This is a genomic window from Paracoccus saliphilus, from assembly GCF_028553805.1.
GTDB classification, from domain to species: domain Bacteria; phylum Pseudomonadota; class Alphaproteobacteria; order Rhodobacterales; family Rhodobacteraceae; genus Paracoccus; species Paracoccus saliphilus.
Genome location: NZ_CP067140.1, coordinates 511,137 through 624,972, shown reverse-complemented (window position 1 = coordinate 624,972; position 113,836 = coordinate 511,137). Strand labels below are relative to the sequence as shown.

The 113,836-nt window shown below is 60.6% G+C and carries 106 protein-coding genes, 2 tRNA genes and 1 pseudogene (2 of these 109 only partly in view); 60 read left to right on the top strand and 49 right to left on the bottom strand.

All coding sequences use genetic code 11. The features are described 5' to 3' along the window. From JHX88_RS02935 to JHX88_RS02920, 4 genes are all read right to left on the bottom strand, one after another. Positions 1-2,199: the 5' portion of a DNA translocase FtsK gene (locus tag JHX88_RS02935; protein WP_076522753.1), read on the bottom strand. 453 nt of this gene lie to the left of the window's left edge; 2,199 of the gene's 2,652 nt are visible here — the first part of the coding sequence; the start codon lies at positions 2,197-2,199; its stop codon lies off the left edge, out of view. 20 nt (positions 2,200-2,219) lie between these two features. Beyond that, positions 2,220-3,413 (bottom strand): aminotransferase class I/II-fold pyridoxal phosphate-dependent enzyme, encoded by a 1,194-nt coding sequence (locus JHX88_RS02930; protein ID WP_076522751.1) that lies wholly within the window; start codon positions 3,411-3,413, stop codon positions 2,220-2,222. A 92-nt stretch (positions 3,414-3,505) separates the two neighbouring features. Continuing rightward, entirely contained in the window at positions 3,506-4,837 is a 1,332-nt protein-coding gene (locus JHX88_RS02925) for an amidase (protein WP_076522748.1), read from the bottom strand. 1 nt (position 4,838) lies between these two features. Then, positions 4,839-5,015 (bottom strand): DUF1674 domain-containing protein, encoded by a 177-nt coding sequence (locus JHX88_RS02920; protein ID WP_076522746.1) that lies wholly within the window; start codon positions 5,013-5,015, stop codon positions 4,839-4,841. Between the two features lie 70 nt (positions 5,016-5,085). Between JHX88_RS02920 and JHX88_RS02915 the strand changes: the two genes are divergently transcribed. The 7 genes from JHX88_RS02915 to JHX88_RS02885 all read left to right on the top strand — a co-directional run bounded on the left by JHX88_RS02915 (position 5,086) and on the right by JHX88_RS02885 (position 12,588). Then, complete coding sequence (locus JHX88_RS02915) at positions 5,086-6,342, top strand: RsmB/NOP family class I SAM-dependent RNA methyltransferase (RefSeq protein WP_076522744.1); 1,257 nt, start codon at positions 5,086-5,088, stop codon at positions 6,340-6,342. A 59-nt stretch (positions 6,343-6,401) separates the two neighbouring features. Further along, complete coding sequence (gene purH / locus JHX88_RS02910) at positions 6,402-7,991, top strand: bifunctional phosphoribosylaminoimidazolecarboxamide formyltransferase/IMP cyclohydrolase (protein WP_076522742.1); 1,590 nt, start codon at positions 6,402-6,404, stop codon at positions 7,989-7,991. A gap of 89 nt (positions 7,992-8,080) precedes the next feature. Further along, complete coding sequence (gene lspA / locus JHX88_RS02905; protein ID WP_076522979.1) at positions 8,081-8,629, top strand: signal peptidase II; 549 nt, start codon at positions 8,081-8,083, stop codon at positions 8,627-8,629. A gap of 29 nt (positions 8,630-8,658) precedes the next feature. Continuing rightward, positions 8,659-9,180 (top strand): DUF3035 domain-containing protein, encoded by a 522-nt coding sequence (locus tag JHX88_RS02900; protein ID WP_076522741.1) that lies wholly within the window; start codon positions 8,659-8,661, stop codon positions 9,178-9,180. A gap of 231 nt (positions 9,181-9,411) precedes the next feature. Then, complete coding sequence (locus JHX88_RS02895; protein WP_272848249.1) at positions 9,412-10,803, top strand: circularly permuted type 2 ATP-grasp protein; 1,392 nt, start codon at positions 9,412-9,414, stop codon at positions 10,801-10,803. Positions 10,804-10,818: 15 nt separating this feature from the next. Beyond that, positions 10,819-11,775: an alpha-E domain-containing protein gene (locus JHX88_RS02890; protein WP_076522736.1), complete on the top strand. Its 957-nt coding sequence runs from the start codon at positions 10,819-10,821 to the stop codon at positions 11,773-11,775. A 3-nt stretch (positions 11,776-11,778) separates the two neighbouring features. After that, positions 11,779-12,588, top strand: a complete 810-nt coding sequence (locus tag JHX88_RS02885) for a transglutaminase family protein (protein WP_076522733.1) — start codon at positions 11,779-11,781, stop codon at positions 12,586-12,588. A gap of 182 nt (positions 12,589-12,770) precedes the next feature. Here JHX88_RS02885 and yghU read toward each other — a convergent pair whose 3' ends face one another. Further along, positions 12,771-13,634, bottom strand: a complete 864-nt coding sequence (gene yghU / locus JHX88_RS02880) for a glutathione-dependent disulfide-bond oxidoreductase (protein ID WP_076522731.1) — start codon at positions 13,632-13,634, stop codon at positions 12,771-12,773. A 299-nt stretch (positions 13,635-13,933) separates the two neighbouring features. Here yghU and JHX88_RS02875 point away from each other — a divergent pair, with 299 nt between their 5' ends. After that, positions 13,934-16,090 (top strand): malate synthase G, encoded by a 2,157-nt coding sequence (locus JHX88_RS02875; protein WP_076522977.1) that lies wholly within the window; start codon positions 13,934-13,936, stop codon positions 16,088-16,090. 119 nt (positions 16,091-16,209) lie between these two features. Then, complete coding sequence (locus JHX88_RS02870) at positions 16,210-16,875, top strand: ankyrin repeat domain-containing protein (protein ID WP_084202765.1); 666 nt, start codon at positions 16,210-16,212, stop codon at positions 16,873-16,875. A gap of 42 nt (positions 16,876-16,917) precedes the next feature. Here JHX88_RS02870 and cobT read toward each other — a convergent pair whose 3' ends face one another. Both cobT and cobS read right to left on the bottom strand, forming a co-directional pair. Then, complete coding sequence (gene cobT / locus JHX88_RS02865; RefSeq protein ID WP_076522729.1) at positions 16,918-18,786, bottom strand: cobaltochelatase subunit CobT; 1,869 nt, start codon at positions 18,784-18,786, stop codon at positions 16,918-16,920. A gap of 100 nt (positions 18,787-18,886) precedes the next feature. After that, positions 18,887-19,858: a cobaltochelatase subunit CobS gene (cobS, locus tag JHX88_RS02860; RefSeq protein WP_076522973.1), complete on the bottom strand. Its 972-nt coding sequence runs from the start codon at positions 19,856-19,858 to the stop codon at positions 18,887-18,889. Positions 19,859-20,100: 242 nt separating this feature from the next. Here cobS and JHX88_RS02855 point away from each other — a divergent pair, with 242 nt between their 5' ends. From JHX88_RS02855 to JHX88_RS02805, 11 genes are all read left to right on the top strand, one after another. Further along, a complete protein-coding gene (locus JHX88_RS02855; protein WP_336389921.1) occupies positions 20,101-20,655 on the top strand; it encodes a sigma-70 family RNA polymerase sigma factor in 555 nt (184 codons plus the stop codon). Beyond that, on the top strand, positions 20,652-21,359 hold the full coding sequence (locus tag JHX88_RS02850; protein ID WP_076522724.1) for an anti-sigma factor: 708 nt from the start codon (positions 20,652-20,654) through the stop codon (positions 21,357-21,359). The genes JHX88_RS02855 and JHX88_RS02850 overlap by 4 nt, the downstream gene beginning before the upstream one ends. A gap of 100 nt (positions 21,360-21,459) precedes the next feature. Then, the gene (locus JHX88_RS02845) at positions 21,460-22,014 is read left to right on the top strand and encodes a fasciclin domain-containing protein (RefSeq protein ID WP_076522722.1); all 555 of its coding nucleotides are present in this window, start codon (positions 21,460-21,462) and stop codon (positions 22,012-22,014) included. A 195-nt stretch (positions 22,015-22,209) separates the two neighbouring features. Beyond that, entirely contained in the window at positions 22,210-23,214 is a 1,005-nt protein-coding gene (locus JHX88_RS02840) for a DUF808 domain-containing protein (protein WP_076522720.1), read from the top strand. Positions 23,215-23,417: 203 nt separating this feature from the next. Continuing rightward, complete coding sequence (ugpB, locus tag JHX88_RS02835; protein ID WP_076522718.1) at positions 23,418-24,737, top strand: sn-glycerol-3-phosphate ABC transporter substrate-binding protein UgpB; 1,320 nt, start codon at positions 23,418-23,420, stop codon at positions 24,735-24,737. Between the two features lie 64 nt (positions 24,738-24,801). Further along, on the top strand, positions 24,802-25,680 hold the full coding sequence (gene ugpA, locus JHX88_RS02830) for a sn-glycerol-3-phosphate ABC transporter permease UgpA (RefSeq protein WP_076522716.1): 879 nt from the start codon (positions 24,802-24,804) through the stop codon (positions 25,678-25,680). Further along, on the top strand, positions 25,680-26,528 hold the full coding sequence (ugpE, locus tag JHX88_RS02825) for a sn-glycerol-3-phosphate ABC transporter permease UgpE (RefSeq protein ID WP_076522714.1): 849 nt from the start codon (positions 25,680-25,682) through the stop codon (positions 26,526-26,528). Before ugpA ends, ugpE begins: the two co-directional genes overlap by 1 nt. A 1-nt stretch (position 26,529) precedes the next feature. Beyond that, positions 26,530-27,543 (top strand): sn-glycerol-3-phosphate import ATP-binding protein UgpC, encoded by a 1,014-nt coding sequence (locus tag JHX88_RS02820; protein WP_076522712.1) that lies wholly within the window; start codon positions 26,530-26,532, stop codon positions 27,541-27,543. A gap of 165 nt (positions 27,544-27,708) precedes the next feature. Continuing rightward, a complete protein-coding gene (locus tag JHX88_RS02815) occupies positions 27,709-28,794 on the top strand; it encodes a Hint domain-containing protein (protein ID WP_272848168.1) in 1,086 nt (361 codons plus the stop codon). 298 nt (positions 28,795-29,092) lie between these two features. After that, entirely contained in the window at positions 29,093-30,184 is a 1,092-nt protein-coding gene (locus tag JHX88_RS02810; protein WP_076522710.1) for a M4 family metallopeptidase, read from the top strand. 44 nt (positions 30,185-30,228) lie between these two features. Continuing rightward, entirely contained in the window at positions 30,229-30,513 is a 285-nt protein-coding gene (locus tag JHX88_RS02805; RefSeq protein ID WP_076522708.1) for a protealysin inhibitor emfourin, read from the top strand. Between the two features lie 10 nt (positions 30,514-30,523). Here the strand turns inward: JHX88_RS02805 and JHX88_RS02800 are convergent, their stop codons facing one another. Further along, positions 30,524-31,588, bottom strand: coding sequence for a DUF475 domain-containing protein (locus JHX88_RS02800; RefSeq protein WP_076522969.1), 1,065 nt, complete (start codon positions 31,586-31,588; stop codon positions 30,524-30,526). A gap of 202 nt (positions 31,589-31,790) precedes the next feature. Between JHX88_RS02800 and JHX88_RS02795 the strand changes: the two genes are divergently transcribed. Beyond that, entirely contained in the window at positions 31,791-32,480 is a 690-nt protein-coding gene (locus JHX88_RS02795) for a DUF1045 domain-containing protein (protein ID WP_076522706.1), read from the top strand. On the opposite strand, the gene JHX88_RS02790 is transcribed toward JHX88_RS02795, so the two are convergent. The 5 genes from JHX88_RS02790 to JHX88_RS02770 are packed head-to-tail and all read right to left on the bottom strand — an operon-like array spanning position 32,477 to position 36,083. Next, on the bottom strand, positions 32,477-33,439 hold the full coding sequence (locus JHX88_RS02790) for a magnesium transporter CorA family protein (protein WP_076522704.1): 963 nt from the start codon (positions 33,437-33,439) through the stop codon (positions 32,477-32,479). The genes JHX88_RS02795 and JHX88_RS02790 overlap by 4 nt on opposite strands. An 11-nt stretch (positions 33,440-33,450) precedes the next feature. Beyond that, positions 33,451-34,398: a 2-hydroxyacid dehydrogenase gene (locus JHX88_RS02785; RefSeq protein WP_076522702.1), complete on the bottom strand. Its 948-nt coding sequence runs from the start codon at positions 34,396-34,398 to the stop codon at positions 33,451-33,453. Continuing rightward, positions 34,398-34,730, bottom strand: a complete 333-nt coding sequence (locus JHX88_RS02780; RefSeq protein WP_076522700.1) for a tRNA-binding protein — start codon at positions 34,728-34,730, stop codon at positions 34,398-34,400. Before JHX88_RS02780 ends, JHX88_RS02785 begins: the two co-directional genes overlap by 1 nt. Further along, positions 34,727-35,542: a pyrroline-5-carboxylate reductase gene (gene proC, locus JHX88_RS02775; protein ID WP_076522699.1), complete on the bottom strand. Its 816-nt coding sequence runs from the start codon at positions 35,540-35,542 to the stop codon at positions 34,727-34,729. The genes JHX88_RS02780 and proC overlap by 4 nt, the downstream gene beginning before the upstream one ends. Before the next feature lie 37 nt (positions 35,543-35,579). Further along, positions 35,580-36,083 carry a type III secretion system chaperone family protein gene (locus JHX88_RS02770; protein WP_076522697.1) on the bottom strand — a complete coding sequence of 168 codons (504 nt, stop codon included), beginning with the start codon at positions 36,081-36,083 and terminating at the stop codon, positions 35,580-35,582. 206 nt (positions 36,084-36,289) lie between these two features. Between JHX88_RS02770 and cobD the strand changes: the two genes are divergently transcribed. The 6 genes from cobD to JHX88_RS02740 all read left to right on the top strand — a co-directional run bounded on the left by cobD (position 36,290) and on the right by JHX88_RS02740 (position 40,537). After that, positions 36,290-37,255 (top strand): threonine-phosphate decarboxylase CobD, encoded by a 966-nt coding sequence (gene cobD / locus JHX88_RS02765; protein ID WP_076522695.1) that lies wholly within the window; start codon positions 36,290-36,292, stop codon positions 37,253-37,255. Positions 37,256-37,321: 66 nt separating this feature from the next. Beyond that, the gene (locus JHX88_RS02760; protein ID WP_076522694.1) at positions 37,322-37,792 is read left to right on the top strand and encodes a hypothetical protein; all 471 of its coding nucleotides are present in this window, start codon (positions 37,322-37,324) and stop codon (positions 37,790-37,792) included. Positions 37,793-37,885: 93 nt separating this feature from the next. Next, complete coding sequence (gene ppk2, locus JHX88_RS02755) at positions 37,886-38,791, top strand: polyphosphate kinase 2 (RefSeq protein ID WP_076522693.1); 906 nt, start codon at positions 37,886-37,888, stop codon at positions 38,789-38,791. Between the two features lie 80 nt (positions 38,792-38,871). Further along, on the top strand, positions 38,872-39,741 hold the full coding sequence (locus tag JHX88_RS02750; protein ID WP_076522967.1) for a PhzF family phenazine biosynthesis protein: 870 nt from the start codon (positions 38,872-38,874) through the stop codon (positions 39,739-39,741). Beyond that, positions 39,738-40,037 carry a DUF1330 domain-containing protein gene (locus tag JHX88_RS02745; protein WP_076522692.1) on the top strand — a complete coding sequence of 100 codons (300 nt, stop codon included), beginning with the start codon at positions 39,738-39,740 and terminating at the stop codon, positions 40,035-40,037. The genes JHX88_RS02750 and JHX88_RS02745 overlap by 4 nt, the downstream gene beginning before the upstream one ends. Positions 40,038-40,075: 38 nt before the next feature. Then, positions 40,076-40,537, top strand: a complete 462-nt coding sequence (locus tag JHX88_RS02740) for a tellurite resistance TerB family protein (RefSeq protein ID WP_076522691.1) — start codon at positions 40,076-40,078, stop codon at positions 40,535-40,537. Between the two features lie 4 nt (positions 40,538-40,541). Here JHX88_RS02740 and JHX88_RS02735 read toward each other — a convergent pair whose 3' ends face one another. From JHX88_RS02735 to JHX88_RS02725, 3 genes are read right to left on the bottom strand one after another with little or no spacing between them, the layout of a single operon-like run. Beyond that, a complete protein-coding gene (locus tag JHX88_RS02735; RefSeq protein WP_076522690.1) occupies positions 40,542-41,852 on the bottom strand; it encodes an NAD(P)/FAD-dependent oxidoreductase in 1,311 nt (436 codons plus the stop codon). A gap of 41 nt (positions 41,853-41,893) precedes the next feature. After that, positions 41,894-43,252, bottom strand: a complete 1,359-nt coding sequence (locus JHX88_RS02730) for a glutamine synthetase family protein (RefSeq protein ID WP_076522689.1) — start codon at positions 43,250-43,252, stop codon at positions 41,894-41,896. Then, positions 43,249-43,947 (bottom strand): type 1 glutamine amidotransferase, encoded by a 699-nt coding sequence (locus tag JHX88_RS02725; protein ID WP_076522688.1) that lies wholly within the window; start codon positions 43,945-43,947, stop codon positions 43,249-43,251. Before JHX88_RS02725 ends, JHX88_RS02730 begins: the two co-directional genes overlap by 4 nt. A gap of 143 nt (positions 43,948-44,090) precedes the next feature. Here JHX88_RS02725 and JHX88_RS02720 point away from each other — a divergent pair, with 143 nt between their 5' ends. Continuing rightward, on the top strand, positions 44,091-45,206 hold the full coding sequence (locus JHX88_RS02720) for an aminotransferase class V-fold PLP-dependent enzyme (protein WP_076522687.1): 1,116 nt from the start codon (positions 44,091-44,093) through the stop codon (positions 45,204-45,206). 51 nt (positions 45,207-45,257) lie between these two features. Here JHX88_RS02720 and JHX88_RS02715 read toward each other — a convergent pair whose 3' ends face one another. From JHX88_RS02715 to rlmB, 3 genes are all read right to left on the bottom strand, one after another. Next, the gene (locus JHX88_RS02715; RefSeq protein WP_076522965.1) at positions 45,258-45,623 is read right to left on the bottom strand and encodes a CoA-binding protein; all 366 of its coding nucleotides are present in this window, start codon (positions 45,621-45,623) and stop codon (positions 45,258-45,260) included. 277 nt (positions 45,624-45,900) lie between these two features. Continuing rightward, positions 45,901-46,311 (bottom strand): YHS domain-containing (seleno)protein, encoded by a 411-nt coding sequence (locus JHX88_RS22280; RefSeq protein ID WP_366928650.1) that lies wholly within the window; start codon positions 46,309-46,311, stop codon positions 45,901-45,903. 92 nt (positions 46,312-46,403) lie between these two features. After that, positions 46,404-47,204 (bottom strand): 23S rRNA (guanosine(2251)-2'-O)-methyltransferase RlmB, encoded by an 801-nt coding sequence (gene rlmB / locus JHX88_RS02710; RefSeq protein ID WP_076522686.1) that lies wholly within the window; start codon positions 47,202-47,204, stop codon positions 46,404-46,406. Positions 47,205-47,327: 123 nt separating this feature from the next. Here rlmB and JHX88_RS02705 point away from each other — a divergent pair. Continuing rightward, positions 47,328-47,411 (top strand) — tRNA-Tyr (locus JHX88_RS02705). A gap of 221 nt (positions 47,412-47,632) precedes the next feature. Here JHX88_RS02705 and JHX88_RS02700 read toward each other — a convergent pair. The 3 genes from JHX88_RS02700 to JHX88_RS02690 all read right to left on the bottom strand — a co-directional run bounded on the left by JHX88_RS02700 (position 47,633) and on the right by JHX88_RS02690 (position 49,842). Further along, complete coding sequence (locus JHX88_RS02700) at positions 47,633-48,757, bottom strand: Hint domain-containing protein (RefSeq protein WP_084202759.1); 1,125 nt, start codon at positions 48,755-48,757, stop codon at positions 47,633-47,635. Positions 48,758-48,916: 159 nt separating this feature from the next. Next, positions 48,917-49,390, bottom strand: coding sequence for an Lrp/AsnC family transcriptional regulator (locus JHX88_RS02695; RefSeq protein ID WP_076522685.1), 474 nt, complete (start codon positions 49,388-49,390; stop codon positions 48,917-48,919). Then, the gene (locus tag JHX88_RS02690) at positions 49,387-49,842 is read right to left on the bottom strand and encodes an Lrp/AsnC family transcriptional regulator (RefSeq protein WP_076522684.1); all 456 of its coding nucleotides are present in this window, start codon (positions 49,840-49,842) and stop codon (positions 49,387-49,389) included. Before JHX88_RS02690 ends, JHX88_RS02695 begins: the two co-directional genes overlap by 4 nt. Positions 49,843-49,971: 129 nt before the next feature. Between JHX88_RS02690 and ilvC the strand changes: the two genes are divergently transcribed. Beyond that, positions 49,972-50,994 carry a ketol-acid reductoisomerase gene (ilvC, locus tag JHX88_RS02685; RefSeq protein ID WP_076522683.1) on the top strand — a complete coding sequence of 341 codons (1,023 nt, stop codon included), beginning with the start codon at positions 49,972-49,974 and terminating at the stop codon, positions 50,992-50,994. A gap of 47 nt (positions 50,995-51,041) precedes the next feature. On the opposite strand, the gene JHX88_RS02680 is transcribed toward ilvC, so the two are convergent. Then, on the bottom strand, positions 51,042-51,677 hold the full coding sequence (locus JHX88_RS02680; protein WP_076522682.1) for an NrsF family protein: 636 nt from the start codon (positions 51,675-51,677) through the stop codon (positions 51,042-51,044). After that, complete coding sequence (locus JHX88_RS02675; protein WP_272848167.1) at positions 51,674-52,189, bottom strand: sigma-70 family RNA polymerase sigma factor; 516 nt, start codon at positions 52,187-52,189, stop codon at positions 51,674-51,676. The genes JHX88_RS02680 and JHX88_RS02675 overlap by 4 nt, the downstream gene beginning before the upstream one ends. 202 nt (positions 52,190-52,391) lie before the next feature. Here JHX88_RS02675 and JHX88_RS02670 point away from each other — a divergent pair, with 202 nt between their 5' ends. The 4 genes from JHX88_RS02670 to JHX88_RS02655 are packed head-to-tail and all read left to right on the top strand — an operon-like array spanning position 52,392 to position 54,742. After that, a complete protein-coding gene (locus JHX88_RS02670) occupies positions 52,392-52,676 on the top strand; it encodes a BufA1 family periplasmic bufferin-type metallophore (RefSeq protein ID WP_076522680.1) in 285 nt (94 codons plus the stop codon). Positions 52,677-52,732: 56 nt separating this feature from the next. Then, the gene (bufB, locus tag JHX88_RS02665; protein ID WP_076522679.1) at positions 52,733-53,575 is read left to right on the top strand and encodes an MNIO family bufferin maturase; all 843 of its coding nucleotides are present in this window, start codon (positions 52,733-52,735) and stop codon (positions 53,573-53,575) included. Then, entirely contained in the window at positions 53,559-54,281 is a 723-nt protein-coding gene (locus tag JHX88_RS02660) for an HvfC/BufC N-terminal domain-containing protein (RefSeq protein ID WP_076522678.1), read from the top strand. The genes bufB and JHX88_RS02660 overlap by 17 nt, the downstream gene beginning before the upstream one ends. Next, positions 54,278-54,742: a DoxX family protein gene (locus tag JHX88_RS02655; protein WP_076522677.1), complete on the top strand. Its 465-nt coding sequence runs from the start codon at positions 54,278-54,280 to the stop codon at positions 54,740-54,742. Before JHX88_RS02660 ends, JHX88_RS02655 begins: the two co-directional genes overlap by 4 nt. 104 nt (positions 54,743-54,846) lie before the next feature. Here the strand turns inward: JHX88_RS02655 and dapA are convergent, their stop codons facing one another. Further along, positions 54,847-55,722: a 4-hydroxy-tetrahydrodipicolinate synthase gene (gene dapA, locus JHX88_RS02650; protein ID WP_076522676.1), complete on the bottom strand. Its 876-nt coding sequence runs from the start codon at positions 55,720-55,722 to the stop codon at positions 54,847-54,849. Positions 55,723-55,833: 111 nt separating this feature from the next. Here dapA and JHX88_RS02645 point away from each other — a divergent pair, with 111 nt between their 5' ends. Further along, entirely contained in the window at positions 55,834-57,900 is a 2,067-nt protein-coding gene (locus JHX88_RS02645; protein WP_084202755.1) for a lytic transglycosylase domain-containing protein, read from the top strand. Here the strand turns inward: JHX88_RS02645 and JHX88_RS02640 are convergent. The 3 genes from JHX88_RS02640 to JHX88_RS02630 all read right to left on the bottom strand — a co-directional run bounded on the left by JHX88_RS02640 (position 57,866) and on the right by JHX88_RS02630 (position 60,679). Continuing rightward, the gene (locus JHX88_RS02640; protein WP_084202753.1) at positions 57,866-58,843 is read right to left on the bottom strand and encodes a DMT family transporter; all 978 of its coding nucleotides are present in this window, start codon (positions 58,841-58,843) and stop codon (positions 57,866-57,868) included. The two genes, JHX88_RS02645 and JHX88_RS02640, sit on opposite strands and share 35 nt — an antisense overlap. Before the next feature lie 75 nt (positions 58,844-58,918). Continuing rightward, positions 58,919-59,710: an inositol monophosphatase family protein gene (locus JHX88_RS02635; RefSeq protein ID WP_176011382.1), complete on the bottom strand. Its 792-nt coding sequence runs from the start codon at positions 59,708-59,710 to the stop codon at positions 58,919-58,921. A 54-nt stretch (positions 59,711-59,764) separates the two neighbouring features. Continuing rightward, complete coding sequence (locus tag JHX88_RS02630; RefSeq protein ID WP_076522673.1) at positions 59,765-60,679, bottom strand: LysR family transcriptional regulator; 915 nt, start codon at positions 60,677-60,679, stop codon at positions 59,765-59,767. Between the two features lie 88 nt (positions 60,680-60,767). Here JHX88_RS02630 and metF point away from each other — a divergent pair, with 88 nt between their 5' ends. Continuing rightward, entirely contained in the window at positions 60,768-61,646 is an 879-nt protein-coding gene (gene metF / locus JHX88_RS02625; RefSeq protein WP_076522672.1) for a methylenetetrahydrofolate reductase [NAD(P)H], read from the top strand. 10 nt (positions 61,647-61,656) lie between these two features. Here the strand turns inward: metF and JHX88_RS02620 are convergent, their stop codons facing one another. Together JHX88_RS02620 and JHX88_RS02615 are read right to left on the bottom strand one after the other, a co-directional pair. Then, positions 61,657-62,754, bottom strand: coding sequence for a DUF2235 domain-containing protein (locus JHX88_RS02620; RefSeq protein WP_084202751.1), 1,098 nt, complete (start codon positions 62,752-62,754; stop codon positions 61,657-61,659). Positions 62,755-62,788: 34 nt separating this feature from the next. Continuing rightward, positions 62,789-63,943 (bottom strand): type III PLP-dependent enzyme, encoded by a 1,155-nt coding sequence (locus JHX88_RS02615; RefSeq protein WP_076522671.1) that lies wholly within the window; start codon positions 63,941-63,943, stop codon positions 62,789-62,791. A gap of 166 nt (positions 63,944-64,109) precedes the next feature. On the opposite strand from JHX88_RS02615, the gene JHX88_RS02610 reads away from it, so the two are divergent. Continuing rightward, positions 64,110-64,541: an Lrp/AsnC family transcriptional regulator gene (locus JHX88_RS02610; RefSeq protein WP_076522670.1), complete on the top strand. Its 432-nt coding sequence runs from the start codon at positions 64,110-64,112 to the stop codon at positions 64,539-64,541. A 40-nt stretch (positions 64,542-64,581) separates the two neighbouring features. On the opposite strand, the gene JHX88_RS02605 is transcribed toward JHX88_RS02610, so the two are convergent. After that, positions 64,582-65,235 (bottom strand): winged helix-turn-helix transcriptional regulator, encoded by a 654-nt coding sequence (locus JHX88_RS02605; protein ID WP_336389920.1) that lies wholly within the window; start codon positions 65,233-65,235, stop codon positions 64,582-64,584. A gap of 79 nt (positions 65,236-65,314) precedes the next feature. Between JHX88_RS02605 and JHX88_RS02600 the strand changes: the two genes are divergently transcribed. Genes JHX88_RS02600 through JHX88_RS02580 form a run of 5 tightly spaced genes read left to right on the top strand, consistent with a single transcriptional unit; the run spans position 65,315 to position 68,679 of the window. Next, entirely contained in the window at positions 65,315-65,668 is a 354-nt protein-coding gene (locus JHX88_RS02600; protein ID WP_076522668.1) for a DUF1428 domain-containing protein, read from the top strand. A gap of 9 nt (positions 65,669-65,677) precedes the next feature. Beyond that, a complete protein-coding gene (locus JHX88_RS02595; RefSeq protein WP_076522667.1) occupies positions 65,678-66,463 on the top strand; it encodes a VOC family protein in 786 nt (261 codons plus the stop codon). Beyond that, positions 66,463-67,119 (top strand): glutathione S-transferase family protein, encoded by a 657-nt coding sequence (locus JHX88_RS02590; RefSeq protein WP_076522666.1) that lies wholly within the window; start codon positions 66,463-66,465, stop codon positions 67,117-67,119. Before JHX88_RS02595 ends, JHX88_RS02590 begins: the two co-directional genes overlap by 1 nt. After that, entirely contained in the window at positions 67,116-67,991 is an 876-nt protein-coding gene (locus JHX88_RS02585; protein WP_084202749.1) for an alpha/beta fold hydrolase, read from the top strand. The genes JHX88_RS02590 and JHX88_RS02585 overlap by 4 nt, the downstream gene beginning before the upstream one ends. 10 nt (positions 67,992-68,001) lie before the next feature. Then, positions 68,002-68,679: a glutathione S-transferase family protein gene (locus JHX88_RS02580; RefSeq protein ID WP_076522664.1), complete on the top strand. Its 678-nt coding sequence runs from the start codon at positions 68,002-68,004 to the stop codon at positions 68,677-68,679. Between the two features lie 3 nt (positions 68,680-68,682). On the opposite strand, the gene JHX88_RS02575 is transcribed toward JHX88_RS02580, so the two are convergent. From JHX88_RS02575 to JHX88_RS02565, 3 genes are read right to left on the bottom strand one after another with little or no spacing between them, the layout of a single operon-like run. Continuing rightward, positions 68,683-70,071 carry a TRAP transporter large permease gene (locus JHX88_RS02575; RefSeq protein ID WP_076522663.1) on the bottom strand — a complete coding sequence of 463 codons (1,389 nt, stop codon included), beginning with the start codon at positions 70,069-70,071 and terminating at the stop codon, positions 68,683-68,685. A 4-nt stretch (positions 70,072-70,075) separates the two neighbouring features. Next, positions 70,076-70,756, bottom strand: coding sequence for a TRAP transporter small permease (locus JHX88_RS02570; protein WP_076522662.1), 681 nt, complete (start codon positions 70,754-70,756; stop codon positions 70,076-70,078). A gap of 56 nt (positions 70,757-70,812) precedes the next feature. Further along, positions 70,813-71,817, bottom strand: a complete 1,005-nt coding sequence (locus JHX88_RS02565) for a TRAP transporter substrate-binding protein (protein WP_076522661.1) — start codon at positions 71,815-71,817, stop codon at positions 70,813-70,815. A 201-nt stretch (positions 71,818-72,018) separates the two neighbouring features. On the opposite strand from JHX88_RS02565, the gene JHX88_RS02560 reads away from it, so the two are divergent. Next, positions 72,019-74,985, top strand: coding sequence for a valine--tRNA ligase (locus JHX88_RS02560; protein ID WP_076522660.1), 2,967 nt, complete (start codon positions 72,019-72,021; stop codon positions 74,983-74,985). 134 nt (positions 74,986-75,119) lie between these two features. Here the strand turns inward: JHX88_RS02560 and JHX88_RS02555 are convergent, their stop codons facing one another. Genes JHX88_RS02555 through JHX88_RS02545 form a run of 3 tightly spaced genes read right to left on the bottom strand, consistent with a single transcriptional unit; the run spans position 75,120 to position 77,912 of the window. Beyond that, entirely contained in the window at positions 75,120-76,229 is a 1,110-nt protein-coding gene (locus JHX88_RS02555; protein WP_076522659.1) for a pyridoxal phosphate-dependent aminotransferase, read from the bottom strand. A 39-nt stretch (positions 76,230-76,268) separates the two neighbouring features. Beyond that, entirely contained in the window at positions 76,269-76,505 is a 237-nt protein-coding gene (locus tag JHX88_RS02550; RefSeq protein ID WP_076522658.1) for an Lrp/AsnC family transcriptional regulator, read from the bottom strand. A 33-nt stretch (positions 76,506-76,538) separates the two neighbouring features. Next, the gene (locus tag JHX88_RS02545; RefSeq protein WP_076522657.1) at positions 76,539-77,912 is read right to left on the bottom strand and encodes an MATE family efflux transporter; all 1,374 of its coding nucleotides are present in this window, start codon (positions 77,910-77,912) and stop codon (positions 76,539-76,541) included. A gap of 535 nt (positions 77,913-78,447) precedes the next feature. On the opposite strand from JHX88_RS02545, the gene JHX88_RS02540 reads away from it, so the two are divergent. Continuing rightward, entirely contained in the window at positions 78,448-80,220 is a 1,773-nt protein-coding gene (locus JHX88_RS02540; RefSeq protein WP_272848166.1) for a Hint domain-containing protein, read from the top strand. A gap of 160 nt (positions 80,221-80,380) precedes the next feature. Beyond that, a pseudogene (locus JHX88_RS02535) lies at positions 80,381-81,186 on the top strand (transposase). A 240-nt stretch (positions 81,187-81,426) separates the two neighbouring features. Here the strand turns inward: JHX88_RS02535 and JHX88_RS02530 are convergent. Both JHX88_RS02530 and JHX88_RS02525 read right to left on the bottom strand, forming a co-directional pair. Beyond that, positions 81,427-81,503, bottom strand: a tRNA-Arg gene (locus tag JHX88_RS02530). Positions 81,504-81,577: 74 nt separating this feature from the next. Continuing rightward, positions 81,578-82,999 (bottom strand): sensor histidine kinase, encoded by a 1,422-nt coding sequence (locus tag JHX88_RS02525; protein WP_076522656.1) that lies wholly within the window; start codon positions 82,997-82,999, stop codon positions 81,578-81,580. Between the two features lie 265 nt (positions 83,000-83,264). Here JHX88_RS02525 and rpmH point away from each other — a divergent pair, with 265 nt between their 5' ends. From rpmH to JHX88_RS02475, 10 genes are all read left to right on the top strand, one after another. Continuing rightward, positions 83,265-83,399 carry a 50S ribosomal protein L34 gene (gene rpmH / locus JHX88_RS02520; RefSeq protein ID WP_028725980.1) on the top strand — a complete coding sequence of 45 codons (135 nt, stop codon included), beginning with the start codon at positions 83,265-83,267 and terminating at the stop codon, positions 83,397-83,399. A 94-nt stretch (positions 83,400-83,493) separates the two neighbouring features. After that, positions 83,494-83,865, top strand: coding sequence for a ribonuclease P protein component (gene rnpA / locus JHX88_RS02515; RefSeq protein WP_076522655.1), 372 nt, complete (start codon positions 83,494-83,496; stop codon positions 83,863-83,865). Beyond that, entirely contained in the window at positions 83,862-84,119 is a 258-nt protein-coding gene (gene yidD / locus JHX88_RS02510; protein ID WP_076522654.1) for a membrane protein insertion efficiency factor YidD, read from the top strand. The genes rnpA and yidD overlap by 4 nt, the downstream gene beginning before the upstream one ends. 23 nt (positions 84,120-84,142) lie before the next feature. Next, on the top strand, positions 84,143-85,018 hold the full coding sequence (gene ttcA, locus JHX88_RS02505; RefSeq protein ID WP_076522653.1) for a tRNA 2-thiocytidine(32) synthetase TtcA: 876 nt from the start codon (positions 84,143-84,145) through the stop codon (positions 85,016-85,018). A gap of 61 nt (positions 85,019-85,079) precedes the next feature. Next, positions 85,080-86,381 carry an EAL domain-containing protein gene (locus tag JHX88_RS02500; RefSeq protein ID WP_141225727.1) on the top strand — a complete coding sequence of 434 codons (1,302 nt, stop codon included), beginning with the start codon at positions 85,080-85,082 and terminating at the stop codon, positions 86,379-86,381. Positions 86,382-86,557: 176 nt separating this feature from the next. Continuing rightward, complete coding sequence (gene yidC / locus JHX88_RS02495) at positions 86,558-88,414, top strand: membrane protein insertase YidC (protein ID WP_076522651.1); 1,857 nt, start codon at positions 86,558-86,560, stop codon at positions 88,412-88,414. Beyond that, positions 88,411-89,172, top strand: coding sequence for an MOSC domain-containing protein (locus JHX88_RS02490; protein ID WP_076522650.1), 762 nt, complete (start codon positions 88,411-88,413; stop codon positions 89,170-89,172). The genes yidC and JHX88_RS02490 overlap by 4 nt, the downstream gene beginning before the upstream one ends. Further along, complete coding sequence (gene yihA / locus JHX88_RS02485) at positions 89,169-89,819, top strand: ribosome biogenesis GTP-binding protein YihA/YsxC (RefSeq protein ID WP_076522649.1); 651 nt, start codon at positions 89,169-89,171, stop codon at positions 89,817-89,819. The genes JHX88_RS02490 and yihA overlap by 4 nt, the downstream gene beginning before the upstream one ends. Before the next feature lie 61 nt (positions 89,820-89,880). Then, positions 89,881-90,780, top strand: coding sequence for an acetylglutamate kinase (gene argB, locus JHX88_RS02480; protein WP_076522648.1), 900 nt, complete (start codon positions 89,881-89,883; stop codon positions 90,778-90,780). A 107-nt stretch (positions 90,781-90,887) separates the two neighbouring features. Then, positions 90,888-91,406 (top strand): SixA phosphatase family protein, encoded by a 519-nt coding sequence (locus JHX88_RS02475; protein WP_076522647.1) that lies wholly within the window; start codon positions 90,888-90,890, stop codon positions 91,404-91,406. 14 nt (positions 91,407-91,420) lie between these two features. Here JHX88_RS02475 and JHX88_RS02470 read toward each other — a convergent pair whose 3' ends face one another. The 10 genes from JHX88_RS02470 to JHX88_RS02425 form a co-directional block, all read right to left on the bottom strand. Further along, positions 91,421-93,559 (bottom strand): serine/threonine-protein kinase, encoded by a 2,139-nt coding sequence (locus tag JHX88_RS02470; RefSeq protein ID WP_084202748.1) that lies wholly within the window; start codon positions 93,557-93,559, stop codon positions 91,421-91,423. Further along, complete coding sequence (locus JHX88_RS02465) at positions 93,534-94,298, bottom strand: PP2C family protein-serine/threonine phosphatase (protein WP_076522646.1); 765 nt, start codon at positions 94,296-94,298, stop codon at positions 93,534-93,536. The genes JHX88_RS02470 and JHX88_RS02465 overlap by 26 nt, the downstream gene beginning before the upstream one ends. Beyond that, positions 94,295-94,990, bottom strand: coding sequence for a type VI secretion system-associated protein TagF (tagF, locus tag JHX88_RS02460; RefSeq protein ID WP_076522645.1), 696 nt, complete (start codon positions 94,988-94,990; stop codon positions 94,295-94,297). The genes JHX88_RS02465 and tagF overlap by 4 nt, the downstream gene beginning before the upstream one ends. Continuing rightward, positions 94,969-98,613: a type VI secretion system membrane subunit TssM gene (gene tssM, locus JHX88_RS02455; RefSeq protein ID WP_084202746.1), complete on the bottom strand. Its 3,645-nt coding sequence runs from the start codon at positions 98,611-98,613 to the stop codon at positions 94,969-94,971. Before tssM ends, tagF begins: the two co-directional genes overlap by 22 nt. Then, positions 98,610-100,304: a type VI secretion system protein TssL, long form gene (gene tssL / locus JHX88_RS02450; RefSeq protein ID WP_076522644.1), complete on the bottom strand. Its 1,695-nt coding sequence runs from the start codon at positions 100,302-100,304 to the stop codon at positions 98,610-98,612. The genes tssM and tssL overlap by 4 nt, the downstream gene beginning before the upstream one ends. Further along, entirely contained in the window at positions 100,304-101,638 is a 1,335-nt protein-coding gene (gene tssK, locus JHX88_RS02445) for a type VI secretion system baseplate subunit TssK (protein ID WP_076522643.1), read from the bottom strand. Before tssK ends, tssL begins: the two co-directional genes overlap by 1 nt. 116 nt (positions 101,639-101,754) lie before the next feature. After that, positions 101,755-107,400 (bottom strand): hypothetical protein, encoded by a 5,646-nt coding sequence (locus tag JHX88_RS02440; RefSeq protein WP_076522642.1) that lies wholly within the window; start codon positions 107,398-107,400, stop codon positions 101,755-101,757. A 117-nt stretch (positions 107,401-107,517) separates the two neighbouring features. Then, on the bottom strand, positions 107,518-109,626 hold the full coding sequence (locus JHX88_RS02435) for a M23 family metallopeptidase (protein ID WP_176011381.1): 2,109 nt from the start codon (positions 109,624-109,626) through the stop codon (positions 107,518-107,520). 86 nt (positions 109,627-109,712) lie between these two features. After that, positions 109,713-110,999 carry a hypothetical protein gene (locus JHX88_RS02430; protein ID WP_076522640.1) on the bottom strand — a complete coding sequence of 429 codons (1,287 nt, stop codon included), beginning with the start codon at positions 110,997-110,999 and terminating at the stop codon, positions 109,713-109,715. A 79-nt stretch (positions 111,000-111,078) separates the two neighbouring features. Further along, positions 111,079-111,495: a DUF1036 domain-containing protein gene (locus JHX88_RS02425; RefSeq protein ID WP_272848165.1), complete on the bottom strand. Its 417-nt coding sequence runs from the start codon at positions 111,493-111,495 to the stop codon at positions 111,079-111,081. Positions 111,496-111,566: 71 nt separating this feature from the next. On the opposite strand from JHX88_RS02425, the gene JHX88_RS02420 reads away from it, so the two are divergent. The 5 genes from JHX88_RS02420 to JHX88_RS02400 form a co-directional block, all read left to right on the top strand. Beyond that, positions 111,567-112,010, top strand: coding sequence for a hypothetical protein (locus tag JHX88_RS02420; RefSeq protein ID WP_076522639.1), 444 nt, complete (start codon positions 111,567-111,569; stop codon positions 112,008-112,010). A gap of 21 nt (positions 112,011-112,031) precedes the next feature. Further along, positions 112,032-112,544 carry a hypothetical protein gene (locus tag JHX88_RS02415; RefSeq protein WP_084202744.1) on the top strand — a complete coding sequence of 171 codons (513 nt, stop codon included), beginning with the start codon at positions 112,032-112,034 and terminating at the stop codon, positions 112,542-112,544. A gap of 19 nt (positions 112,545-112,563) precedes the next feature. Further along, entirely contained in the window at positions 112,564-113,199 is a 636-nt protein-coding gene (locus tag JHX88_RS02410; protein ID WP_176011380.1) for a MotA/TolQ/ExbB proton channel family protein, read from the top strand. A gap of 90 nt (positions 113,200-113,289) precedes the next feature. Next, positions 113,290-113,679, top strand: a complete 390-nt coding sequence (locus tag JHX88_RS02405; RefSeq protein ID WP_076522638.1) for an ExbD/TolR family protein — start codon at positions 113,290-113,292, stop codon at positions 113,677-113,679. After that, a protein-coding gene (locus JHX88_RS02400; RefSeq protein ID WP_076522637.1) for an ExbD/TolR family protein crosses the window boundary here: on the top strand, positions 113,676-113,836 show its 5' portion. The gene runs 238 nt beyond the window's last position; only the first 161 of its 399 coding nucleotides appear in the window; the start codon lies at positions 113,676-113,678; its stop codon lies beyond the right edge, outside the window. Before JHX88_RS02405 ends, JHX88_RS02400 begins: the two co-directional genes overlap by 4 nt.

The following is a 113,836-nucleotide window of genomic DNA, read 5'->3' as shown; positions in this document are numbered from 1 at the left end:
GGAGGTCACCTGGAAGGATATCCGGGTCGGGAAGTTAGCCTTGATGGTGCCAGTGATGACATCGACCGAGGGCCGCTGCGTCGCCATGATCAGGTGGATACCGGAGGCCCGTGCCATCTGCGCCAGACGTTGAATACAAGCCTCGATCTCCTTGCCCGCGACCATCATCAAGTCTGCCATCTCGTCGACAATGACGACGATATAGGGGAAGGCCTCGGGCTGGAATTCCTCGGTTTCGAAGATCGGCTCGCCGGTATCCTCGTCAAAGCCGGTCTGGACAGTGCGCTTGAACATCTCGCCCTTGGCCAGAGCCTCGCGGACACGGCCGTTATAGCCCTCGATATTGCGCACGCCCATCTTGGACATCTTGCGGTAACGCTCTTCCATCTCGCCCACGACCCATTTCAGGGCGACGACGGCCTTTTTCGGATCGGTCACGACCGGCGACAGCAGATGCGGGATATCGTCATAGACCGACAGTTCCAGCATCTTGGGGTCGATCATGATCAACCGGCATTCCTGAGGCGTCAGCTTGTAGAGCAGCGACAGGATCATGGTGTTGATCGCCACCGATTTGCCCGAACCCGTCGTCCCCGCGATCAGCAGGTGAGGCATCTTTGCCAGATTGGCGATGATCGGCTCGCCGCCAATATCCTTGCCAAGTGCCAGCGGCAGGGGCTGCTTGCCATCGCCAAAGGCGCGCGCCGACAGGATCTCGCGCAGGAGCACCATCTCGCGCTTCGCATTCGGCAGTTCGATGCCGATCACGCTGCGCCCGGGAACGGTCGAGACACGTGCTGACAGGGCCGACATCGACCGCGCGATATCATCGGCCAAGCCGATCACCCGCGAGGCCTTGAGACCAGGTGCCGGTTCCAGCTCATAAAGCGTGACGACAGGGCCAGGCCGCACCTCGGTGATCTGCCCCTTGACGCCGTAATCGTCCAGCACCGCTTCCAGCATCCGGGCGTTTTCCATCATCGCTTCTTCGGAAAGCTGCAGCCGCTCGATGGTCGCGGGTGCGGTCAGCAATGCCAGGGGCGGCTTTTCATAGGCAGTTTCCGTCTCGTCGAAGCGTAGCTGCGGCTGCGCTTCGGCCTGCGCCTGCCGTGAGGCCGTGGATTTGCGTTGCGGTGCCACCATGACACGCTTCGTATCCTGTCCGAAAGGTGCAGGCTCGGCAACATCCTCCATCTCTTCCGCCACTAGAGGAGGCTCGTCGCGGTGATCGTCCTCGGCACCGCCGCGCACCAGCCGCGACGTTACCGCCGCCAGCACCGAGGATTTGGCCGTCCGGTTCCGGATCGCATCGGTTATGCGGCCCCGAACCTCTTCATCCGAGGGGGCGTCGCCCTGGTAATCGGAATCGCGGTCAATCAGTTCCGGCTCGGGCAGATCACCTGCCAATTCCTGGTAACCGGCATCGGCCTCGGCCATTCTCCGCCGCTGGAAGATCCCGCCGCGATCCCGCGCCTCTTGCGGCTCGGCCGCATTCGCGCCCTTGGCATGACGCCGTTCACGCATCTTCTGGGCAAGTCCCGCCGAGACCACGGCCCCGCGCCCTGCCACCCGCATTCCCATGTCATAGGCCGTCACCAACCCGACCAGGAAGCGCCGCCACAAGCGGCGCAGCTCGGTCAAGTCGAAACCCAGCACGAAGGCCGAAACCGCAACCGCTCCGACGGCAACCAGCAGGGCAGCGATCTTGATCCCGATCTGCGCCTTGAACGGAATCACGTTCAGCAGCGCGCCCATTACCATGTCGCCGAAATGGCCACCCATGCCATAGCTTTGCTGCCATTCCGCATCCGGCGCCAGGCTGCTGCAATATACCGAGGCCAAGGCCACCGCGATCGGCAGGAAGATCGCCCGCATGATCCGCTCTTCGCCCCGGTGCAGCATCAGCCGCAGGCCCCAGACAAAGGCGCCGACGACCAGCATCCACGACCCCTTGCCCGCGATCATCATCAGCGGCGAGGACACATAGGCGCCAAAACTGCCCAGAAGATTCTGAGCCGGTGCATCGGTAGCCGCCAGGAAACTGGGGTCCTCGGCGGTCCAGCTGCCCAGCATCATTGCAACGAGGACGCCAACCACGATGAGCCCCGCGCCAGCCAGTTCCTTGCCGCGTCGCTCCAACGCGGCCTGCGTGCTCTGGTCGAACAGCGGATCGCGATGTTTCGCCTGCCAGCTTGCCATTCCGTTACCCTTCCCCACTCTCAATCGTCGTCATACAAAACGCCGCGCAGCCGGATTAGCGCGGCCTCGGTTTCCTCAGGTGAAGCAACCAATGCCACGCGGACAAACCCCTTGCCCGGATTGGCGCCCTGCACCTCACGCGACAAATAAGCGCCGGGCAGAACCTGAATCCCGGCCTCCGCCCATAATTTACGGGCAGTCGCCTCGCCATCCTCGACCGGTAGCCACAGGAAAAACCCGCCCGAAATGGGGCGATAGCCCGGCATATTGCCCAGCACCCGGTCGGCGATCTCGTATTTCCGCTGATACAGCGCCCGGCTGGCCTCGACATGCGCCTCGTCCCGCCAGGCTGCTTCGCTGACCGCCTGCGACGGCAGCGGCAACGGCGCCCCTGCATAGTTACGCAACCTGCGGATCTGGACGATATTCGCAGCACTTCCCGCCACGAATCCCGAACGCAGCCCCGGCAAGTTGGAACGCTTCGACAGCGAATTGAAGATCAACACCCGTTCCGCAAGCCCCATCTCGGTTGCCACGGCCAATGCACCGGGCGGAGGGGCATCGCGGTAGATCTCGGAATAGCACTCATCGGCGAAGATCAGGAAATCATGGCGCTCGGCCAAGCCGATCAGGGTCTGCAGGTAATTCCGATCCGCGATTGCCCCCTGTGGATTGGCGGGCGAACAAAGATAGGCAATCGCCGTGCGATCCAGCAACTCGGCTGGCAATGCTGCATAATCGGGCAGATCGCCCGTTTCGACGGTAGCGGGCACGAAAACCGGCTCGGCCTGCACCGCCGCCGCCGCGACCGCATAGACCTGATAGAATGGATTCGGAATCAGTATCGCCGGACGCTCGCCGTTCTTCCGCTCGGGGCACAGCGCCAGGGCCGCGTTGAAAAGCCCTTCCCGCGTACCGTTCAGGGCCATGACACGCTCGGGCGCGACATCAAGGTCATAACGTGTCCCGAGCCAGCCGCAAATCGCATCCAACAGCCCCGGCGTGCCCTCGTTCACCGGGTATTTGGCAAATCCGCCGATATGCTCAGCCATCACCTGCGTCACGAAATCGGGCATGGCATGGCGCGGCTCGCCGATGGTCAGCACCATCGGAGCCTCGCCGGGCGCCAGCCCGGGCTCGATATCCGACAACAACGCCCGCAATCGCGGAAACGCGTAGTCCGGCAGGTTCGAGAACCGCTCGGGAATTGCCATGTCTGCCTCACTTTCGGAGTCTTTGCCCCGTTATTGGCATCAACATTAGCGTGATCAGACGCTTGCGTCCAGTGAAAGCCGGGCACATGGCCTCAATTGGCGGCCAATGCGGCCTCCATTCCCGCTGCGACGCGCAGAAGATGCCGGTCACCGCCAACATGGCCCATTGCCATGATCCCGCATCCGCGATGCCCCGTGGGCAACGTAACTGCCGGCAAGCCCAGCAGATTGCCGATCCGCGTATTGCGCAGGGTCAGCAGATTGGCCCGCACGAAATAATCCTCGTCCTCGACCAACCGGGTGGCATCGGGCGGCAGGATCGCTGAACTGGGCAGCAGGATGGCATCATATCCGGCGACCTTGGCGGCCCATTCAAGGCGCAATCGCGTCAGCCTTTCCCATCCGCCGACATAATCTGCGGCGCTGGCCTCGGCTCCGCTGCGAAAACGCTCGAGGATCGGCTTGTGCATCAACTCGGGTGCATCCTCGATCTGCGCGCGCCATATTCCATAGGCCTCTGGCGCAAAGAGATGCGGGGACAGGTCCATGGCGCGACGGACGATCTCGGGTTTGCCATGCGAGATTGTTGCCCCGGCGCGGGCAAGCCGCTCCACCGCATCCTGAAACGCCGAGGCCGGACCTTCCTCGGCCTCTTCAAAAGGCACGCCATCCAGCACCATCAACCGCAGACCAGCGGTTGACGAGCCTTTCAGATCTACGGCCGGGCGACCGGTCAGCACCGCCATGATCTCGGCGCAATCCTCGACCGAACGGGCGATTGGCCCGGCCACGTCAAAGCGACGGCACAACGGCACCACCCCGTGCGAAGACACAGCGCCATGCGTCGGCTTGAAGCCCACGATGTCATTCCACGCCGCCGGGACCCGGATCGATCCGCCGGTATCCGACCCGATCGCCGCGGCAGTCAGCCCCAAGGCGACCGATACCGCCGCGCCCGAAGAGGACCCTCCAGGGGCCTTGGACGGATCCAGCGAATTGGGAGGCGTCGCGGTCATCGGGTTCAGCCCCAGCCCGGAAAAGGCCAGTTCGGTCATATGTGTCTTGCCCAGGCAGACCAGCCCTTCCCGGGTCGCCTGCGCCAGCACCTCGGCATCGCGGCGCGGCACGCGCCCCTCCAGCAGACGTGACCCCGCCTCGGTCACCGTGCCGCCGCTGTCGATATTGTCTTTCCAGCTGATCGCCACGCCGTCCAACAGGCCGCGCCGAAGCTCGGCCTTGACCCGGTCATGGGCGGCAATGGCCTCGGAACGGGCGCGGGCTTCGGTCAGCCGCGCATAAATGCGCTTGCCATCCGGATGCGCTTTGATCGCATCTAGATAGGCCTCGACCTGATCAAGCGGATCGAGCAGCCCGGCAATGATCGCCCGGCCTTGCTGAACTGCCGTTGCCTTCAGCCAGTCCATCTCAAAAATCCACCGCGAGACCGTTCTTTTCGTAATCGCCGAAGCGGACGGGTTCCGGTCCATCGCGGCCCCCATATTCCTTGGGTAGGGCAGCCTGTTTCGCTGCGGCCTTGCGGCGCTCCTCGGCCTCAGCTAGGGCGCGTTGGGCAGCGGGCGGCAAATCGGGTCGATCGCTCATGGAAACATTCCCTGATTGGGCGTATGGGTCACGTCAGTCTTGCGACAAGACTTAGGCGAAAGGAAGCGATTTGGCAAAACCGGCGGGTGACTTGGCACGAAAAGGCGCGTTGCACCTGCTTGCGGGTGTGCGCGAGGGACTTAGCCTATCCGATCAGGGAGCAACCCTCAAATCGATGCCACCGGCGGATCAGGCCCGCGCCAGTCGTCTTGCGGCCGAGGTGCTGCGGCATCAGGCCCGCGCGGATACGGTGATCGCCGCCTATGTCAGTCGCAAGCCGGCCCCGCAGGTCGCCGATGTCCTGCGCCTTGCCACGGTCGAGTTGCTGGAACTGGGTGGTGCGGCGCATGGCGTCGTCGATGCTGCGGTGAATTTGACACGCGGCCTCGGCAAGCGAGGGCAAGCCGCGGCTGGCATGGTGAATGCGGTGTTGCGCAAGGTCTCTCGTCACGAGGGCTGGACCGGTCTGCCTCCACAGCGCATGCCCGGCTGGCTGCGATCTTCGGTTGCCGAAGCCTATGGAGAAGATGCGGCACTGGCCATCGAGACAGCCCATCAGGCGGGCGCGCCGCTCGATCTGACGGTAAAAACCGCTATGCCGCATATCGAAGGTGCCGCCGAACTGCCGACAGGCTCGCTGCGTATCTCCGGCCATGTGCAGGTCTCGGCCCTGCCGGGTTACACCGAGGGCGCGTGGTGGGTGCAGGACGCCGCCGCCGCCCTTCCGGTGCGCCTGCTCGATCCGCAACCGGGCGAGAGGATCGCGGATATCTGCGCGGCCCCCGGAGGGAAAACACTGCAACTCGCGGCAAGCGGGGCCCAGGTGACGGCGGTGGATATCAGCGCCCCGCGGCTGAGACGCGTCGCCGAGAATCTCAAACGCTGCCGTCTGAGCGCCGATCTGGTCACCGCCGATGCCCTGGAATGGCAAGCTGACACAGCCCCCGACGCGATCCTGTTGGACGCCCCCTGCTCTGCGACCGGCACGATCCGCCGCCATCCCGACCTGCCCTTCCTGCGCGACGGCAGCGGCATTCCCGATCTGGTGACGCTGCAATCGCGCCTGCTTGACCACGCGCTGGCCCAGCTCCCTCCTGGCGGCAGGTTGGTCTATGCCGTCTGCTCGCTGCTACCCGAGGAGGGCGAAGCGCAGATCAACGCCGCCCTGACCCGCCATCCCGGCCTTGCCGCCCTGCCCCCCGCCCTGCCCGGCATCGATCCTGCCTGGATCACCCCCGAGGGCGGGCTGCGCCTGCGCCCCGATTACTGGCCGGATCTGGGCGGGATGGATGGATTTTACATGGTGTGCCTTGGCAAGCCCGCGTGACGCTGGACCTTCGGCCCGCAGGCGGTTAGTTGATCACCAAACCAGATGCGAGGCCCCACATGTCCCATCCCGTCGCCCTGAAACGCGCCCTGATCTCGGTCTCCGACAAGACCGGGCTGATCGAATTCGCCCGGAAACTGTCTGCCCGTGGCATCGAACTGCTTTCGACCGGGGGCAGCGCCAAGGCCCTGCGCGAAGCCGGGCTGACCGTGGTGGATGTCGCCGATGTCACCGGGTTCCCCGAGATGATGGATGGCCGCGTCAAGACATTGCATCCCGCGGTGCACGGCGGATTGCTGGCCCTGCGCGACAATGCCGAGCATCTGGCCGCGATGGAGGCGCATGGCATCGGCCCGATCGATCTGCTGGTGGTGAACCTCTATCCCTTCGAGGAAACCGTGGCAAAGGGCGCCGCCTACGAGGACTGCATCGAGAATATCGATATCGGCGGCCCGGCGATGATCCGGGCAGCGGCCAAGAATCACGCCTTCGTCAACGTCATCGTGGATGTGCAGGATTACGACGCCCTGCTGGCCGAGCTGGACGCCAACGACGATCACACGACATTGGAGTTCCGCCAGCGCCAGGCGCAGATCGCCTATGCCCGCACCGCCGCCTATGACGCCGCCGTATCGACCTGGATGGCGGGCGCCATCGGCGAGGAAACCCCGCGCCGCCGCGCCTTTGCCGGGACGTTGGCCCAAGGGCTGCGCTATGGCGAGAACCCGCATCAATCGGCAGCCTTCTACGTCACGGGCGAAACGCGCCCCGGGGTTGCCAGCGCCAAGCAATGGCAGGGCAAGGAACTGTCCTACAACAATATCAACGATACCGACGCGGCCTTCGAACTGGCCGCCGAGTTCGACCCGGCCCAAGGTCCGGCCTGCGCCATCATCAAGCACGCCAATCCCTGCGGTGTAGCACGCGGAAACACCGCCATTGACGCCTACAAGCGAGCCTTCGATTGCGACCGGACCTCTGCCTTCGGCGGGATCGTGGCACTGAACCAGCCTCTGGACGGCGCCACCGCCGAGGAAATCGTCAAGATCTTCACCGAAGTGGTCATCGCGCCAGATGCCGATGACGACGCGAAACGCGTCTTTGCCGCCAAGAAGAACCTGCGCCTGCTGACCACCGGCGGGCTACCCGATCCGACTGCCGCCGGGACGACATTCCGGCAGGTCGCTGGTGGGTTTCTGGTGCAAGGACGCGATAACGGCCATGTCGCCCGCGAGGCGCTGAAAATCGTGACCGAGCGCCAGCCCTCGGAAGACGAGTTGAACGATCTGCTCTTCGCCTGGACCGTCGCCAAACACGTCAAATCCAACGCCATCGTCTATGCCAAGGATATGGCCACCGTCGGCATCGGCGCAGGCCAAATGAGCCGCGTGGATTCCACCCACATCGGCCGCCGCAAATCCGAAGACATGGCCGAGGCGCTTGGCCTGTCCCAACCGCCAACCGAGGGCGCGGCGGTCGCCTCTGACGCCTTCTTCCCCTTTGCCGATGGGATCGAAGCGCTGGCCGAGGCAGGTGCGAAAGCGGTAATCCAGCCGGGCGGCTCGATGCGCGACGACGAGGTGATCGCGGCGGCCAACCGCCTTGGCTTGGCAATGGTCTTCACCGGCCAGCGTCATTTCCGTCACTGATGGCCGAGGCTCCGAAATTCGAGGGTGTCAAACCCAAGGCTCCCCGCGCGCGCCGGCCAAAGGGGCCGCCCGAGCCGATCCGTGCCGATATGCGGCTGACCGGCTGGATCACGGCCGCGATCATAGCGATGGACCAGGCACTGAAATACTGGGTCGTGCATGTGCTGCAACTCGACCGGCGGCACGAGATCGACGTGCTGCCCCCCTGGATCAACCTGCGCATGGCGTGGAACCAGGGCGTGAATTTCGGGCTGTTTTCATCCGAACAAAACACCATGCGTTGGGTGCTGATCGGCATTGCATTGGCGATTTCACTCTGGGTCTGGATCTGGATCTGGCGGGCGGCCCCGGGCCTCCTTGCGCGGATATCCGCCGGATTGCTGATTGGCGGCGCGCTTGGCAACGTGATTGACCGGGTTACCTATGGTGCCGTCGCGGATTTCCTGAACATGTCGTTGCCCAACTGGCAGAATCCCTACAGCTTTAACGTCGCGGACATCTCGATCTTCGCCGGGGCTATCGGGCTGGTTCTGATGCCGCAAAAGAAAGCCGATCCGGAACCGGTAAAACCGGCAAGAAAACCACGCGAAAAACCCAAGAGCGACAAGCCCCGTGACGAGGCCGATAATTCGCGTTAGAACAGGGCAGAATGATAAAGGGGCGGAGAATGCGGGCAATCTCGCTGACAATCGGCATCGCGGCACTGATGGGCATGACCGCATGCGGCGGTGATCCAAAGCTGATGAATCTGGAAAGGGGGCAGAATTCGCCGGACGAATTCGCGATCCTGCCCACCAAGCCGATCAGCATGCCCCCGGATCTGGCCCTGTTGCCCACCCCGACGCCGGGCAGCTCCAACCTCACCGACCCGACCCCGGTCGCGGATGCTGTGGGCGCCATGGGCGGCAATCCCGCCGCACTGACCGATCAAGGCGTTGCCGCGTCGGATCAGACGATGGTGGCCTATGCCTCCCGCTCGGGTAACGACCCCGCCATCCGCACGACACTCGCACAGGCCGACCAGAAATGGCGGGAGCGCAACAAGCCCCGCCCGCTTGAGCGCCTGGCGGGAACCAGCGTCTATCACCGCGCCTACAGACCCATGTCGCTCGATTCCCAAGCGGAACAACAGCGCTGGCAGCGTGCGGGCGCCCGCACCCCAAGCGCCCCTCCCCGCCCCGAGGAATAATCGCACCCCCTGATCGCGAATTGGGGCATATTTTCAAACTGCCCAAAACATCGACGGACCAACTCTTGAACGCCAGCGCGGCCTCGGCAGTGCCGGAACAAGGCGGGTTTTCGCACGGCGAAGACCTTTCCGCTATAGACTTCGCCGGATCTCTCTCCGATCATCAACCTTGGAATGCCCTTAAAGGGTCTGTGTCCGGAGTTCGGGGGAATCATGGTTTGCTATAACGAGATGTTCGAGGCTGAAGCCGTCCGCGAACCCTACGCACGCCTCAACGAATGGGTGAGAACTATGCCGGAAGAACTCCGGCAAATGAAACAGGCCGAAGCAGAGGCACTGTTCCGGCGCATCGGCATTACTTTTGCAGTGTATGGCGAAGGCGGCGATCCCGACCGGTTGATCCCCTTCGACATGATGCCCCGCGTCTTCGAGCAATCCGAATGGCGCAAGCTGGAACGCGGTATCAAGCAGCGCGCCCGCGCCCTGAACGCCTTTCTGCGCGATGTCTATGGACGAGGCGAAATCATCCGCGCGGGCCGTATCCCGGCGCGGCTGGTCTATCGGAACGAAGCCTATGAAAAAGCCGTCGTGGGCATCGTGCCCCCGCGTGGCGTCTATAGCCATATCATCGGCATCGATCTTGTCCGCACCGGCAAGGACGAGTTCTTCGTTCTCGAGGATAATTGCCGGACGCCGTCGGGCGTCAGCTACATGCTGGAAAACCGCGAGATCATGATGCGCATGTTCCCGCAACTTTTCCGCAACAACCGAATCGAACCGGTGGAGCAATATCCCGAATTGCTGCGCCGGACCCTGGAATCGGTGGCGCCCACGAAATGCGACAGCCGCCCGACCTGTGTGATCCTGACGCCGGGCCACTACAACAGCGCCTATTACGAGCACAGCTTTCTCGCCAACCTGATGGGCGTCGAACTGGTCGAGGGGCAGGATCTCTTCGTCGATGGCGAATTCGTCTATATGCGCACCACGCAGGGGCCAAAGCGCGTCGATGTCATCTATCGCCGGATCGACGACCCGTTTCTCGACCCACTTTGCTTCCGTCCCGATTCCATGCTGGGCATTCCGGGGCTAATGGATGTCTATCGCTCGGGGGGAGTGTCGATCTGCTCGGCCCCCGGCGCGGGCGTGGCCGATGACAAGGCAGTCTATACCTTCGTCCCCGAGATGATCCGCTTCTACCTTGGCGAAGAGCCGATGCTGAACAATGTCCAGACCTGGACGCTGTGGAAAGACGAGGATTACAAATATGTCATGGCCAACCTCCCCGATCTCGTAGTGAAGGAGGTTCACGGTTCTGGTGGTTACGGCATGCTGGTCGGACCAAAGGCCAGCAAGGAGGAAATCGAAACCTTCCGCAAGAAGATCGAGGCCAACCCCTCGAACTACATCGCCCAACCCACCCTGTCGCTCTCTACCTGCCCGACCTTCGTCGAAGAAGGAGTCGCACCGCGCCATGTCGATCTGCGCCCCTACTGTCTTTGCGGGGACCGTATCGAACTTGTACCGGGCGGCCTGACCCGTGTGGCGCTGCGCGAAGGCAGCCTTGTCGTCAACTCGTCTCAGGGCGGTGGCGTCAAGGACACCTGGGTCCTGTCGGAATAAAGGGAGGGATCAGAGATGCTCAGCCGCACCGCCTCCAACCTGTTCTGGATGGGCCGCCACCTGGAGCGCGCCGAAACCGCCGCCCGCCTGCTTGAAGTGGGCCAGCGCATCACGCTGCTGCCTAATACCGCGGTAGGATATCAGAACGAATGGAACTCGCTTTTACAGGCATCGGGTAATTCCGGCCTGTTTCAGCAGAAATACAGCGAAATCACGCAGGAGAATATCGAGGAGTTCACCTTCTTCGACCGGGATAACCCATCATCTGTCTATTCCTGCATCGAGAAGGCTCGCGAAAGTGGCCGGATCGTGCGCACGGCATTGACCAGCCAAGTCTGGGACGCGCTGAATGTCGCCTATCAGGAATTGCGCAAGATCGATAAAACGCCGAGAGCCAAGCTGGACACCGCGACACTCACCGATTTCACCACCAGCCATACCTCGACCGTGCGCGGAGCGATCAATGCCACGCAGCTTCGCAATGACGGTTGGCATTTCATGCATACCGGTTTCGGGCTGGAGCGCGCCGACGCCACTGCCCGGCTGCTGGACGTGAAATATTTCGTGCTGCTGCCCCGAATCGAGTTCGTAGGCTCTGGCCTCGATACCTATCAATGGATGGTGATCCTGCGCGCGCTGTCGGCACATCGCGCCTTTCACTGGGCTTACGGCGGCGACATCACCGCCGCGCGGGTAGCCGATTTCCTGATCCTGAACGGAGAAAGCCCGCGTTCGCTGATCACCTCGCTCTACGAAACGGTCTGGCATCTGGACGGGCTGGTCCGGCGCTATGGCGAGAACGCGCCCGCCACTGCCCGCAACCAGGCCCGCGCGACGCTGGACGCCCTACAGGCACGCGATATCGACACGATCTTCGACGAGGGGCTGCACGAATTCCTCAGCTGGTTCATAGGCGAGATCAGCGCCGTCTCGAACCTGGTGCACCAAGATTACCTGTTGGGAGGGTCGTGATCCATGAAACTGCGTATCTCGCATGAAACCGTCTATGGCTATGACCAGCCGATCCGCAACCTCGTGCAAAGCCTTCGCCTGACGCCCTCGATCTTCGAGGGGCAGAAAACTCATGACTGGCTGATCGAGATCCCGGACGGCATCCGGGGGCCGGGGTTCCGCGACGGCGCGGGCGACTGGATCGAGGGCTGGACCCTGCGTGGTCCGGCCGATGAGGCCACCGTGCGGATCACCGGCCATGTCGAAACCCGCGACACCGCAGGCGTGCTGCGCGGCCATCGCGAGATGATCCATCCGCTCGCCTATCTTCGCGACACTCGCGCCACAGCCCCGGATCAGGCGCTGCGCAAGCTGGCGCGATCGGTCACAACGCATGACGACGCGCTGGATCTGGGGCACAAGCTGTCGGCCACGATCAACGAAGTCATCGCCTTTCGCCCCGGTGTGACTCAGGCACAGACCACCGCCGCCGAGGCGCTTGCCCTGGGCGAAGGCGTTTGTCAGGATCATGCCCACGCGCTGATCACACTCGCCCGCCTGCACGATCTGCCCGCGCGCTATGTCTCGGGCTATCTGCACTCGACCCTCGACGGCCAAGCGCATGAATCTGCCCATGCATGGGCCGAAATTCATGTCGGCAATCTGGGCTGGGTCGGCTTCGACGCGGCGAATGGATGCTGCCCGGATGAGCGCTATGTCCGCCTTGGCTCCGGCCTGGATGCGATCGACGCCGCCCCGATCCGCGGAGTTGCGATGGGCAGCGGAGCAGAGAGGCTGGCAGTCACTGTGCAGGTGCAAGAGATGGCGCAATAGCCAGACACCATCCGCACCTCACCCGCGGCACGGGCGAGACAGCATTGGCTGATTTCAGGCAAGCGATCTACGTTCCAACAGTTCAAGCCCTACCACACCTGCAAGTTTTCTGGTGTGGTAGATGAAAATAGAGCTAGGTGCGGAAGATTATTCCGACCTATATAACAGATGGAATGCCGGCCCTACTCTGCCGGTCTCTGGGGCAGCTTGTCGAAATCCAAGGCGTCGTGCCGCTCGTCCATCTGTTCCCACGGCTCGCCGTTCCTGCGGTTGACGATCCGGCCACGCTGCACAGCGGGACGTTCCGCGATCTCGTCCGCCCAACGCCGCAGATGCTTGTATTCCGAGACATTCAGGAACTCACCCGCATCATATTGCTTGCCGAAAACCAGGTTCCCGTACCAGGGCCAAATCGCCATATCGGCAATGCTGTATTCCTCGCCGCCGATAAAACGGCGCTCGGCGAGCGTGCTGTCCAGAAGGTGCATCTGCCGCTTGGCCTCCATGGTGAAGCGGTCGATGGGATATTGCATCGGATAGGGTGCGTAAGCATAGAAATGCCCGAAGCCACCACCCAGATAGGGCGCCGAGCCCTGCAGCCAGAACAACCAGTTCATCGCCTCTGTCCGGGCGGCATGGTCGCGCGGCAGGAAGCGACCGAACTTGTCGGCCAGATACAGCAGGATATGGCCGGATTCGAAGACCCGGACGGGTTGATCACCCGAACGATCCACCATCGCGGGAATCTTGGAGTTCGGATTGGCAGCAACAAAACCCGAAGAGAACTGATCGCTGTCGCCGATCTTGATCAGCCATGCGTCATATTCCGCGCCACTCTCACCGGCGGCGAGAAGCTCCTCCAGCAGGATCGTGACCTTCTGCCCGTTGGGCGTGGCAAGCGAATAAAGCTGGAACGGATGTTTGCCGACCGGCAGGTCCCGATCGAACTGCGCGCCGGAGGTGGGCCGGTTGATGCCCGCCCAATCGCCGCCATTCTCTGCATCCCAGGTCCAGACCTTGGGTGGCTGATATTGCGTATCGTTCATGATGTGACCTCCTGAGGGGGATGCCCGAGACATAGGGAACCCGGCACGGTTGTGCAATTCGGAATTGCGGAGAATGCAAGAACCCGGATCGTCCCCCCCTTTTTGGGGGCCTCCTCGTTCATTCTGGAAAATTTTTCCTGAAATCTCTTGGAAGTGATCACGGCTTGGCTTAGCTCGGGTTTGAGTTTCGGTCTGCGACGGTATACCGAAACACCAGACACCAGCGGAATCGCCGAAACGGCACAGATATGCGGCCCCCAATGGCCAGTGCCGATTACCCAGACAGAAGGTCCGAGAAGATGAAAGCCACATATATCCAACGCCACGGTTTGGAGGTCGATCAGGCTTTCGCCCACTTCATCGAAGAGCAGGTCCTGCCGGGAACAGATATCGATGCGGATCACTTCTGGTCGGGCTATGCCGAATTGCTGGATGGCTTCACTGCAGAAAACAGGGCCCTGTTAACCCGGCGAGACGAATTGCAGGCGGTCATCGACGAATGGCACAAGGCACGCGGCAATCAACCATGGGATGCGGCGGCCTATCGGGCCTTCCTGACAGAAATCGGCTATCTGGTTCCTCAGCCCGCGCCTTTCAGCATCGAAAATGGGGCGATAGATCCTGAGATCGCCAGCATTGCCGGACCGCAACTGGTCGTGCCGGTCAGCAATGCCCGCTTTGCCCTGAACGCGGCCAATGCGCGTTGGGGTTCGCTTTACGATGCGCTTTACGGGACCGATGTGATGGGGCCGCCCCCGGCAGGTGGCGGAATCGATCCGGCTCGCCGCGATGCCGTGGTGGCACGGGCGGCACAATTCCTGGACGAGACATTCCCGCTGGAATCGGGCAGCCATTCCGGGGTCACGGCTTATCGGGCCGATGCAAGCGGGCTGGTCGCGCTGGTTGACGGGACCGAGGTCAGGCTGGCCGCCCCTTCGGCATTCATCGGCACCCGGCAGGAGGGCAAGGATACCGCCCATGTATTGCGCCATCACCGGCTGCATGTCGAGTTGGTTGTCAATCCCGATCATCCGATCGGGGCGGCCTCGGCTTCGGGCCTGCGCGATGTCGTGATCGAGGCCGCGCTGACCGCAATCCAGGATTGCGAGGACAGCGTCGCCGCCGTCGATGCCGAAGACAAGATCGGGGTTTACGCCAACTGGCTGGGGCTGATGAAAGGCGATCTGGCCGAGACATTCGAGAAAGGCGGCAAGAGCATGACCCGCCGACTGGCCGATGACCGCGAATTGACGCGGCCTGATGGCAGCCTGATCTCACTGCCGGGGCGGGCCCTGCTGCTGGTGCGCAATGTCGGCCTGCTGATGAATACCGATGTGGTGCGCCGGAACGGCGAGGACACGCCCGAGGGGCTGATGGACGCGATGGTAACCATCGCCTGCGCCCTGCATGACCTGAAGCGGGGCGAAGGCCCGCGCAACAGCCGTGCGGGCTCTATCTATGTGGTCAAGCCGAAGCTGCATGGCCCTGACGAGGCCGCCTTCACCGACCGCGTCTTTACCCATGTCGAGAAGGTCATGGGCCTGCCTGCCAATACCGTCAAGCTGGGACTGATGGACGAAGAGCGGCGGACCTCGGCCAATCTCGCCGCCTGCATTCACGCGATCCGCAATCGGGTGGTATTCATCAACACGGGCTTCCTCGACCGCACCGGGGACGAAATCCATACTTCGATGCAGGTCGGTGCCTTTGTCGGGCGCGAGGGAATGCGGAAATCCGCGTGGCTGCAGGCCTACGAGGATGGGAATGTGCTGATCGGGCTGGCCTGCGGAATGCGCGGCAAGGGACAGATCGGCAAGGGCATGTGGGCCAAGCCCGACGCCATGGCCGAAATGCTGGAGGCCAAGATCGGCCATCCAATGGCGGGCGCGAATACTGCGTGGGTCCCAAGCCCGACCGCCGCAACCTTGCATGCACTGCACTACCACAAGGTCGATGTGGCCGCGCGACAGCAAGAACTGGCGGGCGAACCGATGCCCGATCCCGACCTGCTGCTGACCCCTGCCCTGATTGGCGCCACACCAATGGCGCGCGACGAAATCCTGCGCGAGGTGGACAATAGCTGCCAGGGTATCCTTGGCTATGTCGTGCGTTGGGTCGATCAGGGGATCGGCTGCTCCAAGGTGCCGGATGTCGATGATGTCGCCCTGATGGAGGACCGCGCCACCTGCCGGATCAGTGCGCAATACATGGCAAACTGGTTGGAACAGCGGCTGATCAGCCGCGAGGAGGTCGAGGACGCACTTCGCCGCATGGCCGTCAAGGTCGATGGGCAGAATGCGGGCGATCCAGCCTATATTCCCATGGCGCCGAAATTCGACGGCCCGGCCTTCGCAGCGGCGCAGAACCTGATCTTCGACGGTGCGAACCAGCCTTCGGGATACACTGAACCGGCGCTGCATGCCCGAAGGAAAGAGGCCAAGGCGCTGCGCGGCTGAATAGCACGCTGCAGAAAATGCGGACCGCCCGCTTTCAACCTACACCGGGCGCGCTGGTCCCGGTTGCCAGAACCTGCCCCCTGTTGCACTGTCGAGGCAGAGCAACAGGCGAGACGGTCATGCAACGGCTTTGGGGTATCATCACTCTCCTCACGCTGATGCTGGCCGTCTTGCCATTCGCAGCAAGGGGTCAGGATATGGGTGATTGGTTCAAGGCCGCGGCATCCGGCGATATCGCGGCCATTCAGGCCGAATTGACGCAAGGAACCGATATCGATCTGCGCAACACCAAGGGCGAGACCGCGCTACTGGTAGCGACACGCCACAACCGAGTCGAGGCGGTAAGGTTGCTGATCGAGGCCGGGGCGGATGTGAATGCCCAGGACGATATACTCGACAGCGCCTATCTCTATGCCGGGGCGAGCGGCTATCTTGAGATCCTGGAAATGACACTGGCGCATGGTGCCGACCTGGCCAGCACCAACCGCTTTGACGGCACGGCACTGATCCCGGCGGCAGAGCGCGGTCATGTCGAAACCGTTGCCCGGCTGATCGAGGCCGGGGTGGATATCGACCATGTCAACAAGCTTGGCTGGACCGCGCTTCTGGAAGCGATCATCCTGTCGGATGGCGGTACACGTCACCAGCAGATCGTCGATCTTCTCATCCGGGCCGGTGCGAATGTGAACCTTCCCGACGGCGATGGCGTCTCACCGCTGCAACATGCCCGCAATCGCGGTTACGACCAAATCGAGGCATTGCTGCTGGCCGCTGGCGCAAGCTGATCCCGAAAACTCACCGAGGCCCCGCCGCACCAGGGAGGCAGATCACGCCCGGCGCAGCGACGACATTCCCATCACCCGGGCGCGCTTGCGCGGATCGCTGTCGAACAGTGCCGCCAGTTGCTCGGTGATCGCGCCCGCCAGTTGCTCGGCATCGGTGATCGTCACCGCGCGCTCGTAATAGCGGGTCACATCATGGCCTATCCCGATGGCCAGAAGCTCGACTGCCTTCTTGCGCTCGACCATGGCGATCACGTCGCGCAAATGTTTTTCCAGGTAATTCGCCGGGTTCACCGACAGCGTCGAATCATCGACCGGCGCCCCGTCCGAGATCACCATCAGGATCTTGCGCGCCTCGGGGCGTTTGACCAGCCGCTTATGCGCCCATTCCAACGCTTCGCCATCGATGTTTTCCTTCAGCAAGCCCTCTTTCATCATCAGCCCCAGATTGGGCCGCACCCGCCGCCATGGCGCATCGGCGGGCTTGTAGATGATGTGGCGCAGATCGTTCAACCGCCCCGGCGCCGAAGGCCGTCCGGCCTGCAACCACGCCTCGCGCGCCTGTCCGCCCTTCCATGCCCGCGTGGTAAAGCCGAGGATCTCGACCTTGACGCTGCAACGTTCGAGTGTGCGCGCCAGCACATCGGCGCAGATCGCCGCGATCGAGATCGGACGCCCCCGCATCGAGCCGGAATTATCCAGAAGCAGGGTCACCACCGTGTCGCGGAACTCCATGTCCTTCTCGACCTTGAAGCTCAGAGGCGTGGTCGGATTCGCAACCACCCGAGCCAAGCGCCCGGCATCCAGAACTCCCTCTTCCTTGTCGAATTCCCATGACCGGTTCTGCTGTGCCTGCAAGCGCCGCTGCAGCTTGTTCGCCAATCGGCTGACCGCGCCGCGCAGGGGTTCAAGCTGCTTATCCAGATAGGCCCGCAACCGTTCCAGTTCCGCCGGGTCAGCTAGGTCATCAGCACGAATTTCCTCGTCCCATTGCTGGCTGAATACCTTGTATTCAGGCGATGCCTCACTGACCGGTGGCGGGATGTCAGGAGGCGACTCGGCCTCGGGCATCTCGGCCTCTTCGGTCATCTGCTCATCGGACTGATCGTCCATGCTGACCTGCGCCTGCCGCTCGTCCTGCTGCTGCTCCTGGCTGTTTTCGGGAGAAGCCTCGGCATCCTCGCTGTCATCCTGGTCGCGGGACTGGTTGTCGCCGGCCTCTTCGTCCTGCTCGGCGTTTTCTTCGGCATCGTCCTCTTCGGGCTCGTCCGGATCCTCGCCCAGCTGGTCACCATAGCCCAGATCACTGATGACCCGGCGCGCCAGCCGCGCGAAGGCGGCCTGATCTGCCAGAACCTCGTTCACATCATCAAGCGTATCCCCGGCCTGCTGCTCGACAAAGGGCCGCCAGAGATCCGCGACATGTTGCGCGCCCCCGGGCAAGGGCCGCCCGGTCGCCGCCTGCCGCAGGATATAACCCGCCGCCACCGATAACGGCGCATCAGAAGCAGCCTTGATCTGCGAATAGCCTTTCTTCTCGGCATCCGCACCGATCTTGGCGTCGATATTCGACAGCGCGCCGGGCATGTCGCGCGCGCCCAGAGCCTCGCAGCGGGCGGTCTCCATCGCCTCGTAAAGCTCGCGCGCCATCGGCCCTGCAGGGGCAAATTTGGCATGGGTTCCGGCATCGTGGTGCCGCATCCGCATCGCGAGCGCATCGGCGGTGCCCCGCGCCAGAAGCACCTCGTCCCGTGCCATCCGGCGGCTGATCTGGGGCAACCGCATCGTATCGCCCGAAACCCCGGCGGGGTCGGCGCTGAAAGTGACGTTCAACTCGTGCTGATCGGACAGCGTCCGGGTGGCCTCGGTCAGGGCCTTCTTGAACGGATCCGCGGGGTTGTCGGAGTTCTTCATCTTCTATCCATACTCCTCCCGGTCAATCGAGTCGAACCCACGCCGTGGCGCGGTGACCCGTTAGTCCTGCCTGCCCGCCTGAATCGGTGGGCAAACCATGTCACCCCGCCATTGCCGCCGCGCTTTCCGGCAGTTCCTCGTCGAACAGGCGCTGATAGAACTCGGCCACGGTCTGGCGCTCCAGTTCGTCGCATTTGTTCAGGAAGGTCAGGCGGAAGGCATAGCCAACATTGTCGAAGATCCGGGCGTTCTGCGCCCATGTGATCACCGTGCGCGGCGACATCACCGTCGACAGGTCCCCCTGCATGAAGGCGGTCCGGGTCAGGTCGGCCAGCGTGACCATCTGGCTGATCACCTTGCGGCCCTTTTCGTTATTGTAGTTCGGATTCTTGGCCAGCACGATGGCGGCTTCGGCGTCATGTGACAGGTAGTTCAGCGTCGAGACCAGCGACCAGCGGTCCATCTGACCCTGGTTGATCTGTTGCGTGCCATGATACAGCCCGGTCGTATCGCCCAGCCCCACCGTGTTCGATGTCGCGAACAGCCGGAAAGAGGGGTTCGGCGTGATGACCTCGTTCTGGTCCAGAAGGGTCAGCTTGCCATCGGCCTCTAGCACACGCTGGATCACGAACATCACATCGGCGCGGCCCGCGTCATATTCGTCGAAGACGATGGCGGTCGGGTTGCGCAGCGCCCAAGGCAGGATGCCCTCGTGGAACACCGTCACCTGCTTGCCATCGACCAGCTTGATCGCATCCTTGCCGATCAGATCGATCCGCGACACGTGGCTGTCGAGGTTCACCCGCACGCAGGGCCAGTTCAGGCGCGCCGCGATTTGCTCGATATGGGTGGATTTACCGGTGCCGTGATAGCCTTGGATCATCACCCGACGGTTATAGGCAAAGCCCGCCAGAATCGCCAAGGTCGTGTCCGGGTCGAATTTATAGGTGCTGTCGATATCGGGCACACGATCGCTACCCTCCGCAAAACCCTTTACCTTCATGTCGCTGTCCAGACCGAACACCTCGCGCAGGTCGATCTCTTCGGTGGGTTTGGCGTTCACATCCAACATCATTTGCCCCTTTCCTCGCATCCGCGCCTTGATTGCGCATTCATTCGCCGGGTGCAAGCACGAGGAGAGGGCATATCACCCGAAGCCATGGATTCCAGCAAGGATTTACCACCGGCCCCGTGATCTCTTTCGGAAGGGGATCAGAGGATAATCGCATGCCTCGTCTTGGCCGTTGTCGCGTTGACGCTGCATTCAGCTCTCAATAAGGTCGGCGCCAACCGCATCCCAAACCGAGGCCACGCGTGAAGGACTCCACCAAAAATCAATTGGAAGAGATGATCGCACGCACGGCCCTTGGGGATCGTGACGCTTTCGCGATGCTTTACGAAGCGACCTCATCCAAATTGCATGCCATCTGCGTCTCGGTGCTGAAGGATCGTCCCGAAGCGGAAGAGACGCTGCAAGAGGTCTATATCAAGATCTGGCAAGGGGCGGGCCGCTATGCGTCGAACGGCCTGTCCCCGATGACATGGCTGATCACCATCGCCCGCAATCGCGCCATCGACCGCCTGCGTGCCCGCACATCGCGCCCCGTGACCTTTCCCTCCGATGAGGCGGAAACACTTCCTTCGAGCGAACCGGGTCCCGAAGCCGCCACGATCCGCACGCAAGAACGCAAGCTGTTGGATAATTGCCTAGCAGAACTTGGCAAAGATCAGGCAGAGGCAGTTCGTGCCATCTACCTGGAAGGCCAGACTTACGCCGATCTTGCCGCCCGCCTGGACAAGCCGATCAACACCGTCCGCAGTTGGCTGCGCCGCAGCCTGATGCGCCTCAAGGACTGTGTCAGCCAATGACAGAAGAGACCCCGCTCACCCCGGAACAAGAAGACGACGCTTTGGCGGCAGAGCTGGCGCTCGGCCTGTTGGAAGGCGAGGAGGCGCAGGCTGCCGTGGCGCGTCTGTCCGAGGATCCGGCCTTCGCACAGAATGTCCGCGACTGGCAGGAACACCTCGCCGGCATGGCCGAGGGAATGACCCCGGTGATGGCGCCCGCCCGTGCATGGCAGGGAATCCGCGAAAGGCTGGGGCATATCGCCGCGCCGCTGACCGAGGATCCGACCAAGGCGCTTCCATGGTGGCGCGGGCCTTTGGGTGTATTGGCGGGTTTGGTTGCTGTTGCCGCCATCGCCGTGTTCCTGTGGCTCCCCGGATCGATGCAGGACACAGCCGGTCCCGGCTATCGGGCCGAACTCGTCTCGGAAGACGAGGCGCTTCGCATCGCCGCCCTCCTCGAAAACCGCGAAATCGAGATCACGCTGGAACAGGGAGCCGCGGCGGATGATCGCGATTTCGAAATCTGGTGGATAGAGTCCGATGGCTCCGCCCCCGTCTCTCTTGGGCTGATCCCCCCCTCTGGCAGTACCCGCGTAGGGTTGCCCGAAGACGCAACGCCCGGCGAAAACGTGCAAATTGCGATCTCGGATGAACCGAAAGGCGGATCACCCTCAGGCGAGGCAACCGGACCGATTCTGGCAATCGCGAGCCTCACACGTTTGTGAACATCGTCATGTCGGGAAGAGCGCAACTTTTCCCCTCACCCTCCGTGTCTAGAGGCACAGGGCGCGATGGGCGCGCCTTCTCGTAACGGAGAATGAACCTATGAAACTCGTAAATACCCTCGGCGCAACCGCGCTTGCTCTTGCGATCGGAGGAACGGCAATGGCCGCCAATACCATGGTTGGCGGAGCCGAGATGTTCCCGGATCGCAACATTGTCGAGAACGCCGTGAACTCCGCCGATCACACCACCCTGGTCGAGGCAGTGAAAGCCGCCGGTCTCGCCGAGACCCTGATGGGAGAAGGTCCGTTCACCGTGTTCGCGCCAACCAACGCCGCTTTTGAAAAACTGCCCAAAGAGGCCGTGGCCGACCTGCTCAAACCGGAAAACAAGGAGCAACTGGCCACGGTTCTTTCCTGTCATGTCATCGCGGCCGATGCGATGTCCCCGGCCATCGGACAGATGATAAAGGACGATGGTGGCGCACATCCGGTGAAAACCCTTGGTGGTTGCGAACTGACAGCCTCCATCGGCACGAATAACGAATTGCTGCTAACCGACGAGAACGGCACGGTTGCAACCGTCACCATTCCCGATGTCGATCAGTCGAACGGCGTGATCCATGTCATCGACACGGTGATGCTGCCCAAGATGTGATCGGACGACCTTTCCCTCATCATATCTATCACTTGCCTATAGGCCCGCGCGAATACAAACGAGCGGGCCTTTTCTGGCGGTATGATTGCTGAAAATTGCAACTCGGACGAGCAGCCGGTACGGAACAGGCCTTGAACAACCGGCCCATTCGGCATTCACATATGGCCAAGGCAACAAACCGGATCGAGGGAACACATGAGCGGGCTGATTGCGCTTCTGGACGATGTCGCGAGTATTTCGAAAGTCGCGGCGGCATCGGTCGATGACATCGCGGGCCAGGCTGCCAAGGCCGGGGCCAAGGCTGCTGGCGCGGTCATCGACGACGCGGCTGTGACGCCGAAATATGTGCATGGTTTCGATGCCAGCCGCGAGCTTCCCATCGTCTGGAAAATCGCACGCGGGTCCATCCTCAACAAGCTGCTGATCCTTCTGCCCGTGGCGCTGCTCCTCTCGGCCTTCGCGCCATGGCTGATCGCGCCGCTGCTGATGCTTGGCGGTAGCTATCTGTGCTTCGAGGGTGCCGAGAAGGTAGCCCATGCCTTCGGCCACGGGCACGAGCATGACAGCGAACAGCATACCCATCCCGAAAGCGAGGGCGCCGCACTGGAAGAGCAGCGGGTGGCAGGTGCGATCAAGACCGATTTCATCCTCTCGGCCGAGATCATGACCATCGCGCTTTCGACCATCCCGGCAGAGGACTCGCTGCTTGCGAAGGCACTGATCCTCGCCGTGGTCGCGGTCGGCATCACGGTCGCTGTCTACGGTTTCGTCGCGCTGATCGTGAAGGCCGACGATGTCGGCGTCCACCTTGCGACCGAGCGTCGCGGGGCCATCGCCGCATTCGGGCGGGGAATCGTCAAGTTCATGCCGGGTTTCATGAAAGCGCTGACCATCGTCGGTACCGCCGCGATGATCTGGGTCGGCGGGCAGATCATCCTGCACGGGCTGGGCGAGATGGGCTGGCACGCTCCCTATGACTGGGTGCATCACATGGCCGAGGCCGCTGCCCATGCCCTGCCACAGATTTCCGGGCTGGCCGAATGGACCACCACGGCTTTCCTCGATGGCGTGGTTGGCCTGATCCTCGGCCTGATCCTGATCCCGATCGTCGAAAAGGTGCTCAATCCGATCCTTTCGGTAACGATCGTACCATTGATCGGGACCGCGAAGCGATTGTTCGGCGGGACCGAGCAAAACTGAACCGGCGTGTTCGTCCGGCTTTCTTCACCTCCCTGCGTGGAACATTGGGGAACATTGCCGAGCATTTTCGCGCATCTGGCGGCTCGAAACCGTTGACCGGCTGGTCAAAGACTGTCACATTTCACTCACAATAATGTTGCGCCTTCGTCACAACCGCCGGTTAGGTCCGGCTGCGAACCGCAACTCCATGGGGAGGAAAATAAATGTTTCGACTTTGCACCGCATCTGCGGTGGCGTTGGCTGCTTCGCTGACCGCCGCACATGCCAAGACCGATATCCAGTGGTGGCACGCCATGGGCGGCGAGCTGGGCTCCAAGCTTGAAGAAATCGTTCAGGGCTTCAATGAAAGCCAGGACGAATACAATGTCATCCCGTCCTACAAAGGCACCTATCCCGAAACCATGACGGCGGCGATCGCGGCATTCCGGGCCGAGGAACAGCCCGCCATCGTGCAGGTCTTCGAGGTCGGCACCGGCACGATGATGGCAGCCGAAGGCGCCATCGTTCCCGTGCACCAGTTGATGGAAGAACAGGGCGCGAATTTCGACCCGTCCGCCTTCCTGCCCGCCGTCGTGGGTTACTACACCGACACTGACGACAACATGCTGTCCATGCCGTTCAACAGCTCGACCCCGATCCTGTATTACAACAAGGACGTGTTCGAGAAGGCCGGCCTTGATCCCGAAACGCCGCCCAAGACCTGGGGCGAGATGGAAGAATTTTCCAACAAGATCATCGAATCCGGCGCAGCATCCTGTGGTTTCACGACCGGTTGGGTCAGCTGGATTCAGGTCGAGAATTTCAGCGCCTGGCACAACCAGCCCATCGGCACCGAGCAGAATGGCTTCGGCGGCCCGCAGGCACGGCTGAGCGTGAACGGTCCGGCGCAGGTGAAGCATTGGGAAAACCTGAATAGATGGGCCGATGAAGGAATCTTCGAATATGGCGGGCCGGTCGGCGGCGACGACGCTCCCCCCAAGTTCTATTCTCAGGAATGCGCGATGATCATGAACAGCTCGGCCAGCCGGGCGGGCGTGATCGCGAATGCCACGGATTTCGAACTGGGTTACGGCATGCTGCCCTATTACGACGATGTCGAGGGCGCACCGCAGAACTCGATCATCGGCGGGGCCACGCTCTGGGTGCTGTCGGGCCGCCCGGACGAGGAATATGCCGGGGCCGCAAAATTCTTCGAATATCTCTCCAGCCCCGAGGTTCAGGCCGACTGGCACCAGTTCTCGGGCTACCTGCCGATCACGCAGGCGGCCTATGACTTGGGCAAGGAGCAGGGCTATTACGAAGAGAACCCGGGCTCCGAGGTGGGGCTTCAGCAGATCACGCTGAACGAGCCGACCGAGAACTCCAAGGGTCTGCGCTTCGGCAATTACGTCCAGATCCGCGGCATCATCGACGAGGAATTCGAGCAGATGCTGGGCGGAGACAAGGACGCCCAAGGCGCGCTGGACAGCCTGGTCGAACGCGGCAACACGCTTCTGGAAGAGTTCGAAGCCCAGAGCCAGTAACCATACATATTTCGGGGGCCGCGGCGGATCGCGGCCCCCGTTTCCCTTTTCGACCGGGCCCCCGATGAAGCGCACGATCTTCAACAACCAGTTGCTCCCCTGGCTCTTGCTGGCGCCGCAGCTTGCAATCACCTTCATCTTCTTCATCTGGCCAGCCGGTCAGGCCATCCGGCAAAGTTTCCTTCGCGAAGACGCTTTCGGTATCAACTCCAGCTTTGTAGGTCTGAGGAATTTCCACGGGCTGCTGGACAGCGCCCAATACCTGAACTCGATGAAGGTCACGGTAATCTTCGCCGTCTCGGTCACCGTGGTATCGATGGGGGTGGCGCTGCTGCTCGCCGTCGCGGTGGATCGGATGCTGCGCAGCTCGCGCGTCTACACGACGCTTCTGGTCTGGCCCTATGCGGTCGCCCCTGCTGTCGCCGGTATCCTGTGGTGGTTCATCTTCAACCCGACCGTCGGTATCATGCCCTATATCCTCGACGTGATCGGCTATGACTGGAACCACAACCGCTCGAAAACCGACGCGATGATCCTTGTCGTCATCGCCAGCGCATGGAAGCAGATCAGCTATAACTTCCTGTTCTTCGTCGCCGGTCTTCAGGCCATCCCGGCCAGCCTGCGCGAAGCGGCCGCCATCGATGGCGCGGGTCCGGTGCGGCGCTTCTTCGACATCACCTTCCCGCTTTTGTCACCCACAACCTTCTTCCTGCTGGTCGTGAATATCGTCTACGCCATGTTCGAGACCTTCGCGGTCATCGACTCCACCACCGGAGGCGGCCCGGCGCAGGCCACCAATATCATGGTCTACAAGGTCTATTTCGACGGCTTCATCGGCCAGAACCTGGGCAGCTCGGCCGCGCAATCCGTGATCCTGATGATGATCGTCATCGCCTTGACGGTCATCCAGTTCCGCTATGTCGAGAAAAGGGTGGAATACTGATGATCGAGAACCGCCCCGGCCTGTCCTTCCTCGCCCACCTGGTGCTGATCGCCGGCGTCGTGATCGTCGCCCTGCCTGTATGGGTAGCCTTCGTCGCCTCGACCCGCGGCGCGACCGATTTCATGTCCGGCACCATCCCGATGTGGCCCGGCCCACATCTGATCGAGAATTACCGTACGATGCTGGATACCGGGCTGTCGACCAGCGGCACGCCGCCCGTCGGGTTGATGATGTTCAACAGCCTTGTGATGGCGCTCTCCATCGCCATCGGCAAGATCGCCATTTCGATGCTCTCGGCCTTCGCCATCGTCTATTTCCGCTTTCCCTTCCGTGGGCTGGCCTTCTGGTGCATCTTCATCACCCTGATGCTGCCGGTCGAGGTCCGCATCGTGCCCAGTTTCCAGGTCGTCGCCGGGCTGGGGCTGCTGAACTCTTATGCCGGCCTGTCGCTGCCGCTGATCGCCTCGGCCACAGCGACCTTCCTGTTCCGGCAGGTCTTCATGACCATCCCGGACGAGCTGACCGAGGCCGCCCGCATCGACGGCGCCGGGCCGATGAAATTCTTCCGCGACATCCTGCTGCCGCTGTCGCGCACCAACATGGCAGCGCTGTTCGTCATCCTGTTCATCTATGGCTGGAACCAGTATCTCTGGCCGCTGCTCATCACCACCGACGCGCAGTATTACACCATCGTCGCCGGCATCAAGCGCATGGCCGACGTGGTGGACGGCCTGCCCCAATGGCACCTGGTCATGGCGACCGCCATCCTGGCGATGCTTCCACCCGTGGCGGTGGTCATCGGCATGCAGCGACTGTTCGTCAAAGGCCTTGTCGAGACGGAGAAATAAATTGGCATCGATCACGCTTGATAATCTCGGCAAGGTCTATCCCGGCGGCACCCGCGCCGTGGGGGACGTGAATATCGACATCGCGGATGGCGAGTTCATCGTGCTGGTCGGCCCCTCGGGCTGCGGAAAATCCACGCTTCTGCGCATGGTTGCCGGGCTGGAATCCATCACCGAGGGTGAGGTTCGCATCGGTGATCGCGTCGTCAACAAGATCGAACCCGCCGACCGCGACATCGCCATGGTGTTCCAGAACTACGCGCTTTACCCGCATATGTCGGTGCGCCAGAACCTCGCCTACGGGCTGAAGAACCGCGGCACCTCGAAAGCCGAGATCGAGCGCCGCGTGAACGAGGCCGCCGAGATCCTGCAGATCGGCCCTTTCCTCGACCGCAAGCCCCGCGCCCTGTCGGGCGGGCAACGCCAGCGCGTCGCCATGGGCCGCGCCATTACCCGCGAACCGGCGGCCTTCCTGTTCGACGAGCCCTTGTCCAATCTCGACGCCAAGCTGCGCGTGGCCATGCGACTCGAGATCAAGGACCTGCAGAAGCGCCTGCGCACGACCTCGATCTACGTCACCCATGACCAGCTCGAGGCGATGACGCTGGCCGACCGCCTCGTGGTGCTGAACGGTGGCCGGATCGAACAGATCGGCACTCCGCTGGATGTCTATCGCCGCCCGGCCTCGACCTTCGTGGCAAGTTTCATCGGCAGCCCGGCGATGAACCTGCTCGACGCAAAGGCTGTGCCACACCTGCCTGGCACAGCCCATGCCGGCACCATCGGCATCCGCCCCGAGGATCTGTCCGTCGCCGAGGATGGGCCAATCGAGATGAACGTGATGGCGGTGGAAGAACTTGGCGCGCAACGCCTGGTGCATGGCCGGACCGGCGGCGAGGCGATCACCATCGCACTGCCCTCGGACGCCCCGCTCAGCGATACGCTGAAGCTGGGTTTCGACCGCAAGAACCTGCATCTGTTCAACCGGGAGAACGGGAACAGGGTCGAACCCGGCTGATCCGGTTTTGCACTACATGAATCGAAGTTAGTTTTGCCATCTGTTCCACATTCGGAACAGATGGCCTTGCTCTTTTGAGGAAGGGGTATTTCGAATCATCCCGTTAACCATGTTTATCCGTGGAGCAGGCGCTTCGTCGGCAGTTCAGAGTTAGAGGGGTTAGTTATGGCAGAGTATACTTTTTGGGCCATTTACGAAGGTAACGTAACTTGGCTATCCCATCAGGGTCAGAACGGGGATGACTTCACAGCCCATAGACATTTCAGAATTGACGACATCTCGAATTTTGTACAGATCACGATTTCCGATGACGACGCGACGCTACACGACTACGCCTATGGTCGGTCGGACAGTCAATATCTGTCGGAAGCTGGCAAGAACGTCTGGTCGCTCGGATATAAAGAGGTTCCCGAACTTGGAAATGCCGGAATATACAAGATAAGCGACCAGGCAATCAATTACGGTTACATCACTTTCTCCAATCTGGATCCCAAACTTCTTGAAGAAGGCAAGACATACTCCTTGAACGATGTCATGTCTCCCGGCGGAGTCTGGTATGGCGACACATTGAATGGTCATGCGCCTGACATCGCCTATTCCGATCTTTTCGGTGCGGGCGAAGACTCCATCATCTGCTTCACCGCCAACACCCTGATCGAAACCAGCGAGGGCAACAAACCGGTCGAGGAACTCCAGCCCGGCGACATGATCGCTACCATGGATGACGGCTACCAACCCATCCGCTGGATCGGCTCGACCAAACGCGACGCTATCGATCTTGCCCGCAATCCGAAGCTGCGCCCAATCCGCATCTCCGCAGGCGCGCTTGGCAACGGCCTTCCAAAGCAGGACCTGATGGTCAGCCGCCAGCACCGGGTTCTCGTCAGGTCAAAAATCGCGCAGCGCATATTCGGCACCGATGAAATCCTGATTCCCGCCATCAAGCTGGTCGGCATGAACGGCATAGGAATCGCCGAGGATATCGAGGATGTGACCTATTTCCACATCCTGTTCGACAGGCATCAGGTGATCTTCTCCGAGGATGCGCCGACCGAAAGCCTGTTCACCGGGCCGGAAGCCCTGAAAAGCATGTCTCCCGCCGCCGCGCAGGAAATCAGAACCTTGTTCCCGGAAATCACCGAGCCGGATTTCATCGCCGAACCCATCCGCCCAATTCCCGGGAAGGGTATCATGATGAAGCAACTGGTCGAGCGGCACAGGAAGAATGGCATTTCTCTCCTGAACGGCTGATCACTTCGGAAATGTCGCCTCGCGCGAGGGCGGCCCTTCGGGTCGCCCTTCAATTTTCCCAAAGCTTACCACGGACCCACAATCACCGCGCAACGCACGCTGCCTGTGTACGCCCTGTGTACAGGCTGTGTACGCCTTTTGCACGGGCTGTGCAGCCGAAAACCCAGCAATTGCAGGCTGATTTCCGCCCGCGTTGCGCCGTGGTGCTGTTGCAACGCACGCTACCGTTGCGCGCAGTGTTTTCATCCCCGCCCGATCGGCTCTAGACTGGCCCGAGACGTCAGACCGGAGCCCTCTCATGTGCCTTTCGCTGCCCGCATGCACCCATCACCCAATCAACTGCATCGTCCCGCCCCACATGCTGCGCGTGCTGGCCCTGCGCGGCGACGCACAAACCTCGCGCATGGCTCGCAGCCTGTTGAAACAAACGGAAAAACTACGCGATGAGCGGGAAGAACACGTCACCCCGACCCCGCCGATCCGCCCCGACGCCCTCGCCGGCCCCGCACTGGATGAGGCCGGGGATATCTGCTGCCCAGACCGCCGCATCCATGACGGCGAATACAAGGCCGCCCTGCCGGGCAAGCTGGTGCGCAGCGAAGGCGACGCTCCCACCGGCATCGAGGACGCCGATCTCGCCTATGACGGCGCGGGCCAGGTGTTCTCGCTCTTTGCCGAGGAATACGGCCGCAATTCCCTGGACGGCGCAGGCATGCCGCTGATCGCCACCGTCCATCACCGCCGCAACTACAACAACGCTTTCTGGGACGGCAACCAGATGGCCTATGGCACCGGAGATGGCAAGGTTTTCAAGACCTTCCTCGAGCTTTCGGTGATCGGCCACGAGATGGCGCACGGCATCATCCAGCATTCCGGCGGGCTGATATACGAGAACCAATCGGGTGCGCTGAACGAAAGCATCGCCGATGTCTTCGGCAGCCTCACCTTGCAGCGCAGCCTTGGCCAGCAGGTGCATGAAGCCGATTGGCTGGTCGGGCGCGGCATCCTTGGCCCCGGTATCAACGGCGTGGCCCTGCGTAGCATGAAGGCGCCCGGCACCGCCTATTCCGACGATCTGCTGGGGCAGGATCCGCAGCCATGGCATATGGACGGCTTTGTCTCGACCACCGAGGACAATGGCGGCGTGCATATCAATTCGGGCATTCCGAACCACGCTTTCTACTTGTTCTGCAGCTATTTGGGCGGAAACTCGTGGGAATTGCCGGGGCGCGTCTGGTATCGCGCGCTGGAACGGCTGAACAACCCGATGGCCTCCTTCGCCGAATGGGCCGATCAGACCCTTCAGGCCGCGACCGAGATCTCCGGTTTGGGCAGCCATGAGGCGGCCATGCTGCGCCGGGCGTGGAAACTTGTCGGAATCAGCATCTAGGCCTACATTCGCCTGATTGGCGGTTAATTGGCGGATGGGTGATCATGATCATCGAAATCGACGCGGAAGGCGGCTTTGGCGGCATCGCCGCCGCGGCCCTGCACAAGCGGGTCGATGTGGACGCACAGGCCGAACCGATGCGGCAAGAGCTGAATAATGCTTTCGGAACAAGGGAATTGCAGCGCCTGGCCGCGCAGGATTGCAGCGATTGCGCCGACCGCATGACCTATCGCATCACGGTATCGGTCGAAGGCCGTCGCAGCCGCAGCTTCACCCTCCGCGAGGGCCAGATCCCGCCTGAAATGCTGGACCTGATCGACCGGATGTGATCGGCGTGGATCAGGTGTTTTCTGTCTCGGCCCTGTGCTTCTTGTTCCAGAGAATCGAACTGACGAAGGCCGTAGCGATGAAACCTGCACCCAACAGGCCGGTGACGACTTCGGGCAAATGCCACATGGTCTGACCGAACATGATGATCGACAGCGTCAGGATCGACCAGAAGGCGCCATGTTCCAGGTAACGGAACTCGGCCAGCGTCCCGCGTTCGACCAGCATCACCGTCATCGAGCGCACATACATCGCTCCGATGCCGAGGCCGATGGCAATCAGGAACAGGTTCTGCGTCAACGCAAAGGCTCCGATCACCCCATCGAAACTGAACGAGGCATCCAGCACCTCCAGATACAGGAAGCCGCCCAGCCCGACCTGGGCGGTGCTGCGGGTGGCACTGGAGCTCGACTTGCCCCATTTATCCAGAAGATGGCCCAGTGCATCGACGGCAAGGAAAGTCACGATCCCGCACATCGCGCTGAACATGAACAGTTTCTCGTCGCGCACCGGCAGAAGCCAGACGAAGAACAGGATAAAGATCAACACGAAGCCGACCTCCATCCCGCGCACCGATCCGCACCTCCGCAGGAAACGCTCCAGCTTGCCGATCCAGTCCACCTGTTTCGACTGGTCGAAGAAAAAGCTGAGCGCGACCAGCATCAGGAAAGCCCCGCCGAATGCCGCAATGGGCAGATGCGCATCTCTGATCAGATCGGCATATTGCGCGGGATCGGTTGCAGCCAGCTTGACCGCGGCAATAGGCCCGATCTTGGCCGCGATCACCACGATCAGCAATGGAAACACGATTCGCATACCGAATACGGCGATCAGGATACCCCAGGTCAGGAAACGCCGCTGCCATGCAGGAGTCATTTCCTTCAGCTTGTTGGCGTTGACGATGGCGTTGTCGAATGAAAGCGAGATTTCCAGCACCGCCAGCACGGCGGCGATCAGCAGAAAGGACAGCGCCCCACCCGTCGTCCCCGAAAACTCCCAGCCCAGATAACCGGCCAGCACGATCCCCAAAACGGTCACGACCAATGGCCAGAAGAGGTAGGAGAGAGAAGAGCGCATCGAAAAGACCTCGCTGATGGTTTGGGTTGAGATAGGACGCAGACGGTCTGACAGCAAGGTGATGTTACGAATTGGTCCCGAAGCCAGCATATTCGGGCCACCCGGTTCGAATATGCCGCCCGGAAGAGTTCTGATATGGTCATTCGAGCCAGGCTCGTGCAGGTTCTTCGCGAACCGAGGGCGATGCAGGGAAAGGCCTGGTATGAGCAACTGGAAACGCTATGCGATCTATTACACGGCAACCGGTGCGCTGGCGGAATTCGGCGCGTCCTGGTTGGGCTGGGATATCGCCTCGGGCCGGGACCACGTCCATTTCCGGATTGCGGACATGCCGGCGGACTGGATCGCCCGGACAACGTCTACGCCTCGCCGCTATGGCTTTCACGCGACTCTGAAACCACCCTTCGCGCTTGCCCCCGGCAGCAGTGAAACCGCGTTGAGAACCGATCTGGCCGCCCTGGCAGAGGACCAATCTGCCATCGCGATTCCCGGTGGATTACGGCTAGCCGTTCTGGACGGGTTTCCGGCATTGATATGCGCGGACTATGCCCCCCTGACCGCATTTGCCGCGCGCCTTGTCAGCGAGCCTGACAGCCATCGCGCGCCATTGACCGAAGCCGACCGGGCGCGACGAAACCCCGACCGGCTTTCACCCCGGCAACGCGACAACCTGGATCGATGGGGCTATCCTTGGGTCATGGAGGAGTTCCGGTTCCACATGACATTGGGAAACCGCCTGACCGCACCTGATGCCGAACTGGTTCTTGAAACGCTCCGCCCGCGGCTTGCCCCATTGCTGTCCGACCCGCATGTGATCGACGCGGTGACGCTGGCCGGAGAGGACATGGAGGGGCGGTTTCACATGATCGAACGGTTTCCACTGGCAGGTTAAAGCCAGTTCTTCCACCGCAGGAACAACCAGATCCCGACAGCCGTGCCGACCATCAGCCCGATGGCCATCGGATAGCCCCATGGCTGGTTCAATTCGGGCATATTGGTAAAGTTCATTCCATAGATGCTTGCGATCAGCGTCGGCGGCAGGAAAAGCGCGGCCACGACCGACAACACGCGAACGGTATTGTTCTGCTGCAGATTGATCATGCCAAGCGTCGTGTCCACCGTCAGGCTGACCCGCGAGGACAGGAAATCCGCATGCACCTCGAGCGCCTGCACATCGCGAAACTGCGAGCGGATCACCGGCCGCAATTTTTCCGTTTCGGGCCGCTCGTCGATGATGGCAGTGTAAAAGGCGAGGATACGCTCGATCGTCAGAAGCCCAAGGCGCACTCGCGCCAGCAACTCGGCCTCGTGCCCGACCCGGCGCAGGGCTTCTTGTAATCGATCCGAACCCGAACTGCTGGCACGCGGCTCGAAAATCCCCGACATCGTATCGTCCAGAACCCGGCCAGATCCCTCGAGAATATCGGCAAGCCGGGCGATGATTTCCTCTACTAGGCCCACGAACAGCCGGTCGGGGGTGCCGCATCCAAGCGTCGAGCGTTCGCCCCGATCCGGGAAAGTCAGGAATGGTCGCGGCGAATGATGGCGCACTGTCACCAGGCGTTGCGCGGACAGGATAAAGCTGACAGGCATCGCCGAGCGTTCGCCATCCGCTCGCTCGCCGGGTAGAACGGCGGTCATGTAATCCAGCCCGTCCTCGCGATAGAGCCGGTTCGAGATCTCGATCTCTTCCATGTCGGCAAGGCTGGGAATGGGAACGCCTATCGCCCGCAGGCTGTCGATCTCTGCGTCACTGGGCTGAATCAGGTCGATCCACATCGCCTGTTCCAGATCGGCATCCTTCTCCAGCCGCACCATCCGACCGTTGCGGGTGATATAGGCGTAAAGCATCGGCGGTTCCTTCAGCTGACCAGATCGCCCGGAGATTGCCCCTCTGCGAAGGCAACCAGATTCGCGAGTGCACGCATCGCCATATCGGTCCGCACCTCGTCCGTGGCCGTCCCCAGATGCGGCAGCAGCGTGGCATTCGGAGCATCGATCAACGCCCGAGGCACCTGCGGCTCGCGTTCATAGACATCCAGTCCAGCGCCCGCGATCACGCCATCGTTCAGGGCGGAAATCAACGCCGCCTCCTCTACCACATCACCGCGGGCAATGTTGATCAGATAGGATTTGTCACCCAAAGCCTCCAGTTCCGGCTTGCCGATCATGTGGCGCGTCCCCGCCCCGCCCGGCACCGCCACCACGGCGACATCGCAAGCTTGCAGCATCTCATGCAATCCCGGCATCTGCCGCGCCGGCACATCCAGCGCAGAGACGGTCGAGCGATTGTGGAACACCACCCGCATGCCGAAACCCAGATGGCACCGCCGGGCGATGGCCTTGCCGATCCGGCCCATGCCGATGATGCCCACGGTCCGCCCAGAGACGTTCCCGCCCAGAAGCTGCGTCGGGTTCCAGCCGGTCCATTGTCCCGCCCTGACCAGCCTCTCGCCCTCGCTGGCGCGGCGCATGGTCATCAGGATCAGCGTCATGGCGATATCGGCGGTGGCGTCGGTCACGACATCGGGCGTATTGGTGACGGTCACCCCGGCCGCCTTCGCCGCTGCCACGTCGATATGATTATATCCCGCCCCGAAATTGGCCAGAACCCGGCAACGGAGATCGCCTTCGAAAGCCTTGGCCGTGAAAGTGTCCCCCAAGGTTGGAATGATCGCGTCATAGTCCCGCATCGCCGCTGCAGCCTCGTCCTCGGTCAGCGGGGTATTGTCGCGGAAATCCGTCTCGAACCGCGCCTCCAGCGCGGTTGTCGCGGTTTCGGTCATCGGCCGTGTCACCAAGAGTTTCATCAATAGAGCCTCCCCCCGTTCGGCACCTCGAGATCGGGCCGGATCAATACCACTTCGCTATCACTGTCGGGCACCCCCAGCACCAGCACCTCGGACATGACCGGCCCGATCTGGCGTGGCGGAAAATTCACCACGCAGAGCACCTGCTTGCCGATAAGCTGTTCCGGCTGATAATGCCGGGTGATCTGGGCCGAGGATTTACGCTCACCCAATTCACCCAGATCCAGCCACAGCTTGATGGCGGGCTTGCGCGCCTCGGGGAACGGCTCTGCGCGGGTGATGGTCGCGACGCGGATATCGACCTTCAGGAAATCGTCGAAACTGATCGTCATTTCGCGCCTTTCCCCAATTCGCGCCCCCGTTCGGTCGCCGCCGCGACGGTTCGCACCATCAGTGGCGGCAGGCCCGCCTCGGCATCCATCAGCACCTTCAGCCCCGCGGCGGTCGTTCCCCCCGGAGAGGTCACATTCTCGCGCAGCGCCGCCGGATCCTCATCTGCATCGATGGCCAGTGCCCCTGCCCCGGCGACGGTCATCCTTGCCAGTTCCAGGGCAAGGGCCGGGGCCAGTCCCTGCGCCTCGCCCGCCTTGGCCATCGCCTCGATCATGTGAAAGACATAAGCCGGGCCGCTACCGGACAGGCCGGTCACAGCGTCCATCTGGTCCTCGTTTTCCAGGCGCACCACGCGCCCGACCGCACTCATCAGGGACTCGGCCAGATCGAGATGCGCCGCAGTGGTGACCCCGTTGCCGATGATCGCCGAAATCCCCTTCCCGATTGCCGCAGGCGTGTTCGGCATCACCCGAACGATAGCAGCACCCGGGAAAGCCGCCTCGAAAGTGGCGATCGTCGTTCCCGCCGCGACCGAAACGACCAGCGTGTCGGTCAGCTTCGGTATTTCTCCCAACGCGTCGGCCATCATCTGAGGCTTGACCGCCAGTATCAACACCGCCGGATCATCGGGCAGTGGCACGTTCACACGCAGCCCCTTGTCCTGCCATTCGGGCGCCAGTTTCGGATCGATCACCGTGACTGCGCCGGGCTGCAAGCCCCGCGCCAGCCAGCCCCGCAACATCGCGCCGCCCATCCGGCCGCAGCCGACCAGTACCAGGCCACGTGCGTTGATATCGTCGAAATCACTCATCCGCTCCCCTCCTGTCATGCGGGGACCGAATGTCCCCTCATGCCCGTCCGTAGGCCTCGCCCATGGCGATGTCCAGCGCCTCGGATGCAGGGGAATTGGCCCAACCGATCATCTGGAACGCAGGATAGAACCGTTCGCAAGCGCTCACCGCATTGCCGATCATCTCGTCGACCTGCTCCGGCGTTGCCAGGTTGTCACCAGCCAGCACCAACCCGTAACGCCAGACCATCAGCTTCTGTTGCGGCCAGAAGGTGAAGGCGCCTTCCCAAACCTGATCGTTGGCGAGGTTCAACGCCTCGAAAAGCACCGGCAGACGCTCTGCAGGCGGGTCCATGTCGAATGTGCAGATAAGCCGCAACATCTCTTCGCCGGGAGACCATGCCAGCGTCAGGGAATAGCTTCGCCATTGACCTTCCACGATCATCGCGATCTGGTCGTCGGCCAGTCGGTCAAAGTCCCATTCGTGATGCGTGGCGACCGTTTCGACGATGTCGATGGGGTGGATGTCGTCGCTAGGGATAAACTCGCCGGTCTGCGCCATATCTGCCTCCTGCCTGACTGCCAGAGCGATTCCTTGACCGCTAACCCTTGTGGCGACCTCAATACCGGGCGGGATCGCCGGGAAGTGCTTACAATATATCGTGGTTCGGATTGCCTCTGCTGTAAAGCAAAAATATCTGTCACCTTGTAACTAATGAGCGGTTCACCCATCCGGTTCCCGAGGACAAACTGCGAAAGAGGCAAGAAATGCGGCGCGATCATGGCGGCGATATCGATATGGCGGCAGCGCGCTATGGAGAGGGCGACTGGATCGATCTTTCTACTGGAATCAACCGCCGACCCTGGCCGATTGCGGAACTGGAGGATCACGCGTGGCATGCCCTGCCGACCGCCGCTGCACAGCGCCGCCTGACGGAGGTGGCTGCTACTTGGTTTCGCTGCGAACCATCGTCAGTCCTGCCGGTGGCGGGCGCGTCAGCGGCGATCCAACTTATTCCGCGCCTGCTACCGCGCGGACGCGCCGCCATCATTGCGCCCAGCTATAACGAACACGCCGCCAGCCTGCGCTCGGCTGGCTGGACGATCACGGAATGCGCGCGGATCGAGGATATGGCCGGGGCCGATCTTGCCGTCGTGGTCAATCCGAACAATCCCGACGGCCGTGAATGGCAACCCGAACTCCTGACAGAACTTGCCGGGCAGACGGGCTATCTGATCGTGGATGAGAGCTTTGCCGATCCGCGTCCCGATCTGTCGCTTGCCCCCTCATTGCCTGAAAACGCGATAATCCTGCGGAGTTTCGGAAAATTCTGGGGCTTGGCAGGGCTACGGCTTGGTTTTGTCATCGCCGCCCCCGCCATGCTTCGACAGATAGCCGAGTCCGCGGGGCCATGGTCTGTCAACGGTCCCGCATTGGAAATCGGCGCAGCTGCCATGGCCGACCATGGCTGGGCCGATGCGGCGGTGATGTATCATTCGGAAGCGAGCCTTCGCCTGGACCGCCTTGCCATGTCTGTCGGTTGGCATCCAGTTGGTGGCACCCATCTGTTCCGCCTCTATGACGCCGGAGACGCGATTGCAGCGCAAGACCGGCTCGCCCGCGCGCATATCTGGACCCGGCGCTTTCCCTATTCCGATCGCTGGCTGCGGCTTGGGATACCCGGCAGTTCACGGGAATGGGACAGGCTTATCGAGGCTTTTCATTCATTCTGACCCCCGGCCTACTGGTCTTTCGCGGTGGTCTCGGGCAAATTTGCGGTATTCGCCCATGGAGGATCAATGCCCCGCCTGATTACCCTTCTCATGACCGTTCTCATGGGCGCTGCCCCGGTCATGGCGGATGCCCCGCTGATTATCCTGGATCGCACCCAACTTCCCTTCGATCTGGGCCCCGGTCATCCCGAGAATAATCCGGCCAAGCCCTCGAATTCACCCAATGCGTCATGGAACTCGGCCGGAAACACTGCAAACTCCTCCAGCACATGGGGGAACCGCCCATCGAACCCGGCCAATGAAAAACGGCTTATCATCACGGCCGATGGCGGCGTTCTGGGCTATTATGCCGCCAATGCCGGAGGGGTTCTGAACCTGTTCGACCGGAATGGCCGCCGCATCGCCTATCGCCCGGCCAGCGGCACCAGAAGCCTTTTCACCGTAGGCGGGGAGTGGTGCGGCACTGTCGATGAAGGGCACGGCGGCGATTTCGTCCTTGCCGTCACCAAAGGCTGCGCCTCCAGGTTCGGGCGGTAAGGCAGGGTCGCCCGACACTACAACCGATCAGGTCGCGGCCTTAATTCCGTTACATTTCCGCCTTAGACGGGGGACGAAACGCCGGAGAGGATCATGAGCGAACAACCAAAGGACTGGCTGGAAGCCGAGCTTCAGGACACGATCGACGAAGATATCGAAATCGAGATGGAAGACGCCATCCTTTCGGCCGAGATCAAGCGCATCTATCGCAGCCATCATCCCGACCAGATGCCGCGGAAGGAATATTTCCACGAGCTTCTGCGCCTGCAATCGGAACTCATCAAGCTGCAGGACTGGGTCAGCTACCACAAGGAAAAGGTCGTGGTGCTCTTCGAGGGCCGCGACTCGGCCGGCAAGGGTGGTGCGATCAAGCGAATCACGCAGCGCCTGAACCCCCGCGTCGCCCGTGTCGTCGCCCTGCCCGCCCCTTCGGACCGTGAAAAGACGCAATGGTATTTCCAGCGCTACGTGCCGCACCTGCCCGCAGGCGGCGAAATCGTGCTATTCGACCGCAGCTGGTATAACCGCGCCGGGGTAGAACGGGTGATGGGCTTTGCCGACGAAGACCAGGTCGAGCAATTCTTCCAGGACGTTCCCGATTTCGAGCGAATGCTGGTCCGTTCCGGGATACGATTGGTGAAATACTGGTTCTCGATCACCGACGAAGAGCAGCAGATGCGCTTCCTCATCCGTATCCATGACCCGCTGAAACAGTGGAAACTGTCTCCGATGGACCTGCAGTCGCGTGTCCGATGGGAGGCCTATACCAAGGCCAAGGAAGATATGTTCGAACGCACCAATATCCCCGAGGCACCTTGGTATATCGTTCCTGGGAACGACAAGAAACGGGCCCGGCTGAACTGCATGAACCATCTTCTGGAGCTGATCCCATATGCCGAAGTGCCTCATGAGGAGGTCAAGCTGCCCAATCGTGTCTTCAACCCCGACTACGAACGTGAGGTCTTGCCACGCGAACTGTATGTGCCCCAGAAATACTGAACCGGGTCAGGAGGCTGCCCGCCCCCGCCGCGCTGCGCGCGGCTCCCCCGGGATATTGAGATGAAGAAGAAGGGGTGCCCGTGCTTGAATATCATGTTTACGACGTGTTCACCGACCGGCCATTTGCGGGCAACCCGCTGGCCGTGGTCATGGGGGCAGATGGGCTGAGCACTGCGCAGATGCAGGTCATCGCGCGCGAATTCAATCTGTCCGAGACGATCTTCGTGATGGCTCCGCGCGATCCAGCGAATACGGCACGAGTGCGGATATTCTTTCCGACCGCCGAGATCCCCTTTGCAGGCCATCCGACCATCGGCTGCGCGCTGCATCTGGCCAACGGGCAAGACGGGCGGATTCTGCTGGAAGAGGAAGCGGGACTGGTACCGGTCGAGATCCGTGGGGGACAGGCAGAGTTCATTGCCCCGAAGCTGCCCGTCGTGCATCCGGGCAAGACGGATGCCGAACTGATCGCACGGGCTCTGGATCTGCCCGAAGCGGCGGTCGGGTTCGAGGATCACAGACCGGGGATATGGCAAGGCGGTCCAGCCTTTCTCTACGTGCCCATTGCCAGCCTGGCTGATCTGGCAGCCGCACGACCGATCGAACCTTTCTGGTCTCGACTGATGGGCGAGGCACAGGTTGACAGCGCCTATCTCTATACCCCCGAGGATTCGGGCTTCCGTGCCCGGATGTTTTCGCCGACGGCCGGCATTCCTGAGGACCCGGCGACCGGATCGGCCTCGGCCATTCTGGCGGCGCAGCTGCTGGAAAGCGGCGCCCTGCCCGAGGACCAAACGCATATCCCCCTGCAACAGGGAGTCGAGATGGGCCGCCCCTCGCGGATCGGCTTGACCGCCATCCTGCGGCACGGCAGCCTGAGTGAGATCAGGATCAGCGGAAGCGCCGTCCCGGTGGCCGAAGGCCACATCCGTATACCGGAGGAAGCATGACCAAAGCCTATTGGATCGGCCATGTCAGCATAGATGATGCCGAGGCTTACGAAGCATATCGCCAGGCCAACGCCGAAGCCTTCTTGAAATTCGGCGGGCGGTTCCTGGTTCGCGGGGGCGCGCAGGACATTGTCGAGGGCGAAATGCGGCCGCGCTGCGTGGTGATCGAGTTTCCTTCGCTTCAGGCCGCCCGAGATTGCTATCACAGCGCCGAGTATCAGAGGGCCAAGGCTTTTCGGGACCCGGTCAGCGATGTCGACCTGGTGATCGTCGAAGGTTGGACGGGCGACAGCTAGATACTTGTGGTTGCGAAGAAAAACCGTATGATTAAAGCATGTTTCGCAACCTCCTGAATCGCCTCTTCAATGACGACCCACATCCGGAGCCCTTGGCTTCGCCGGATGCCGAAGTGGCGATTGCCGCACTTCTGGTGCGTGTTGCCCGTTCCGATGACCATTACGAACAGGCCGAACGACAACGCATTGACCAGATTCTAGCTCGCAGACGCGGGCTGACATTGGAAGAAGCCGCGGAACGCCGCACCGCGGCAGAGATGATCGAGGCCGAAGCGCCCGATACCGTGCGCTTCACCCGCCAGGTCAAGGAACGGATTGCATTGGATGATCGTGTGGATGTGATCGGCTCGATGTGGGAGACGGCCTATGCCGATACCGAGCGGGCCTCTGACGAGGAAACTTTGATCCGCCTCGTGGCCGGCCTGTTGGGTGTGCCGGATCGGGATTCGGCGCTGGTGCGCCAGAAGGTTCTGCAGGATATGGGGATAACCGAAGGCTGAGAGATCAGAAGCCCAATCGGTCACGCAACCCATACCATGCCATCCCCGCGACCAGCAGCGGCGTTCTGAGCATCGCACCACCGGGAAATGGACGCGTTGGAACCGCAGCCATGGCATCGAAGCCTTCGGCTTGTCCCGCCACCGCTTCGGCCATCAGCCGCCCCGAGAACGTCGCCAATGCGAGGCCATGCCCCGAAAACCCGCTGGCCGAGAGGCAGTTGGGTGCAGGGCGTGCAAAACAGGGCATTCGATTCATGGTGATCGCCAAGGTCCCTCCCCAGGCATGGGTCAATCGAACATCCCGAAGTTGCGGATAGACCGATAGAAGATGCGGGCGCACCACTCCGGCTATATCATCGGGAAAACGATAGCTTACGGTTTCGCCACCACCGAAGATCAAACGCCGCTCATCGTCCAGGCGCCAGTAATTTACCACGAACTTCGTATCGGCAACCGCAGGATTTCGCGGCAGGATTTCAGGAAAACGGACGCCCAGAGGTTCGGTCGCAACGATGTAATTATTGATCGGCATGACGCGGGCAGCGACCTGCGGAGCGATATCCCCCAGATAACCGTTCCCCGCAAGGATCACGTGATCGCAGATCACCTTCCCGGTATCGCAATGGACGGTGCTTTTCTCTCCGGCTTTTCCGCCATGGGTGATGCGATGGACGTGGCTGTTCTCAAAGATACGTGCCCCGGCCCCGTCCGCCAGCCTCGCGATACCGATAGCGAGGTTCAGCGGGTGAAGATGCCCGGCACCCCAATCGACATCGCCACCGATATACGCCTCGCTGCCGATGAGGTCGGCAACTCCCTGATCATCAAGCGGCTCAACATCCGGGTAACCGTAATGCTGCGCCATACGATCAGCGATATGCTTGGCGTGCTCAACCTCGGCCTTGTTGCGGCAGGCATGGGCCACACCGTCGCGAATCGGGACACCGGCCTCACCTGCCAGAGAGCGGACCAGCACCTTTGCCTCCTCGGCGATTTGCCACAGGCGTCGCGCGTCATCCCGGCCCATCTGCGCCTCAAGCCAGTCAACCTCCTGCCGTTGGCCCGATCCCAACTGCCCCCCATTGCGGCCCGAAGCGCCGAAGCCCACGCGATGCGCCTCGAGCAACACCACCTGGAAGCCCTTCCGGGCCAAGTGGAGCGCCGCCGAAAGGCCGGTATATCCGCCTCCGACAACCGCGACATCGACCCGTGTCTCACCCATCAGCATCGGGAAGGGAGCAAGCGTCGTGCTGGTATCGGCATAGAGGCTGGCAGGATACTTGCCACGCCGATCGTTGACATAAAGCAGGTTCATGAAATCTCCGGCAGCCAGAGTGACCGTGGTTTACCCGGCCCTCATACGTTCAGCAGCAGATGTTCCCGTTCCCACGGGCTGATGACCTGCAGGAATTCCTTGTATTCATTGCGCTTCACCGATTCATAGACCGCAGTGAACTCTTCACCCAGAACGCTGCGCATCGCGGCATTCTCGGCCATGATATCCAGGGCATCGCCCAAGTTATAGGGCAGTTCGTCTTGCGACATATAGGCATCGCCCAAATATTCGGCGCGAGGAGCCTCCCCCTCCAGCAGTCCCAGGTAACCGCAGGCCAGCGAGGCGGCGATACCCAGATAGGGGTTGCAGTCCATCCCCGCGAGCCGGTTCTCGACCCGTCGCGCTCCGGGATCAGAGATCGGTACGCGCAGCCCCGTCGTACGGTTGTCGCGCGCCCATTCCAGATTGATCGGCGCCGCGAAATCCGGAACATAACGGCGATAGCTGTTCACATAGGGCGCCAACAGCGCGATTGCCGCCGGCAGATGCCGTTGCATTCCGGCGATGAAATTCAGGAAAGCCGTGGTTTCACGACCCTTCGCATCCGAGAAGATATTTTGCCCGGTTTGCATATCCACAACCGAGTGGTGGATATGCATGGCGCTACCCGGTTCGCCCTCGATCGGCTTGGCCATGAAGGTCGCGAAGCAATCATGGCGCAGCGCGGCCTCGCGGATCAGGCGCTTGAAATAGAACATCTCGTCCGCGAGGGCGACCGGATCTCCGTGATTGAGGTTGATCTCGACCTGTCCCGCCCCGCCTTCTTGCAGGATGCCGTCTATCTCGAAACCCTGTGCTTCGGCGAAGTCATAGATATCGTCGATGACCTTGCCGTATTCATCCACCGCCGACATGGAATAGGCCTGCTTGGCCGCCGCCCGCCTGCCGGTGCGGCCCATTGGCGGGATGATCGGCTGGTTGGGATCCGTGTTGCGAGCGACAAGGAAGAATTCCATCTCGGGCGCGACGACGGGTTTCCAACCCTTGTCCTCGTAAAGCTTGACCACCCGTTTCAGCACATTGCGTGGAGCGATGGGGACCGGATTGCCCTGCTGATCCGTTGCGTCGTGGATGATTTGAAGCGTCCAGTCCGCCGTCCATGGTGCGGCGCTTGCCGTGCTGTAATCGGGGGTCAGAACCATGTCGGGTTCGGTAAAGGCCCCCGTCGGATTATCCGCCCATTCGCCGGTGATCGTCTGCAGGAAGATCGAGTTCGGCAGGTAGAACTTGTCCTGCCGCGCGAATTTCGAAGCAGGCATCGCCTTGCCCCGCGCTACGCCCGCAATATCGGCCACGATGCATTCGACCTCGTCCAGCCGCCGCCCGGCCAGGTATTCGCGCGCCGCCTCTGGCGTGCGATCCATCCATTGCTTGTTCATGCCACGCCCTTCGCTTGTTGCCGGGGCTGTTTGAAGAATGCCTCGACCTGATCGGCCAGTTTGTCCGAATTCCTTGCCTCGCCCATCCGGTTGGCGGCACCGTCAAGCAAGTCTTGCGGCACAACACCCTTGGCGCGCGTATCCATCAACCCCTGCACGAATGCGTCATCGAATTCGGGATGCGGCTGCACGGTATAGGCGCGGTCGTCATAGACCAGCGCGGCATTCTCACATGAATCATTGCGCCCGATAACCTTTGCCCCTTCGGGCAGGGTCACGACCTGATCCTGATGCCAGGCATTCAGGGTTACGGTTTCGCCTTCGAAATCGTAATCCTGCGCGCCGACCACCCATCCGCCGGGATGCTTGACCACCTTGCCACCCAATGCCTGAGCGATGATCTGGTGACCGAAGCAGATGCCGACCTGTGGCACTCCCCCGGCATAGGCGCGCCGGATGAAATCCTCGAGCGGCGGGATGAAGGCGTGATCCTCATAGGCTCCGTGGCGGGAACCGGTCAGCAACCAGCCATCCGCGTCGTGGATGTCCGACGGAAATTCCATCCCCTCGACATGCCAGACACGAAATTCGAAACCACGTCCGTCCAGCAGTTGCATGAACATGTCCGGATAGTCGCCCAGTTCTTCCTTCAGTTGCGCGGGCGACTGGCCGCATTGAAGTATGCCGATACGCATGAATGACCTGCGATGTTGTCTATGATTGCAAGGTAGTCGTCCGGATGGGGTGGCCGCAAGGGGCTGCACCATTTGGTTGGCTGGCAAAGCAGACGGGGACAGGATAGCCTGCGGCCCGAACCGATCACGAAGGAGCAGCGTTCATGTCCGCAATCGACCCCGATGGCCTGCAGGAATTCTCGGTGGTTTTCACCGACCGCTCATTGAATCACATGTCGCAGAAATTCCAGCAGGTCATGCGCGACCTGTCCTCTACCCTGCGCGAGGTCTATAGCGCCGATCAGATCGCCATCGTTCCGGGAGGCGGCAGCTACGCGATGGAGGCCGTTGCACGGCAATTTGGACGCGATGCCCATGCGCTGATCGTCCGCAACGGCTGGTTCAGCTACCGGTGGAGCCAGATCCTCGAAGCGGGCGGTTTTGCCCGTGAAACCACCGTCGCCATGGCCCGCCCCGCCGGAAACGAGCCGCAGCCAGCCTTTGCCCCACCTCCGATTGAAGAAGTGGTCGCCAAAATTCGCGAGGCCCGCCCCGATGTCGTCTTTGCCCCGCATGTCGAGACTTCCGCCGGCCTTATCCTGCCCGATGAATATATCGCCGCGATGGCCGGGGTAGCGCATGAGACAGGGGCGCTCATGGTGCTGGATTGCATCGCTTCAGGGACAATCTGGGTGGACATGAAGGCACTTGGCGTCGATGTCCTGATCTCTGCACCGCAAAAGGGCTGGTCCGCGTCCCCCTCCGCCGGGCTGGTCATGATCTCCGAAGCCGCGGCCAACCGGCTGCAGCAGACCGAGAGCGACAGCTTCGCGCTGGACCTCAGGAAATGGCGGGCCATCATGGCTGCCTACGAGGATGGCGGTCACGCCTATCACGCGACCATGCCGACCGATGCGCTGGTCGGGCTGCACGCGGCAATCGCGGAAACGCGGGAACTGGGCTTCGATGCGGCTCGCGACGCGCAATGGCAGCTCGGCAATGCCGTGCGTGCGATGCTTTCCGAAAAAGGTGTTCGCTCGGTCGCCGCGCCCGGTTTCGGAGCGCCTGGCGTCGTCGTGTCCTATACCGAGGACCCGGAGATCAAGTCCGGCAAGAAATTCGCGACCGAAGGAATGCAGATCGCAGCTGGCGTCCCCCTCGCCGTGAACGAAGGGGACGGTTTCTCGACCTTCCGGCTTGGGCTTTTCGGGCTCGACAAGCTGAAGGATGTCGATGGCACGGTCGAACGGCTGAGAGCCGTTCTGGACAAGGTCCTGTAAGGCATTGCCGGCAGAACCGAACGCCGAAAACCGCCGGGTATGCGGCCGACGTCAGATATGCCGGGGGAACTCGATCTTCGGGCAGCGATCCTGGATCATCTCGACACCGCGTTCGCGAGCCCTGCTCGCGGCCGCGTCATCCCTGACCCCCAATTGCAGCCAAATGACCTTCAAATCGGGCATATGCGCCAAGGCTTCATCGACGATCGGGCCGACGGCCTCGGAACGACGGAAGATATCCACCATCTGAACCCCGGCATCGGCTGGAATATCGGCAAGGCTGGCATAGACCTGCTCATCCAGAATCACGCTGCCTGCATGACCGGGATTGACCGGGATGACACGTATCCCCTGCGATTGCAGGTAACGCGCCACACCCCAGCTGGGCCGGGCCTCGTTGGGCGACAAACCGACCATCGCGACCACCTTCGTGTCACGAGCAATCTGGGCAATCCGTTCGTCCTGATCGATGTCAATCTGCAAGGCGAGCCTCCCTCTCTGCCAGGATGGAGCGTCAACCTTACATAGAAAAGGCGCCCGGTCCAGAATCTGGCCGGGCGCAAGTCGCGGAACGAGGGACAGTGATCCGAACATGACCGTTCCGGGGTCATGTTCTGTGATGTAAATGGGTATCAGTCGGAAAAAGTTCCAGAATATTCGCGAATTCGTGATTAACCCGTGCGAATTTCGGGATTTACTTTACCATGGACCAGGTTTTCCGGGCATCATCCAGTATCTTGTCCGGGGCCTGCGTGATCTTGCGTAGCTCTGCGCCAGAACGCAGCAAATAAAGCTTCCGGTTGATAACGGCAAAAAACCGCGGATCGCCACGCTCTTTCCGCCCATTGGCAAGCGATACGGGGCAGAGTCCCCCGAAAGCGGGGGCGAATTGTCGTGGATCGGCCTCGAATCGGGTCCGATTCTCTTCGGACACGAAATGCCATGACTTCCCCTTCCACATCGTCGCGATATCGCTTCGCCCGGGAACTGCCCGACCGGAGGAGGTGTATCCGACAGCGTCATATCCTCCCAATGCCCAATCATTCGCGATGGAGGGCAAAGCGGAGGCAAAAATCAGCGATATGGAGAGAATCAACGGCTTCATGGTTACCAACATGATAGGAACCACAAGCATTGACAGTATGGCAGGTGATTCTCAATGTCGGGAATGCCATGTCGCATGCTTGTGATGCAGCATCATCTGGCCGCCACATACAGCGCCACCGCAGCAGCGTTCGAAACATTCAGGGAACCGAAATCCGCCGCGAAAGGGATGCGTGCGATATGATCGCAGCTTTTCATCGTCAGTTCCCGCATTCCCGGACCTTCAGAGCCCATGACCAGGCAAACGGCCCGACCAGACAGCCCGGTCAACAGATCGGGCAGGACCGTATCGCCGGAGCCATCCAGCCCGATCAGGATAAAACCCATTTGCTTCAACTGGCTCAACGCTTCGGCCAGATTCGGGACCCGCAGATAGGGCTGACGCTCCAGTGCACCGGATGCGGTCTTGGCCAGGGCGCCGGTTTCGGGCGCCGAATGGCGGGCAGGTGCGATCACTGCGCGCGCACCGAATACCTCTGCTGACCGCAAGATCGCTCCGACATTATGGGGATCGCTGACCCTGTCGAGCGCGACCAGCAAGGGTCGTGCCTCCCCCGGAGCCTCGCGCAATGCAACTTCGCTGAGACTTCCCCATTTCAATGGCTTCACTTCAAGCGCGGCGCCCTGATGGACATTTTCGTCAGACAATGGAACGGTTTTCATGAAAACACGCGGATCGGTCAGTTCCGGTGTCATGCCATGGAGATCACCTAAACGGTCCAACGCATTCCGCGTCACGACCAATCGCAGTTTTTCCCGTTCGGGATTTGCCAAAGCGTCCCGTACGGCGTGCAATCCGAACAGCCACAATGTTTCGGCGCCTGCCGCCCGGCGGGCACGCTCCTTGTCGATGACCCAGTTCGGCTTTTTCGATTTCCGCGGCGTGTCAGCCATTTCGCTTCCCTTCGTTGCACGTCCCTCTCTGCGCGTCTGGACGTTATCGCGCAAGCCCTGGAAATCCGCTTGACGCCCATGAATGAGACCGCTAATCACCCCCACACGCCGATGGCGCTCGGCGGGCGACGTGCTGCAAGGTGCGGCAGCGGACTGTAACTCCGCCGGGGAGACCCACGCCTGGTTCGATTCCAGGGTCGCCCACCACTTTCCCTGGAAATTGACGCGATGCCGGAAGCGATGCCCCCCAAATCTTTTGAGGTTTGATCGTGGATAAACCCTTCCCCAAAGCCATCGGGCCAATGTCTTGAAAAGAGAAACCGCCGGAAGGATTTCATCCTTCTCGGCGGTCATTTCTCGTTTGACGGCAGACGATACCCGGAACGTTCCGGACACATCGTCACCGCACATAAGGCCCCCTGATAACCTTAAACAACCAGTGGCTTACCGTTCTTGACATGCCGGCTGGCCAACTGCCGAACAAGACGCCCATGCGGTATCGGGCGGGCGGCAGGCCTAACCTCGCCCTCCTTCAACTCGGGGAAAAGCGTATATATCTCTTCCAGCGCGGCGGAACCGACAGCCTTGAGAGCCTGAGGGCCAGGATAGAGTGATTCGGTCCACGCACCGTTCGATGACACGATCTGATGATCATCGAAGAGAAAATGAACATAGGTAACCTCGTCGCCCCCTTCGTCCACATCGATGCCATCGATCTCGCAGAGTTGCTTGGCCGCGACCAATACCTCGTCTGTGCCGAACATCCTGTGGGCGATCTGCGAACGTACGAGTATCCGGTGCTGCGGTGAGACCAGTAAATCCGAAGACGGCATCTGATTGCCGAGCGCTCCAGCCCTGATCCGGATCGGACGCAGATTGGGGCTTGCCTCAAGTTCCTGCCCGGTCAGCTTTCGCTGAGCGATCCAGCGGATCGGCTGAAGACCGTTGTCATTGGTCAGAACCAGGTCTCCGACGGCGAGATCGGCCGCCGCGATCGAGCCACGCGCGGTCGAAATCCGGGTCGATGCGGTGAAGCAGGGAAAAATGCCGGGCAAGGCGTATTCGCCGGTCTGGATTTCCAGAACCGTTTCGTCGGTCAGGAGTTTCTGCCCTGAACCTACCGGGAAATCTGCTGCGATGAAGCCGAATTGTCCATCGCCCTCGCTCGGGACATTGGCTGTCAGTGCCATCCACTGTTCTTCGTCCTGCCGAGCATAATAGGCCGCGTCAGGATATCCGATATCCGTGGTATAGCTGTTCCAGGTCGCGCCGTCGTCGGTCGAATACTCGACAATGATCTCCGCCCCCGGAAGCACATCATTCCCGGTGCCATCCGGATTACCGTCCCAACCGAGCCCCTCGTCGCCCTGAACGGTCAACCGCCAGCCGGTGATTTCGCCAAGCTCTGAGATCGCGCCGCTATCGACCAGCCGATCTCCGGGATGATTGTTATTGATCTCCAGTTCCTGGCTTCCAGTGAAACCGCCGGGAAATCCCCCGGTGTTGAAATCGCCAAGCTGATTATTCGCAAAATACAGTTCGTAGGTCGCCATAACTGGTTACCCCTCTTACTCAATACACATGACCGAAGGCCGCAAGCACACACGCGGTTCGCAATGCCTGCTTATGTATTTCGGCGTAGGGATTGACAAGCGCCCGGCTTGCGGCTGATTTGGCCATAGGCAGCTTTCCGCACAGCCCCCGGCCAAGTCTCAGCGGTGCGCAAGCGCGCCCAACGGTCCCGGAAGCCGCTCTTCCGACAGCATCACATTGGCCTCGACCTGCCCAACCCCTGGCAGCGTCATGATACGCCTACGCAGGATACGTTCGAAATCGCTGATGTCACGGGCGGTAATCCGCAGGCGATAGTCGAACTGGCCCAGAACGTGCTGAACCGTCTGCACCTCGGGAATGGCCGTTACCGCACGTTCGAAATCTTCCAGTGAAACCCGCCCCTTGGCCGCAAGGCGAACACCCAGGAAAACAGTTACGCCAAAGCCCAGGGCAGCGTTGTCCACCACCACCCGACGCCCGGCGAGAACGCCCGATTCGCCAAGCTTGCGAATTCGCCGCCACGTGGCCGATTGCCCGATGCCGACTATACGCCCCACTTCGGCTGCGCTCTTGGTGGCGTCCTCCGCCAGAACTCTCAGAATCGCCAGATCCGTCGTGTCCAACCCGCTCATAACGCCAACTCCGCACTGTCCTTGATGGTCGAAACCAGCATCAGCGCATCGCTGTCGGACACATGCGGCAGTGTCAGGATCCGGTCACGGTAAATCTGCTGCCAATGCGTCATGTCGCGCGCGATCACCGACAGGCGCAGGTCGACGCTCCCCAGGAATGTCTGGATTTCGGTCACTTCCGGTACATCGCGCGCCGCCGCGATGAATTCGTCAAGCGCGCGAGGATTGGTCTTGTCTAGCGTAAAGCGTAAACTCACCTCGACCTCCCACCCCAGGGCTCGCCAGTCGATGCGGCCCTGCATGGCGGTAATCACCCCAGCCTCGCGCATTCGCTCCAATCGCCGCCACAGGCTCGCAGCAGTCACCCCTGCCCGCTCCGCAAGCACGGAGTTGGGGGCGTCGGGATCGGCAAGAAGCTGACGCAATATGCGCCGATCCGTTGCGTCAAGCATGAATTTTGCCAATTCTTTACCTTTTGAGCATGAATGCTTATTAAAACTGGCATAAATCGTGAAAAATGAACATCCCAAACGATCAACGAAGTCTATAACTCTGCCACCAGACAGGAAAGGACTTGGACCATGCGCGTTTATTATGATCGCGATTGCGACGTTAACCTGATCAAGGACAAGAAGGTGGCGATCCTCGGCTATGGCAGCCAAGGCCACGCCCATGCGCTGAACCTGCGCGACAGTGGCGCCAAGAACGTGGTCATCGCCCTGCGCGAAGGTAGCTCTTCCGCCGCGAAGGCCGAAGCCGAAGGGCTGAAGGTGATGGGCATCGCCGAGGCCGCCGCATGGTGCGACCTGATCATGTTCACCATGCCCGATGAATTGCAGGCAGAGACCTACAAGAAATACGTTCATGACAATCTGCGCGAGGGTGCTGCAATTGCCTTTGCCCACGGGCTGAACGTGCATTTCGGCCTGATCGAGCCCAAGCCGGGCGTCGATGTCATCATGATGGCCCCGAAAGGCCCAGGTCACACCGTGCGCGGTGAATATGTCAAGGGCGGTGGCGTGCCCTGTCTTGTGGCCGTGCATAACGATGCTTCGGGCAAGGCGATGGATGTGGGCCTGTCCTATTGCTCGGCCATCGGCGGCGGGCGTTCGGGCATCATCGAGACCAATTTCCGCGAGGAATGCGAAACCGACCTGTTCGGCGAGCAGGCAGTGCTCTGTGGCGGTCTGGTCGAATTGATCCGCATGGGCTTCGAGACTCTGGTCGAAGCGGGCTACGAACCCGAAATGGCTTATTTCGAGTGCCTGCACGAGGTGAAACTGATCGTGGACCTGATCTATGAAGGCGGCATCGCCAACATGAACTACTCGATCTCGAACACCGCCGAGTATGGCGAGTATGTCAGCGGCCCGCGCATCCTTCCGTATGAAGAAACCAAGAAACGCATGAAGGAGGTTCTGACCGACATTCAGACCGGTCGTTTCGTGCGTGACTTCATGCAGGAGAACACTGTCGGTCAACCGATGTTCAAGGCCACGCGCCGTATCAATGACGAGCATCAGATCGAACAGGTCGGTGCCAAGCTGCGCGAGATGATGCCCTGGATCAGCAAGGGCAAGATGGTCGACCGCAGCCGCAACTGACCGTCATGGAAAGGGGGCCTCGCGGCCCCCTTTTTCGTTTGCCGATCTTACCAGCGCAGCAGGTAGTGCCCTGCCATTGCACCGATCCCGGTAACGATGAGTATCCCCAGACCGTACCAGGTCAGGAAGAACAACGGCGCATCCTCGGTGCAGTGCAGCGCGTAGATGGCGGCGGACAATCCCCCGACCGCCAGGCCGATACAGGCACCGCAATGCATGGGGGCAGGGCTTGCCCCATCCCGCATCACCCAGATGGCCAATGCCAGCGGCACGGCAGAAATGGAAATGATCGAGGTCAGGCAAGCCTGCCGCGAACTGCCAAGCACGCCGGTCAACACATCAGGGGCAGGGGTGGTGATCACGGACAGCAACAACCACGCTACCGCAGCGATCCCGGTGGCGAGCGCGATCCAGAGCATCGGAACCCTCCGGGTCTGGGGCCGGGTCAGCCTGGCGGCGGCCACAATCGCGGGAAGAGCAACACCAAGAGGCAGCAGCCATTTCATCATGGTCACCGGCGCCGACATCGCTTGCATCAAATCGCCCCGCACCCCCAGGATCAGCAATGCCATCGCAGCGGGCAGCACAAGCCCTGCAACAGTAAAGCCAAAAACGCGCGGCGGGACCTGACGGGGCACGACCGTGTCGCCCGCAAGAATGGCTATCAACTGATCGGTTTTCATAACCCCTCCTCCTTCCGGACCACCGCAAGCCGCTTGAGCGCCCGGTGCAGTGCCACGCGCAAAGCTCCCGAAGCCAGCCCGAGGCGACGGCCGCATTCCTCGTTGCCGCGCTCTTCCAGCGCCAGGCATCGCAGGAGTGCCGCGTCCCGTTCGGGCAGGCGGTCGATCAGGACCTCGGCGTCGCGGTTCTCCAGGGGATCGTCGACAGCATCCGCTTCGAGCTGATCGGCGAACTCGTCCACCGGCACATGCACGGCGCGCCCCTTGCGGCGAAAGGCATCCACCAGCTTGTGCCGCGTGATGGCATAGACCCATGGCCGCAAAGGCTGCGTCGGGTCCCATGTCCCTCGCTTGAGATGTATGGCCATCAAGCTGTCCTGCACCACATCCTCACACCAGTCCAAATCCATACCGGATGCTCGCGCGCGGACGATCCCACGCAGCACCGGCGTCATTTCGGTCAACAGGCGCTGATAAGCCGCGGCATCGCCGCGCAGGGCCGACCGCATCATGTCTGACCAATCAGACCTTGCTCTCGGCGCACCCTTACTGTCCTGCATTACACTACCCTACGTATTGCGGCCTCACATCGTTACACCGCAGTGCCGGAAAATGACAACTTCACCTATCCGTGATCCCGGTAACGATCACCGGAAGCGCAGCGAATGGTCCCTCAGGCGGCACTGCCGTCCCGTCCAACCAAAGGAGCTTTCAATGACCCCGAAACTCGCAACGGCCATTGCCACCGCCATCAGCCTTTCCGCCGTCGCAGCGCATGCAGATAATGCGGAAAAGACCGAGAAGGGTGACATGGAAAAATGCTATGGTGTCGCCCTGGCAGGTGAAAACGACTGTGCGGCCGGTCCCGGAACGACCTGCGCCGGCACCTCGACCAAGGATTACCAGGGCAATGCGTGGAAATTGGTCCCCGCCGGCACCTGCGCCGAGATCGAGACGCCCGCAGGCCATAACGGATCGCTCGAGCCGATCGAATCGTGATCCGTGCGGGGCGGGCACAAAGCCCGCCCCATGCCATTCCTGCAAAAGGTGATCCGATGAGCCTGCCCCCGCAAACCGGTGTCGGTTTCAAGACGCAACATTTCGACGCGATCCGCGCGACCTCCCCGGATTTGGGCTTTTTCGAGGTCCATGCCGAGAATTTCATGGGCGCTGGCGGAGCACCTCATGCCATGCTGACAGCCCTGCGCCGGGACTATGCCCTCTCGATCCACGGCGTCGGCCTGTCCATCGGCAGTGCGTCGCTGGACAAGGACCATCTCGCACGCGTCAAGGCACTATGCGACCGCTACCAACCCGACAGTTTCTCGGAACATCTGGCATGGTCCAGCCACGGCAACGAATATCTCAACGACCTGCTGCCCCTTCCCTATACACGCGAAACGCTCGCCCGAATTTGTAACCATGTGGATCAGATACAGGACGTGCTGGGGCGCCGGTTGTTGCTCGAGAACCCGGCCACCTATGTGACCTTCACCGACAGCACCATCCCCGAGACGGAATTCCTGACCATGATCGCCCGCCGTACGGGCTGCGGGCTTTTGCTCGATGTCAACAATGTCTTTGTCAGCTGCGTCAATCATCGCGCAGATCCGCTGGATTGGCTCGACGGCTTCCCGCTGGAACTGGTCGGCGAAATCCATCTCGGCGGGCATGACGAAGAAGACCTCCCCTCTGGTCCGCTGCTGATCGATGCGCATGGCCGCGAGGTGGCAGAGCCGGTCTGGGCGCTTTATGGCCATGCTCTGGATCGGGCCGGTCCGCTGCCGACGCTGGTGGAATGGGACAATGACGTCCCCGAATGGCCGGTACTCAAGGCCGAGGCCGATCGCGCGACGTCGATGCTGACCGATCGGAGGCTACATGCCGTCGCCCAATGATTTCACCGCAGAATTCCGCGCCGCCCTCATAGATGGGCCCGAGCGGATAGGGCTGAATTATCGTGACCCGAAAGAAGCCGCCCGCCGCTTCGCGGTCTATCGCAACAATGTCGCGCACAGTCTGGGACAAGCGCTCGTCCGACGTTTTCCGGTCATCCGGCGATTGGTCGGCGCGGATTTCTTCGCCGCCATGGCTCGGGAATTTATCGCGGCGCATCCTCCGCGTTCGCCGGTCCTGCAGGAATGGGGCGGCGAAATGCCTGGATTCCTGCAGGATTTCCCACCGGTCGCCACCCTGCCCTACCTGCCCGATGTCGCCCGCATCGAATGGGCCCGTGGCCGCGCCTATCACGCAGCCGATGCCCGGCCCATCGACCCGGACATGCTGGCCGGCCAAGATAGCCTGCGCCTGCATCCATCACTCACCCTACTCTACCTGGATCATCCCGCTGTCAGCATCTGGCAAGCCAATCAACCGGATCGGGATGGCCGCGTTCAGGCAAACGGACCGGAAATTGCCCTGATCTGGCGGCGAAACGATTTTTCCGTCGCGACATCGGCGATCGCGGATGCCGACGCCGACTTCATTGCATGCCTGCTTGAAACCCACTCGCTCACCGAAGCGGCAGAACGATCCGACCCTGTTAGCATGTTGTCCCTGTTGCTGCGCGAAGGGCTGATCTGTGAAGAGGAATTGACGACATGACCATGTTTTCAAGAACGTCATCCCTGTCCAATCTGATAGGGTGCGTAAACGCGCTTGGCGAGCACCTTCCCTACAGCCTGGTCGCACTTGCCGCCCGGCTGCTTCCGGCAATCATCTTCTGGAACAGCGGACGCACCAAGGTCGAGGGACTGACACTGAAACCCTCGGCCCTGTTCCTGTTCGAGAACGAATACGCCCTGCCAGTGATTCCGCCCGAACTCGCCGCTCGCCTGGCCGCCACAGCCGAGCATGTCTTTCCGATCCTGCTGGTCCTGGGCCTGATGACGCGTTTCTCTGCCCTCGCATTGCTTGGAATGACTGCGGCCATCCAGATCTTCGTCTATCCCTCTGCATGGCAGACTCACGGGCTATGGGCGGTATGTTTCCTGATCCTCATTGCCCGCGGCCCCGGCGCATGGTCCCTAGACGCGATGCTTGGTCTCGACAGCCGATCCCGTTGACCCCCGATCAGTTGCCCTTCTTCTTCATGAAAAATATCCCGGGGGAGCCCGGCCCGCATGGGCTGGGCGGGGGCAGAGCCCCCATTCCCAGCTGAATATCGGCTTTATAGAAGCCCCGCATGTTCCAGTGCGGCATCTATCTGGCGGCGAGTTGCATCGCTCAACGGAGTCAACGGCAGGCGGACCCGCTCATCGCACAGCCCCAATCGTGACATCGCGTATTTGACCCCGACCAGCCCCGGCTCGATGAAGATCGCCATATGCAGCGGCATCAGCCGATCCTGATATTCCAGCGCCGTCGCGTAATCGCCACGCAACGTGGCCTCCTGAAACTCGGCGCAGAGTTTCGGCGCGACATTCGCCGTCACGCTGATGCAACCCGTGCCCCCATGCGCGTTGAAGCCAAGCGCCGTCGCGTCCTCTCCGGAAAGCTGCACGAAATCGGTTCCGCAAGTGATCCGCTGCTGGCTGACCCGCTCCAGCTTGCCGGTGGCATCCTTGACACCGATGATCCCCGGCAGTTTCGCCAACCGGCCCATGGTTTCGGGCAGCATGTCGATGACCGAACGAGGCGGGATGTTGTAGATGATGATCGGCAGATCGACCGCCTCGGTCAGCGCGGTGAAATGCGCGATCAGCCCTTCTTGATTCGGCTTGTTGTAATAGGGAGTCACCACCAAGGCGGCATCCGCCCCTACTTCGGCGGCATGACGGACCAGCCCGATCCCTTCCCGTGTCGAATTCGATCCGGCCCCCGCGATCACCGGGATACGGCCAGAAGCTATCTTCACGACCTCTTCCACGACGATGCGGTGCTCGTCATGGGTAAGCGTCGGGCTTTCGCCGGTCGTGCCCACAGGCACCAGGCCATGGCTGCCCTGATCGACATGCCATTCAACCAGTTTCTTCAGCGTGTCCAAATCCAGCTCGCCGTCCGCTGCGAACGGCGTGACGAGGGCAGGCATTGACCCTTTGAACATGACACGCTCCTGTGGTTTCTTCGTTAAAGTCGCGCGAACCTAATCGCACGCGCGCGTCTTGCCAAGGTTGTGAATTGCGCTTTGCGACGATCGCAGAGACACAGGGTGGTGATGCGACATATGCGCGACATGCTGGCGGTGGCCTTGCTGATCACCCTGCCCATCTCTGCCCCTCGGGCCGAGGATGCTGGGGCTATGGCCCTGGCCCTGTCTGCGGCGGATGTCCGGGATTGGGTCACGGCGCGGGATGCCGCTACCGCGTCGGGCCCAATGGCCGAGGCGTTGGTCGGTTGGCAGGCATTGCGGGCGGGATTCGGAAATTTCGAGGATTACCTCGAATTCATCCGCAGGAATCCCGAATGGCCGGGGCTGGATCTTATGCGAAGCAAGGGCGATGCGAAACTGCGCCCGGATCTGCCTGTCGAGGATATCCGCGAATGGTTTGGCGACCGTCTCCCCGCCACGCTCGTTGCCGAGACCGCCTATCTGGCAGTGCTGGACAAGCAGGCGGCCAAGGACGAACGGGCCCGTTTCTGGACCGAAACACCGCTGAGCGCGACGGACGAAGCGGCTTTCCTCGCCAAGCATGGCGACGAGCTCGCCCCGCTTCACCGCGACCGGGCCGAGCGGATGCTGGATTTACAGGAATGGCAACCGGCCGAACGCCTCTTGCCCAAGCTTACCGAGGCCGAGCGGCCGCTGCTAGCCGCGCGTATCGCGTTGCAAGCCCGCCGTCCCGGCGTTGACGACTTGATCCTTGCCCTGCCCGAAGAACAACGCACCGATCCCGGCCTGACCATGGACCGCTTCCTGTGGCGGGTCAGGGCCAAGCAACATGACGGCGCACAGGCCCTGATGCTGGACGCCTCAAGCAGTGCCGAGGCGCTCCGCGATCCCGCCTCATGGGCCCAGATGAGGGTCGATTATGCAAGGCTTGCGATGCGCAATGACAATTGGTCTCTGGCCGAACGCCTCGCCGCACCGCATTTCCTGCCCCCTGAGAATCGGCATTATTCCGATCTCGAATGGCTGGCGGGATATGCAGCGCTGAAATCGGAAGCTCCGGATCGCGCCTTGCAGCATTTCCAACATCTGGAAACCGTGGTCGGCAGTGCCATCAGCAAGGCACGTGCCTTTTACTGGCAAGGCCGCGCGCATGAGGCATTGGGGGATCAGGTCGCCGCGCGGGCGGCCTATGCGCGCGGTGCCGAACTGCCCGGGGTCTTTTACGGCCAGCTCTCGGCGGAAAAGACCGGAACGCGGATGCCCGCCGAATATGCAGTGCCGGGCAAGGCCGTCGAAACCCTGCCCGACTGGCGCGGCAGCGATCTGCGTGAAAACACCGTATTCCGGGCCGGATTATGGCTTGTGGCGACCGGCCGAATCGATGAGGCGCAGCGCTTCTTTCTTCACCTGTCCGAAACCGCACCGCCCGAAGACATCGCCCGAATGGCCCGGTTGATGATCGAGGCTGGGGCGCCGTGGCACGGGCTGCGCCTGTCCAAGCGCGCCGCCGACCACGGCGTGATCTATCCTGCATCGCATTTTCCACTGACTGGGCTCGAATCAGCCGAACTGGGCCTGCCGCCGGAACTGGTGCTGTCCATCGCCCGTCAGGAATCCGAGTTCAATCACACCGTCAGCAGCCATGTCGGCGCCCAGGGGTTGATGCAGCTGATGCCCGGCACCGCCGAACAGATGGCCCGCAAACTGGGAGAACCCTACGAGCGGACACGGCTGACCTCTGATCCGGCGTATAATGCAAGGCTGGGGGCGGCCTATCTGGAAGGATTGCGGGATCGGTTCGGCGCATCCTCGGCGCTGACCGCATCGGGCTACAATGCGGGCCCGGGGCGACCGATACGCTGGCTGGATGATTTCGGCGATCTGCGCCGCGATTTCGATCCGGTGGACTGGGTCGAGCTGATCCCCTTCGACGAGACGCGCAATTACGTCATGCGGGTCACCGAGGCGATGCCGATCTATCGGGCCCGGATCATGGGAAAGCCCGCGCCCATCCTGCCGACATGGGACTTGACCGGCGGCGGGTTGATGCCACCGCCACCGCTGCGCCTGACCCTCGCATTATCCACGCGCCCGCCCGGCAAACCATTCATCGGGCCACGCCTGCCCGAAGGCTGGGTCAAGCCGACTTCAACCGCTGTCGCCACAGAGTGAACAGCCCCGCGGCCACCACGATCACCGCTCCCACGACCACATTTGGGCGCAGGATATCCCCGAAGACCACCAAGCCGATGATGCTCGCCCACACGAGTTGGGTATAGGCGAATGGCTGCAATGCAGACGCCTCGGCCAGTTCGTAAGAGCGGATCAGCAGGTAATGCGAGGTCATGCCGCACAGGCACAATCCCGCCATCCAGATCCAGTCCTCCGGAGCAAGCCATTGCCACTCCCAGATGCCGAATAGGGTGATCGCGACCGCGCCGGAAATTCCCGTCCAGAAAAAGCTGACCATGGCCGGGTCGTCACGTGACACATGCCGGGTCAGCAAGCCATACAGCGCAAACATCAGGGCGGCGATGAAGGGCAGGAAGGATTCCAGTGTCATCACACCGCCACCCGGCTGCAGGATCACGAGGATTCCGGCGAATCCGATGCTGATCGCGGTCCAGCGCCGCCAGCCGACCTTCTCACCCAGAATCGGCCCGGAGAGTGCTGCGACCATCAGCGGATAGACAGTGAAGATCGCGTGGGTTTCAACCAGCCCGAGGCGCACGAAAGCCTCGACCATGACGATGGTCTCGACTCCCAGCAACGCCCCCCGGAACATCTGCGTAAATGGCCGTTTCGTGCGGATTGCCCGCTTCAGCCCACCGGGTTGACGCGACACCATTGCGATGACGAAAAGCGCAAAGACCCAGTAGCGGATCATCACCACCAGTGCCGGCGGATAGGCTTCCCCCAGCACCCGGGAAAACCCGTCCTGCACCGCAAAGATCAGGCTGGTGAGGCACATCAGCAGGATCGCCAAGCCGGTGCGGTCCAGGATCGGTGCGGTTGTCTTGGGTGGTATCGGAGGGGGGGCCGACGCGGTCGCGGCAGAGGCCGCATAGGGCTCCGGCGAATCAGAGGGCTGGGGTGAGGGCGCGCGTTCTTCCATGCTTCCGCCCTTGCGCCGGAGATGGCACAAGGTCAAGTCATTGCAGACATGCAGTGGCCAAAGACCGCCCGCAGCTTAGTCGCGACTGCGAACCACCTTGGCAAAAGCGTCGAAAAGCTGCGGATTGGCGGCAATCATCCGGCCCGATTCCAGCGGATCGTCGCCATCGCGGATACCTTCGACAAAACCGCCCGCCTCGCGCACCATCAGGATACCGGCGGCCACGTCCCAGGGCTGGTTTCCACGCTCCCAATAACCATCGTAACGGCCGGCGGCGACATAGGCCAAATCCAGCGATGCCGCACCCAAGCGCCGCACACCTGACGTCAATGGCATCAGCCGTGCCAAATCCTGCAGGGCGGCGGGCAATGGCCCGCGTCCGGCGAAGGGAATCCCCGTGGAAAACAGCGAATCGATCAGCTTGGTGCGACCCGAAACCCGCAGCCGCTGATCGTTCATATAGGCTCCGTTGCCCTTCTCGGCCACGTAAAGCTCATCCTTCGCGGCGTCGAAGATGACGGCGGCGACGATCTCGCGCTTGTGCTCCAGCGCGATACTGACGGCCCAATGCGGCAACCCGTGCAGGAAATTGGTCGTTCCGTCGAGCGGATCGACGATCCAGCGGCGGGTGGGATCCTCGCCTGCCTCCTCGCCGGTTTCTTCACCCAACCAACCGTAATTGGGGCGGGCGGTCCGCAATTCTTCCTTGATGATCCGCTCGGCCTCGCGGTCGGCGCGGCTGACGAAATCGCCAGCGCCCTTGACGCTGACCTGCAGATTCTCGACTTCGCGGAAATCCTTGACGAGGCTGCGCCCGGCTTTGCGGGCGGCCTTGATCATGATGTTCAGATTGGCGCTTGCCATCACGTGCTCCTATGGGGTTGGCGGCGTCATAGGCGCTAGTGGCGCGAATGCCAAGGATCAGGCCGCAGGATCACGTAGCATTCGCAGAGGTTCGGTGCGCGAAAGTCGCAACACATGGGTCATATATGGATAATCCAGATCAGACTTGCGCACCGCCGCGAATAGCCGCCGCCTGAGTCCCTGTTGCCCAAGCGGCAGCATCGCAAGCTCGGGATTGGCGGATTCGCGGCGCAGCACCCAATCGGGCATCACTGCCACTCCGCGCCCCGAGGCGACCAGCATCAGTGAAACGGCGGTCAATTCCACGGTGCGCTGCCCGGCGGGCTCTACCCCGGCGGGGGTCAGGAACTGGCTGAACACATCGAGCCTGCCGCGATCCATCGGATAGGTGATCAGGGTCTCGGTGGCGAAATCCTCGGGATCGGCATAGCCCTTAGCCACCAGTCGATGGTCGGCGGGAACGACCAGCGTTGGCGAGTAATCGAATAACGGCTCAAAGGTGATGTCGGGCATGTTCTCGGGGTCGGAGGAGATCACCAGATCGACCTCTTCCCGGGACAATGCGGGTAGTGCCGTAAAGGCCAGCCGCTGGCGGATATCGACATCCACATCGGGCCATGAACGCCGGAACTGGTCCAGCACCGGCAAGAGCCAGTCGAAACAAGCATGACACTCCATCGCGATATGCAACCGGCCCACCCGGCCCATTTCCACGCCCTTGAATTCGGCCTCGGCGGCGGCGATCAGCGGAAGCACCTGCTCGGCCACACGAAGCAGCCGCATCCCTGCCGCCGACAGGCGCATCGGCTTGGCCCGGCGCACGAATAGTTCGACCCCGGCCTGCTCTTCCAGCGCCTTGATCTGGTGCGAGAGGGCTGATTGAGTTATGTTCAGCACACCCGCCGCGCGAGCGAGCCCCCCTTGTTCATGTATCGCGTGAACGGTGCGCAGATGGCGAAGTTCCAGATGCATATGAGCCAATCTCATTACAATCTTGAAGATTATGAATTTGTCTCACAGCGCGCGACATGACACAAGACCGGCAATGAAAGGAATCACCATGGCCCGCACAACGCCGAATATCAGTTTCGAGTTTTTCCCGCCGAAAACGCTGGATGCGTCGTTCCGGCTGTGGGAAACTGCGCGCGGCCTGGCCCCTTTTGCACCCGATTTCGTCTCGGTCACCTATGGCGCGGGCGGCACAACCCGCAAACTCACCCATGAGGCGGTGACCACCATCAACCGCCACTACGGCCTGAACGTCGCGGCACATCTGACCTGCGTCGAAGCCACTCGCGATGAAACGATGGGGATCGTGCAGGATTATGCCGATGCCGGTATCCGTGAAATCGTGGCACTGCGTGGCGACGCCCCGAAAGGGCAGGACCGCTTCACCCCGCATGAGGGCGGTTTCGCACATTCGATCGAACTGATCGAGGCTATCGCAGAGCGTGGCGACATGACCATCCGTGTCGGCGCCTATCCCGAACCTCATCCGGACAGCACCGGGACTGATGCCGATGTTGCCTGGCTGAAGCGCAAGATCGAGGCAGGTGCGACCAGCGCGATGACGCAGTTCTTCTTCGACCCTGAAACCTTTTTCCGTTTTCGTGACAAATGCGAAGCGGCAGGCATCGATGCGCCAGTCATCCCCGGCATTCTGCCGATCCAAAGCTGGGGCGGCACGAAACGCTTCGCGAAGGCTTGCGGAACATCGGTGCCGCAATGGGCCGAGGACGCCTTTGCCAAGGCAGCGGCAGAAGGACCGGAAGCCGAGCGCGAACTGGCCACTCGTCTCTGCATTGACCTTTGCGAAAAGCTGATCGATGGCGGCGTTGACCGGCTCCACTTCTATACGCTGAATCGGCCGGAACTGACTCGCGATGTCTGCCTGTCGCTCGGAATTAAACCGACCCGCAAATTGGAAGAGGTGGCCTGACAGATCGCAGCTAAGGCGTCTCCACCCTGCCGATCTCGGCATGATCTGCCGGGGTGATGGCCTGTTGAGGGGCTGACGCATTACGCTTTGTCTCGGCCTCCGCCTGATCCGCCAGAAAACCGGTCAGTTCCGCGGGACCAGGATAGGGGCGCGGCACCGTCGCATGCAGTTTTTCGGTCTCGAACTGTCCGGCAATGCGCCGCGACCGTGCCAGAAACGCCTTGCCCCAGTTCCGCCATGTGCCGATCGAAGGCGCCGAAACATCGCAGGTGAAACCGTCTCGCCAACCGTCGGGGAGCGGCAGGCCCAGGGACTCTGCGCGATCCAGCATCCAGACCAGTGGAATATTTGCCAGCGGGCGCGCAAATTCGAGGCCACTCAACTGGCCACCGATATCGGCATGTGCCCCCTGGAACCACATCTGCTCGACATGACCTGCCGTGCTGCTGTTGTCCCACAGGATCGGCGCGAATGCAGCACGATTCTCATTCAGGGCCAGGGCCTGAAAACCATAGTCGACGTCATGCCCCAGATGGGTGTCGTGAAAGCGAAAGCGCGGTTCGGTCAACATCCACAGGAGCGGCAGGCGAATACCAAGCGCCATCACCGTATCGAAACACCCGACCATACGGATCGGCACATTGGTCTGGCTGCGGCGGCGACGAAAGGTTTCCAGCTTCTTGTCTGTCGTTCCCTCACTGTAATAGCGCCACGCGAGCCGGACATTCCGGTCAGTCGCATGTTCCGGCCGCAGCAGGCCAAGCCGGCCAATCATCCCGGCCAGGCTGCGAATGGCAAAGGCACCCCGGGAATAGCCCAGAAGAAAGATCTCATCACCGGGCCGATACCCCCTGGCCAACCAAGCATATGCCCGGATGATCCGCATCGACAGCCCCTGCCCCATCATCAACTCGGGCACGGTCCGCCAACTGTTCCATTGCTGCCCCGAAGCGTAATGGATACGCAAGCGTGTCCTGTCGAATGAGCCGTATTTGCCACGCAGCAAAGCGTGAACATGGCCTATTGAACTGCGTTTGCCATCGTCCAGCGACGCAAATGTGCCGTCGATCAGGATGACATGGATGAGGTTGTCGCGAATCGTTGTCATGGGCGAATGCTAGCATCACGCGGCAAGGAAAAAATTACTCCAGTGCCATCACAGTCGCGTGGGTCATCACACCGAATCCGTTGAAGCGGGTATTGGTGACGGTCGAATAGGCACCTGCGCCGTGAAAGACCACGTAATCACCTTCGTCGATGTCAGTCGGCAGGCTCAATTCGCCCGGCAAACGATCCACCGAATCGCAGGTTGGCCCAAAGATAACCCGTCCACTGCGTTCACCGTCGCGAAGCGTCCCGTCGCTGGTAAACACCTGCACACGGTCGATATTCCCGACAACCGGCAACTCGGCCAACCCGCCATAAACGCCATCATTCAGAAAGACGCTGCTGCCGTCACGGATGGCCTTGACGCGCGTGATCAGTGAAAACGCGTCGGCACAAAGCCCCCTGCCCGGCTCGCAGACCAGTTCTGGCGCGTCTGGTCCGAACACCTCTGCCACGGTCGCGCCGATCCTGTCGAAGATGGCTTCCAGATCGGGCTCGACACCCACGACGCGATATGAAGGGAAACCGCCCCCGACATTCAGCCGGCGAATCCGGACATCTGCCATATCGCAAATATCACGGGCCACCCGGATATAACTTTCCCATGCCGCCGGATCGACGCATTGCGTCCCGGGATGGAAGGTCAGGGAGGCAATATAGCCGCGATCCGAAACCGCACGCAGCATCTCGGCGGTGACTTCAGGCGTTGCACCGAATTTCGAGCCGAAATCATAGATCGCTCCCACCACCGGCAGCTTGAACCGTGGAGAGATCTCCACGCCACGCCCGTCGATCATGGTTGGAACCTGCTCGAACATCTTGTCGAGTTCGGACTGGCTGTCCACCGACCACGCCCGGACCCCCGCTTCGACAGCATGGGCAATCTCGCGGCGGGCACGGACCGGGTTGTGGTAATGCCGCGCGGCCCCCGGGGCCAGATGGCCGATCAAATCGATCTCTGCCGGAGAGGCCACGTCAAATCCATTCAGCCCGGCGGTCAACAGGTTCTGCACCACGACCTCTTCGGGATTGGATTTGACTGCATAAGTGACAAGCCCCGGAAACCCCTTGATGAAACGGCGCACCCTTTCCTGCAGAACGGTGGGGGCAAAGACCATCACCGGGTTGTCGGGCTGAAGATTGCTGATGACCTCGGCCGGATTGTCCCAGACAGTCTTGTTGTGTCCCATGGGTGACCTTTCGCGCATGAGTTGCAGGTTAACGGACGGTATTGATCGGTTGAACCCAGAATGGCGCTTATGAGTTCCGATTTCATCGATAAATATGGTGTTTTTGCACTCCACTCTAGTTATTATGACGAACTTTATGACGATTTAGCGAAACCAGGGGGCAGGCATGGATGATCTGGACCGAAGCATTCTGGCGCTCCTGTCACAGGATGCGCGCATGTCGGTGGCAGTGCTGGCAAGGCGGGTCAAGGTCGCGCGCTCGACCGTGCAGGCGCGACTGGAACGGCTGGAAACCAGCGGTACGATTGCGGGCTATACGCTACGCTTGGGCGAGACCGCGCGTGCAAGTCGGGTCCGGGCGACCGTCCTTTTGGTCATCGAACCGCGCAGCTTGCCGAGAATCCTCTCGCGGCTGAAGCCCATGCCGCAAGTCGAACGCATCCATACCACCAGCGGTCGTGTCGATCTTTTGCTTCAGCTGGCCACGGCTTCGACTGCCGAGCTGGACGATCTGCTCGACCGGATCGGCGGGATCGACGGGGTGCGTTCGTCGGAAAGCCTGATCCACCTGGGAACCAAGCTGGATCGGGCGGTGTGACCGTCTCACGCGCGGCAGACCGGCCAGCACCGGATCGCGGTCAATCCTTCCGCAAGCTGAACAGTTTGACAAAGCGCTGTGCGGCAGCGACATGTCCGGTGAGGGTAATCGTGCCGGCAGTTGCCAGATCCTTCAACGGGGTCGGCCCATAGACGGCAGCGGCCAGGTTGTTGCCGTCCCCTTCCAGCACGAAATCCGCCTCGATCTCCTGCGTGGCTTCGACTCGGGCGGCACCATCGCCGGTCAATCGCATCACGAAACCTTCGTGATGTGAGCGGAAGCCCGCAGTAATATGCCGCCCTTGCGCGGCAGCCTGATCGACCATTGCCGTCATGGAGACCATCAGTGCGGTCGGGCTGATGAAACGGCGCGGATCATGCCCCGGATGCTTCGCCCCCCAGCGGCCGATCGCCTGCAGCACCGGCAGCAGATCGCGTCCGGACTCGGTCAGTTGATAGGCCCCCGTATTCGGATCGTGCCGCGCCACACCCGCCGTCTCCAACTGGGTAAGGCGTTGTGTCAGCACCCCCGCGGATATTCCGGGCAGACCCGACCGGATCACCTGGAAACGCTTGGCCGCGAACATCAATTCGCGCACGACCAGAAGCGCCCACCGGTCGCCAACCACGTTCAACGCGTGGGCCGCCAGGCACCCCTCGTCATATCGGATTCGCATCTTTTCGCCGTCATCCATCATAATTTCATACTATCAGTTGCTTTTTCGCACTACAAGAGTCATGCTTCGATTCACATTACCGACAGAGGAGGATGAGATGACCTATTATCAGGGCTTCGTGCTGGCCGTGCCGACCGCCAACAAAGAAGAGTTCATCAGTCACGCGAAAGAGGCGTGGCCCTATTTCAAGAAGAAGGGCGCGCTCAGGATGGTCGAGTGCTGGGGCGAGGATGTCCCGCATGGCAAGGAGACGGATTTCTACCGTGCCACCAAATGCAAGGATGACGAAACGCCTCTGTTTTCCTGGATCGAATGGCCGGACCGGGCAACCGCCGACAAGGCCAATGCCGAGATGATGGAAGATCCGGCAATGCAGGAAATGCCCGAGATGCCCTTTGACGGAATGCGCATGATGTGGGGAGGTTTCTCTCCCGTCGTCGACGAAAGCTGAGGGCGGATCATGACAATCAAGCACGGACGCCCCTGCTGGTACGAATTGGCGACCAGCGAGGGGAAACTCGCCGCTGCCGGGGATTTCTACCGCGAGATCCTCGGCTGGCAGGTCGAGGATTCCGGGATGGAGGGTTTCGACTATCACCTCGCCAAATCCGAGGGCGACATGGTCGCGGGACTGATGGTAATGCCCACCGAGGTCAGCGAAATACCGCCCTTCTGGATGATCTATTTCGCCGTTGACGACGCCGACAAGGCGGCTGCCGATATTAGCGCCGCGGGCGGCTCTATCCACCGCCCGCCAGAAAACATTCCCGGCACCGGACGTTTTGCCATTGCCGCCGACCCGCAGGGCGCCGCCTTTGGCGTCATGCAGCTTGAGCCCATGGAAAACGGCCAGGACGGCGCCGCCTTCGATCAGGGAAAGGCCGGGCATGGTAATTGGAACGAGTTGATGAGCTCCGACCCCAAGGCCGGGTTCGGCTTTTACTCCGGCCTGCTCGGCTGGCAGAAATCCACTCCGGTCGACATGGGTGAGATGGGCACCTATCAGCTTTTCTCGCATGACGACGCGGATATCGGCGGGATGATGGGATTGGGCAATGCCCCCATCCCCTGCTGGCTGCCCTATTTCGGTGTGAACGGGGTTTCCCCGGCCATTGACCGTATCAAGACACATGGCGGCAATGTGCTGCACGGTCCGCAGGAAGTTCCGGGCGGTGCCTTCATTGCCATAGCTCAGGACCCGCAAGGCGCGCATTTCGCGATTGTCGGACCGAAGGAGACAAGCTGATGCCCACAAAAGTCACGATCACCACCCTTGATTGGGTTCCCGAATTCGCGCATGGCTATGTGCGCGATATCCGCATCCGATGGGCGCTCGAAGAAATCGGGCGCCCCTATGACGTGGATACCGTTCCCGTTCAGGAAAAGACGCCCGAACATTTTTCTCGCCAGCCTTTCGGGCAGGTTCCGATGCTGAAGGACGGCGATCTGTCGCTGTTCGAAAGCGGCGCGATCCTGCTGCACCTGTCCGAGGACACAGCGTTGATGCCGGTTGGTGACGACCGGGCCCGCACCGTGCAATGGCTGATCGCCGGGCTGAACAGCGTCGAACCTTACATGATGCAATGGGCCATAGCCAAGTTCTTTGACGAGGACGAGGCTGCCGCCGCCCGCTTCGAGAAATCCCTGCGCGAAAGGCTGTCCATGCTGCAGGATGCGCTGGCCGAACGTGATTGGCTCGTCGACCGTGATTTCACCGTCGCCGACCTGTTCATGGCGGATATTCTGCGTATCCCCGCCGCAAACGGCATGCTGGACGATCTACCGAAACTCGCCGCCTATGTCGAACGCGCCACCGCCCGCCCCGCATTCGGCCGGGCCATGACCGATCACATGGCCCATTGGCACGCCGCCGATGCGAAAAAGGCGGCTGCATCGGCATGAGACTGCACCTTATGATCGCGACTGCGCTGATGGCGCTGCCGCTTCATGCTCTAAGCGAGACTACGATCGTGGACGGGCACGAAGTCTGGTACGAGCTCCATGGGGAATTGCCATCGGAGCAGCCACCGGTGCTGTTGCTGCATGGCGGGATGATGAACACCGAACTGGCATGGGCCGACCTGATCCCGGCGCTGTCAAAGGATCGCCCGGTGATCGGCATCGACCAGCAGGGCCATGGCCACACCGCCGATCACGAGGGGCCGGTCACGCTGGAGACGATGCGCGCCGACACGCTTGGCGTGCTGGACGCATTGCAGGTGGACAAGGCCCATGTCATCGGCTTTTCGCTTGGAGGCATGCTGGGGCTGGAACTGGCGGTGAATGCGCCTGAACGGGTCGCATCGCTGACGGCGATCTCAGCCAGCCAGAACAACGAGGGCATGCGGCCCGAACTGGTCGAGATGAACCGCAATCCCGATCACGAACCCTCGCCCGAATTGGTGGAACTTCTGCCCTCGCCCAAGGATTTTCTCGAAATGCGGCGCGGCTTCGAAGAGCAGAACCCCGGCGGTTCAGGCGCGATGGTGCCGCTGATGAAGAAGCTGAACGCATTGCTGGCTTCGGATTGGGGATGGAGCGACGAGGAACTGGCCGCGATCCCTGTGCCGGTGATGATCGCCATCGGGGATCGGGATTTCGTGCGCCCCGCCCATGCGGTGCATTTGCAGGAAACCATCCCCGGTGCATGGCTGACAGTGCTGCCCGACACGACGCATATGACTATACTCGGCACACCGGGCTTGCCCGCGATGCTCAGCCGACGGATTGAAACTGCCGAAGCTGAACATTCGAAAGCGCCCGTCACCCCGTAAAGGAGACCGCATGAGCCTGACACTTTATTATCACCCGCTGGCATCATATTGCTGGAAGGTACTGATCCCGCTCTACGAGGCGGAAACCAGCTTCACCCCGCGCCAGGTCGACCTGGGCGATCCCGAAGATCGGGAGCTGATGCTGCGGCTGTCACCCGTCGGCAAGATGCCAGTGCTGCAGGACGATGCGCGACAACAGACCATCATGGAAAGCTCGATCATCATCGAGTGGTTGGACCTGCATCATCCGGGTGCGCATCCGATGCTGCCCACGGATCCGGATGCTGCCTTGACGGCACGGCTTTGGGATCGGTTCTTCGACCTGAATGTGCAGGGCCAGATGCAGCCGATCGTCAATGCGCGGCTGACCGGGCTGAATACCGAGGCTGAAACCAGGATCGGAGAAAATGCCCGCGCAGCGCTCGACAAGGCATATGCCGCTGCCGACCGGCATCTGCTGGACCAGGAATGGGCAGGCGGCACGGCGTTCGGGCTTGCTGACTGCGCCGCCGCTCCGGCGCTGTTCTATGCGGGGGTCCTGCACCCTTTCGGGCCGGATCACCCCAATCTCTCAGCCTATTTCGAACGGCTCATCGCTCGCCAGTCGGTTGCGCGGGTCATCGGAGAGGCAAAGCCTTGCTTCGACCTGTTCCCGTTCCGGGAACGGATCCCGGAACGATTTCTGTGAGCGTCACTTGATGATCACCTCCGGCCCCATCATCAGCGTGGGCAACCAAGTGCTGATCCATGGGACATAAGTCACGAGGACCAGGAATACGAACAACACCGCCAGGAAGGGCAGAGCCGCGCGCACCACGCGGATCATCGACATCCCCGCCACGCCGGATGTGACGAACAGGTTCAACCCGACCGGCGGTGTGATCATTCCGATTTCCATGTTCACGACCATGATGATGCCCAGATGGATCGGATCGACGCCCAGTTCGATTGCGATGGGAAAGACCAGAGGCGCCACGATCAGCAGCAGGCCTGACGGTTCCATGAACTGTCCGCCGATCAGCAGGATCACGTTGACGATCACGAGGAACATGATCTTGCCCAACCCGGCACTCAACATGATCTCGGCGACCTTTTGGGGAATTTGTTCATCCGTCAGCACATGCTTGAGGATCAGCGCGTTGGCGATGATAAACATCAAGGTGACGGTCAGCTTGCCCGCTTCCAGCAACACGTTGCGCGTGCCGGGATGGAAGAACGCCGTCACCAGTGCCTGCGGCTTTTTCCACAGCGGGATCCGGGTCTCTCCATCGCGCAAAGGCCCCATGTCCCGATAGATGAAAATCGCGACGATGAATGCCCAGACCGAGGCGACGGCGGCGGCTTCGGTGGGCGTGAAGATCGCATTCGTCACGCCGGGGATTCCATACAGCCCGACCATGATGATGACGATCAGCATCAGGCCCCAGAAAGCATCCTTGAAGCTGGCCCAGATTTCGCACCATCCCAGCCATTCGCCGCGTGGCATGTTCTTCCACAAGGCGATGCCCAGGATCGTGGCCATCAGCATTCCCCCGGCCAGCAGCCCCGGAATGACACCGGCCAGGAACATCCGGCCAACCGACACATCGGTAGCGCTGGCATAGACGACCATGACGATCGAGGGCGGGATCAGGATGCCGAGCGTGCCGGCATTACAAATCACGCCCGCCGCGAAATCCTTGGAATAGCCGACCTGCCGCATCGCCGCGATGACAATCGAGCCAATGGCGATCACCGTTGCGGGCGAGGAACCGGACAGGGCCGCGAACATCATGCAGGCAAAGACCCCGGCAATGGCCAGTCCCCCTGGCAGATGACCGACGCAGGCGATGGAAAAGCGGATGATCCGCTGCGCCACGCCACCAGTGGACATGAAGCTCGACGCCAGAATGAAGAATGGGATGGCCAGAAGCGTCGCGTGACCCGACATCGAGTTATACAACGTCTGCGCAATCGAGGCGAGTGACGTATCGGAATACAAAAGCAGGAATAGTGTCGAAGAGAGGCCAAGTGCGATTGCGATCGGAACACCGATCAGCATCAACCCGACAATCAGAACGAAAAGGATCGCAACATCCATCGGGTTATTCCTCGCGGTTCATTTGGCGGAGGTCCTGGATCGCGTCCTCGGCCTCGTGACTGACGATCAGCCCGGCGCGATCACCCTTCCAGATATGCCACATTGCCTGCAGCAGCCGGAAAAGCAGCAGCGCCACGCCCAGAGGCAGCGCGAAATAAGGAACCAGGCGAGGTAGTTTTTCATATGCCTCTCCTTGGTTGAAAGCATCCCCCATCCAACCGAGAACGCCAGGCATCGGAATCTGTTCGGTCGTGTAGAAGGCCCGATCCCTGGTTTCCACGAAACCGGTCGGAAACCACCGCCCTCCGGTCTGCTGCATACCCGCGAAAGGCGCCCAGTAGTCCCATGCGCCCTTCAGCAAAAGTACTGCGTAGAAAACGCAGAATCCTCCGGCCAACAGTGCCAGCAGCCTGCGTGCGGCAGGAGGCAGGATGTTTATGATCGCGTCCACCCCTAGGTGGGAGTTGATCTTGACGGCATATGACATACCGATCAGCACAAGCCACGCGAACAGCGCCAATGTGGCTTCCAGCCCCCAGATCAAAGAGCTTTGGAATATGTAGCGCATGATGACATTGGCGAAGGTAATCACTGTCATCAGCCCCAGAATGAGCGCAATCAGGTTCTCTTCCAGACCATTGGCAATGCGGCCCCAAAGGCCGTGCGCCTCATATTGCTGGCTCAATGTCGCCTCCCGAACAGAAAAAGGGCCCGTCCTGTTTCAGAACGGGCCAAACAGGGTCAGTGCTTTTCGTTGATCGCCTGCACGGCGTCGATATTCTCTTGACCGACACCTTCCGCAAACTGCTCCCAGACAGGTTTCATCGCATCGACCCATGCCTGACGCTGCTCGTCGGTGAGCTCCCGAATCTCGCCACCGGCATCCAGAATCGCCTGACGCGCCTCCTGATCGACCTCGTTGACGGCGGCATTGCGTTCTGCCGATACCTCCTGAAGGATGGTCAGCAACTGTTCGCGCACATCTGCATCCAGGCCGTCCAGCCAATCGGTCGAGGCGACGACCAGGTAATCGAGCACGCCATGATTCGTCTCGGTCGAGCCGTCCTGCACCTCGTAGAATTTCTGGCCATAGATATTCGACCAGGAATTCTCCTGCCCGTCCACGACGCCGGTCTGCAACGCACCGTAAACCTCGGCAAAGGCCATCGGTTGAGCCGAGGCGCCGAGCTGCTCGATCATCGCGACAAGCACATCCGACGGCTGCACCCGGAATTTCAGGCCGCTTGCATCCTCCGGTTCGATCAACGGCTTGTTCGCCGAAAACTGTTTCAACCCGTTATGCCAGAATTCCAGCCCGGAGAGACCGCGGCGTTCCATCGACGCCTTCATTTCCGTCCCTGCTTCGGACGCCTGGAATTCGTCCACCGCCTCGATGTTCTTGAACATGAAGGGCAGATCGTAGATCTGGAAAACCTTGGTGAATGTCTCGAATTTCGACAGTGACGGCGCAGCCATATGCACGTCGCCCTGCAACATCGCCTCCAGCACCTTGTCGTCATCATAGAGTGTCGAGTTCGGATAGACCTCGACACACATCTGACCCTCCATCTCTTCATTGACGCGCTCCGCGAAAAGCGCGGCGGCAATACCCTTGGGGTGCTTGTCACTATTGGTCACATGGCTGAACTTCACCACGGTCTCGCCGTCGTCACAGCCCGTCGGATCGGCCAGCGCCGCCCCCGACATGAGTGCCAATCCACAGGTCGCGATCAACAATTGTCTCATAGGTATTCCTCCCTTGCTTACTTTCACCAGGCGTTTTGCCCCGGTTTTGCATGTCTCGCCATCACATCGGTATAACCCAACAGAGGCAAGCAAAATCTTATTCGTATTTTCCGTAACCGAAGAAGGTTTCAATCGGTCCCGCAGGCTTGGCCTTTCCGTTCGGCTTCGCTAATCCTGTGCCCAAGCAAAGGGATCACCGGAATGAGCATGGAAAAGAGTTTTGACGCCAAGGCCGCCGAGGCCCGCATCAGCGCCGAATGGGAAAAAGCAGGCGCCTTCGCCGCCGGGGCCAATGCCTCGCGCGACGAGACATTTACCGTGATGATCCCGCCGCCCAACGTGACCGGCAGCCTGCATATCGGCCACGCTTTCAACAACACCCTGCAGGACATCCTTGTGCGCTGGCACCGGATGCGCGGCTTCGACACGCTCTGGCAGCCGGGGCAGGACCACGCCGGCATCGCGACGCAGATGGTCGTCGAACGGCAAATGATGGAACGGCAGGAACCGTCCCGGCAAGAGATCGGGCGCGACGCCTTCGTCGAGAAGATCTGGACCTGGAAGCAGGAATCCGGCGGAACGATCATAAATCAGCTACGTCGCCTCGGCGCGTCGCTGGACTGGTCGCGCAACGCCTTTACCATGTCCGGCGCTCCAAGCGCCCCCGCAGGGGAAGAGGGCAATTTCCATGACGCGGTGATCCGGGTCTTCGTGGAGCTCTACAACAAGGGCATCATCTATCGCGGCAAGCGGTTGGTGAACTGGGACCCGCGCTTCGAGACCGCGATCAGCGATCTGGAAGTCGAGAACCGCGAGGTTCCCGGCCATATGTGGCATTTCAAGTACCCGCTGGCAGGCGGTGAAACCTATGAGTATGTCGAACGGGACGAGGACGGCAACGTCACCCTGCGCGAGACCCGCGACTATATCTCCATCGCCACCACCCGCCCGGAAACCATGCTGGGCGATGGCGCGGTCGCCGTTCACCCGGACGATCCCCGCTATGCCCCCATCATCGGCAAGCTGTGCGAGATCCCGGTGGGGCCGAAGGAACACCGCCGCCAGATCCCGATCATCGCCGACGAATATCCCGATCCCGATTTCGGCTCGGGCGCGGTCAAGATCACCGGCGCGCATGACTTCAACGATTATGGCGTGGCGATCCGCAACGGCATCCCGCTTTACGCGCTGATGGATACCAGGGGCGCCATGCGTGCAGACGGGCTGCCCTATGAGGAGAGCGCCGCCATCGCCACCCGCGCCGCGAAGGGCGAGGATGTCGGCGATGTCTCGGCGGTCAACCTCGTCCCCGAAGAGTTGAATGGAAAGAAATTGCGGGGTCTTGATCGCAAGGATGCCCGCGAACTAGTGGTTAAGGTGATCACCGAAGAGGGGCTGGCTGTCACCGATGCCGAGGGTGCGCCCTTCGTCGAGAACAAGAAGATCATGCAGCCCTTCGGCGACCGCTCTGGCGTGGTCATCGAACCGATGCTGACCGATCAATGGTTCGTGGATACGAAGAAGATCGTGCAGCCCGCGATTGACGCGGTTCGCGAAGGCCGCACCAAGATCCTGCCCGAGCAGCACCAAAAGGTGTATTTCCATTGGCTGGAAAATATCGAGCCATGGACGATCAGCCGGCAACTCTGGTGGGGGCACCAGATACCGGTGTGGTATGGGCCTGACGGAAAAGAGTTTTGCGCACCGAACGCTGACGAAGCAATCAGGCTCGCAAAAGCACATTATGGGAATGATGTTGAAATCGTTGTAACAGACGATGCAATTGAGCAAGCCGGAGCTCGAACGGAACCGTTTCAACTCATTTCGACAGAAGGTGGCGGTTCAACACCCGAACGACTTACCAAACTATCGATCTCGCGAGACCCTGACGTTCTCGACACATGGTTCTCATCTGGTCTCTGGCCCATCGGCACGCTCGGCTGGCCCGAAGACACCGAGGCGCTTCGGAAATATTTTCCGACCGATGTGCTGGTGACGGGCTTTGACATCATCTTCTTCTGGGTCGCCCGGATGATGATGATGCAGCTTGCCATCGTCGAGAAAGAGCCCTTCCACACCGTCTATGTCCACGGGCTGGTACGCGATGAAAAGGGCGCGAAGATGTCCAAGTCCAAGGGCAATGTCATCGACCCGCTGACCCTGATCGACGAATATGGTGCGGATGCCCTGCGCATGACGCTCACCTCCATGGCGGCGATGGGGCGCGATCCGAAACTGGGACCGCGCCATGTCGAGGGCTTCCGCAACTTCGTGACCAAGATCTGGAATGCCACCCGTTTTGCCGAGATGAACGAAGTGCGAGGCGGGGGTGACCGCCCTGACCCGCGCCACACCGTCAACCGCTGGATCATCGGAGAGACCGCCCGCATCCGCATGGCCACCGACGAGGCGCTGGCCAGCTATCGCTTCAACGACGCGGCAAACGGGCTCTATTCCTTTGTCTGGGGCAAGGTCTGCGATTGGTACGTGGAATTCTCCAAGCCGTTGTTCGACGGAGAACATGCCGATGAGACCCGTGCCACGATGGGTTGGGTGCTGGATCAATGCTACCTGATGCTGCATCCGATCATGCCTTTCGTGACCGAGGAACTCTGGTCCCTGACCGGCGAGCGCGACGACATGCTGGCCCATGGCGATTGGCCCGAATACGGTGCCGGATTGATCGACACGGATGCCGATCGCGAGATCAACTGGGTCATATCGCTGATCGAGGAAATCCGCTCGGCCCGCGCCCAGATGGGGGTTCCGGCGGGGGCAAGGCTCGATCTGGTCGTGACCGAGGCCGACGCCACCACCCGTGCCGCGCTGACCGCCAACGCCCCGCTGATCCAGCGCCTGGCCCGCGTCAACGCTCCGCAGGACGGTGTGGCGGGCAAGGGAATGATCGCGGTCGCGGCCCAGGGTGCAAGCTTTGCCCTTCCCATCGGCGATGTTATCGATGCCGCTGCGGAAACGGCGCGGCTGGAAAAGTCATTGGCGAAATCGGGGAAGGATGCCGATGGGTTGCGCAGGCGGTTGGGTAATCCGAAATTCGTGCAAAACGCCGATGCGGATGTGATCGAGGAAACACGCGGCAAGCTTGCCACATTGGATGACGATATCGCCCGGCTGCGTGCCGCATTGGTCCAGTTGGAAGCGATGCGCTGAACTGGCGGCATCTGCGCGGATTGCCAACGCAGATGCCTCCGGCGGGGATATTTCAATGAAGAAGAAGCGAAAAATCTTTCTTCCTCATAAAAATATCCACGTTCCAACGATGCAGCCCCGGGCGCATCAGCGGGTCAGAGCGTCCTCAGATCGTCAAGCGCGCGCGGCAACGCCTCTGCCAATATGTCGAGCTCTGCGGCCGGAGCGCAACTGATGCGAATACAACGATTCAACGGCGCGACGCCCGGCATGCGGATAAAGACCCCCTCTTCCTCCAACCTGTCGACAAGGGCGCGAGCAAAGCCGCCATCTCGCCCGGCATCGACAGCGACGAAATTGGTGGCAGAAGGTAGTGCGGTCATACCGTTATCTGTCGCGATCCGGGCGATACCGTCACGGGCAGCGATGACTTCGCGCTGGACATGAATAAGCCAGTCCCGATCGGCTAATGCAGCCAGGGCACCGGCCTGCGCGATTCGGTTCACGCCGAAATGGTTGCGGATGCGCTCGAAGCCCGCGATCAGATCGGGATGACCCATGGCATATCCGATCCGCGCGCCCGCCATCCCGTAAGCTTTGGAAAAGGTACGCATCCGGATAACTCGGGGATCATCGGCGGCGATTCGGGGGATCGCCTCTGCAGGGGCGAATTCGATATAGGCCTCGTCCAGAAGCAGCAGCGCGCCTTTGGGAAGTTGATCCAGAAACGCCTCTATCGCGGGGCCGTCATGCCAGCTTCCCATCGGATTGTCCGGGTTCGAGAGATAAACCAGCCGTGCACCGACCTGATGCGCACGGGTGATCAATGCCTCCAGATCCTCGCGATCGTCGCGATAAGGAACCTTGTGCAAAACGCCACCAAATCCCGCGACATGGTAATTGAAGGTCGGATAGGCCCCGTCCGAGGTCACCACGGCCTCTCCTGGCGTGATCATCAGCCGAACCAGCAGACCCAGAAGGCCGTCGCCCCCCTCGCCGACGACGATATTGGCAGCGGGAATGTCCAGATGCGCCGATAGCGCCTGCATCAGATCATGACTGGTTGAATCGCCATATTGCCAGATCCCGGCCGCAGCTTCACGCATCGCCTCGACGGCCTTGGGGCTGGGACCGAAACCACTCTCATTCGCGCCAAGCCGGGCCGCGAATGGGCGCCCCCGCCGACGTTGCAGCGTTTCAGGACCGACAAAGGGAACAGTGGCGGGCAGGCCGGCGGGGATCGGAGCGAAATGCGGTATCTTCATGTCACCAAGACTCGTCCATTTCGGTCCAGCTCGCAAGCGTCAGAAGGCGCGAAAGGTCATCGTTGTCAGCGTGCGGCTGATATGGGGGATATCGAACAGACGCTCGGACAAGTAGCGGCCGACATCCTCTTCTTCGGGGATATAGACCTTTGCCATCAGATCGTAATCTCCCGAGGTCGAGTAAAGCTCGCTGACAAGTTCGCGGTCATAGATGGCCTCGGCGACCTCATAGGTCTTGCCGGGCTCGCAGCGGAACTGAACGAATACGGGACGCATGGCTGACCTCCTGATGATCGATGCGGACGCAGGTTAGACTGCGGATTGCGTACGGGTCCAGTCCCCCTGAGCATGGCCGCGCCAGAAGCGCAGCAGCAACAGGACGGCAGCACAGGACAGGCCGAAGACAAGCCCCAACCAAAGCCCCGGCGCGCCGATGCCCACGACAAAGGCCAACCCATAGGCGACCGGCATCCCGATCACCCAATAGCTGAAACCGGCGATCAACATCGGCACCCGCGTATCGTGCACCCCACGCAACAATCCCAATGCCACCACCTGCAAAGCATCGGTGAACTGGAACAGGGCGGCATAGAATAACAGCCCGGCCCCGATCGCAATAATGGCAGGCGCCTGTGGATCGGCCGGGTCGAGATAGAAGCTGACCAGCGTTTCGGGGAAGATCAGGTAGATGGCGATGGCCAGCACCGCAACACTCATCGACAGCGTCGTTACGGTCACCGCCGCATCGCGCATCCAAACCCGGTCACCGCGTCCCTTGGCCTGCCCGATCCGCACCGTGGCGGCATTGGACAGGCCCAGATGCGCCATGAAGGTGATCGAGGTGACCTGCAATGCGATCCCGTGCGCCGCCAATTGCGGTGTGCCAATCCAGCCCACCATGATATTGGTCGCCACGAACAGCCCACCCTCGGCCAGCATGGTCAGGCCGATGGGCCAGCCAAGCCGGGCCACCGCGAAAAATGCCTGCCAGTCGGGACGCCAGAAACGCTGGAACAGATGATATTTCCGCGCCAGAGGTAACCAAGCTGCATAGCCCACCAGCATGACGAGCTGTGCCGTCAGCACGGTCAGCGTCGCGATGGCGGCCCCTTGCACCCCAAGCTCGGGAGATCCGAGATTACCGAAGATCAGCACCCAGTTCAGCGCAACATTCATGGGCAGCCCGGCAAGCGTGACCCACATCACCACCTGCGTCCGCTCGAGCGCAGCCAGATAGGAATTCAGCGTCAGCCCGGCAAGCATCGGCAGCAATCCCCAACCGGCAATCCGGAGATAATCCTGCGCCATGGCCGAGATTGCGGACGTTTGCCCCAGTGCCAGGAGGATCGGCTCGGCAAACCACATCAGCGGCATGCAAGCCAGCGAGAACAGTCCCGACAACCACAGGGCCATGCGGGCGGCACGGCGCACCTCGGGTTCGTCCCCGCGGGCGATGGCGGTGGCGATCAGCCCCATCACACCGGTTCCGAATCCCATTCCGAGGAAAAACAGGATGATAAAGAAAGAGGTCGCGATGACCAGCGCGGCCAGTTCCTCGACCCCATACCAGCCCATCATCACAGTATCGCTGACCTCGATGGCCATGCGTGCCAGGTGACTGCCGATCAACGGCAGTCCAAGCGACAGCGTCGCGGTAATATGCGGGCGATAACGGGCATGCATTCCACCGCCATAACCGGACGCGAAGAAGCAGGCAATCAGGGAGATTGCGCTTCGTGCAAAAAGCTGCCCGCTGCTATTTGAAGGAGGAAGTCAAATGGCAGGCCCGGGACGTTTCGAACGCCTCCCCGATTCGTAGCCTAAGAAATATCGATATGTACCAACGCTGATTGAAGTGACAGGCGGCATGAATGTTGCCGCCTGTTCGACAGCGCGACTGAATTATTAGACAGCATTTCAAATCCTCGGAGCACCCTCTCCCCGAAGTATCTTAAACCGCGCGCCCATTATTCAGGAAAGAACGCGAGAGCAGCCTTTGGTCGCTTCCCGTCGTGATCTTACGTATTCGGCAATGACGGGCAACCGAGAGCCGCCGCAGCTTCCGTCGATAGCGCCACCCTTGACGGGAAGAAAACAGCTAGATCTCCGCCATAGGATTAATGTATCGTATACCAAGGTGGTTCGCTGCCGATTTTATGCCGCTGGTGGCAATGCCCTCACTAGCGGCGTTTTTTCGATATGAGGGAGATTGAGAATTATGGCTGTTAGCAAGACAACCGGCGGCACAACCACCGAATATGCCTCTGATGAGGAGACCCACACCGGAAATGTTGTTGGCGATGGGACAGACGAAAGCTTCATCGTAGATGCCAACAGCACGGTAACTGGTGCACTGCTTACAAGCGTAGGCAACGATTCGGTGCTCTTGGATTCCGGCGGCACTATTGATCTTTACATCAACGCTGCGGGGCAAGCCGCGCAAAGCAATACAGTTGAAATATACAACAATACTGTAACCGGCATTACCCCGCAGCAGACCACGCTCGGGCAATATGTGATTTCCGGTGGCGGTGACGACACCATTATCATCGACGGGTCCGGCTATACCGGCACCGAGGAATACGCGATCTCGGTCGGCGAGTCTCTAGCCTCAGGGACAGCTGTCGCCGGGGGAGCCGGTAACGACAGCATTACCATAACAGACGGCGTCATTCTGGGTCAGGGTATCGACCATGGATTAGGATCGGATACTGTATCCGTCGGTCCTGACGTGATGGTCGATGGCAACATCCAAGCTGGCGGCGACAATCTTGACGATCTGATTACGGTCGCTGAGGGCGCAACGGTCACCGGAACGATACTGCTGAACAGCGGAAACGACACCATCGACCTTGCCGGTGAGATTGGCAGTGGCCTGACCTCCAACCAGATCTCAGCGGGCGCCGGCGATAACGATATTACAATCGCCTCGTCCGCGGTGGTGGATACCGGGCGGATCAACATGGGGACGGGAACGACGGGTTCCACGCTGACTATCGAAGATGGCGCCCAGACGACACTGAATAATGGGGGCTTTACCGGCGGCGCCATTCAGGCAGGCGGGCTGGACGATACGATCTATCTCGGCGGAACCTACGACAGTGATTGGGCTCTCGATATAAACACCGGGACCGGTTCGGATAACGTCATACTTGGCTCTGATTTCTCGGCCATCAATACCGGTGCGAATTCGGTTTTCGAAATCGCTGGCCAGGGTAACTCCCTGACGACCGAGACTGATACGCTGGATATCGGCGCCATTTCCGGACGAATTGTCAGCCATGATATCGATCCCGACAATGCGGAAAACGGAACCATCACGCTGGATGACGGCTCGGTTATACAGTATACGGAAATCGAGGAGCTAGTCGTTTGCTTCGCGGGCGGAACGATGCTCGAAACGGCTTCTGGGCCTGTTCCTGTCGAAGAGTTGCAGGTGGATGATATGGTCCATACGCGCGACAATGGTTTGCAGCCGATACGGTGGATAGGATCGCGGAAACTGTCCATGGCGGGACTACAGGCATCACCCAACCTTCGTCCAATCCGGATTCAGGCCGGAGCGATCGGGAAAGACATTCCTGAAAGCGATTTGACGGTATCGCCGCAACACCGGGTACTGGTACGTTCGAAAATCGCGCAGCGGATGTTTAGCACCGATGAGGTTCTGGTTGCGGCCAAGCATCTGCTGGAACTGAACGGTATCCAGATCGCTGAAGACGTCACGGAAGTGGAATATTTCCATATCCTTTTCGACCGGCACGAGGTGGTTTTCTCGAATGGCGCGGAAACTGAAAGTCTTCACACCGGGCCGCAAGCCCTGAAATCACTCAATGCAGCTGCGCGCGAAGAGATCTTCACACTTTTCCCCGAGTTACGGGAAAAATCGTCGGAAGATTGCCGCCCATCGGCAAGGATTCTGATCTCAGGCCGCCAAGGTAGAAAGCTCGCGATGCGGCACAATAAAAACAGCCGTGAGCTAGTGTTCTGAGCCTGGCGGTTGCTACCGATTTCCGCGGATTTCATCGAGCGCATGACTCTGTTGCACAAATCGGGTGAGGGGCTCATCTGTTGAATCCAGCGTGATAGCTGGCTGACATGAGCAGACCGACACCTACAAAACCAAGAACTGGTCAGCCTACAACGCCTCGCTGCGCAAGCGGGGCTCGCTGACGCCCGGTTCGATCCCGAGATGATCTGAGATACCGCGCCGACAGGACGACGAGGCCTAAAGTGATGCCGCCATCCAGGCCTGCCTGACGATGAAGGTGCTGATCGGCATGGCGTTGTGGCAGACGACCGGGTTCGTAGAGACCTTGCTTCACCTAGTTGGCCTCGATGGGACGGTGCCTGATTTCAGCACGTTATCTCGCCGCCAGAGGATTCTGGCCGTGAACATCCCGTATCGTGGCTGCAAGGACCCGCTTCACCTGCTGATCGACAACACCGGGAACCACATCGGCGATGCACCGGTCCTGCCCTATCTGCTCAGCCAGAACTCCGCGGATGAGGAGATCGGCAGCGTCACGGCAGACGGCGCCTACCACACGCGCAAATGCTGACCGCAGCGCCCCCCACGCCGTGATCCCGCCGCGCGAGAACGCTAAACCATGGAAGACCGTCGCCGATGGCGCCACGGCACGAAACGAAGTGCTACGGACCTTGAAATACCTGGGCCGAGCCCTGTGGCGACGATGGAGCGGATACCACCGCCGAAGCCGCGTCAAAACCAAGATGCATTGCGTGAAACTGTTGGGCTAGAGCCTCGTGGTGCGGGACTGCGATCGCCAGATTGCCGAGACCCAAGTCCGCATCGCCGTCCTGAACGGCTACACCGCGCTTAACACCCGTCACGGAAGCCGGGGGAAGGGGAAATCTCGGACAGCACACGATTTGTGCAACAGAGCCGGTGCAGCGTGTGCGTCGTCGCCATTGCGAGCCGCAAGCCGCGAGATGAGGAGGTGGCCGGTTCCAGCGGATGATGCTGCACCGTCAGAGGCAGAGGCGCAAAACCATACGCCTTGTCATGTCTGTCTATTGAGCCGTTCAAGCGCACACGGCTTTCTTTCCAAGGTTGCAAACATATCCAAGCTTAGGAAGGCACCCAGACCAAGACAATCGCCGTGAGAATGGCGCATCTGGGTCAGAAATCTGACGGAAAAGCCAAATATCTCTGACAGACGATAAGGAAGTTAAATGGCGGACCCGGGACGATTCGAACGCCCGACCCCCAGATTCGTAGTCTGGTGCTCTATCCAGCTGAGCTACGGGTCCGTTGTAGGAGGCTGATCTAGCGCTGCGCCCCAGGAGATGCAAGGGGGCATCCGTAAAAAAACCACTCCTTCCGATCAATGTGCTGTCGTGGCCTGGCCCGGCGACAGTACATTCATCCTGCGGGGAATACGGATCATGAATTCACTGCCTTCGGCGTCGCTGCGCAACAGCTCCAACCTGCCGCCATGACTGCGGACAAGATCGGCGGCGATCGTCAGGCCAAGGCCAGTGCCGCCCTTGCGGACACTGCCGGTAAAGGGCTGAAACAGGTATTCGCGCGCCTTGTCCGGCAAACCCGGTCCGTTGTCGCCGACACGAATCCACCACTCGCTGTCACTTTCGCCCGCGCCCAGTTCGATCATGCCCGGCTGCCCTGTCCCTTCGATCGCCTGCCGGGCATTCCGTGCAAGATTGGTCAGGACGCGATACAGTTGATCCCGATCCGCACGGATCGTCAGGCTCGCGGGAATATCGGTCAGGAACTCCACCTGACCGGCGGCCGTGGCCGCCAACGTCTCGGCCTCGATCACTTCGGCCGCAAGTTGAGCAAGATTGAAGCGGGTCAATGACGGCGCAGGCTCCTCGGCCTTGCCAAATGCCAATGTCGTCTCGCACAGGGTCACGGCACGCGTGATGGAGTTCAACAGCTTGGGCGCAGCGCGCTTGACCTTCGGATCGGCACTTTCTTCAAGACGGTCCGCAAAAATCTGTGCTGTCGTCAGGATGTTGCGAAGGTCATGGCTGATCTTGGCCACTGCCTGCCCCAGCTGCGCCATGCGCTCTTTCTGCTTCAGGGACGAGGTCACCGTCTTCTGCATCGCCGCCAATGCGGTTTCAGCCTCTCGCAACTCGCCCAAACGCGCGTCGGGCGTGATGATATGCCGCGGATCCTCGGGTGCATCGGCATAGGCGGACATGTTGGAGATCACGCGCCGGATCGGCACCAGGATCAAGCGTTGCGCAGCGAGGTTCAGAAGAATGGCCGTCAGGATCGAGAAGGCCGCCGACATCGCAAGCAACCGCAATCCGAATTCGATCATGGCAGTGCGAAGCGGTGCCGTCCGCATGGTGATCTCGATCAGCTGCCCGGCCTGGTTGACCGGCGCGCCGATCACCCGAATCACTTGATCTTCCGGCTCCCACAACGTGACGAGAGCGTCCATGATCGACTGCCAGGGTCGAGATTCACGCAGATCATAGGTGACTGCCACCGGTCCAGGGATCTGCGATGAAAGCACGAGCTGCCGAATATCGTCGCGCCGCAATACGACGTTGAACACTCCAGCATTTTGCAACAATTCCGATTCCAGATCGCTGGCCAAGGCGTCATCCGTCGCCAAAAGTGCGAGACTGGCGATCTGGGCACGCTCCAGCCGCGATTCGAGATAGTCCCGACGAAAACTGGCCAAGGCTGGCAGCAAAATGAATATCTCTGCCAGTATGACGAAAATGATCGTCAATGCAGCGAATCGGCCAGAGATCGTGTTCAGCTTCATTTCGTCCCGGATACTATGCGGTCAGCTTGGCACATATGCAGAACCGCGCGCGTTTTACACATCGAACGAAGTTTTTCGGCATTGAGTTCCCGGATATATTTTCGGGGACCGTGGCAGACTTACCGCAGGTAGACAGTTGACGTCGCATTCAGCCTGCACTATCCAGCGGGCTTCGAACAACCGGCGCGTCATCGTGCGGGGCCATGATGTATTGACTGCCCCGCTATAAACCGCCACCCGCAAGCTACGACCCGGAGACAGGAATATGAAGCGCACTTTTCAACCTTCGAACCTCGTTCGTGCGCGCCGTCACGGCTTTCGCGCCCGCATGGCCACCAAAGGTGGCCGTCGCGTGCTGAACGCCCGCCGCGCTAAAGGCCGCAAGCGCTTGTCGGCCTGATTGTATCCCGGTGGGAGTTTCCCGCCGGTGAAAGGCTTTGGACATGCCGCCCCTGCCCCATCCCTGCGCTGAGTATCGGCCACAGGATGAAGGCATGGCGGCATTTCGCGTGCGCAGCAACCCGCATAACGGCAAGATGCCCGAGATTCTGAAGAAGCGCGAGGATTTCGTCGCAGCCTCCAGGGGACGACGCCAGGGCACCGCAGGATTTCTTTTACAGGCACGTGACCGTGGGGACGACGCCCCACCACGAGTCGGCTTCACCTGCTCGAAAAAGATCGGAAACGCCGTCATGCGCAATCGGGCCAAGCGCCGATTGCGTGCCATCGCCCGTATGCGCCTGCCCGATGCCGCTCGACAAGGATGGGATTACGTTCTGGTTGGCCGTCCCGGTGTGACGATCAGCCGCCAGTTCGCAGATCTTTGCGACGATCTGTCGCATGCGTTGCGCAAGGTGCACCGATGAGCCCGCTGGCGCAACTTTTTGCCTTGCCGGTCCGGGCATACCGGTTGATTGCCTCCCCCTGGGTCGGGCATGGTTGCCGGTTTCAGCCAACCTGTTCGGCCTATGCCCTGGACGCCTTGAAACATCACGGCGCGATTCGCGGGGGTTGGCTGACGATCCGGCGTATTGCGCGTTGCCACCCCTGGGGCGGAGAGGGATTTGATCCCGTTCCGGGCGGTGGCGACCATCACTGCGATCATCGGCACGGGCGATAAGCTCTTTCAAAAAAGGCTCTGCAATGCTGGACAATAGCGACGACACGGAAATCCACCCTCTATTCGCGGGCGCCCCCTCGTCGACCGAGTTCCGCAAGCTGCGCAAACGCCTGATTCGCGAAACCCGCAGCGCAATCGAGGATTACGGCATGGTGCGCCCCGGCGATCGCTGGTTGGTCTGCCTGTCAGGCGGCAAGGACAGCTATACCCTGCTGGCTGTACTGCACGAGCTGAAATGGCGGGGGCTGCTGCCGGTCGATCTGCTTGCCTGCAATCTGGATCAAGGCCAGCCCGGTTTTCCGGCAACTGTCTTGCCGGAATTCCTATCGAAACGCGGCGTCGAGCATCGTATCGAGTATCAGGATACCTATTCCATCGTGACTGCAAAGGTTCCGCAGGGCCGCACCTACTGCGCGCTATGTTCGCGCTTGCGGCGCGGCAATCTCTACCGGATCGCACGGGAAGAGGGTTGTTCGGCCGTAGTGCTGGGCCATCATCGCGACGATATTCTGGAAACATTTTTCATGAACCTGTTTCATGGCGGTCGTCTGGCAACCATGCCCCCGAAATTGCTGAATGAAGATGGAGATCTGACTGTTCTCCGACCACTTGCCTATGTGGCCGAAGCGGATTGCGAGCGTTTTGCGAATGCGATGAGATACCCCATCATTCCCTGCGATCTGTGCGGCAGCCAAGAGGGATTGCAGCGCGTCCAGGTCAAGAAGATGCTGGATGAGTGGGAAACGCGAAGCCCCGGTCGCCGCCAGGTCATGTTCCGGGCGCTGATGAATGTGCGGCCCTCGCATATGCTGGATCCGAAACTGTTTGATTTCTTCGCGCTCTCTCCGAGCGATCCGGAAAACGGCACAGACAACCGGCATCACAATCCAACGCTTTAACGGAACGAAAAGCTTTCACCATTAAGACAGGTTCCCGTTAACTTTGAAGGGAACCGATATATTGGAACGTCTTGTCAGCACCGGATGGAACGCATTGTTCCAACTTGTCGCACGCCCCGAAATCGATCGGCGACCCGGCCGTCTTATCTTGCTATTGCGCCTAGAAAATATGCAGATTCTGACTGATCGTCTGGAGCAGGCCGGAATGTCGCATCTGCTGGAGCAGGAGATCATGAATCTCCGCGATGCGCTCCGCCCGCAAGATCCAGTCAAAATTGTGGCTCCAGGCCTGTTCGAGATAACGCTGCACTGTCGCTCGTGGGCAGCCGCCATGGTCGTCGCCAGGCGCGTACAGCAACATGGTCAGCAAAGACTGGCAGTCATGGGGCAAATGATCAAACCGGTGCTGACCGGTTTGCTGATACCCTATCCTCGGCTTTCCTTGATCAGCAAGACGAGATTGCTCAGGCAAGGTCAGAAGAAGATGGAAAGCATCGGGCCTGCCGAACTGGGCCGGATCATCCTGCTCAAATCACCCCGTGATCATTTGACCGACGAGTTGCCGGTTACCATCGCTGACGCGGTGAAGGCGGGGCAAATGATCGCCTACTTTCAGCCGAAGGTCTGCTGCCATTCGGGCCGAGTGACGGGTTTCGAGGCACTTACTCGCTGGCAACACCCGACCCAGGGCATTTTACCGCCTGCAAACTTCATGCCGGGAATGGCAGAAGCCGACCACAACGCCCTGACGGCAACGATGTTGCAGCATGTCCTGGATGCTCTGACATTCTGGGACAAATCCGGTTTTCACGTGGAAACTGCATCATTGAACATTTCAAATATCGAACTGGGCGATCCGGGATTTTCCGATGCAGTTCTGCAAGAGCTGGAAAAGCGCCAGATTGCGCCGCACAGGCTTGTGCTGGAGCTGTTGGAAAGCATGGGTCCGATCAATAGCGACCCCCTCGCGCACAAGAATTTGAAGCACTTGCTGGAGGCCGGTTGTCGTCTGGATTTGGATGATTTTGGAACAGGCTATGCAAGTCTGGACGCGATCCGCACCTTCGGTGCGCACCGCATCAAGATCGATCGAAGCTATGTCACCGGCTGCGATGTCGATGCCAACCAACAGAGGATGCTGTCAGCAATTCTTGCAATGGCAGAAAAACTGAGAATTGAAACTGTCGCAGAAGGGGTCGAGACGCAGCAAGAGCATGCCTATCTGGCCCAGCTTGGCTGCGATGAGCTGCAAGGCTATGCCATCGCCAAACCCATGCCTCTGGAGCAAACACTGGAGTTTCTGGCCCGGCACAACGAACAGGTGGATTCCCTGCCCGGCGCCACATCCGGAAATCTCTGTTGACTTCTTTCTCTCTCGAAGGCGGGCAGTTTCGACCTGCTCGCGACATCTTGACCATGCAAGCATGAAATTCCGTATGTTTTATTGGACAACAGAAGGCAAAATGGGCAAATCCGCTTGACCTTTGATGGCCCCTTCTGTTGAACCGGCGCGACTGACGCGATTACGGTGGTAACGGAATGCAAGACAATAACCGCAATCTGATCCTGGCGACAGTTCTGTCGTTCCTGGTGATCCTGGTCTGGTACACCGTCTTCGCACCCGAACCTCCGGTCGATCAGCAAGCTCAACAACCGGTTGCCGAACAACAGGATGCAGATGGCCTGGCTGTTCCCCCTGCCGCCCCTGAGGCAGGTGAAGCAACGACCGGTAATCTCAACGAAGAGCCTGAGGGTGCCAAAGCGGAACGTATCCAGATCGATTCGCCCTCGCTGGAAGGTTCGATTTCAATGGCTGGCGGTCGCATCGATGACCTGTCGCTGAAGGAATATCAAGAAACGCTGGACGACAATTCGCCTGATGTAAGGCTGCTGGCACCAGCCTCGGGGACTGCCGATCCTTCGATCGATACGACCGGATCAAAGCCCTATTATGCCGTCTATGGCTGGACACCCGGTGCGGGCGTCGATCCTTCACTCGTCCCCTCCCACTCCACGATCTGGAGCTTGGAGTCCGGCGACACCCTCGCCCCGGGCAGCCCCGTCACGCTGGCTTGGGATAACGGCGCGGGCCAGGTTTTCCGCCGCACCTTCGAGTTGGACGAAAACTATCTCTTCACTGTCTCGCAAAGCGTCGAGAATAACGGCAACGCCGCGTTCAGCGCCGCTCCCTATGGCATCATCGCCCGCCACGGCAAACCTGACACCACGAACTTCTTCATCCTGCATGAAGGGGCCGTCGGCATGCAGGACGGCAAATTGTTCGAGATGGGCTATAAGGACATGGTCGATCTGGACCCGGTCGAACGCGAAGGGCGCGCAGATGTCGTGACGGTCAATGAAAACGGTTGGATCGGCTTCACGGACAAATACTGGATGACAACGCTGGCTCCGGCCCCCGGCGAGACATTCACCTCGGTCGTCAAATATGCCGAAAACGGCGACATCTATCAGACCCAGGCCCGTTATCCGATGCAGACGGTCCAGCCTGGCGGTGAGTGGTCATCGCAAAGCTATCTGTTCGCCGGCGCCAAGGTCTGGGAGATCATCAAGGGCTATCAGGAAACCCCCGGCATCGATCGCTTCGTCGATTCGATTGACTGGGGCTGGTTCTACTTCCTGACCAAGCCAATCTTCCAGCTTCTCCACTGGCTGCACGGCTTCATCGGCAACATGGGCTGGTCGATCATCGCGCTGACCTTCATCCTCAAGCTGCTAGTCTTCCCGCTGGCCCGCAAATCCTACATCTCGATGGCCAAGATGAAGGAATTGCAGCCCCAGATGGAAGCGCTGAAGGAACGCACCGGCGACGATCGGATGAAGTTCCAGAAAGAGGTGATGGAGCTTTACAAGAGCCAGAAGGTGAACCCTGCGGCAGGCTGTTTACCGGTCTTGTTGCAGATCCCGATCTTCTTCTCGCTTTACAAGGTGATCTTCGTTACCATCGAGATGCGTCATGCGCCTTGGTTCGGCTGGATTCGCGACCTTTCCGCGCCCGATCCCTCCAGCCTGCTGAACCTGTTCGGCCTGCTGCCCTATGCGGCCCCTGCGCAAGGAACCATGCTGCATTCGCTATCGCTCCCGATTCTGGCAATCTTGCTGGGCGTAAGCATGTGGATGCAGCAAAAGCTGAACCCGGCTCCCACTGATCCGGCGCAGAAGATGATCTTTGCCTGGATGCCTTGGGTCTTCATGTTCATGCTGGGGGGCTTTGCCTCGGGACTGGTTATCTACTGGATCACCAACAACACCATCACGATCCTGCAGCAATATTCGATCATGTCGATGCATGGACACCGCCCCGACCTGTTCGGCAATATCAAGTCCTCACTGCCAAAACGGCCGCGCAAGGCGTCAAAAGACGGCAACGGTAAATGACTGCGCGTCTGGCCCATATCCGCCGCCATCCGATCAAGTCGATCGGCGGCGAAGGGCTGGACCGTATCACCCTGCAAGCCTCTCGCCGGCTGCCCGGAGATCGCGAATGGGCGGTGCTGACCGAATCGGGAGAGCGCAATGCCCGCGGCAGCGAAACGGATGGCGAACCGGACCGCTGGCTGCCAAAATCCTGCTTTCTTCGCGGAGTCGCCTCGGCCTCTCTGCAGGCGATCAGCGGTGGCTGGCAAGACGGGCGTATTGCACTGCGTCAGCCCACACGCCCCGACCTGACCTTCGATCCGGCAACCGAGGCCGATCGCCTGATCGACTGGCTGCGCTCGCTCTGGCCCCCCGATGCGCCCGCCCCCACGCGGCTGGTCAAGGGTGCCGCGATCTGGACCGATGTCAAATGGCCGTGGATCTCGATCCTGTCGCTGGACAGCCTTGCCGCTTTGGAGGCCCGGGTCGGCAAGAACCTGGGCATCGCCCGCTGGCGCGGCAATCTCTGGGTCGAGGGGTGGGAGCCCTTTGCCGAACGCGACATGATCGGCCAGATTATCCGTATCGGCGAGGTCGAACTGCGCATCACCGAACAGATCGGCCGCTGCGACGCAACCAGCGCAGATACACAAAGCGGCGAGCGTGATCTCGACATGATCGAAACGCTGGATCAGCTTTATGGGGCGACCGATTTCGGCATTTATGCTGAGGTGATCACCGGCGGAGACATCGCCATTGGAAACAAGGTCAGCGCATGAAGGTTGCCTTTCCCGTCGCACCGGAAGCCGAAGCCGAACAGGCAGAAGCCGCCCGCCTGCTTTTCGCTGGCCCGGTCGAGTTCCTCAAAGGCGTCGTGGCGATGGACGGGCTACCCCCCGCAGATCGCCCGGAAATATGCTTTGCCGGACGCAGCAATGTGGGCAAATCCAGCCTGATAAACGCATTGACGGGACGCAAGGGGATTGCCCGAGCCTCGAACACGCCAGGCCGGACCCAAGAGATCAACTATTTCACCCTTGGCGATCACAGCTACCTGGTGGACCTGCCGGGTTACGGTTTCGCCAAGGCGCCCGTCGCCGTCGTCGCCAAGTGGCAATCGCTGCTCAAATCCTATCTGGCGGGTCGCCCGACCCTGCGCCGCGCCTTTTGCCTCATCGATTCGCGTCACGGTATCAAGCCGGTGGATCATGAGATCATGACGCTTCTCGACCGCTCAGCCGTGCCCTTTCAGGTGGTATTGACCAAGGCCGACAAGCTGGGGCCGAACGCGATCAAGCCGGTGCTGGAACAGGTCGAAACCGAACTGCAGAAACATCCCGCTGCCTTTCCACAACTGGTCGTGACCTCATCCGACAAGGGGCAGGGAATCGAGACGTTGCGCGCGATCATCGCGGCTCTGGACTGATCGCTTCGCCCGCCTTAGGGTCACCGCGTTGCATAGGGGCCCAAGGATGAGAAAGCAGAAAATGAACCGGGACTGGATAGCCACCGCTCGCACTCTTTCAGAAGCCCTGCCCTATTTGCAGCGCTATTCTGGTGCAGTCGTCGTGGTCAAATTCGGCGGCAATGCTATGGGTGACGACAAGGCGATGGAGGAATTCGCCCGCGACATCGTGTTGATGAAACAGGTCGGTATGCATCCGGTTGTCTGCCATGGCGGCGGTCCAATGATCAATCATTTGCTGGGCAAGCTGGGCATTGAAAGCCGCTTTGTCCGCGGCAAGCGCGTCACCACCAAGGAAATCGTCGAAGTCGTCGAAATGGTGCTGTCGGGCCTGGTCAACAAGCGCATCGTGCAGGCGATCAACGATGCGGGCGGGCGCGCGGTCGGCATCTCGGGCAAGGATGACGACATGATGGTCTGCGAGGCGGACGATCCCGAGCTGGGCTTTGTCGGCCGCCCTGTCGAGATGAATGTGCAGATCATCCGCGATCTCTCCGGCGCCGGAATGATCCCGGTCATCGCGCCGGTCGCGACCGGGATGGAAGATAACGAGACCTTCAACGTCAACGGCGACACCGCAGCGGGGGCTATCGCGGGGGCCTTGATGGCCGATCGCCTGTTGCTTCTGACCGATGTGGCGGGCGTCAAGGATTCCTCTGGGGAGGTAGTCACGCAACTGACACCCGATCAGGCGCACGCCATGATCGCCGATGGGCAAATCTCCGGCGGCATGATCCCGAAAACCGAAACCGCCCTGAAAGCCATCGAGGAGGGTGTGCGCGCTGTTGTCATCCTGGACGGGCGCAGACCGAATGCCTGCCTGCTCGAGCTATTCACCGAGGACGGGGCTGGCAGTATCATCCGCTCGACCGAGCCGCGGGTCAAACCGCGCGGGTTGCGACAGGGTGAAGGCGGCCTCTGAGTTCATCCGCTCTCTGTAAGGGAAGATTACCCAGAGTGCTTGCCCGAATGGCAAAAGCTGTGGCAGGCTGCCTGAACGACTGGCATGGCATATGAGGCAGTTCCCACATGACTCCGCTTGGATACCGACGACTGATCCTGACCCGCCACGCCAAATCGGCTTGGGAAGACCCCGCACTCGCGGATCACGACCGACCACTAAATGACCGTGGCCGCCGTTCGGCGCTTGCTTTGGGCGACTGGCTGGCCAGTCGGGACTACGAACCTGAAGAGGTTCTCTGCTCTTCCTCTCTCCGCACCCGGGAAACATGGGAGGCAGTCGCGAGCGCTACCCTGGAAGTTCGCCCGCTCATCCGTATGGAACCCGGTCTCTACCATGCCAGCCCGGAAAAAATGCTGACCATTCTTCGCACCGCCAGCCATCAGACGGTGATGATGTTGGGGCACAATCCCGGCATCTCGGAGTTCGCGGCCATGCTACCCGCACGCGCACCGCTCGAACCGGAATTCCGCCGCTATCCCACCGCCGCGACACTGGTCGTCGATTTCCAGATCGATAGCTGGTCAGAGGTTGCGCCGGGACAGGGAAGCGTGATGGATTTCGTGCGGTTCGACGGTCGATATTGACAGGCGATCCAAGATCAGGGCGCATCCGGTTCCGGTGAGTTTTCCTGGGGTTCTTCCGGTGTCTCATCTCGCAGCGCCAAAACGCTCACCGCCGGATTTTCACCATTTGCGCGCAATTCATCCAGAACACGCGGCAAAAGCTCGGTCGCGGGCGCACCAGATGGGGCTGCAGCAACCGCCGTTATCGGCGCTTCGGTCGTCAATGCGACGAGCAGGAATGATGCTACATCCTGATTGCCACCCGTTGCCGCCGCGGAAATGCTGACACCGAAACTGCGGCCATCCGTTGTCTCTTTGCTTTGGCCGGTCAGATCATAGATTCCGCCACTCGGGGACACGAGAAACAGCCACAGGTTTCGTCCCGCATCCGGCCTGACCTTTCCCACCAGTTGAAAACCGGACTCGGCAGATCTGATACCGCCCGTCAATTCAGGCGGCGCGGCAGGACGTCCCGAAACCTCGCCCAAGAAATTCAATGTCGAGCAATGATCGGCGGCGACACGTGTTTCCACCACGGCAGGACGAACGCCAAACGCTTCCTCGTAGGCATCCACCAGTTCCGGCGATGCGAGATCGGACGTACCGAGAACCGAGATCATCCCGGCATTCGGTCCCGAGGCAATCCGATCGGCAAACCTGCAATCAGGCAGTGGCTGACTGGCCAGAAACCCTTCGCGCGTCGTGGAATCGCGGGCAACCAGATCCCGGGGTTTTTCCATCTCTGCCTCGACAACCTGTGGCGCCTCGTCAGCAGCATCGCGCGTCATCCACCATGTCCCCGCCCCGGCCACGATGGCAGCGACAGTCAGAGCAGCACCGATGGGTAGAATCCGGCCACCTTTTCTTGGCTTGACCGATTGACCAGCGGGCGTCTCCCGCCTGGCCGAATAGGCTCCCGGTACCACGGCAAACGGACTGTCGGAATCCGTCTTGGTCGGCTCTCCGGTCAGGGATGGAAAGCTTCCGGCGGTGCCTTCTTCCTGTTCCCCCGACTTGGCGGCGGACCATAATGGCAGACGGTACTGGGCGGGAAGCATTGTCGGATCGTTGAGCATCCGCAACACCGCCCCCATGTTCTCGGGACGCCGCTGCGGGTCGGGTTCAAGCATATGCTGTAGCAGCGGGAATAGCCGGTGAGACATCCCGGACATATCCGGAATCGCTTGCCGGGCAGCCGAGGCGGAAACGACCGAATCGCCCATATCGAGCGGCTTGCCCCTTGCGACCATGGCCATCAAAAGCGCGAGCCCATAGACATCCGTGCGAGAACCAATCTCACCGCCGGCATGCCCCAGTTGTTCTGGAGCTATATATTTGAATTTTCCTGCGAAACGCCCTGCCAATCCGTCACCCAGCTCGGTCGAGCGGGCAATACCGAAATCGATCAGCACGGCTTCGTCGATATGATCGTCCCGCAGGATCACGTTATCGGGCGAAAGATCGCGATGGGTGATACCACGCGCATGGGCGCGATCCAGACCACGGGCGATGCGCCGCATCAACGTGATTGCCGCGTCATCCGGCAGCGGCCCATCCTCTTTGACGCGCGCGCCCAGGTGGCGGCCTTCAACGAACTCCATGATCAGGCAGTAGCGCCCCAACCCGCCATCGAGGACAAAGTTGTGGTAGCGCACAATGGCTTCGTCGCGAAGCTGCACCAAGAGCCGCGCCTCGCGCCTGAACAGGTCAAGCACGGCCTCGTCCCGTGCCAGATTGGGAAGAATTACCTTCACCGCAACAGGATCGCCGGTAAAGACATTCTCGGCGCGGTAGACCTCTCCCATCCCGCCTGCACTTACCAATGACAGGATACGGTAATTGTTGTTGATCAGCGTGCCCGGTTCGACCAGCCGAACCTCTCCTCCCTGCGCTTCGGGTTGTTCGCCGATTACGGTCGGTTCGGGAGCTTGCGGAGGAACTGAAACCTGCGGCTCTTCCTCCGAGATCACCGTTTCGTTCGAACCCGCCTCTGACGGGGGGGAAGATTCATCTGCAAACACGGTCCTGTCATCCGCCGAAGCGCCGCTTTCGGATGCTTCGGCAGGTTTTGCCGGACTGTCTGACGACTCACCTTCCGGCGAGGGCGGATCGGTCTTGCGAGAAGGATCGTCCTCGTCGGCCATCACGTCATTCGTCCTGTTCCAGGAAAGCATCCCGTGCTTCGCAATCCACCACGATCACGCTGACATTGTCCCTCGCGCCGCGTTGCAGGGTGATCGCGATCAGCTCTTCTGCCGTTTCCGTTGCCGATTGCGGTTCCGACAGGATCGTGGCCAACTCGGCATCCTCCAAGTGCTCGGTCAGTCCATCCGAACACAAAAGCAACCGGTCCCCCGGCTTGACCACCCCGCTGACGGTTTCCGGACGTGGTTCAGAGCCGATCCCGATAGCACGCGTAATGACATTCCGGCCGGGTGCCACGCGCGCCTCCTCCTCGGTCATCACGCCGGAGGCGACCATCTGGGCGATCTCGCTATGGTCCCGGGTCAGCGGCGTCAGCGTGCCATCACGCAGCAAATATATCCGGCTGTCACCGGCCCAGACACAGCTTAACTCGGTTTCGTGGATCAACAGGGCAGCAATAGTCGTCCCGGCAGTCCCCAGATCGTTGTCATGAGCATGTTCGGAAATGCGGTGATGCGCACGGTCAAGGCGTTCCATCATTCGGGCGCGCTGATCCTGCGCGCTGACCGAGACCCCGAGCGAGCCAAGCTCTTCGACGATCAGCGCGCTGGCAACATCGCCCGCGGAATGCCCCCCCATGCCATCGGCGACTGCCCATAACCCAAGCTCGGGGAAAGAGGCGATGCTGTCCTCGTTATGCGACCTGACGCGGCCCTTGTCAGTCAACGCCCCAACATCAAATGAGAACAGTCGATTTGCCTCGTTCATGCCACATCCTCCCCTCCGCCAGCTCCGCCGGTTTGTTGACCGCCCGCGATCAGCCAGCCAAGCTCGGCCAATCCGGGCCAGCCCTGACAGGCCAGCACCCCCGAGGGCCGGTCAGCATCGCCCGCAAACCACCAATAGCTACGTGCAGCGCTCGCATGCGCATGATCGGCAGCCTGCAAATTCGTTAGCAGCGATGCCGGGTCCAATTGCGGATTGAGCGCCCAGAATGTCGGCCAAGCGGCGCTTTCGGACGCTGCCGCGGGCAGTTCGGCCTGCAGCCTTTCAACCATCGTGCGAGGCTCGAACGCCTCGCTGTCGTGTAACCTGGCCAACGCAGCCGCCGCTGCCTCATAGAATGACGGCGCCGGCTCCAGGATCGGAGCCATACCACCGGATTGCGCGACGATGAGTGGGAAGCGCCGCCCTGCCTTGTCACGCGATGGCGCCCAGACCCCGCGTAAAGCATCGCCTGCGAGCAATGCCGGGCCTATCCAGAAACCCAACCGCGGCGAGTGATCGAACAGGCTCTGCCAAGCGTCGCCTGCCCAGCCCCGCCATTCACCAAGCACCGACTGCATCCAGTCGCCAAGTGGCTTCAACGAGTCGTCCGGCAACCCTACAGCGATGAAATCACCGAAGCCGGGATGTTTGCCATAGATACCTGCGGCGTTCAGTCGATGCTCTGCGGACATTCAAACTCACGGAGTTCAGGCATGGTGAATGGATTGGCCAGCGCGTTGATGGTGAAGTCATAGGTGATATTGCGTCCGTCCAGCATGAAGGTCGCGCGCAGCGTGTCGCCACGCTGCTCCTTGTAGCTGGCAGCGTTCAGAAACTCGATGAAGGTCCATGAGCTGCCTTCGAAGCGCATCACCGAATTGCGTGATAGCGGGGGCGACAACTGCAGAATGGTCGATTTCCCCGATCCCGGCCAGACCACCGTCCGCGGCAACGATCCGGTTGCCGTCTGCACGACCGTATCGTTGATTGCCAATGCAGCGCTTTCGACGGTCGGATGGGCATCGACCTGCGCCACCGTGATCTCGACCGAAGGCTCGGTGCCACCACCCGCGAAAAAGGCGCGGCGAATTCGCTCGGCCCGCTCGAACTGCGTGAGCGCATTGGCCGAAAGGCGACTGGTGATTTCCTTGTCCTCTCGCCATTTCAAGCCGTTATCACCCCGCTCGACATAGGGCTCCAGAAACTCGGTATAATATTTGTCCATCTCGCCCCCCGGCCCGAAGAAACGAGAGAAATTGGCGATGGACAAGCTGCGCGAGGAATCCGCGAAGGGATAGGACGAAGCGATCACATCGCGGCAATAGAAGGTTACCCGGTCAGTCAACTCGCGATTCATCGTCTCGATGCTGGCATCCGACGCACCAGAACGGAAGTCGCTTTCCGCGCGGTCAACCATTCGTGCCAACGCCCCGGGAAGCTGGGAATTATACTGCGTCAGCGTGTTCAGCAATGTAGGCAGTGCTGCGGCGGCCTGGTCGGGATTATGTTCCGCATTTCGCAGATTCTCCCAGACTGCACCCATGTTCCCCAAAAGCGTATCGATAGGCCGTTGTCCGGTTTCGCCTTCGACAAGCAATTGCCAATTCTCGAAGGCCTTCGAAATTGCCTCGATCGGGGCGGTCACGCTGTTGCTTTCGCCCGATCCGCCGCCACCGCCGCCAACCTGGTTCTGGACCTTGCCACCCTGTTGGGCCGCTGCATCCAGCAAGATGCGTTGCACCCCGCTGGAGCGCGACCGGACACGCGCGCCCATCTGTTCGCCAATCGCTCCGGCAACACCCTCGCCTTCGGCATTGCCCCCCTCTCCTTCACCGGACAGGGCCTCGAGATCGGCACCTTCGAGTTGTTCATATTCGCGGCTGAGGCCGGTCTCGGTCGCAACGGACTTGACTAGTTGCAAAATGGGAGAAGCCTGAGCGGACGCAGCAGTGCCGAGCGCGGTATAGCTTGGCTTGTCCGCCACCATCGAATTGAGCGTCAGATTGTCCAGAACACCGTTCCATGCCGTGATGAATTCGGCCCGGTAACGTTCCAAAAGGTCGCGGTCCAGCCGCGCCAGACGGTTCTCGATTTCGGTGGAATTGCCCAGATCGCCCAAGACCCATTGATCGCGACGCAGATCCTCGCCAACAACGTCGAGCTGATCGTAGAAGTAGGACCAGAACCCTTCATAGGTATAAAGCCCCGGAATGGTCAGCGTTGCCAGATCCTGCCCGTCCCTGGTGGTAAAGACCTGTGCGGCCGTATTGCCGCCCGCAGCGTCCTGAAGGCGCCACTCGCTCAGGCCGGCTGCAATCGCGCCGTCCTTGATTAGGGCATAGGCCTGCTCGTCCAGAGGCAGTTGCGCGATGGCGGCACGGGCACGCTCGACCGTCGTCTGATCCAGATCGACCAGCAGGTTGCGGCTGTCATCCAAGGAGAGCATTGCCGTCAGATGCGTCTTCAACTGATCTATGAGCTCAAGCCCGGTGCGGCCCGGATATTCCTGCCGCCACGATTGATCGAACCATGACAGGATCGCGGCATCGTCCGTTGTCTCTCCCTGCTTGCCCAGCAGCAGGTAAACTTTCAACGCGCGGTAGATTTCAGTCATCTCACCCGAAGCGATGATCTGCGGCATCCGGGTTTCCAGGTCGAGGATAAGCCGCGGGCGCAGCATCCGTTCCAATGCCTGGGCATAGCTTTCTGTGGCGACACGGTTCAGGCGGTCGCGCTGACCGAGGCCAAGCCCCTCCCAGAAACTGGGGTCCTGGCTATCGCCATAACCGGCGGGCATCGAGGACAGATCGTTCAGCAAAGGCACAACGGGACGCAGATCGGTATCGTCGATCACATCGCGCGACAATTCCTCCTGCGCAGCCATCGCATAGGCCTTGGTTTCGGCCTCGGCGGTGCGAACAAGCTGCAGGTTCTTCCAATAGCTATAGCCCAACGCGGCCGCACCGCCCAATGTAACCACTGCGACTGCCGACAGGGCGGCGATACGGATCGCGAATGCACGCCGCACGGCCTTGAGATCATGTGACACCCAACCCTGTTCCGGGAAAATCACCCGGCGCAGCAGGTCATGGATGAAAAAGCTCTTGCCCCGCCCGGACATGAAGGCTGCCTGAAAACCCATCGGCGCATCCTGAGGCTGGATCGCCCCCAGAACCTGGTCGACCGGCGTGCCCTCTTGCGTGCCCGAGGTGAAATAGAACCCCCGCAGGATGGCATTGGTCTTGTAGCGCGTGGGTTCGAACACCTTGCGCAGGAAACCCGCGACATTGTCGCGCAAGAGCGCCATCTGACCAGGCAGGCCAAAGATCGCGATGCGCGCCACGCCATCGGGCTCCTCGGACAACCGATCGATGATCTCGTCCGACAGCCGCGACACCAGACGGTCGAATTCAGCGGGCACCGCCTCATGCGTGATCGCCTTGCGGTCCTTGTTCTGGAAGGTCACGCCCCAGACCAGCTTGCGACGATTCAGGCTGAAACTGGCGAAATATTCACGAAACCCTGCGATCAGATCGGCCTTGGTGAACATCACATAGACCGGAAAATCGATCTTGAGCTGCTCATGCAACTCGGCCAGGCGGGCCCGGACGATCTCGGCGTGGTGAGCCAGTGATGATGCATCCTCGCGCATCATGTCCTCGACCGAGAAGGACAGGATCACGCCATTGATGGGACGGTTCGGGCGAGTGCGTTTCAGCAGATCGAGGAAGGAGTCCCAACTCGCCTTGTCCGCCACGGAGTCGCTGTCCTGCGTGGTATAGCGCCCCGCCGTATCGATCAGCACCGCCTCTTCAGCGAACCAGAAATCCATGTTCCGAGTGCCGCCGAAGCCCGACACCGCCTGGTCATGGGCCAGCGGAAAATCCAGACCGGAATTGGCCAGCGCCGTCGTCTTGCCCGCACCGGGAGGGCCGATGATGACATACCATGGCAGATCGTAAAGCGAGGACGCACCGCCAGATTTCTTCAGAACCGCCAGCGCTTCCTGCATTTTCTCGGCAAGGACCTTGCCGTCCCCTTCAGGTTCGGGCGGAACCAGTGCCTCTTCGATCTCGCGCGCGGCGCGGACACGGCGACGCCAGCGGATGAACAGGATCAGGAAGAACACGAACAGGATCGTGCCGATGATCGTCAGCCGCAGCCACAGGGTCGCCAAGGGCGCCCAGCCCGTCATCGGGCCGCCGATCCAGATGGCAGCACAGAGGACGACGATCCCGAGGATCGTTACCGTCCAGCGCCACCACGCATGTTTATGCCAGCGCGGAAAGCGGATGTTCAGACCAAGCAGTCTCAATTCTGCGCCTCCGTCTCGGCGTTTTCTTCCGGTGCGACTTCTGCTTCGCCATCGGAGACAGCGCTGTCATAGGTGCCTTCACGCGCCAACATGATCTCGACCCGGCGATTCTCGGATCGACCTTCGGGCGTCGCGTTGTCGGCGACCGGTTCATCTGCGCCGCGCCCCTCGACCGTCACGCGGTCCGAGTCGGACAGCAGCGGTTCCAATACCGCCGCCACCCCTTCGGCACGTGCGGTGGAAAGCTGATAATTGTCCTTGAACCTGCCACGCCCCGACATCGGTACGTTGTCGGTATGCCCTTCGACCAGAATCGGCCCGGTTTCACCGTTCAGTACCTCGGCTATACGGTCAGCAAGTTCCGCGAAGCCGGGTTTCACCTCGACCGCGCCGGTATCGAAAAGCTGCAGGTTACCTACCCGGATGGCGATGTAATCCCCCTTGGCCTCGACCTTGATCAGACCGTCGGAGATTTCATCCGAGAAGGCCGAACGGATGCGGTCGAGTTGCGGAATCTCGGCCACGTAGGCGGTAGCGGCAGCAGTCCGGTCGACCTGGATGATCGGCACTCCATGATGAAGCCCGCGCATCGTTTCGGCCGCTTCTGCTCCGTCGCGATTGATCAATGTGGCGAAGACCGCGAATATGGCGACCACTGCCGCCGCCGAAATACCCATCACCGCCGGAATCGGAATAGCACCGAAGCGTCGTCCGCGCCCCTGTATCACGGCCCCCCACATGACCGAGATATCCTCATCCGGTCGTGGATGAACGCGGCGCAGGCTTTCATAGATGGCACTGCGGATACGGGCCAGTTCGGCCGCACCATTGGGCGCAGTACGGAACTGTCCCTCGAAACCAAGCGAGAGGCAGACCAGCATCAACTCTAGAAGGTTAAATTGCTGGGCAGGCGCCTGCATGGCTTTCTCGGCCTCTTGAAAGAAACCAACGCCCGAGTCGCGCTTGTGAAAGAACCGCGCAACCATCGAATATTGCTGCCAGTCGCCGCGAGCGCTACCCGGCAGGTTCTGCACGATATCATCCGCAGTCCCCGATAGCGCATATTTCGCCACCAGCGCCTCGTGCGGGCTTACCCCCGCCGCCAGCGCATTCCGCTCGAAGCGATCGATCTCGCGGGTCACATGCTCCATCAGCGGAGCGACCTGCAATTCGACCAGCCCGGTCCGCAGACGCCCCAGAAGGATCAACAGGCTGGCTGCAGAGGCCAGCAATGGATTGGCGGAAGATGCCGCACCCAGGTCGCGGACGTTCAACGCCTCGTGCAGAGCGATCCGTGGTGCCTGTTGGGCAGGCTGCTGTTGGCTGGGTTGGGCGATATCCGGAAAGAACCCGCGTGAATCCGGGCCCGCCGCCCGACCTATCTGCGAGGGATCGGCGCTCGGCGCCGGAGGAGGAGCTGGACGGCCCAGCCAGGTTTGTCCGCCTTGAGCCGGCCCCCCAAAAGGCGAGGCGTTCGGCCCGCTTTCACCAAAGGGTGAGGCCGAAGCCGGTTGTGGTTGATCGAAGGGTGACGCCCCCTGCCCGGGCCGCTTCTGCGCAGGACGGCCCCAGGCATCGCTTGCCGGTGGCTGCTGCCCCTTCGGGGACGGGCCGGGACGCTGACCAAATGGCGTGCCGCCGGGCACAGGCCCGCCGAATACCGTTTTGTCATCATCGTCATCGCCAGCCATCACGACCTCTCGGGTACGGCCCACAGCTCCAATTTGAGATGCGGCCAGTCACCGGCAAAATGCATCCCGATCGCGGGTGCCGTCGAAAATTCACGCCACAGGGGCGAGTTCTTTTCGAGCCGGAAGTAAACATTCGAGGACAGGACCCGGATCTGCCGGGGCGGATTGGGCAGATGCTGCAGCCCGATGCCCGGCAGGTTGTTGTTCACGATCTCGGACATCCGGGTGTTGGGACCGACCTTGCAAAGCTCGGGGAACTGGCGTTGCACCTCTGTCAGGGGCTTGGCGCTTTCGACCTCGATCACGAAGCTCGCCTCGCGGAACAGGTTCCGGTCGCGAACCTCTGCCAGATAGGAATTCTGCCGCACCTCGCGAAGCGGCAAGCGGATCGCCCGGCCCACATCGCGGGACAGCAACCGCTGGATATCTGCCACGATCTGCGAGAATGCCTCTTTCGGATCGTCGTGATCATAGGGCGGGTAATCCGGCGCGTGGCGGTTGCCGCTGTCGAAGGTCGCCAATTCTCCGGCCAGTGCAACCAACTCGCGATAAAGTGCCTCGGGATGGACAGCAAAGGTACGCGACATATGCCGCAATACGCCGATCTGACGGTTCAACGCCATCAGCATGAGGTAATCGCTGGCCTGCAGACCGCCACCGGCCGAAGGATCGGTTGCATAGCGCGCGAGACTTTCCAGCCGAGCCTCGATCCAGCCGATCACACGGGTGAGATAGCCTAGAATTTGCGGATGCGCCCCGATCACCAGGGAAGGGGGTGGAAAGGTCTCGTCCAGGGTCACGACCCCGTCACGCACCTCGGTGATCCGGGCCAGTCGTATATTCTGATAACCAGGGCGCGGGGTCTTGCGAATGGCAAGCTCCAAGCGGGGAACGGCCAGTTCCAGCACCTGTTCGGTCCGCATGGACGAGGCCGAATCGCTGACGGTCTCGGTCACGATACCCCAACGGGTCGTGGCCCCTTCGTCGTCATAGGGTGCCGTGTCGCGCATGTTCGGCGAACTGTCGGGCAGGGTCAGCCAGACGAATAGTCCCGCCGCGTCGTCAGGCACAGGCACTGCAACCGGCAGCGGCGCAGTATCGGGCGCATCGAATGGTGTCCCGTCAGGCATGATGCCCGATACCGCACGTAGCGAAATCATACCCTGCTGAGCCTGATCCCGGTCCACGACCAGTTCACCCACCCCCCATGGATACGGCGTTATAAGCCGGGTGCGTGCATGGATCAGGTGCTCGTGATAGCGGTCCGCTTGCTGCAAATGCTGGGGCTGCATGAACAGCCCCTCTTTCCAGGCGACCTTGCTGAACCAGGACATGCGGGTTTGGCCCCCAATCTCTTATCGAATGCGACGAGATACCCGAAAAGCATTCCACCAGCCGGGCATCACTCTGTTAATGCGGCAAGACTAAGCAAGTGAGCCGCTGATGCCAATCAGAATTGCAAACGCAACTGCCCGGTCAGACCCACGCTTTCCAACCCGTCCCCCGCACGCGCATCTAGCCGGGCGCTGGCGCTAAGCTGCCGGGGGCGCAATCCGGGACCGGGCTGCAACACCTTGACGTAATTCGCGCCGAGACTAATTTCGCCGTAAGTTCCCAGGTGATCCGTCGTCATTCGCTGCGGTTCGAAGCTCTCGTCTCCCGGCCTCGACAAGAACGATACGCCTGGATCGGCGAAATCCTTGTAAACCGTGCCGGTCGCAAAGGCATAGATGGCCGAGTTCGATTCTGGCTGCACGAAGGTTTTCGCAATCGTTGCCCCGGCAAAGCCGACCTTGGATTCATTGTCCTCGAAATCGAGTTGGAATTCGTCCGAAAATTCGATCGAATCCGTCGACAGGCGCGAATATGCGAAGCCCACATTCGGTACGACCGTCCAGCCGTCATCCCCAACGGGAAGGATATAGCTGAACGAGCCGCTCAGCGTGCTTCCGGTGCTGGCGAAATCCGCATTGTCCAATCCCAGCCCTTCACCGGTCACCGGTTTGTTATCGATAGTGAAATCCGTCCGCTCATGACGATATTGCAGGTCGGCCTGCATCCGCCCCTTCGTCGCGGTTGCGTAGACACCTGCGTAAAGCTGATCGAAATCGACCTCGTTGCGGCTTCTCAGGACCCTGGTAACCTGCCGGGAATCGCGACCGTCCACGGCATAGACCGGCTGCGTGGTATCGCCCTGGTTGACCCCCAGGAAACCGCCAAAGGACATGTTCCATCCGGCATAGCGGCCATCGAAACACGCGAAATCCGTCCCAACCTGCATACCGTAATAGGTTGCGTCGACCGTACTCTCGATCTTGCTGACGCCGTTATCTGTCGCCCCGGTCGCTTTCGCGGTACCGCCGGTACCGCGCCCCCAACTACCGACTCCGCAAGGTTTTTCCGGATCCTCGAAGGCCAGCCCGGTCACGAATGGACTCGTAGGACGGTTGACCACAGAACCGATCAGGGATTGTGTCAGCTTCACATTGCCGAACACCGCGCCAATCGCCGGGTTGACCTGCCCAATCATGTACACGTCACCGTTCGCACCTGGTTGCTCAACCGAATAAACCAGCTTTTCGGAAGCGGTACTCGTCGTATTATAGATATAGGTGAAATCGTTCTCTGCACCTAGAGCGTCATCGACATCCAGAAGCGTCACGCGTTCGCCAATCTGCGTCGTTCCCACCTCGCCTATATAGTTCAACTGCAAATCATAGTGTCCGGTGGCGGCGCCCCCTTCGACGACAATTCTATCGGCGGTGAAATCGCTCAAATTGACATCCAGAGCATATGACCCGCTTCCCGCCAGACCTCCTGTCGTAAGAACGTCCCCCGGCTCGTCCTTCTCCTTTTGCAGGCTCACAATGCCATTGTTTCGGAGTATCCCTCCAATTTCTGTGTCGTTGCTCGCGACCAGAATACCGTCGTCATTATTGCGCAGCACCCCCCCAACTTTGGCACCATCACCGGCGGTCACGGTACCATCATTGACCAAGCTGCCGGAAAGTGTGCCACCAAGCTGCAGCTCCACGTCGGACAAAACCTTTGTACGGGAGGCATTTACCGTGTTGTTAACGGTGTAATCCTGCCTCAGGAACAGAGTGTCTTCGATGGTGACCCCATCGTTCAGGGCCAACATTCCCTCGACATAATCCAGATTGCCCGCAACCCTCCCGCCGACATATGCCTTACCAGTGGTCACGAGCGAGCCATCGAGAATACCGGACTGTTTATAAGTGCCCGAATTATCGACGCCACCGATGAGCGTCCCGTTGACAGTGATTGTCCCATCGTTGTCCACGCCGTTGTCAGAACTCAGGGTATCACCGGATCCTACCGAGAATTCCCCTTTGTTCAGCAGACTATCCACCGAAAGTTTCCCATCGATGTTGAGCGTCCCGAATTCGTTATGAGTTAATTGCCCGCCAATGGTGCCCGAACCTTTCAAGGTACCCGAGTTCTTCACACTGCGTGTGACCTTACCGCCGGACAACGTCGTCGTTGCACCGGAATGGTTGTTCAGCCCCGCCTGCAAAGTTCCGTCAATCTGCAAGCTGTTCTGGTTATTCACCACGTGATCCGATTTCAGCGCATCACCCTCGTTGACCTTCACGTGACCGGTATTTTTCAGACTAGCGACCGACAGATCGCCGCCGGTCTGCAACTGGCCCGCATTCGTAACCGCACCAACGGCTCCGCCGAGCGTCGCATTGCCGTCTTGCGTATTCGCAAGAGAACCATCGATGGTTCCGGCTCCGGACAATGTCGAGGAATTCGCTACGTCACCATTGATCGTGCCATCGGACAGCGTTGTTTTTCCGCCGGAGTTATTCAAGCGTCCATTGACGACTCCGGACACGTCCAGAACGCCCTTGTTCGCAATATCCGAATCCGACGAACTTAACGTTCCGTCCACCCGCATCACACCGTCGATCTCATTGATAATATTATCGGCCGAGACGGATGCGTCCGCATTGATGATTATCTTATTCGAATTGGTGAGATTCCCAACATTATGCAGATTGCCATTCGAATCCACATCACTCGTCACCAGCAAGGAGCCCTGATTGTCGATGTCATTGCCTTGCCCATCGACAGCCGCCGAGATCGTTATCTGGCCGGCTGTGCCATTTATCAGTTCACCCGATATCGCCCCGTCTTCACTGTAATTCAACTTAACATTGTTCTGCACCGTTCCGAACAGTTCAACCTGATTCACATTGATCGCGGAACCTTTATTCAATGCGATGGTAGCTGCATTGATCGTCAGGAGACTATCGCCATCTTGGACATCGATGACTCCCTCGTTGATGAAATCGCCTTCGATATCCAGTGTTCTGTGGGTCCCGACACCGATCGCTTCGATCTTGCCGCTATTGGTCAGCTTACCAACAATATCCGAATTCGCCTCGACATCGATCACCCCGCCGAGATGGTTATTGACGATCCCCTCGACCTTACCGCCGTTCAGTATCAGCGATCCGCCAGCGTTGTTATTGAGAACACCATCCGTCGAAAGCTCGCCCGAAACGTCGATGGCACCCGAATTCTCGATACCATCCACGACCGCAATCGTATCCGAATCCCCGACGATCAATTGACCGGCCAGCACCTCCGGATCAGCTTGAGTATCGCCTCCGGTGATCGTCAAGACCCCGTCGATCGTTCCCGATCCGCTTATCTCGCCCGAATTCTCGACATCACCGCTGACCTTTCCGCCGGACAGGATCAGGCTCGCCTCGGTGTTGTTTTTAATTGTTCCTTCCGACGAAAGAGCACCTGAAACGGTGATCGTGCCATTGTTTTCAGAAACCTCCGCAGTAGTCAGAGCCAAGGTTTCCCCATCGTCGATCAATATATCCGTGTCATTCGTAAGGCTTCCGACGGACAGGGACTCATTTATATCGAATGTTCCGTCCTGATGGGTCAGCCTGCCGGTAATCTCGCCGGACAGTTCCTGCAGTTTTCCGATGTTGGTCACATCTCCATAGATCGTGCCTGCGCCCTGCAACGTTCCGGCATTACGCAGGTCATCAGCCCTGATCGAACCGCTGTTCAACAATATGTGCCCATCACCATAGTTGGAGAACCGCTCTGTAGCGGTAATACTTCCGCCTTTCAGCGTTATATCACCCCTGTTCAATATGGTTGCCGCGGACAAGTCGCCGATCTTGTCGTCGAACGTGGCAACAGTCAGGCTGTTCCAATTGGTCAGCGTGCCGAGATCCTTAACCCAACCGCCATATATCCCATCCGTCGGCTCAACAGTCATCCTGCCTAAATTGACAATGTCCTGGCCACCGCCATCAATCTCTCTCTGGAACGCCAATATGCCGGTGTCGGTATTGGTCAGTTCACCGAACAGTTTCGCCTTGGACGATTGGTGGACATATTTCAGCGTCCCCGCATTTGTCACGGTCCCGTCAAAGGCCACCCGCCCGGCCTCGATATCCGAGCTTTCCAAAAGTTGAATTTCATCTGCAGTAATCGTCAGCGTACTGCTTTGTTTCCGGACATCTATCACGCCCGTATTCACGAAAGTGGCGTTCGGACCTTGGACAGTCAAGGCCGATTGCGCCTTGTTGGCGGCCACCTCGAGCAGCCCGTGGTTCAGCACTTCACCGGTTATGGTAGCTGTTGCGTCCCGAGTGACACGGATCGTACCCATTTGTCCGCCGGAATTTTCATTCACCAACTGACCTTTTAACTGGGCACCATCATACAGCAGCAACCCCGCCCCCGGATTATTCCGGATTTGACCGGCAGCGTCGAGGGTTCCATTCCGCACCTCCATGACACCGTTGTTCACGATGTCCCCGTCGGTGGCGGGCCGAGAGCGCAAAGCCTGGCCTTGTTCGATGATCAGCGTAGGATTCCTGAAAATGCTGTGATGGGGTTGGGCCGGTTCTATGAAATAATCGTTCGTGAAACTGCCAACCAACAGCTCGCCATCCGGATCGAGGTTGAGCGTTCCGCCATCCATTTGTATCAAATTCCCAGAGATCATCCCGGAACCGGTTATACTCACGCTTCCATGGTTTTCGACAAGACTGCCGGCCAGCGTGTCATTGTCATTGAGAATGATAGTGCCGTCATTCTTGATCCGCCCAATCAGCAGCTCGCCACCGGTACCGTCATACAAATCCCCGCCGGTCTCTATCGTTCCCTTCTCGTGATTGAAGACAGCGCCAGCCAAGGTCCCGTATCCGGTCAATGTCGCCGACGGGATTGCTTCCACCTCTTCCTCAGACAATTCAGGAGTGATTTCAGTCGAATTGTCGACCCCCCCAACGACCTTGAGCGTTTCGCCATTGAGAAAAATCGTTCCGGAATCATTTTGCAATGCCCTATCGCGAGACTCGCCCCGATCAATGGTCCCATTTCCCGACAACACGGCCCCATCGGTGTTTCTTACCGTGCCGTAATGTATCCCATCGAGATCTGCTCGACCAAGATTCGTCAACTCGCCGGTCGTCGTGCCAGTACTTCTGAACCATGCGTCGGCCTCAACGGTAAGGTCATCCATTATCTGGACATCCTCGGACGGTAACGAGTTGCCTCGATAGATCACCCTACGCCTCGGGTCACCGGGCACACCATCCCCTATGACAACACTGCCTGCCAAAGCGGCATCGATCGTGAGCGACTCGGCCCATGTGTCGGCCTGATTGTTCAACCTTAACTCATCGCCCGAGGCTCCGATCGTCCCGCCCGCAAGCGTATACTTCCCGGAGTCCAGCCGGATTTCATCCGGGGTGAAGGGTTCCGTTCCACCATAGGTAAGCGTGACGTCGTTATTGCCGGCATCATCGTCGGCTCCTACCGTCAGTACTGCCGTGTTACTACCGTCCGGCCAGGCCACGGCGGCACCATTTCCATTCTTGCGCCAAATCGTGCTGGACAAATTCCAAGTACCTGACTCGGGCTCCAGTCCCGTGTCGCCCTCTTCCTGAGTATTATCCAGGTAATAATCCTGACCATACCCGACCGCCGGAGCGACAAGCGTCCCGATCCCGATCAATGCGGTCGAGAGCAGCAGCTGAGAGCGGAAGAGCGGGCGGCGAAGGCTGAATGGATAGTTTTTCATCTTCAAATGAACTCTCACAATCGGGCGGCACGGATAACAGTATATTAATTCTTGATGAATACTGCGTGATACACCCGTAAAACAAGAGCAGTTTACGCAATTCTCGCCTGTTGTGACCGGATATCAACCTTTTTCGCCCCCGCGAAGCCGGTCAATCTCAGATACATAGGCTCGCAATTCAGGCGACAACGGCGGCTCCGATGACGTAGCGGCATGGGTGGTGCCGGAAGCGCCGGACATCTTGCGGTCAGCCCAGTTGCGCAGATCGCCGATACTGTAGCCGCGCAGGAATGGGTTGGCGGCCACCACACCGGCTCCCATCACGCTGCCGACCGATCGCGACGTTTCCGCACGCAAGGCCTGATCGGCACCCGCAGGACCAAGGAAATGCGCCAGATAGAGACGCCCGGCCGAAATCGAATGGCCGCGGGCACGCAGATATGCCTCGTTCTCCTGCGCGAGATGGCGGACCATTTCACGCGACATGTCGGGATCGAAGCGCAGATTCAGCAACTCGGAACGCGACAGGCTCGTAACCAGGTCGGGACGGTAGCTGCGCATCATCCGGAGCCATGTCGATTCGATGAATTGGCCCAACCCGGTTGCCGTCGAGCGTGGGTTTTTCGCACGAGCGTTTCCCGCGCTTTCCACCCGAATGATCTGCCCGATCAGCGACTCGACGGCGCTTGACGCCAGTACCCGGCCCGCGCTGCTCAGATAGGGCATTGGATCGACCGGGCGATCGCCCTTGATCAACTGAAACAACAGGCCGGTATCCTGCCGCCCTTCGACAGCGCCACCGATCGCACCGATCGAGGCTCCCCGAGCGATCTCTCCGCCTTGCGCAACCGTGCCCGATAGCGAGCCCAACCCGCTATAGCGGCTGATCATCCCATTAGAATGCTCGATTTCGACCTGCGCGCCATCCTGTTCTTTCAAGGATGCGAATGTGACCCGGCCATCCCCTGCCGCGACGATGGTACTACCTTCCGGAGCCGACCAGATCACATGCCCTCGATCTGCTTCCCCCTCGGAAGCCGGGACAAATCGCTGTGACAGCACTCCCGAAACCGGCGGGATCATCCGAATTCCACCGTCACTCTGCTGCACGCGCGAACCGGGCGCATAGCATTCGAAACCATCCTCTTCTGCCGGGACAACATAGCATGCCCGTTCACCAGACGGGCCAGTGACGCCGATGAACAGGATCGAACCGGGATCACTTGCCCCCTCTCCCGGCGAATAAATAAGGCTTAACCGATCGGACTCGTCGGCATAGTTATCAAGATCATGGACCTTCGCCATCATCGCCAGGGCCTCGCCGGTGACCTGGGACGGCACGTCATTCCGCAACGCTGCGGAATAGATCAGGTCAAGCAGTCTCTGCTGCCCCGCAGTTCCCGATTCATCTTCCCCGGACATCGCTTCATCCAGCAGCGATTGATCCGCCCAAGCATCGGCAGAGGGTACCAACTGGCCTGCCTGAGACAGGGCCAGGGATCCGATGAAACCCTCTGTCCCGTAAAGCGTCACCTGGATCACCTGGCGTTCATTACCGCGCATGCGATAACGCACCGCCATTAGCGAACCTTCGGGCAATGCCTCATCCAGCGACAACTGGCTGCGGATACGCTCGCCAAGATATGCAGCATTCGCATCATCGAACCCGTTCCGTGCGAGCAGATCGTCAATCGGTGTCTGCCGCGTCGCCTCGACCACGATCTCGCGCCACAGGCTGCTGCGCTGGCCCGCGTCACGCAAAAAGGCAATGCTGGATGTCGCCCGCTGATCCGCAGGTACCACGGCGGCTGTCGGCTCTGCACCGGAAAGACCGGCATTCATCAGCCTTGCGCGGCTCCGTTCCGCCTGGAACAGCGCGAATTCCTCGCGCGAGGAAGGCAGTGCGGCGACAAGCTGGCGGTTGCGGGGCAGCAATTCGCTTTCAAGAACAGCGACGGATGTGGACGATGCCGGAACCCGCTGTGCAGATGTGAACGCTACAGGCACAGGCTCTTCCCGCATATCCAGTTGCTGTCCATCCTCCGGGCCGGGGATGATCAGCGGGTCGCCGGGAATATCGGTGAAGGTGTCGGTGCGGACGACAGGCGCGATATCGAATTCAGACTCGACCTGCACCAATGTCTGTCCCTGATCCCCCAATCTCAGCAACGCGCTAAAATCGGGATCGAAATAGCGAACTCCCAGAATACCAGCCACCGATACGGCGGACATGGCAACCGCCCATCGAAACAGGCGGCTCCGGCGGCGGCGGCGGCGGGCGGCCTTGCCCATATTCCGGAAACGCGGGTCTACCCCAATCACCGGAACGCACCTGTCCCCAGCATGCTCGGATTAGTACTGATCGTTCGGCGAGAGGAACTGCTATCTTGCGATCCGCCGCTGCTCTGGCCAGACGACCGGGACGCCGCAGGAGCGGTTGCCTGTCCGCTCGATCCGGTTCGCGTCGGCGTCGAACGGGTGCCACGGGCACCGCCGCCGCTGCTTCTGGTCGGAGCAGCCCGGGCAACCGGCTGGACATCGGGACACTGCACGGCCTCATTGCGAATGATGGTGCGGTATAAACCGATCTCGGGTTCTGCTGCGGCCTGCGCAGACCCCAAAGCCTCGAAATATCGCCGCAGGGCAGAGGCGGAACCGGAACCCCAATCCCCATCGATACCACCCTTGTAGCAGTTCATCCGGGCGAGTTCCGTCTGGATACCAGCAACCATCTGCGCCTCTTCAGGATCGAAAGCACCTCGGGACAGGAGCCTGTTGAACATCGCCGGATCTCGCTGCCGTATCGCCTCTCGGGCCTGATGGGGCAGCCCCAACGGCCCGCGCGCATCCGCGGCAACCAGCACGGCCAGATCCCCGACGATGATCGACGGCTCGGGACCACCGGGTCTGCGCGTCGCGATGGGGTCTGCCGGAGAGGCCGAAACATTCGTGTCAGGAGCGCTGACGACAGTGTCCCGTGACGCGGTCGGGTCGCTACTGGCAAGGATAACCTTGGGAGCGTCAGAGACGGCCATCGCCTCCGCCGGCAGGGCCGAGATGACTAGCCCGCCCATTGGTGACGCGGCCTCCGGCTTCGCCTCTTCCAACAGATAGCCGCCATCCTGCAATGCAGCCCGCCGCTCGGCATTTTCCAGCCCGGCAGCGGTCACGAAAGCACTGGCCAGCCCCTCGGCGTCACACCCATTCGCCTCGCGAGGAATGGCAAGCGTCACCTCGGTCCGATCAGCCAACGCAGCCGTCAACTCGGCATGGTCAAGCGCCTGACCCTCCCATCCGCAGCTATTCACGACAACAGTTGTTGCGCGATCAGCGGGCAGTTCGGCTAGAAGCATGGGTAGTGCAGAGGTTCCATCCACATCACCGGCGAGTGGCGATCCGACATAGATTAGTTCCGCACGAGTTTTGGCGACCTCATCGACAACCCCGTCGGCCGGGACGAGAACAGCATTGTCGGCAATTGGCGCAAGGGTTTCAGGCAAAGATGAGCCCAGGACCAGAACCTTGGCATCAGGCTGCGCAGCCACCTGCCCTCCTGCCGCACAAAGCGCAAGCGTCGCCAGAAATCCTGTGCGGATCAGTCGCATGAAGCGCCCTCGTCTGCCATCCCGTCGACTCTTTACATCCTTCTTCACAATTACCAGCCAGTAGCCCCGCATCCAAGTCTCATGTCGGTCGTGGCGAAACGAATACGGTCCAGTTGCTGCGTTCCTCGGTATCGACCTCGATGAACCTGGCATCCAGAAAGCCGCGCAACAGGCAATCCTGCTGCCCGGTGATTTCAAAACGGCGCGGTGCCACGCACATCGGGCTGGCACCGGACAGGACTTCCTTCCCGAACACGTCGGTTGCAAAGATGTAGTAGTAGCGGGACTGAAGAGGCTCTCGCCTCAGGACCGCGCATTGATTGGGCGCAACCCGCCACCAGCCGCGCGTGGAGAAATCCTCGCCATCCGGCGCACCGATCGCCACGTTCAGAACGTCATATGTTTGATTGCACAGCCGCATCTCGGCCCGCGCAGCGGCAGGAAGCGCCAGAAAACCGCAAGCGATTGCGACGAATATCGACAGTGGCTGGCTCACGAAGGCGACCGGATCAATTGAGCAAACAGAGCAGGCATGGTACAGCTTTGACAAAGGGAGTGTGTTTAATCATGAAGCCGATCTTTATCGCAGGTGCAACCTTACTGGCCGCCAGTAGCGCATTCGGCTTTGCCAAAGCGGTTGATTATCTGGCATCTGCCCCGGAGATTGTGGCGCCTCAGCTTGGAAATACGGCCGAACGCCGTATGCCCACCGCATCACGAGAATCGGCCGCGGCCTTGTCTACAAATACATTCTCGGCGAGTGCATTTCCTCAATCGGACATTGCCGATGGTAAACCTGCCGAACAGGCGGCAATGGTCGAAAAGACTCAAAAAATCGCCGCAATAAGCTATGATGAAATACCCCCAGTGCCACGGGCCAACTATTTAATGCCTTTCACGAATCCGGATGACATATTAACAACACCAGATACTTATTCGAATATGGGGTCTCCGGATATCACGGCCCAGAATCAATTCCACAACCTGCCCATGATCGGGGTTTATCGCTGATTCTCAAAGAAAGGGATATTCATGCGTCACCGTGCGATTGCGCTACTTTCCAGCGTTCTTCTTACTTTTTCCGGCTTTTCCGCATTCTCGCAGACCGACGATTCCACGGCGGACATCCCGGCCCCGACCGAGGATAGCGATGATTCCGCCGATATCCGCACACAGACAGATATCGTCGACAGTATATTGCTGGAACTGAATGGCGCCACATCGACCGAGGCCGGAGGCTGCCAACTGACCGTTGTCACCACCAACCGCCTGGATCAGGATCTGGACCGTGCCGCGTGGCAGGTGGCGATCTTCGATGCCGCCGGTGTCGTGCAATCGCTGCCGATCCTGGATTTCGGAGCAATGGTTTCGGGCAAGACCAAGGTGGCGATGTTCGAATTGCCGGACCGTGGTTGCACCGATATCGGGCAGATCATCGTCAATGACGTTGCTGCATGCACTACCGGTGATGGTAAGGATCTGCGCAATGCCTGCCTGACCGGGCTCGCGACGCAATCGCGCACCGATATCGATTTTGGGCTCTGATCGCTGAAGGCTGACTGAAATGATCTTTCCTAGCGACCTGCCGATGACGACGATGGCCGTCTTCGCGGCCCTGGCGGCCCTGTCGGTGCTGACCCTCACCGTCACGATCTTCAAGACGATACAATTTCGGAAATTGGGCGTCGGCGGCCACAAGCGCGGCGAGGAAATCCTCGACGACTGGCTGAACGGACGCCCCGACGAGGCGCAGCGCAAGGCAACGGCGGGCAGGACCGTGCTGGCCCGTGTCCTCGGAGCGGTGATGTCCGGGCTGCGCGCCCGCCCTTCCGAGCCCGGATATGGCGAGGAACTGGCCCGGCAGGTCGCATTAGCCGAGATGGCGCGGATGGGCGCGCGGATGCGGCTGCTCGAAGCGGTGGTGCAGATGGCCCCGATGTTGGGGCTTTTGGGCACGGTCATCGGCATGATCGACGCTTTCGGCAACCTGGCACTAAGCCAAGAGGCCGCAGATCCCCGCTTGCTGGCATCCGGTATCTGGACCGCGCTGACAACGACCGCGGCCGGGCTCGCCATCGCCTTGGTGGCCTATTTCATCGCCTCATGGCTCGAAGGGCGGATCGAGGATGAACGTCAGACGATCGAGCTGGTGATCTCTTCCGCGATCCATGGCCGTATCGCACAACCGGCCCGCGCCTGATCCATGGGGGCCACAACAATATCGCCCCCTCATCCGGCGCGGGTTGCGGGGTTGAGGCTACCGCAGCGAAAAGCGCGATATCGGTTCTCAATGACCCCATTGGCCGATGTGCTGTTCCAGCTGCTGATCTTCTTCATGCTGTCCTCGAATATCGTGCCCTATTCCATGCTGACCCTACGCAGCGGCGGACTGATGGGTGGAAATGCGGCAACCGAAGAAGCAGAGGCTGAGGTATTGACGACCGACGCATCCGCGACCGCCGTCTGGACATTGCATCTCGACGGGCTGGTCGCAGGAGGTCAGCGTTTCGCCCTGGACCGCTTGCCGTCACTGGCGGACGCCCTGGCGGCGCAAGGCACGCGAAATGTCCTGATCGTGGTTCGGTCCGATGTGCATGTGCAACAGGTGACCACGGTGCTGGAAACCCTCGCAGCGCGCGGGATCGAATCGGTCCAGATCGCGAATGGAGGTGCGAAATGAGCTTGCGCCTGCCTGTACGACATCCCGAAAGGCTGCGGATCGACACATCTCTGGCGATCGTCAACATCGTGTTACTGCTGATCTTCTTTTTCCTGGTGGCCGGGCAAGAGACCCGCACACCGCAGGACTTGCGGCTGGCACAAACCTCGCAGATCGC

What these genes read in the sequence shown, in the direction of transcription:
- lspA (WP_076522979.1), top strand. Translation starts at nt 8,081, where the DNA reads ATGCGGCTGACCGGCTGGATCACGGCCGCGATCATAGCGATGGACCAG.
- JHX88_RS02675 (WP_272848167.1), bottom strand. Translation starts at nt 52,189, where the DNA reads ATGATGCGGTCGGCCCTGCGCGGCGATGCCGCGGCTTATCAGCGCCTG.
- JHX88_RS02405 (WP_076522638.1), top strand. Translation starts at nt 113,290, where the DNA reads ATGACCCCATTGGCCGATGTGCTGTTCCAGCTGCTGATCTTCTTCATG.
- JHX88_RS02560 (WP_076522660.1), top strand. Translation starts at nt 72,019, where the DNA reads ATGAGCATGGAAAAGAGTTTTGACGCCAAGGCCGCCGAGGCCCGCATC.
- JHX88_RS22280 (WP_366928650.1), bottom strand. Translation starts at nt 46,311, where the DNA reads ATGAAGCCGTTGATTCTCTCCATATCGCTGATTTTTGCCTCCGCTTTG.
- argB (WP_076522648.1), top strand. Translation starts at nt 89,881, where the DNA reads ATGAACCGGGACTGGATAGCCACCGCTCGCACTCTTTCAGAAGCCCTG.
- JHX88_RS02840 (WP_076522720.1), top strand. Translation starts at nt 22,210, where the DNA reads ATGAGCGGGCTGATTGCGCTTCTGGACGATGTCGCGAGTATTTCGAAA.
- JHX88_RS02490 (WP_076522650.1), top strand. Translation starts at nt 88,411, where the DNA reads ATGACTGCGCGTCTGGCCCATATCCGCCGCCATCCGATCAAGTCGATC.
- JHX88_RS02645 (WP_084202755.1), top strand. Translation starts at nt 55,834, where the DNA reads ATGCGACATATGCGCGACATGCTGGCGGTGGCCTTGCTGATCACCCTG.
- JHX88_RS02700 (WP_084202759.1), bottom strand. Translation starts at nt 48,757, where the DNA reads ATGGCGACCTACGAACTGTATTTTGCGAATAATCAGCTTGGCGATTTC.
- JHX88_RS02900 (WP_076522741.1), top strand. Translation starts at nt 8,659, where the DNA reads ATGCGGGCAATCTCGCTGACAATCGGCATCGCGGCACTGATGGGCATG.
- JHX88_RS02465 (WP_076522646.1), bottom strand. Translation starts at nt 94,298, where the DNA reads ATGAACGAGGCAAATCGACTGTTCTCATTTGATGTTGGGGCGTTGACT.
- rpmH (WP_028725980.1), top strand. Translation starts at nt 83,265, where the DNA reads ATGAAGCGCACTTTTCAACCTTCGAACCTCGTTCGTGCGCGCCGTCAC.
- JHX88_RS02640 (WP_084202753.1), bottom strand. Translation starts at nt 58,843, where the DNA reads ATGGAAGAACGCGCGCCCTCACCCCAGCCCTCTGATTCGCCGGAGCCC.
- JHX88_RS02885 (WP_076522733.1), top strand. Translation starts at nt 11,779, where the DNA reads ATGAAACTGCGTATCTCGCATGAAACCGTCTATGGCTATGACCAGCCG.
- JHX88_RS02815 (WP_272848168.1), top strand. Translation starts at nt 27,709, where the DNA reads ATGGCAGAGTATACTTTTTGGGCCATTTACGAAGGTAACGTAACTTGG.
- JHX88_RS02580 (WP_076522664.1), top strand. Translation starts at nt 68,002, where the DNA reads ATGAGCCTGACACTTTATTATCACCCGCTGGCATCATATTGCTGGAAG.
- ilvC (WP_076522683.1), top strand. Translation starts at nt 49,972, where the DNA reads ATGCGCGTTTATTATGATCGCGATTGCGACGTTAACCTGATCAAGGAC.
- JHX88_RS02890 (WP_076522736.1), top strand. Translation starts at nt 10,819, where the DNA reads ATGCTCAGCCGCACCGCCTCCAACCTGTTCTGGATGGGCCGCCACCTG.
- JHX88_RS02470 (WP_084202748.1), bottom strand. Translation starts at nt 93,559, where the DNA reads ATGCTTTCCTGGAACAGGACGAATGACGTGATGGCCGACGAGGACGAT.
- JHX88_RS02555 (WP_076522659.1), bottom strand. Translation starts at nt 76,229, where the DNA reads ATGAAGATACCGCATTTCGCTCCGATCCCCGCCGGCCTGCCCGCCACT.
- JHX88_RS02925 (WP_076522748.1), bottom strand. Translation starts at nt 4,837, where the DNA reads ATGGACTGGCTGAAGGCAACGGCAGTTCAGCAAGGCCGGGCGATCATT.
- JHX88_RS02415 (WP_084202744.1), top strand. Translation starts at nt 112,032, where the DNA reads ATGCGTCACCGTGCGATTGCGCTACTTTCCAGCGTTCTTCTTACTTTT.
- JHX88_RS02795 (WP_076522706.1), top strand. Translation starts at nt 31,791, where the DNA reads ATGAGCAACTGGAAACGCTATGCGATCTATTACACGGCAACCGGTGCG.
- JHX88_RS02565 (WP_076522661.1), bottom strand. Translation starts at nt 71,817, where the DNA reads ATGAGACAATTGTTGATCGCGACCTGTGGATTGGCACTCATGTCGGGG.
- JHX88_RS02585 (WP_084202749.1), top strand. Translation starts at nt 67,116, where the DNA reads ATGAGACTGCACCTTATGATCGCGACTGCGCTGATGGCGCTGCCGCTT.
- JHX88_RS02680 (WP_076522682.1), bottom strand. Translation starts at nt 51,677, where the DNA reads ATGAAAACCGATCAGTTGATAGCCATTCTTGCGGGCGACACGGTCGTG.
- tssK (WP_076522643.1), bottom strand. Translation starts at nt 101,638, where the DNA reads ATGTCCTGGTTCAGCAAGGTCGCCTGGAAAGAGGGGCTGTTCATGCAG.
- JHX88_RS02770 (WP_076522697.1), bottom strand. Translation starts at nt 36,083, where the DNA reads ATGGCGCAGACCGGCGAGTTTATCCCTAGCGACGACATCCACCCCATC.
- JHX88_RS02845 (WP_076522722.1), top strand. Translation starts at nt 21,460, where the DNA reads ATGAAACTCGTAAATACCCTCGGCGCAACCGCGCTTGCTCTTGCGATC.
- JHX88_RS02875 (WP_076522977.1), top strand. Translation starts at nt 13,934, where the DNA reads ATGAAAGCCACATATATCCAACGCCACGGTTTGGAGGTCGATCAGGCT.
- JHX88_RS02800 (WP_076522969.1), bottom strand. Translation starts at nt 31,588, where the DNA reads ATGCGCTCTTCTCTCTCCTACCTCTTCTGGCCATTGGTCGTGACCGTT.
- JHX88_RS02745 (WP_076522692.1), top strand. Translation starts at nt 39,738, where the DNA reads ATGACCAAAGCCTATTGGATCGGCCATGTCAGCATAGATGATGCCGAG.
- JHX88_RS02655 (WP_076522677.1), top strand. Translation starts at nt 54,278, where the DNA reads ATGACCATGTTTTCAAGAACGTCATCCCTGTCCAATCTGATAGGGTGC.
- JHX88_RS02740 (WP_076522691.1), top strand. Translation starts at nt 40,076, where the DNA reads ATGTTTCGCAACCTCCTGAATCGCCTCTTCAATGACGACCCACATCCG.
- JHX88_RS02895 (WP_272848249.1), top strand. Translation starts at nt 9,412, where the DNA reads ATGTTCGAGGCTGAAGCCGTCCGCGAACCCTACGCACGCCTCAACGAA.
- JHX88_RS02545 (WP_076522657.1), bottom strand. Translation starts at nt 77,912, where the DNA reads ATGCATGCCCGTTATCGCCCGCATATTACCGCGACGCTGTCGCTTGGA.
- tagF (WP_076522645.1), bottom strand. Translation starts at nt 94,990, where the DNA reads ATGTCCGCAGAGCATCGACTGAACGCCGCAGGTATCTATGGCAAACAT.
- JHX88_RS02610 (WP_076522670.1), top strand. Translation starts at nt 64,110, where the DNA reads ATGGATGATCTGGACCGAAGCATTCTGGCGCTCCTGTCACAGGATGCG.
- JHX88_RS02695 (WP_076522685.1), bottom strand. Translation starts at nt 49,390, where the DNA reads ATGAGCGGGTTGGACACGACGGATCTGGCGATTCTGAGAGTTCTGGCG.
- JHX88_RS02550 (WP_076522658.1), bottom strand. Translation starts at nt 76,505, where the DNA reads ATGCGTCCCGTATTCGTTCAGTTCCGCTGCGAGCCCGGCAAGACCTAT.
- purH (WP_076522742.1), top strand. Translation starts at nt 6,402, where the DNA reads ATGTCCCATCCCGTCGCCCTGAAACGCGCCCTGATCTCGGTCTCCGAC.
- JHX88_RS02525 (WP_076522656.1), bottom strand. Translation starts at nt 82,999, where the DNA reads ATGAAGCTGAACACGATCTCTGGCCGATTCGCTGCATTGACGATCATT.
- JHX88_RS02805 (WP_076522708.1), top strand. Translation starts at nt 30,229, where the DNA reads ATGATCATCGAAATCGACGCGGAAGGCGGCTTTGGCGGCATCGCCGCC.
- JHX88_RS02785 (WP_076522702.1), bottom strand. Translation starts at nt 34,398, where the DNA reads ATGAAACTCTTGGTGACACGGCCGATGACCGAAACCGCGACAACCGCG.
- JHX88_RS02810 (WP_076522710.1), top strand. Translation starts at nt 29,093, where the DNA reads ATGTGCCTTTCGCTGCCCGCATGCACCCATCACCCAATCAACTGCATC.
- JHX88_RS02760 (WP_076522694.1), top strand. Translation starts at nt 37,322, where the DNA reads ATGCCCCGCCTGATTACCCTTCTCATGACCGTTCTCATGGGCGCTGCC.
- JHX88_RS02720 (WP_076522687.1), top strand. Translation starts at nt 44,091, where the DNA reads ATGTCCGCAATCGACCCCGATGGCCTGCAGGAATTCTCGGTGGTTTTC.
- JHX88_RS02575 (WP_076522663.1), bottom strand. Translation starts at nt 70,071, where the DNA reads ATGGATGTTGCGATCCTTTTCGTTCTGATTGTCGGGTTGATGCTGATC.
- JHX88_RS02790 (WP_076522704.1), bottom strand. Translation starts at nt 33,439, where the DNA reads ATGCTTTACGCCTATATCACCCGCAACGGTCGGATGGTGCGGCTGGAG.
- JHX88_RS02475 (WP_076522647.1), top strand. Translation starts at nt 90,888, where the DNA reads ATGACTCCGCTTGGATACCGACGACTGATCCTGACCCGCCACGCCAAA.
- JHX88_RS02920 (WP_076522746.1), bottom strand. Translation starts at nt 5,015, where the DNA reads ATGAGCGATCGACCCGATTTGCCGCCCGCTGCCCAACGCGCCCTAGCT.
- JHX88_RS02605 (WP_336389920.1), bottom strand. Translation starts at nt 65,235, where the DNA reads ATGGATGACGGCGAAAAGATGCGAATCCGATATGACGAGGGGTGCCTG.
- JHX88_RS02735 (WP_076522690.1), bottom strand. Translation starts at nt 41,852, where the DNA reads ATGAACCTGCTTTATGTCAACGATCGGCGTGGCAAGTATCCTGCCAGC.
- JHX88_RS02725 (WP_076522688.1), bottom strand. Translation starts at nt 43,947, where the DNA reads ATGCGTATCGGCATACTTCAATGCGGCCAGTCGCCCGCGCAACTGAAG.
- JHX88_RS02435 (WP_176011381.1), bottom strand. Translation starts at nt 109,626, where the DNA reads ATGTCCGCCGTATCGGTGGCTGGTATTCTGGGAGTTCGCTATTTCGAT.
- cobT (WP_076522729.1), bottom strand. Translation starts at nt 18,786, where the DNA reads ATGAAGAACTCCGACAACCCCGCGGATCCGTTCAAGAAGGCCCTGACC.
- ugpB (WP_076522718.1), top strand. Translation starts at nt 23,418, where the DNA reads ATGTTTCGACTTTGCACCGCATCTGCGGTGGCGTTGGCTGCTTCGCTG.
- JHX88_RS02660 (WP_076522678.1), top strand. Translation starts at nt 53,559, where the DNA reads ATGCCGTCGCCCAATGATTTCACCGCAGAATTCCGCGCCGCCCTCATA.
- cobD (WP_076522695.1), top strand. Translation starts at nt 36,290, where the DNA reads ATGCGGCGCGATCATGGCGGCGATATCGATATGGCGGCAGCGCGCTAT.
- JHX88_RS02600 (WP_076522668.1), top strand. Translation starts at nt 65,315, where the DNA reads ATGACCTATTATCAGGGCTTCGTGCTGGCCGTGCCGACCGCCAACAAA.
- JHX88_RS02420 (WP_076522639.1), top strand. Translation starts at nt 111,567, where the DNA reads ATGAAGCCGATCTTTATCGCAGGTGCAACCTTACTGGCCGCCAGTAGC.
- yidC (WP_076522651.1), top strand. Translation starts at nt 86,558, where the DNA reads ATGCAAGACAATAACCGCAATCTGATCCTGGCGACAGTTCTGTCGTTC.
- rnpA (WP_076522655.1), top strand. Translation starts at nt 83,494, where the DNA reads ATGGCGGCATTTCGCGTGCGCAGCAACCCGCATAACGGCAAGATGCCC.
- ppk2 (WP_076522693.1), top strand. Translation starts at nt 37,886, where the DNA reads ATGAGCGAACAACCAAAGGACTGGCTGGAAGCCGAGCTTCAGGACACG.
- JHX88_RS02715 (WP_076522965.1), bottom strand. Translation starts at nt 45,623, where the DNA reads ATGGTCGGTTTGTCGCCCAACGAGGCCCGGCCCAGCTGGGGTGTGGCG.
- JHX88_RS02540 (WP_272848166.1), top strand. Translation starts at nt 78,448, where the DNA reads ATGGCTGTTAGCAAGACAACCGGCGGCACAACCACCGAATATGCCTCT.
- cobS (WP_076522973.1), bottom strand. Translation starts at nt 19,858, where the DNA reads ATGTTGGATGTGAACGCCAAACCCACCGAAGAGATCGACCTGCGCGAG.
- dapA (WP_076522676.1), bottom strand. Translation starts at nt 55,722, where the DNA reads ATGTTCAAAGGGTCAATGCCTGCCCTCGTCACGCCGTTCGCAGCGGAC.
- JHX88_RS02870 (WP_084202765.1), top strand. Translation starts at nt 16,210, where the DNA reads ATGCAACGGCTTTGGGGTATCATCACTCTCCTCACGCTGATGCTGGCC.
- tssL (WP_076522644.1), bottom strand. Translation starts at nt 100,304, where the DNA reads ATGGCTGGCGATGACGATGATGACAAAACGGTATTCGGCGGGCCTGTG.
- ttcA (WP_076522653.1), top strand. Translation starts at nt 84,143, where the DNA reads ATGCTGGACAATAGCGACGACACGGAAATCCACCCTCTATTCGCGGGC.
- JHX88_RS02780 (WP_076522700.1), bottom strand. Translation starts at nt 34,730, where the DNA reads ATGACGATCAGTTTCGACGATTTCCTGAAGGTCGATATCCGCGTCGCG.
- JHX88_RS02850 (WP_076522724.1), top strand. Translation starts at nt 20,652, where the DNA reads ATGACAGAAGAGACCCCGCTCACCCCGGAACAAGAAGACGACGCTTTG.
- rlmB (WP_076522686.1), bottom strand. Translation starts at nt 47,204, where the DNA reads ATGGCTGACACGCCGCGGAAATCGAAAAAGCCGAACTGGGTCATCGAC.
- bufB (WP_076522679.1), top strand. Translation starts at nt 52,733, where the DNA reads ATGAGCCTGCCCCCGCAAACCGGTGTCGGTTTCAAGACGCAACATTTC.
- ugpE (WP_076522714.1), top strand. Translation starts at nt 25,680, where the DNA reads ATGATCGAGAACCGCCCCGGCCTGTCCTTCCTCGCCCACCTGGTGCTG.
- JHX88_RS02410 (WP_176011380.1), top strand. Translation starts at nt 112,564, where the DNA reads ATGATCTTTCCTAGCGACCTGCCGATGACGACGATGGCCGTCTTCGCG.
- ugpA (WP_076522716.1), top strand. Translation starts at nt 24,802, where the DNA reads ATGAAGCGCACGATCTTCAACAACCAGTTGCTCCCCTGGCTCTTGCTG.
- JHX88_RS02430 (WP_076522640.1), bottom strand. Translation starts at nt 110,999, where the DNA reads ATGCGACTGATCCGCACAGGATTTCTGGCGACGCTTGCGCTTTGTGCG.
- yihA (WP_076522649.1), top strand. Translation starts at nt 89,169, where the DNA reads ATGAAGGTTGCCTTTCCCGTCGCACCGGAAGCCGAAGCCGAACAGGCA.
- yidD (WP_076522654.1), top strand. Translation starts at nt 83,862, where the DNA reads ATGAGCCCGCTGGCGCAACTTTTTGCCTTGCCGGTCCGGGCATACCGG.
- JHX88_RS02690 (WP_076522684.1), bottom strand. Translation starts at nt 49,842, where the DNA reads ATGCTTGACGCAACGGATCGGCGCATATTGCGTCAGCTTCTTGCCGAT.
- yghU (WP_076522731.1), bottom strand. Translation starts at nt 13,634, where the DNA reads ATGAACGATACGCAATATCAGCCACCCAAGGTCTGGACCTGGGATGCA.
- JHX88_RS02730 (WP_076522689.1), bottom strand. Translation starts at nt 43,252, where the DNA reads ATGAACAAGCAATGGATGGATCGCACGCCAGAGGCGGCGCGCGAATAC.
- proC (WP_076522699.1), bottom strand. Translation starts at nt 35,542, where the DNA reads ATGAGTGATTTCGACGATATCAACGCACGTGGCCTGGTACTGGTCGGC.
- JHX88_RS02595 (WP_076522667.1), top strand. Translation starts at nt 65,678, where the DNA reads ATGACAATCAAGCACGGACGCCCCTGCTGGTACGAATTGGCGACCAGC.
- JHX88_RS02630 (WP_076522673.1), bottom strand. Translation starts at nt 60,679, where the DNA reads ATGCATCTGGAACTTCGCCATCTGCGCACCGTTCACGCGATACATGAA.
- JHX88_RS02930 (WP_076522751.1), bottom strand. Translation starts at nt 3,413, where the DNA reads ATGGCAATTCCCGAGCGGTTCTCGAACCTGCCGGACTACGCGTTTCCG.
- JHX88_RS02620 (WP_084202751.1), bottom strand. Translation starts at nt 62,754, where the DNA reads ATGACAACGATTCGCGACAACCTCATCCATGTCATCCTGATCGACGGC.
- JHX88_RS02615 (WP_076522671.1), bottom strand. Translation starts at nt 63,943, where the DNA reads ATGGGACACAACAAGACTGTCTGGGACAATCCGGCCGAGGTCATCAGC.
- JHX88_RS02590 (WP_076522666.1), top strand. Translation starts at nt 66,463, where the DNA reads ATGCCCACAAAAGTCACGATCACCACCCTTGATTGGGTTCCCGAATTC.
- JHX88_RS02670 (WP_076522680.1), top strand. Translation starts at nt 52,392, where the DNA reads ATGACCCCGAAACTCGCAACGGCCATTGCCACCGCCATCAGCCTTTCC.
- metF (WP_076522672.1), top strand. Translation starts at nt 60,768, where the DNA reads ATGGCCCGCACAACGCCGAATATCAGTTTCGAGTTTTTCCCGCCGAAA.